General features: G+C 73.4%; 92 protein-coding genes, 4 tRNA genes and 1 pseudogene. 61 read left to right on the top strand and 36 right to left on the bottom strand.

Annotation, left to right across the window (positions count from 1 at the left end; translation table 11 throughout):
* Both RZ50_RS05920 and RZ50_RS05915 read right to left on the bottom strand, forming a co-directional pair.
* Window positions 1-616 (bottom strand): LCP family protein (locus tag RZ50_RS05920; RefSeq protein ID WP_254801998.1); only part of this gene is annotated, 616 nt, incomplete at its 3' end.
* Complete coding sequence (locus RZ50_RS05915) at window positions 609-1,070, bottom strand: DUF6542 domain-containing protein (protein ID WP_196951933.1); 462 nt, start codon at window positions 1,068-1,070, stop codon at window positions 609-611. The genes RZ50_RS05915 and RZ50_RS05920, both read right to left, overlap by 8 nt.
* 311 nt (window positions 1,071-1,381) lie before the next feature.
* On the opposite strand from RZ50_RS05915, the gene RZ50_RS05910 reads away from it, so the two are divergent.
* On the top strand, window positions 1,382-2,023 hold the full coding sequence (locus tag RZ50_RS05910; RefSeq protein ID WP_308271482.1) for a TetR/AcrR family transcriptional regulator: 642 nt from the start codon (window positions 1,382-1,384) through the stop codon (window positions 2,021-2,023).
* Window positions 2,024-2,489: 466 nt separating this feature from the next.
* On the opposite strand, the gene RZ50_RS05905 is transcribed toward RZ50_RS05910, so the two are convergent.
* Window positions 2,490-5,402, bottom strand: a complete 2,913-nt coding sequence (locus tag RZ50_RS05905; RefSeq protein ID WP_196951932.1) for an AfsR/SARP family transcriptional regulator — start codon at window positions 5,400-5,402, stop codon at window positions 2,490-2,492.
* A gap of 100 nt (window positions 5,403-5,502) precedes the next feature.
* Between RZ50_RS05905 and RZ50_RS05900 the strand changes: the two genes are divergently transcribed.
* Complete coding sequence (locus RZ50_RS05900; protein WP_196951931.1) at window positions 5,503-6,957, top strand: BTAD domain-containing putative transcriptional regulator; 1,455 nt, start codon at window positions 5,503-5,505, stop codon at window positions 6,955-6,957.
* A 59-nt stretch (window positions 6,958-7,016) separates the two neighbouring features.
* Here the strand turns inward: RZ50_RS05900 and RZ50_RS05895 are convergent, their stop codons facing one another.
* The 3 genes from RZ50_RS05895 to RZ50_RS05885 all read right to left on the bottom strand — a co-directional run bounded on the left by RZ50_RS05895 (window position 7,017) and on the right by RZ50_RS05885 (window position 9,140).
* A complete protein-coding gene (locus tag RZ50_RS05895) occupies window positions 7,017-7,502 on the bottom strand; it encodes a hypothetical protein (protein ID WP_196951930.1) in 486 nt (161 codons plus the stop codon).
* Window positions 7,503-7,797: 295 nt separating this feature from the next.
* The gene (locus tag RZ50_RS05890; protein ID WP_196951929.1) at window positions 7,798-8,517 is read right to left on the bottom strand and encodes a DsbA family protein; all 720 of its coding nucleotides are present in this window, start codon (window positions 8,515-8,517) and stop codon (window positions 7,798-7,800) included.
* A gap of 101 nt (window positions 8,518-8,618) precedes the next feature.
* Window positions 8,619-9,140: a CGNR zinc finger domain-containing protein gene (locus RZ50_RS05885; protein WP_196951928.1), complete on the bottom strand. Its 522-nt coding sequence runs from the start codon at window positions 9,138-9,140 to the stop codon at window positions 8,619-8,621.
* 59 nt (window positions 9,141-9,199) lie between these two features.
* Between RZ50_RS05885 and RZ50_RS05880 the strand changes: the two genes are divergently transcribed.
* Both RZ50_RS05880 and RZ50_RS05875 read left to right on the top strand, forming a co-directional pair.
* On the top strand, window positions 9,200-10,381 hold the full coding sequence (locus RZ50_RS05880) for an MFS transporter (RefSeq protein ID WP_196951927.1): 1,182 nt from the start codon (window positions 9,200-9,202) through the stop codon (window positions 10,379-10,381).
* A 203-nt stretch (window positions 10,382-10,584) separates the two neighbouring features.
* The gene (locus RZ50_RS05875; protein WP_196951926.1) at window positions 10,585-10,869 is read left to right on the top strand and encodes a hypothetical protein; all 285 of its coding nucleotides are present in this window, start codon (window positions 10,585-10,587) and stop codon (window positions 10,867-10,869) included.
* A gap of 40 nt (window positions 10,870-10,909) precedes the next feature.
* Here the strand turns inward: RZ50_RS05875 and RZ50_RS05870 are convergent, their stop codons facing one another.
* Entirely contained in the window at window positions 10,910-11,353 is a 444-nt protein-coding gene (locus RZ50_RS05870; RefSeq protein WP_196951925.1) for a MerR family transcriptional regulator, read from the bottom strand.
* Window positions 11,354-11,408: 55 nt separating this feature from the next.
* Here RZ50_RS05870 and RZ50_RS05865 point away from each other — a divergent pair, with 55 nt between their 5' ends.
* Window positions 11,409-12,410 (top strand): oxidoreductase, encoded by a 1,002-nt coding sequence (locus RZ50_RS05865; RefSeq protein ID WP_196951924.1) that lies wholly within the window; start codon window positions 11,409-11,411, stop codon window positions 12,408-12,410.
* 12 nt (window positions 12,411-12,422) lie between these two features.
* Here the strand turns inward: RZ50_RS05865 and RZ50_RS05860 are convergent, their stop codons facing one another.
* Both RZ50_RS05860 and RZ50_RS05855 read right to left on the bottom strand, forming a co-directional pair.
* Window positions 12,423-12,971: a hypothetical protein gene (locus RZ50_RS05860; protein WP_196951923.1), complete on the bottom strand. Its 549-nt coding sequence runs from the start codon at window positions 12,969-12,971 to the stop codon at window positions 12,423-12,425.
* 152 nt (window positions 12,972-13,123) lie between these two features.
* Window positions 13,124-13,843: a chitinase gene (locus tag RZ50_RS05855; protein ID WP_196951922.1), complete on the bottom strand. Its 720-nt coding sequence runs from the start codon at window positions 13,841-13,843 to the stop codon at window positions 13,124-13,126.
* Between the two features lie 271 nt (window positions 13,844-14,114).
* Between RZ50_RS05855 and RZ50_RS05850 the strand changes: the two genes are divergently transcribed.
* Window positions 14,115-16,109, top strand: a complete 1,995-nt coding sequence (locus RZ50_RS05850) for a hypothetical protein (RefSeq protein ID WP_196951921.1) — start codon at window positions 14,115-14,117, stop codon at window positions 16,107-16,109.
* Between the two features lie 24 nt (window positions 16,110-16,133).
* On the opposite strand, the gene RZ50_RS05845 is transcribed toward RZ50_RS05850, so the two are convergent.
* Window positions 16,134-16,328, bottom strand: a complete 195-nt coding sequence (locus RZ50_RS05845) for a DUF6011 domain-containing protein (protein WP_196951920.1) — start codon at window positions 16,326-16,328, stop codon at window positions 16,134-16,136.
* 51 nt (window positions 16,329-16,379) lie between these two features.
* On the opposite strand from RZ50_RS05845, the gene RZ50_RS05840 reads away from it, so the two are divergent.
* Window positions 16,380-17,147, top strand: coding sequence for a TetR/AcrR family transcriptional regulator (locus RZ50_RS05840; protein WP_196951919.1), 768 nt, complete (start codon window positions 16,380-16,382; stop codon window positions 17,145-17,147).
* Here RZ50_RS05840 and RZ50_RS05835 read toward each other — a convergent pair.
* Complete coding sequence (locus RZ50_RS05835) at window positions 17,134-17,538, bottom strand: helix-turn-helix domain-containing protein (protein WP_196951918.1); 405 nt, start codon at window positions 17,536-17,538, stop codon at window positions 17,134-17,136. The genes RZ50_RS05840 and RZ50_RS05835 overlap by 14 nt on opposite strands.
* Before the next feature lie 143 nt (window positions 17,539-17,681).
* Here RZ50_RS05835 and RZ50_RS05830 point away from each other — a divergent pair, with 143 nt between their 5' ends.
* Window positions 17,682-18,551 (top strand): SDR family oxidoreductase, encoded by an 870-nt coding sequence (locus RZ50_RS05830; protein WP_196951917.1) that lies wholly within the window; start codon window positions 17,682-17,684, stop codon window positions 18,549-18,551.
* A 167-nt stretch (window positions 18,552-18,718) separates the two neighbouring features.
* Entirely contained in the window at window positions 18,719-19,687 is a 969-nt protein-coding gene (rarD, locus tag RZ50_RS05825) for an EamA family transporter RarD (protein WP_196951916.1), read from the top strand.
* A gap of 23 nt (window positions 19,688-19,710) precedes the next feature.
* On the opposite strand, the gene RZ50_RS05820 is transcribed toward rarD, so the two are convergent.
* The 3 genes from RZ50_RS05820 to RZ50_RS05810 are packed head-to-tail and all read right to left on the bottom strand — an operon-like array spanning window position 19,711 to window position 22,978.
* Complete coding sequence (locus RZ50_RS05820; RefSeq protein ID WP_196951915.1) at window positions 19,711-20,601, bottom strand: ABC transporter permease; 891 nt, start codon at window positions 20,599-20,601, stop codon at window positions 19,711-19,713.
* Window positions 20,588-21,661, bottom strand: a complete 1,074-nt coding sequence (locus RZ50_RS05815; protein ID WP_196951914.1) for an ABC transporter ATP-binding protein — start codon at window positions 21,659-21,661, stop codon at window positions 20,588-20,590. Before RZ50_RS05815 ends, RZ50_RS05820 begins: the two co-directional genes overlap by 14 nt.
* Window positions 21,662-21,664: 3 nt before the next feature.
* Window positions 21,665-22,978: a DUF2092 domain-containing protein gene (locus tag RZ50_RS05810; protein ID WP_196951913.1), complete on the bottom strand. Its 1,314-nt coding sequence runs from the start codon at window positions 22,976-22,978 to the stop codon at window positions 21,665-21,667.
* 182 nt (window positions 22,979-23,160) lie between these two features.
* On the opposite strand from RZ50_RS05810, the gene RZ50_RS05805 reads away from it, so the two are divergent.
* Together RZ50_RS05805 and RZ50_RS05800 are read left to right on the top strand one after the other, a co-directional pair.
* Window positions 23,161-25,749: a bifunctional FO biosynthesis protein CofGH gene (locus RZ50_RS05805; protein ID WP_254801996.1), complete on the top strand. Its 2,589-nt coding sequence runs from the start codon at window positions 23,161-23,163 to the stop codon at window positions 25,747-25,749.
* Window positions 25,750-25,926: 177 nt separating this feature from the next.
* Complete coding sequence (locus RZ50_RS05800; protein WP_196951912.1) at window positions 25,927-27,042, top strand: ADP-ribosylglycohydrolase family protein; 1,116 nt, start codon at window positions 25,927-25,929, stop codon at window positions 27,040-27,042.
* Between the two features lie 116 nt (window positions 27,043-27,158).
* Here the strand turns inward: RZ50_RS05800 and RZ50_RS05795 are convergent, their stop codons facing one another.
* The 3 genes from RZ50_RS05795 to RZ50_RS05785 all read right to left on the bottom strand — a co-directional run bounded on the left by RZ50_RS05795 (window position 27,159) and on the right by RZ50_RS05785 (window position 29,576).
* Window positions 27,159-27,368 (bottom strand): DUF397 domain-containing protein, encoded by a 210-nt coding sequence (locus RZ50_RS05795; RefSeq protein WP_196951911.1) that lies wholly within the window; start codon window positions 27,366-27,368, stop codon window positions 27,159-27,161.
* Window positions 27,365-28,228, bottom strand: coding sequence for a helix-turn-helix transcriptional regulator (locus tag RZ50_RS05790; RefSeq protein WP_196951910.1), 864 nt, complete (start codon window positions 28,226-28,228; stop codon window positions 27,365-27,367). The genes RZ50_RS05795 and RZ50_RS05790 overlap by 4 nt, the downstream gene beginning before the upstream one ends.
* A gap of 601 nt (window positions 28,229-28,829) precedes the next feature.
* The gene (locus tag RZ50_RS05785) at window positions 28,830-29,576 is read right to left on the bottom strand and encodes a GPP34 family phosphoprotein (RefSeq protein WP_196952267.1); all 747 of its coding nucleotides are present in this window, start codon (window positions 29,574-29,576) and stop codon (window positions 28,830-28,832) included.
* A gap of 712 nt (window positions 29,577-30,288) precedes the next feature.
* Between RZ50_RS05785 and RZ50_RS30065 the strand changes: the two genes are divergently transcribed.
* Window positions 30,289-32,382, top strand: a complete 2,094-nt coding sequence (locus RZ50_RS30065; protein ID WP_196952268.1) for a D-alanyl-D-alanine carboxypeptidase — start codon at window positions 30,289-30,291, stop codon at window positions 32,380-32,382.
* A gap of 122 nt (window positions 32,383-32,504) precedes the next feature.
* Here RZ50_RS30065 and RZ50_RS05775 read toward each other — a convergent pair whose 3' ends face one another.
* Window positions 32,505-34,055 (bottom strand): glycosyltransferase family 39 protein, encoded by a 1,551-nt coding sequence (locus RZ50_RS05775; protein WP_196952269.1) that lies wholly within the window; start codon window positions 34,053-34,055, stop codon window positions 32,505-32,507.
* 167 nt (window positions 34,056-34,222) lie between these two features.
* Here RZ50_RS05775 and RZ50_RS05770 point away from each other — a divergent pair.
* Both RZ50_RS05770 and RZ50_RS05765 read left to right on the top strand, forming a co-directional pair.
* Window positions 34,223-34,295: transfer RNA gene (locus RZ50_RS05770), tRNA-Arg, on the top strand.
* A 253-nt stretch (window positions 34,296-34,548) separates the two neighbouring features.
* Window positions 34,549-37,017, top strand: a complete 2,469-nt coding sequence (locus tag RZ50_RS05765) for an FtsX-like permease family protein (RefSeq protein ID WP_196952270.1) — start codon at window positions 34,549-34,551, stop codon at window positions 37,015-37,017.
* Window positions 37,018-37,376: 359 nt separating this feature from the next.
* Here the strand turns inward: RZ50_RS05765 and RZ50_RS05760 are convergent, their stop codons facing one another.
* Window positions 37,377-38,186, bottom strand: a complete 810-nt coding sequence (locus RZ50_RS05760; protein WP_196952271.1) for a phosphatase PAP2 family protein — start codon at window positions 38,184-38,186, stop codon at window positions 37,377-37,379.
* A 422-nt stretch (window positions 38,187-38,608) separates the two neighbouring features.
* Here RZ50_RS05760 and RZ50_RS05755 point away from each other — a divergent pair, with 422 nt between their 5' ends.
* Together RZ50_RS05755 and RZ50_RS05750 are read left to right on the top strand one after the other, a co-directional pair.
* Window positions 38,609-39,580: a sigma-70 family RNA polymerase sigma factor gene (locus RZ50_RS05755; RefSeq protein WP_196952272.1), complete on the top strand. Its 972-nt coding sequence runs from the start codon at window positions 38,609-38,611 to the stop codon at window positions 39,578-39,580.
* A 175-nt stretch (window positions 39,581-39,755) separates the two neighbouring features.
* Window positions 39,756-39,977 (top strand): hypothetical protein, encoded by a 222-nt coding sequence (locus RZ50_RS05750; protein WP_196952330.1) that lies wholly within the window; start codon window positions 39,756-39,758, stop codon window positions 39,975-39,977.
* Here the strand turns inward: RZ50_RS05750 and mscL are convergent.
* From mscL to RZ50_RS05730, 4 genes are all read right to left on the bottom strand, one after another.
* Window positions 39,974-40,390 carry a large conductance mechanosensitive channel protein MscL gene (mscL, locus tag RZ50_RS05745; protein WP_196952273.1) on the bottom strand — a complete coding sequence of 139 codons (417 nt, stop codon included), beginning with the start codon at window positions 40,388-40,390 and terminating at the stop codon, window positions 39,974-39,976. The genes RZ50_RS05750 and mscL overlap by 4 nt on opposite strands.
* A gap of 594 nt (window positions 40,391-40,984) precedes the next feature.
* On the bottom strand, window positions 40,985-41,302 hold the full coding sequence (locus tag RZ50_RS05740; RefSeq protein ID WP_196952274.1) for an FmdB family zinc ribbon protein: 318 nt from the start codon (window positions 41,300-41,302) through the stop codon (window positions 40,985-40,987).
* Between the two features lie 114 nt (window positions 41,303-41,416).
* Window positions 41,417-42,733 carry an MFS transporter gene (locus tag RZ50_RS05735; RefSeq protein ID WP_196952326.1) on the bottom strand — a complete coding sequence of 439 codons (1,317 nt, stop codon included), beginning with the start codon at window positions 42,731-42,733 and terminating at the stop codon, window positions 41,417-41,419.
* 450 nt (window positions 42,734-43,183) lie between these two features.
* The gene (locus RZ50_RS05730; RefSeq protein ID WP_196952275.1) at window positions 43,184-44,668 is read right to left on the bottom strand and encodes a potassium/proton antiporter; all 1,485 of its coding nucleotides are present in this window, start codon (window positions 44,666-44,668) and stop codon (window positions 43,184-43,186) included.
* Between the two features lie 411 nt (window positions 44,669-45,079).
* Here RZ50_RS05730 and RZ50_RS05725 point away from each other — a divergent pair, with 411 nt between their 5' ends.
* Entirely contained in the window at window positions 45,080-47,800 is a 2,721-nt protein-coding gene (locus RZ50_RS05725; RefSeq protein WP_196952276.1) for a penicillin acylase family protein, read from the top strand.
* A gap of 70 nt (window positions 47,801-47,870) precedes the next feature.
* Here RZ50_RS05725 and RZ50_RS05720 read toward each other — a convergent pair whose 3' ends face one another.
* On the bottom strand, window positions 47,871-48,470 hold the full coding sequence (locus tag RZ50_RS05720; RefSeq protein WP_196952277.1) for a 5-formyltetrahydrofolate cyclo-ligase: 600 nt from the start codon (window positions 48,468-48,470) through the stop codon (window positions 47,871-47,873).
* A gap of 89 nt (window positions 48,471-48,559) precedes the next feature.
* Between RZ50_RS05720 and RZ50_RS05715 the strand changes: the two genes are divergently transcribed.
* The 10 genes from RZ50_RS05715 to RZ50_RS05670 all read left to right on the top strand — a co-directional run bounded on the left by RZ50_RS05715 (window position 48,560) and on the right by RZ50_RS05670 (window position 58,315).
* A complete protein-coding gene (locus RZ50_RS05715; RefSeq protein ID WP_196952278.1) occupies window positions 48,560-49,495 on the top strand; it encodes a GGDEF domain-containing protein in 936 nt (311 codons plus the stop codon).
* Between the two features lie 61 nt (window positions 49,496-49,556).
* Window positions 49,557-50,477, top strand: coding sequence for a UTP--glucose-1-phosphate uridylyltransferase GalU (gene galU / locus RZ50_RS05710; RefSeq protein WP_196952279.1), 921 nt, complete (start codon window positions 49,557-49,559; stop codon window positions 50,475-50,477).
* 35 nt (window positions 50,478-50,512) lie between these two features.
* Window positions 50,513-51,850 (top strand): gephyrin-like molybdotransferase Glp, encoded by a 1,338-nt coding sequence (gene glp, locus RZ50_RS05705; RefSeq protein ID WP_196952280.1) that lies wholly within the window; start codon window positions 50,513-50,515, stop codon window positions 51,848-51,850.
* 99 nt (window positions 51,851-51,949) lie between these two features.
* Window positions 51,950-52,450: a cyclic pyranopterin monophosphate synthase MoaC gene (gene moaC, locus RZ50_RS05700; RefSeq protein WP_308271471.1), complete on the top strand. Its 501-nt coding sequence runs from the start codon at window positions 51,950-51,952 to the stop codon at window positions 52,448-52,450.
* A gap of 141 nt (window positions 52,451-52,591) precedes the next feature.
* A complete protein-coding gene (locus RZ50_RS05695; protein ID WP_196952282.1) occupies window positions 52,592-53,095 on the top strand; it encodes a molybdenum cofactor biosynthesis protein B in 504 nt (167 codons plus the stop codon).
* Between the two features lie 14 nt (window positions 53,096-53,109).
* Window positions 53,110-53,718 (top strand): GNAT family protein, encoded by a 609-nt coding sequence (locus tag RZ50_RS05690; RefSeq protein WP_308271468.1) that lies wholly within the window; start codon window positions 53,110-53,112, stop codon window positions 53,716-53,718.
* Window positions 53,719-53,868: 150 nt separating this feature from the next.
* The gene (glpR, locus tag RZ50_RS05685) at window positions 53,869-54,981 is read left to right on the top strand and encodes a gephyrin-like molybdotransferase receptor GlpR (protein ID WP_196952283.1); all 1,113 of its coding nucleotides are present in this window, start codon (window positions 53,869-53,871) and stop codon (window positions 54,979-54,981) included.
* Between the two features lie 70 nt (window positions 54,982-55,051).
* A tRNA-Ala gene (locus RZ50_RS05680) sits at window positions 55,052-55,125 on the top strand.
* Window positions 55,126-55,462: 337 nt separating this feature from the next.
* Complete coding sequence (locus RZ50_RS05675) at window positions 55,463-56,680, top strand: glycosyltransferase 87 family protein (RefSeq protein ID WP_196952284.1); 1,218 nt, start codon at window positions 55,463-55,465, stop codon at window positions 56,678-56,680.
* A 15-nt stretch (window positions 56,681-56,695) separates the two neighbouring features.
* Window positions 56,696-58,315 (top strand): DUF2079 domain-containing protein, encoded by a 1,620-nt coding sequence (locus RZ50_RS05670; protein ID WP_308271466.1) that lies wholly within the window; start codon window positions 56,696-56,698, stop codon window positions 58,313-58,315.
* A 69-nt stretch (window positions 58,316-58,384) separates the two neighbouring features.
* On the opposite strand, the gene RZ50_RS05665 is transcribed toward RZ50_RS05670, so the two are convergent.
* Both RZ50_RS05665 and RZ50_RS05660 read right to left on the bottom strand, forming a co-directional pair.
* Window positions 58,385-59,269 (bottom strand): peptidase, encoded by an 885-nt coding sequence (locus tag RZ50_RS05665; RefSeq protein WP_196952285.1) that lies wholly within the window; start codon window positions 59,267-59,269, stop codon window positions 58,385-58,387.
* A gap of 2 nt (window positions 59,270-59,271) precedes the next feature.
* Entirely contained in the window at window positions 59,272-60,594 is a 1,323-nt protein-coding gene (locus RZ50_RS05660; RefSeq protein ID WP_308271464.1) for a VWA domain-containing protein, read from the bottom strand.
* A gap of 177 nt (window positions 60,595-60,771) precedes the next feature.
* Here RZ50_RS05660 and RZ50_RS05655 point away from each other — a divergent pair, with 177 nt between their 5' ends.
* The 6 genes from RZ50_RS05655 (at window position 60,772) to RZ50_RS05630 (ending at window position 68,618) form a co-directional block, all read left to right on the top strand.
* Complete coding sequence (locus tag RZ50_RS05655; RefSeq protein ID WP_196952287.1) at window positions 60,772-61,614, top strand: ATP-binding cassette domain-containing protein; 843 nt, start codon at window positions 60,772-60,774, stop codon at window positions 61,612-61,614.
* A complete protein-coding gene (locus RZ50_RS05650) occupies window positions 61,611-62,294 on the top strand; it encodes an ABC transporter (protein WP_196952288.1) in 684 nt (227 codons plus the stop codon). Before RZ50_RS05655 ends, RZ50_RS05650 begins: the two co-directional genes overlap by 4 nt.
* Before the next feature lie 186 nt (window positions 62,295-62,480).
* Window positions 62,481-63,812, top strand: coding sequence for an FtsW/RodA/SpoVE family cell cycle protein (locus RZ50_RS05645; protein ID WP_308271461.1), 1,332 nt, complete (start codon window positions 62,481-62,483; stop codon window positions 63,810-63,812).
* Entirely contained in the window at window positions 63,812-65,320 is a 1,509-nt protein-coding gene (locus RZ50_RS05640; protein ID WP_196952290.1) for a penicillin-binding transpeptidase domain-containing protein, read from the top strand. The genes RZ50_RS05645 and RZ50_RS05640 overlap by 1 nt, the downstream gene beginning before the upstream one ends.
* A 178-nt stretch (window positions 65,321-65,498) precedes the next feature.
* The gene (locus tag RZ50_RS05635; protein WP_196952291.1) at window positions 65,499-67,058 is read left to right on the top strand and encodes an amino acid permease; all 1,560 of its coding nucleotides are present in this window, start codon (window positions 65,499-65,501) and stop codon (window positions 67,056-67,058) included.
* 135 nt (window positions 67,059-67,193) lie between these two features.
* Complete coding sequence (locus RZ50_RS05630) at window positions 67,194-68,618, top strand: glycosyltransferase 87 family protein (RefSeq protein WP_196952292.1); 1,425 nt, start codon at window positions 67,194-67,196, stop codon at window positions 68,616-68,618.
* A 157-nt stretch (window positions 68,619-68,775) separates the two neighbouring features.
* On the opposite strand, the gene RZ50_RS05625 is transcribed toward RZ50_RS05630, so the two are convergent.
* Window positions 68,776-70,542: a penicillin-binding transpeptidase domain-containing protein gene (locus RZ50_RS05625; protein ID WP_196952293.1), complete on the bottom strand. Its 1,767-nt coding sequence runs from the start codon at window positions 70,540-70,542 to the stop codon at window positions 68,776-68,778.
* Window positions 70,543-70,732: 190 nt separating this feature from the next.
* On the bottom strand, window positions 70,733-72,568 hold the full coding sequence (locus tag RZ50_RS05620; protein ID WP_196952294.1) for a dolichyl-phosphate-mannose--protein mannosyltransferase: 1,836 nt from the start codon (window positions 72,566-72,568) through the stop codon (window positions 70,733-70,735).
* A 105-nt stretch (window positions 72,569-72,673) separates the two neighbouring features.
* On the opposite strand from RZ50_RS05620, the gene rsmI reads away from it, so the two are divergent.
* The 7 genes from rsmI (at window position 72,674) to RZ50_RS05585 (ending at window position 80,761) form a co-directional block, all read left to right on the top strand.
* Window positions 72,674-73,543, top strand: coding sequence for a 16S rRNA (cytidine(1402)-2'-O)-methyltransferase (gene rsmI / locus RZ50_RS05615; RefSeq protein WP_196952295.1), 870 nt, complete (start codon window positions 72,674-72,676; stop codon window positions 73,541-73,543).
* Between the two features lie 235 nt (window positions 73,544-73,778).
* Window positions 73,779-74,204 (top strand): hypothetical protein, encoded by a 426-nt coding sequence (locus tag RZ50_RS05610; protein WP_196952296.1) that lies wholly within the window; start codon window positions 73,779-73,781, stop codon window positions 74,202-74,204.
* Window positions 74,205-74,361: 157 nt separating this feature from the next.
* Complete coding sequence (gene metG, locus RZ50_RS05605; protein WP_196952297.1) at window positions 74,362-75,981, top strand: methionine--tRNA ligase; 1,620 nt, start codon at window positions 74,362-74,364, stop codon at window positions 75,979-75,981.
* The gene (locus RZ50_RS05600; RefSeq protein WP_196952298.1) at window positions 75,981-76,856 is read left to right on the top strand and encodes a TatD family hydrolase; all 876 of its coding nucleotides are present in this window, start codon (window positions 75,981-75,983) and stop codon (window positions 76,854-76,856) included. The genes metG and RZ50_RS05600 overlap by 1 nt, the downstream gene beginning before the upstream one ends.
* Window positions 76,857-76,947: 91 nt before the next feature.
* A complete protein-coding gene (gene rsmA / locus RZ50_RS05595) occupies window positions 76,948-77,826 on the top strand; it encodes a 16S rRNA (adenine(1518)-N(6)/adenine(1519)-N(6))-dimethyltransferase RsmA (RefSeq protein WP_196952299.1) in 879 nt (292 codons plus the stop codon).
* Entirely contained in the window at window positions 77,823-78,743 is a 921-nt protein-coding gene (locus RZ50_RS05590; RefSeq protein WP_196952300.1) for a 4-(cytidine 5'-diphospho)-2-C-methyl-D-erythritol kinase, read from the top strand. Before rsmA ends, RZ50_RS05590 begins: the two co-directional genes overlap by 4 nt.
* Window positions 78,744-78,946: 203 nt before the next feature.
* Window positions 78,947-80,761, top strand: a complete 1,815-nt coding sequence (locus tag RZ50_RS05585) for an ABC-F family ATP-binding cassette domain-containing protein (RefSeq protein WP_196952301.1) — start codon at window positions 78,947-78,949, stop codon at window positions 80,759-80,761.
* Between the two features lies 1 nt (window position 80,762).
* Here the strand turns inward: RZ50_RS05585 and RZ50_RS05580 are convergent, their stop codons facing one another.
* Window positions 80,763-82,709 (bottom strand): FUSC family protein, encoded by a 1,947-nt coding sequence (locus RZ50_RS05580; protein WP_196952302.1) that lies wholly within the window; start codon window positions 82,707-82,709, stop codon window positions 80,763-80,765.
* Between the two features lie 317 nt (window positions 82,710-83,026).
* On the opposite strand from RZ50_RS05580, the gene RZ50_RS05575 reads away from it, so the two are divergent.
* The 4 genes from RZ50_RS05575 (at window position 83,027) to RZ50_RS05560 (ending at window position 88,276) form a co-directional block, all read left to right on the top strand.
* A complete protein-coding gene (locus RZ50_RS05575) occupies window positions 83,027-83,584 on the top strand; it encodes a hypothetical protein (RefSeq protein WP_196952303.1) in 558 nt (185 codons plus the stop codon).
* Window positions 83,585-83,627: 43 nt separating this feature from the next.
* Window positions 83,628-85,274 (top strand): WXG100 family type VII secretion target, encoded by a 1,647-nt coding sequence (locus RZ50_RS05570; RefSeq protein ID WP_196952331.1) that lies wholly within the window; start codon window positions 83,628-83,630, stop codon window positions 85,272-85,274.
* 99 nt (window positions 85,275-85,373) lie between these two features.
* Window positions 85,374-86,750 carry a S8 family serine peptidase gene (locus RZ50_RS05565; RefSeq protein WP_196952304.1) on the top strand — a complete coding sequence of 459 codons (1,377 nt, stop codon included), beginning with the start codon at window positions 85,374-85,376 and terminating at the stop codon, window positions 86,748-86,750.
* A 176-nt stretch (window positions 86,751-86,926) separates the two neighbouring features.
* Window positions 86,927-88,276: an MFS transporter gene (locus RZ50_RS05560; protein WP_196952305.1), complete on the top strand. Its 1,350-nt coding sequence runs from the start codon at window positions 86,927-86,929 to the stop codon at window positions 88,274-88,276.
* 16 nt (window positions 88,277-88,292) lie between these two features.
* Here the strand turns inward: RZ50_RS05560 and RZ50_RS05555 are convergent, their stop codons facing one another.
* Window positions 88,293-88,886 carry a flavodoxin family protein gene (locus tag RZ50_RS05555; protein WP_196952306.1) on the bottom strand — a complete coding sequence of 198 codons (594 nt, stop codon included), beginning with the start codon at window positions 88,884-88,886 and terminating at the stop codon, window positions 88,293-88,295.
* A 170-nt stretch (window positions 88,887-89,056) separates the two neighbouring features.
* On the opposite strand from RZ50_RS05555, the gene RZ50_RS05550 reads away from it, so the two are divergent.
* From RZ50_RS05550 to RZ50_RS05530, 5 genes are all read left to right on the top strand, one after another.
* Complete coding sequence (locus RZ50_RS05550) at window positions 89,057-89,503, top strand: helix-turn-helix domain-containing protein (protein ID WP_196952307.1); 447 nt, start codon at window positions 89,057-89,059, stop codon at window positions 89,501-89,503.
* A gap of 96 nt (window positions 89,504-89,599) precedes the next feature.
* Window positions 89,600-89,675: transfer RNA gene (locus tag RZ50_RS05545), tRNA-Thr, on the top strand.
* A gap of 171 nt (window positions 89,676-89,846) precedes the next feature.
* Window positions 89,847-90,515, top strand: coding sequence for a LuxR C-terminal-related transcriptional regulator (locus tag RZ50_RS05540; RefSeq protein ID WP_196952308.1), 669 nt, complete (start codon window positions 89,847-89,849; stop codon window positions 90,513-90,515).
* Between the two features lie 189 nt (window positions 90,516-90,704).
* Window positions 90,705-91,667: a UDP-glucose 4-epimerase GalE gene (gene galE, locus RZ50_RS05535; RefSeq protein ID WP_196952309.1), complete on the top strand. Its 963-nt coding sequence runs from the start codon at window positions 90,705-90,707 to the stop codon at window positions 91,665-91,667.
* Window positions 91,668-91,942: 275 nt separating this feature from the next.
* Window positions 91,943-92,875: a response regulator transcription factor gene (locus RZ50_RS05530; protein WP_196952310.1), complete on the top strand. Its 933-nt coding sequence runs from the start codon at window positions 91,943-91,945 to the stop codon at window positions 92,873-92,875.
* Between the two features lie 33 nt (window positions 92,876-92,908).
* Here the strand turns inward: RZ50_RS05530 and RZ50_RS05525 are convergent, their stop codons facing one another.
* The gene (locus tag RZ50_RS05525; RefSeq protein WP_196952311.1) at window positions 92,909-93,406 is read right to left on the bottom strand and encodes a MarR family winged helix-turn-helix transcriptional regulator; all 498 of its coding nucleotides are present in this window, start codon (window positions 93,404-93,406) and stop codon (window positions 92,909-92,911) included.
* Window positions 93,407-93,517: 111 nt separating this feature from the next.
* Here RZ50_RS05525 and RZ50_RS05520 point away from each other — a divergent pair, with 111 nt between their 5' ends.
* The gene (locus RZ50_RS05520) at window positions 93,518-94,309 is read left to right on the top strand and encodes a methyltransferase domain-containing protein (protein ID WP_196952312.1); all 792 of its coding nucleotides are present in this window, start codon (window positions 93,518-93,520) and stop codon (window positions 94,307-94,309) included.
* A 36-nt stretch (window positions 94,310-94,345) separates the two neighbouring features.
* Here the strand turns inward: RZ50_RS05520 and RZ50_RS05515 are convergent, their stop codons facing one another.
* Together RZ50_RS05515 and RZ50_RS05510 are read right to left on the bottom strand one after the other, a co-directional pair.
* Window positions 94,346-94,948: a TetR/AcrR family transcriptional regulator gene (locus tag RZ50_RS05515; RefSeq protein ID WP_196952313.1), complete on the bottom strand. Its 603-nt coding sequence runs from the start codon at window positions 94,946-94,948 to the stop codon at window positions 94,346-94,348.
* Window positions 94,949-95,163: 215 nt separating this feature from the next.
* Window positions 95,164-96,201, bottom strand: a complete 1,038-nt coding sequence (locus RZ50_RS05510) for a fatty acid desaturase (RefSeq protein WP_196952314.1) — start codon at window positions 96,199-96,201, stop codon at window positions 95,164-95,166.
* A 247-nt stretch (window positions 96,202-96,448) separates the two neighbouring features.
* On the opposite strand from RZ50_RS05510, the gene RZ50_RS05505 reads away from it, so the two are divergent.
* The 8 genes from RZ50_RS05505 to RZ50_RS05470 all read left to right on the top strand — a co-directional run bounded on the left by RZ50_RS05505 (window position 96,449) and on the right by RZ50_RS05470 (window position 102,836).
* A tRNA-Gln gene (locus tag RZ50_RS05505) sits at window positions 96,449-96,519 on the top strand.
* Window positions 96,520-96,662: 143 nt separating this feature from the next.
* Window positions 96,663-98,117 carry a bifunctional UDP-N-acetylglucosamine diphosphorylase/glucosamine-1-phosphate N-acetyltransferase GlmU gene (gene glmU / locus RZ50_RS05500; protein WP_196952315.1) on the top strand — a complete coding sequence of 485 codons (1,455 nt, stop codon included), beginning with the start codon at window positions 96,663-96,665 and terminating at the stop codon, window positions 98,115-98,117.
* Window positions 98,118-98,320: 203 nt separating this feature from the next.
* On the top strand, window positions 98,321-99,298 hold the full coding sequence (locus RZ50_RS05495) for a ribose-phosphate diphosphokinase (RefSeq protein WP_196952316.1): 978 nt from the start codon (window positions 98,321-98,323) through the stop codon (window positions 99,296-99,298).
* Window positions 99,299-99,580: 282 nt separating this feature from the next.
* Complete coding sequence (locus tag RZ50_RS05490) at window positions 99,581-100,165, top strand: 50S ribosomal protein L25/general stress protein Ctc (RefSeq protein WP_196952317.1); 585 nt, start codon at window positions 99,581-99,583, stop codon at window positions 100,163-100,165.
* Between the two features lie 115 nt (window positions 100,166-100,280).
* Entirely contained in the window at window positions 100,281-100,859 is a 579-nt protein-coding gene (gene pth, locus RZ50_RS05485) for an aminoacyl-tRNA hydrolase (RefSeq protein ID WP_196952318.1), read from the top strand.
* 148 nt (window positions 100,860-101,007) lie between these two features.
* On the top strand, window positions 101,008-101,331 hold the full coding sequence (locus tag RZ50_RS05480) for a hypothetical protein (RefSeq protein WP_196952319.1): 324 nt from the start codon (window positions 101,008-101,010) through the stop codon (window positions 101,329-101,331).
* A 112-nt stretch (window positions 101,332-101,443) separates the two neighbouring features.
* On the top strand, window positions 101,444-101,965 hold the full coding sequence (locus RZ50_RS05475) for a SigE family RNA polymerase sigma factor (protein WP_196952320.1): 522 nt from the start codon (window positions 101,444-101,446) through the stop codon (window positions 101,963-101,965).
* Window positions 101,955-102,836, top strand: coding sequence for a hypothetical protein (locus RZ50_RS05470; protein WP_196952321.1), 882 nt, complete (start codon window positions 101,955-101,957; stop codon window positions 102,834-102,836). Before RZ50_RS05475 ends, RZ50_RS05470 begins: the two co-directional genes overlap by 11 nt.
* A 70-nt stretch (window positions 102,837-102,906) precedes the next feature.
* Here RZ50_RS05470 and ppc read toward each other — a convergent pair whose 3' ends face one another.
* Window positions 102,907-105,702, bottom strand: coding sequence for a phosphoenolpyruvate carboxylase (gene ppc, locus RZ50_RS05465; RefSeq protein WP_196952322.1), 2,796 nt, complete (start codon window positions 105,700-105,702; stop codon window positions 102,907-102,909).
* Window positions 105,703-105,962: 260 nt separating this feature from the next.
* On the opposite strand from ppc, the gene RZ50_RS05460 reads away from it, so the two are divergent.
* Entirely contained in the window at window positions 105,963-107,231 is a 1,269-nt protein-coding gene (locus RZ50_RS05460) for a sensor histidine kinase (RefSeq protein ID WP_196952323.1), read from the top strand.
* An 81-nt stretch (window positions 107,232-107,312) separates the two neighbouring features.
* On the opposite strand, the gene RZ50_RS05455 is transcribed toward RZ50_RS05460, so the two are convergent.
* Together RZ50_RS05455 and RZ50_RS05450 are read right to left on the bottom strand one after the other, a co-directional pair.
* Window positions 107,313-107,867, bottom strand: coding sequence for an SUKH-3 domain-containing protein (locus RZ50_RS05455; protein ID WP_196952329.1), 555 nt, complete (start codon window positions 107,865-107,867; stop codon window positions 107,313-107,315).
* 82 nt (window positions 107,868-107,949) lie between these two features.
* Window positions 107,950-108,411, bottom strand: coding sequence for a YwqJ-related putative deaminase (locus RZ50_RS05450; RefSeq protein ID WP_254801993.1), 462 nt, complete (start codon window positions 108,409-108,411; stop codon window positions 107,950-107,952).
* Between the two features lie 383 nt (window positions 108,412-108,794).
* On the opposite strand from RZ50_RS05450, the gene RZ50_RS05445 reads away from it, so the two are divergent.
* Together RZ50_RS05445 and RZ50_RS28905 are read left to right on the top strand one after the other, a co-directional pair.
* Window positions 108,795-109,796, top strand: coding sequence for an SMI1/KNR4 family protein (locus tag RZ50_RS05445; RefSeq protein WP_196952325.1), 1,002 nt, complete (start codon window positions 108,795-108,797; stop codon window positions 109,794-109,796).
* A 67-nt stretch (window positions 109,797-109,863) separates the two neighbouring features.
* Window positions 109,864-110,899 (top strand): annotated as a pseudogene (locus RZ50_RS28905) (hypothetical protein); the annotation flags it as partial.

The following is a 110,899-nucleotide window of genomic DNA, read 5'->3' as shown; positions in this document are numbered from 1 at the left end:
CGGCCCGGCCCGCGTCGCGGCCGGCCTTCTCCAGGTCCGCGCCCTTGAGGCCCTTGGCCGTCAGGCCCGGGGTCACCTTCTCCTTGGCGATCCCGTAGGCCTCCTTGATCTTGTGCATGCCCTGCTGGGAGCCGTCCCCGTTGTACGTCATGACGTAGTCGTCGCGGGGTATGGAGACCGCCTGCGCCTTGCCGCCGTTGGCCGGTATGTGCAGCAGGATCAGCGAGTTGGTGTTGTAGCCGCCGATGTCGGAGCTGTGGCCGGCGTGCAGCTCGTCCTGGACGAACTCCGGGGGCAGGTCCGAACCGTCCATCGCCTTGCGGCTGTCGAGACCGATCAGCAGCAGGTTGACCGAGTTGTCCAGGTGCTTGGGGGCGTCCTTCTTGGTCTCCGAGATGGCGTTGGACGTGGTCATCCCGTCGGTCAGCGAGGTGTACTCGTACCAGACGACGCCGCTGGCGGCGAACACCGCGAAGCCCATCGTGCAGGCCACCACCCGGCCCGCGATCAGCACCGGGGAGGGGCGGCGGGCCGGAGCCTTCGCCTGTGCGGCCCTGCGCCCGGAGGCCCGGCCGCCGTCGCGGCCGCCGTCCCGCTGCTCGCCGTTGTCAGCCATGGTGCCTCCTCCGGTCCCGGACCACCCGGACCACGATCACCAGTAGGGCCGCGGCCGCGGCCTGTGCCATCACGGGGAAGCCGTGCACCACCCACTTCGCCGAGCCGGTGGCCAGGCGGTTGCCCTGGTACAGGTCGCTGTTGGCCACCAGTTCGGCGACGGCCGTTATGCCCAGCACGACCAGCGGCGAGGCCGCCACCACCCACCACCAGCCGCTGCGGGTGCTGAGCGCGGCCGCCAGGCCCGTCCCGAGCACCGCGCACACCGCGAACGCCAGGCCCATGCCGGAGCCGGAGAGCTCGTCGATCCCCGCACCCACCAGCGGAAGCCCGACGGCCACCGCCGCGGGCAGGGCCGGACCGCCGGAGAAGGGGCGGGTGGGGCCGTCGGGCCTGCCCGGTGCCGCCCGCCGCCGTGAACCCTGGTCGGACGACCGTCCTCGCTGCCCCGCCACGCTCTCACCCCCGGTGTTCCCGTGCTCCGCGCGCCGTGGTCGGCGCCTGCGCCGTCTCGCCGTGGGAGAGAGGTTGTGGCGCTGCCAGTACGGGACGCTGGTGTTCGGCCGGCCGGTTCCCGTTCTCGGTTTCCCGCTGCTGTCCGGGGGCAGGCACGTTTTCGGATTTGCTCTACAGAGGTGTAGAGATCGGTACGCAGCATAGAGCACAGCTGTTCGGTGGCAAGCCCGGGCCGGGAGTCGCCCGAGAAAACTACACCGGACGGTTTTGAGAAGGTCGGCCAGGAGCGCCGACGGATGAGGAGTGGGCCGTGGCGACCACGGGCGGAGCGGGACGGCCGGAGAAGCGGAAGGCGATCACCCGGGCCGCGACGGCGGTCTTCGGGCGCGAGGGGTACGTCCGGGCCAGCATGGACGCGATAGCGGCCGAGGCCGGGGTGTCCAAGCGGACGGTCTACAACCACTTCGCCGACAAGGAGACCCTCTTCCTGTCGGTGGCCCTGCGGAACTCGGCGGAACTGGCCGACGGCATCCGGGAGCTGATGGCGAAGCACCTGGACAAGGTGGTGGACCTGCGCCGGGGCCTGGTCGACTTCGCCGTCGAGCGGGCGCACACCGTCCTCGCCGCGGGGGACCACGGCGCGCTCGGCCGGGCCATCCGCGCCGAGGTGGCCAACATCCCGGCGGACGTGCTGGAGGCCTGGCTGGAGGCCGGCCCGGTGGCCACCCGGCGCGACCTCGCGGCGCACTTCGAGGCGCTGGCCGGCCGGGGACTGCTGACGGAGGCCGACCCGGAGCTGGCCGCCGAGCAGTTCACCCTGCTGACCTTCCAGGGCATCGCCGAGCGCTCCTTCTGGGGCGCCGTCCCGATGGCCGGGGCGGAGGTCGAGCGGACCGCGGAGCGGGGCGTCGACGCCTTCCTGCGGCTCCACGGCGCCCCGGCGGCAGGCTGATCGGGCCGGGCAGGCCGGGCAGGCCGGTCGGGCCGAGCTCCGGGCGGGGGTGGCGCAGGTCGCTTCCAAGGGCGTGGCGCCCGCTGCGGATGTGCTTCATGACACGTCCCCCGTCTTTCGGGGCCACCGTGGCGGCGGCCCGTCCGAGGGGCGTTCGTCGTCCAGCGGGACGGTGGCACGCCACGGTCTTGGCGCTCCTTTGACCCGCCCGTGACGAGTCCCGGGCGGGTCCGTGCCAAGGGACGTCGGGCCGTGACCAGTCGTTGACGAACGGTCGTACACCCCTCAAGTCGCCTGGAGCGCCATGGGGACGGGCCCGGTCCGCGCGGCGGCGCCGAGCCCGGCGAGGAGCCTGCGGGTGCGGGTGACGGTGCTCATCGGGTGCTCCGACGTTCTCGGTGGAGAAGCGGCGGGAAGAACGGTCCCGGACCGCGGTGGACAGGCGGCCAACGCGCGTAGCAGACGATCAGTCGAGACCCGCCAGCAGCTTCCTGGCCTGCGCCGCCTCCTCCTCCAGGCCCAGCCGTTCGTACAGCTCCAGGGAGTCCGCCAGACAGGCCCGGGCCTGGCGCGGGCGGCCGAGGCCGGTGAGGGCGGTGCCGAGGGTGCGCAGCAGGCCGGCCTCCAGGGCGGCGCTGGTGCGGCGGGCGAGGGGGAGGACGGCTTCGGCGGCGTCGACGGCGGGCAGCCAGCGGTCGGCCTCGGCGTGGATGCGGGCGGCGAGGTCTCCGGCGGCGGCCGCGAAGACGGTGACCTGGAGGGTGGCGAACTCCTCGCGGGCCGCGACGGCGTGGGCGAGCGCCGCCTCCGGGTCGCCGCACAGGCGCAGGACGCGGGCGAGGTAGTAGCGGCCGGTCGCGGCGGAGACCGGTCCCGAGGCGCTCATCAGGCGGGCGCTGCGTTCGGCGGCGTCCCGGGCCTCGCCGAGGCGCCCGGTGTGGGCGGCGCTGAACGCGAACTCGCCGAGCGCGCTGCCCTCGGCACGCCGGGCGCCGAGGCGGTGGAACAGCTCGGCGGCGCGGCCTGCGTGTTCGGCGGCCTCGGCGTAGCGGCCGTGGACGCGGGCGTTGCCTCCCATGTTCAGCAGGGCCTTGGCGAGCACCCGCTCGGGGCCCCCTGCGGTGCAGAGGTCGACGGCCCGGCGGAGGTCCTCCTCCGACTCGGTGTAGCGGTTGATGTGCCAGAGCATGCTGCCGCGCAGGTAGCGGGCGAGGGCGAGTGGCCCGGGTTCGCCGCGGGTTTCGGCCTCCCGGGCGAGCCGCCCGGCGAGATCGACGATGACGCCGGTCTGGGTGCGTTCGGCGAGCACCGCGCCCATCCGGTCGGCGAGTTCGGCGGCGCGGTCCAGTGGCAGGGCCGGGTCGGCGCAGCTGAGGGCGATGGCGGCGGCGTGCACCTCGGCCTGCTCGCGCATCCAGCGCACCGCTTCGGCGCCGTCGGCGATGGGCAGGCCGGGAGCGGCTACGGGGGCGCCGAGCAGGCTGAGTTCGGCCGGTTCGGCCTTGCGGGCGGCGAGGTCGGCGTTGCGGGCGGTGGCGAGGCAGAAGTCGAGCAGCCGCTCGGTGGCGGCGGTGCGTTCGGCGGTGTCCTCCTCGGCGGCGAGCCGGTCGCGGGCGTAGGCGCGGACGAGGTCGTGGAAGCCGTAGCGGTCGAACCGGGGGGACTGCAGCAGGTTGAGGTCGACGAGTTCTTCGAGGAGCCGGTCGGTCTCGTCCTCGCTGCGGCCGAGCAGGGCGGCGGCGCAGGGCAGCGGGAGGTCGGGGGCGTCCGGCAGGGAGAGCAGGCGGAAGGCGCGGGCGAGTTCCGGGTCGAGGCGGTGGTAGGAGAGGGCGAAGGTGGCCTCCACGGTCCGTTCGCCGTCGCTGAGTTCGGCCAGCCGGTGTTCGTGGCGCAGCCCTTCGGCGAGGGCGGCGAGGGTGAGCGCGGGGTCGGCGGCGAGCCGGGAGGCGGCGATGCGGACGGCCAGCGGCAGCAGTCCGCAGGCCCGGACGACCTCTTCGGCGGCCTCCGGTTCGGCGGCCGTGCGGTCGGCGCCGACGATCCGGGTGAGAAGTTCCAGGGCCTCGGTGGGCGGCAGGGTGTCCAGGCGCAGGTGGTGCGCCCCGGAGAGGCCGGTGAGCCGCTGCCGGCTGGTGATCAGCACGGCGCAGCCGGCCGCGCCGGGCAGCAGGTGTTCGACGTGGTCGAAGGTGGCGGCGTTGTCGAGGACGACCAGGACGCGCCGTCCGGCGAGTGCGGAGCGGTAGAGGGCGCTGCGTTCGCCGGTGTCGGGCGGGATCTCGCCGGGGGCGACGCCGAGGGCGCGCAGGAAGCCGGCCAGGACGGTGCCGGGGGTGGGCGGGGTGCGGTCGGCGCCGCGCAGGTCGGCGAAGAGCTGACCGTCGGGGAAGCGCTCACGGGCCTGCCGGGCGACGTGGACGGCGAGGGTGGTCTTGCCGACGCCGCCCATGCCGTCGAGGGCGGAGACCACGACGGCGCGGCCGCCGGCCGCGGCGAGGCGTTCGGCGAGGGTTTCGACCTCTTCGACGCGTCCGGTGAAGTCGGGTAGGCCGGAGGGGAGTTGGTCGGGTGCCTGCCAGGAGTCGGCGGTGGGTTCGGGGGCGGTGCGGGCGGGGAGAAGGGTCGGGTCCTCGCGCAGGATGCGCAGTTGGAGGGCGGCCGGGCCGGGTGCGTCCGGCGGCAGCGACGGGCGGGCGTCCTCGTACACGGCGAGCGCCTCGGCCTTGCGGCCGGCCTGGTGGAGGGCGTGCATCAGGACGGTGGTGAGCCGGGGCCGGCCGGGGTGTTCCAGGACGAGCGCGGCGGCTTCGGCGGTGAGGTCGGTGCGGTCGCCGAGTTCGGTGTCCAGTTCCAGCTGGGACTCCCTGGCCGAGATCCGCTGTTCGGTGAGGCGGGCCCGGACGGTTTCGGCGTGCGGTCCGGGCAGTCCGGCGAGCGGCTCGCCGGCCCACAGCCGCTGGGCGCGGTGCAGCACCTCCCGTACGTCCTGCGGCGGGGCGCCGGCCCGGCGCAGCCGTTCGGCCTCGGCGAGCAGCGCCTGCCACTCCTGGGCGTCGGTGGGCGCGGGCTTGAGCGCGTAGCCGTCGCCGACGCGCACCAGCGGCAGGTGCTGCGGGTCGTCGCCGGTGTGCGGCCTGAACGCGGCGCGCAGCCGGGAGACGGCGAGCTGGACGGCCTTGCGCGGGTCGCCCGGCGGGGCGCCGCCCCACACGCCCTCGACCAGCACCGAGGTCGCCACCGTCCGCCCGGCGGCGCCGATCAGGACGGCGAGCACGGCGCGTTGCTGCGGGCGGCCGAGTTCCACCTCCTCGGCTCCGTACCAGGCCCGCAGTGGGCCCAGCAGTGCGAACCGCAGCCGCGATCCCCCCATGTCCACCATGTGTTCCGTCCCCTGCCGGTCGTCCTGTGCCGGGATCTCGCCACTTCCGTCCGGAATGCGGCGCCCCCATACCCCGGCGACTTATGCTCTGTCACTGATCGTGCACCGCACTCTGGGCTTCGAGGGGTGGGCCGTGGGGCTCGAATTCCGTGTGCTGGGGCCGCTGCGCGCCCGGTGCGACGGTCGTGAGGTCGACCTCGGCCGACCGCAGCAGCGGGCCGTGCTCGCCGCCCTGCTGCTTCCTCCGGGCCGGCTGGTCCCCACGGACCGGCTGGTCGAGGGCCTGTGGGGGGAGGACGACGCCCGCTGGCCGAAGGACCCGACCGGGCAGATCGGCACGCATGTCCACCGTTTGCGGCGGGCCCTGGGCGAGCCGGGGCTGCTGGTCGCGGCGGCGGGCGGCTACCGGCTCGGGGTGCCGCGGGAGGCGGTGGACGTCTTCCGGTACGAGGGCGCGGTGGCGGAGGCCGTCGCTCTGCGTCACCAGGACCCGGCGCGGGCCCGGGAGTTGCTGGTGCGGGCGTTCGGGGCGTGGGCGGGTCCGCGCGCGCTGGACGGCGTGCCCGGGCCGCTCGCGGAGAGGGGCCGGGAGCGGCTGGCGGCGGGGCGCCTGGCGGCGCTGAAGGTGCGGTACGACGTGGACCTGGCGCTCGGGCGGCACACGGAGGCGCTGGGGCCACTGGGCGTGCTGGCGGCGGACCATCCGCAGGACGAGGAGGTGCACCGGCTGCACCTGTTGGCGCTGCACCGCTGCGGCCGGACGGCGCAGGCGCTGGCGGAGTACGAGGCGCTGCGGGAGCGGTTGGACCGGGAGCTGGGGCTCGAACCGACGGCCGCGGTGGCGGAGTTGGCGGAGCGGATCCGGCGCGGGGAGGCGGTGGCGGCCGTCCGGGCGCTGCCCCGGCCGTGCCAGTTGCCGCCGGACATCCCGGATCTGGTCGGGCGGGCCGGGCTGGTGCGGGAGGCGGAGCAGGCGCTGCGGGCGGCCGGTGCCTCGCCGGTGGTGGGCCTGTCCGGGCCGTCCGGAAGCGGGGCCTCGGCGCTGGCGGTGCACGTCGCGCACGCGGTGCAGGACTCCTTTCCGGACGGGCAGTTGTACGCGGGCGGTGGCGAGACCGGCGCGGTACTGGCCGGGTTCCTCCGGGCGCTGGGGGAGCGGCCCGCGCGCTCGGCTCCCGTCGAGGAACTGTCGGCGCGCTACCGGGCGGCGCTGGCGGGGCGGCGGGTGCTGGTGGTGGTCGACGGGATCGCCGATCCGCTGGGGCTGCTGCCCGGGGTGGCCGGGTGCGCGGCGGTGGTGGCCGGCGCGGAGCCGGGGGGACTGCCGGGCGACGCCGTACGGCTGGCGGTCGGGCCGCTGGAGCCGCACGACGCCTTCGAGCTGCTGGCCCGGGTGGCCGGCGCCGAGCGGGTGCGGCGGGAGCCGGAGGCGGTGGCCGAGCTGGCCGAGGTGTGCGGCTACCTGCCGGTGCTGCTGCGGACGGCGGCGGGCAGGCTGGCAGCCCGGCCACAGTGGACGGTGGCCGAGCTGGTCCGGTGGCTCGCCCGCGCGTGAGTCACGGCGTGCGGGCGACGGCCACGGCGGAGAGCCGGCGGGCCTCGGCCGGACAGGGCCTAGTCGATGCGGGTGCTGTACAGGTCGGACGACAGCTGGACGAAGTTGCCCGAGCCGGAGTGCGGGATCCGGTCGCCGCCCCAGGTGACGAAGACCGCGCCGTTGTCGCTGACGGTCAGCCTGGCGTGCGGGTGGCCGTTGGTGCCGAGGGCCCAGCAGAAGCCGCCGTTGGCGGAGTAGACGACGAGGTTTCCGTCGGACTGCATGACGGCCTTGTAGCCGCAGTTGTTGGTGCCGGTGGCCCAGACGGGCGTATTGCCGTGGTAGATGACCAGGTTGCCGTCGGACTGCATGATCATCCGGGCGCCGGCGGAGTCGAGGTGCCAGCCCGGGTAGAGCGGCTCGTCGTCCCAGATCGAGACGTAGTTGGTGCCCCGTTCGAGCGCCGCCTCCGCGGTGCCGGTGGCGGCCAGGGTCCCGGCCAGGGCGAGTGCGGTGGTGGCGGCGGCCAGCGCCAGGTTCCGGAGGGTCTTCTTCGTCTTCATGGCCCCGTGTGTCTCTTCTCGTTCCTCGCGCCCGTGATTCGGTGGGGGCGCCGTGCACGGACGACGATGCCGGGGGTCGGTATACGTTCGATGAACGCTCCTGGTGGCGGGTGCGCCGCGGACACCGGCGAACCCGTCAGTACGACTGGCCGGCGGCCCCGAGCCGGAGCCCGGGGCCGCACGACCCGCCCCGCCACTCGCCCCGCCCCGTGTGCCCATCCCTGTCCGCCCGGAGAGACGGCATCGGAGCAGGACGTCGGGTGGGCCGACCTCCTGCTCCGATGCCGTTCGGGTCTCAGCGCTGCGGCAGCTCGCAGCCGTCCGGGCCGCAGGCGTCCCCGGCCGCCGTCTCGCCGCCGACCGGGATCAGCGTCACCGGCACCCGGCTCTCCCAGGCCTGCTCCAGTGCCCGGGTGAACGTTTCCGCGGGTTGGGCGCCGGAGACGCCGAGCCGGCGGTCGAGGACGAAGAACGGCACGCCCGTCGCACCCATCGCGCTCGCGGTCTCCTCGTCCTCGCGCACCGCGTCGGCGTACGCGTCCGGGTCGGCCAGGACGGCGGCCGCCGCCTCGCGGTCCAGCCCGGCCTCGACGGCCAGCTCGATCAGCCGCTCCTCCTCGAACGCCGACCGCTCCTCGGCGAAGTTCGCCCGGTACAGCGCGTCCAGCAGCTGCGGCTGTCGCCCCTGCTCCTTGGCGAAGTGCAGCAGGCGGTGCATGTCGAAGGAGTTCGCCGCGTCGCGGCCCTCGCTCAGGTAGGGCAGGCCCTCCCCGCGCGCGTTCTCGGCGATCCGCGCCTCCGCGGCCTCGGCCTGCTCCAGGCTCATCCCGTACTTCGTCGCGAGCAGCGGGACCACCGGACGGGCCGCGCGCGGCGCGTGCGGGTCCAGCTCGAAGGAACGGTGGACGACCTCCACCTCCTCGCGGTGCGGGAAGCGCTCCAGGGCCTGCTCGAACCGGGCCTTGCCGATGTAGCACCACGGGCAGTTGATGTCGCTCCAGATTTCGACGCGCACGGCGCTCCACTCCTCCAGGCCTGCCTCGCGCGGACCTCCCGCGCCAACACCGGCGACAACGGCTCCGGGCGCCTGAATATTTCTTGTCCTGAAATATTCGGCTACGTACGGGCGCGGCCCCGGTGCCGCCGCACCGCGTCCCGGTTGGCGCAGCGCTGCGAACAGTAGCGCTGCCGGCCCGTCCGACTGGTGTCCGCGAAGATCAGCCCGCACTCCGCCACCGCGCACCGCCCGAGCCGGTGCATTCCGCGCCCGACCAGGTGCAGTGCCGTGCCGACCGCGATCAGCGCGTGCAGCGTCTCCCCGAACGGCCGGTGCTCCTCCCGGTAGTGCAGGTGCCAGCCCTCGTCCCCGTGGTCGGTCAGGCGGGGGTGCGAGGCGGAGGCCGCGAGCATGCCGTTGAGCAGGGCGGCCCGCGCGCGTCCGTCCCGCTCGTCCACCACGAGCTCCCAGGCGTCCAGGGCGGTGAGCACCGTCCTCAAGTCCGCCGCGGTGACCGCACCTTCGATGACCAGGCCGGCGGAGCGGCAGCGCTCGGCCAGCTCCTCCGCGCTCGCCGGCCGCCGATTGGCCAGCGCGGCGGCCAGGTTGACGGCATCGGCGCCGTAAGGGTTGAGCTGCACAAGGGCATTACACCAGCCTGGGGATCGGCCAACCACCCCTCCCCGCCGTGGAGTTCGCCATGCCCGTCCTCGCCCCCGTCGCCGCCCGCCCGCGCTACCGCTGGGCCGTCCTCGGCATCGCCACCTTCACCCAGGCCGCCACCTGCTACTTCGTCCAGGGCATCGGCTCGCTCGGACCGGCCCTGCAGGACGGCCTCTCGCTCTCCATCGGGCAGCTCGGACTGCTCCTCTCCGCCGCCCAACTCATGCCGCTGATCGGACTGCTGGTCGTCGGGCGGCTGCTCGACCGCTACGACGAACGCTGGATCGTCGGCGCGGGCGCCCTCGTGGTCGCCGCCGGACTCGCGCTCGGCTCCGCCGCCCCCGGGTACGGCATGCTGCTGCTCGCGCTGCTGATCGTCGGCGCGGGGTACAGCAGCGCCCAACCGGGCGGCAGCAAATCGGTGGCCTCCTGGTTCGACAGCTCGCAGCGCGGCCTCGCGATGGGCGTCCGGCAGGCCGGCCTGCCCCTGGGCGGCGCACTCGCGGCAGCGGTGCAGCCGGTGCTCGCGGCACGGTTCGGCTGGCGGGCGACGCTCGTCTCCGGCGCCCTGGTCGCGCTCGCGGGGGCCGCCGTCTTCACCGCCTGCTACCGGCGGCCGCCGTCCCCGCCCGCCGCCTCCACCCCTCCGCCCGTGCCGCAGCTCCGGATGCTCCGCGAACCGGCCATGGTGCGGATCATGCTCTCCGGCATCGCCCTGGTCGCGGCCCAGAGCGGCCTCGGCATCCTCACCGTCCTCCACCTCCACGACGCCGGCCTGAGCGCCGCCTCCGCCGCCCTCGTCCTGGTGGCCGCCCAGGGCGCGGGCATCGCCGGCCGGATCTGCCTCGCCGCCTGGAGCGACCGAGTGCGCAGCGGCCGCTACACCACCGTGCGGGCCTGCCTCGCCGCCGTCACCGCCGGCACCCTCGCCCTCGCCACCCCGCTCGGCCAGCACCCGGCGACCGCCTGCGCCCTGTTCGTCCTGCTCGGCTTCTTCGGCATCGGCTGGTACGGGCCCTGGGTCGCCCACGTCGCCGAATCCGCCCCACCCGGCCGCACCGGCTCCGCCCTCGGCCTCGCCATGACCGCCAACCAGATCGCCATCGTCCTCGCCCCACCCCTCCTCGGCCTCCTCCGCGACGCCACCCACACCTTCACCCCGCCGTGGCTCCTCCTCGCCGCCCTCACCGCCGCCGCCCTGACCACCACCCGCCCCTGACCGGCGCTGCGCAGGAAGTCGGCGGGTCCGGCTTCCTGTTTCTGTTGCCGCCACTGCCGTGTTCGTCCCGCCTTGAGGCCCGGCCGGGTACGGCGAGGGATGCCGCCCCGGTGGACTCCCGGCGGATCGGGTGAGCGGGTAACTGCCCATGCGTTGTGCGGGGCCGCGAATTAGGCTTGATCTTTCGAGAGTTGGGGGGAGTCATGTCGCTGGGGTTCGAGCTCGTCCGCCGGCTGGACGGCCTGGTCTACCGGTTCCGCCAGGACGGCGAGTTCAACGGTCGCCCGTCGTTCAAGCGGGTGGACCTGGACGTGTGGTGCCAGTGGGTGCCGGAGCGGGGGTGGTGCACGTTCGGTGCGGACGGGGTCCACAACGGCTGGTCGTTGACGGGGCGGGCGGCGCAGGGGGCGTTCCCGCCCGAAGGGCCCTGGCGCAGTTGGAAGGCGGGCAAGTCGTACCTCTACGACCTGCGTCGCGCCGACGAGTAATGACGAAGTGGGGCTGCTGCTCGGTGGGTTGCCGGACGGGTCACGCCCGGGGCGGCCGGGTTCGCGCGGTCGGGTCCCAGAGCCCGGTGGCCTCGCCGCGCGCGAGGTGCTCGGCGTAGACGCCGACCTTCCAGGCGATGACCGAGCGGCACTCCTCCAGTGCCCGGATCTGCTCGTCGACGCGCTGCTGGTGGGCGTTGAGCAGGCTGAGCCTCTCGGCCTCGTTGCCCGGACCCTGCCGCACCAGTTCGGCGAAGCGCCGCAGGTCGGCGAGCGGCATCCCGGATTCGCGGAGCCTGATGCAGACGTGCAGCCACTCCACGTCGAGCGTGGTGTACCGCCGCCGGCCGCCCGCGGTGCGCCCGACCGGCCCGACGAGCAGGCCCTCGCGCTCGTAGAAGCGCAGCGCGTGCACGCTGAGTCCGGTGCGCGCCGCGACCTCGCCGATGCCCAGTGCCTCCGTACGGCCTCCCTCACCCGCCATGCCGCCCAGCCTAGGACTTGATCTAGACCGCGCTCCAGCTCCTACCGTCCTCGTCATGACCACCAGCGACCAGCGGCCGTTCGGCTCGCCCTTCTCCTTCACCAGCACCGCCGAGGACGTCATGGCCGGTCTCGACCTCTCCGGTCGGACCGCCGTGGTGACCGGCGGCTACTCCGGCCTCGGGCTGGAGACCGCCCGGGCCCTGCGGGGGGCCGGGGCCCGGGTGATCGTCCCGGCCCGCCGGCCGGGCGCCGCCCGCGCCGCGCTCGGGTCCGCCGACGGCCGGGACGGCCGCGACGGCTACCAGGCCGACGGCTACGAGATCGTCCCGATGGACCTCGCCGACCTCGGCAGCGTGCGCGCCGCCGCCGCCCGGATCGCCGGGTCGGCCACGGCCGTCGACCTGCTGTTCGCCTGCGCGGGTGTGATGGCCACCCCGGAGCGGCGCGTCGGCCCGGGCTGGGAGGGGCAGTTCGCCGCCAACCACCTCGGGCACTTCGCCCTGGTCTGCGAGCTCCACCCGCTGCTGGCCGCCGCCGGGGCGCGTGTCGTGGTCCACAGTTCCGCCGGGCACGCCCTCACCGACGTCCGCTGGCGCGACCCGCACTTCCGTACGGGGTACGACAAGTGGCTCGCGTACGGCCAGTCCAAGACCGCCAACGCGCTGTTCGCCGTGCACCTGGACGCGCTCGGGCGGAGGGACGGCGTGCGGGCCTTCGCCCTCCACCCGGGCAAGATCATCACCGGGCTGCAGCGGGAGATGACGCTCCGGGAGCAGATCGACCGCGGCTGGGTGGACGAGCACGGCACCGTGGTCGGCGCCGACTTCAAGACCCCCTCCCAGGGCGCGGCCACCGGCCTCTGGGCGGCCACCTCCCCCCTGCTCGACGGCCGCGGCGGGCTCTACCTGGAGGACTGCGAGGTCGCCCGCGTCGCCGGCCCGGACACCCCGATGGACGACGGCGGCGTGCGCCCGTACGCCGTCGACCCCGCCGCGGCCGCCCGCCTCTGGGAGCTGTCCCTCGCCGCGACCGGCGCCGCCCCGGTCATCGGCTGAGCCGCCCGGGCCCTACAGGCAGATCCAGCAGTACAGCCGTTCGCCGGCCGCCCGTGCCCGGCGGGCGAGGGCGATCAACTCCTCGGCCACCGGCAGCAGGTCGGACGGATCCGCCGCGCCGCACTCCTCGGCCTGCGCCCACCGCGCGACGGCCTCCGGCACCCGCTCGTCGGGCACCTGGGCGAGGGTGTCCCGGGTGGCGTCGTCGAGTTCGGTCACCCAGGGGCCGGTGGTCCACGGGTCGTCCTCGTCCGCGGGGCCGTCCGTCCGGCCCGGGCCGGGTTCCGGGGTGGTCGGCCAGACCGGCGTCTCCACCACCAGGTCGACCTGCCACGGCTCGTCCCGGATGGCCGCGACGAGCTCCGCCAGGACGACACCCGGGTCGAGGCGCTTGGCCTCGACCCCGTCGAAGGCCCCGCCGGAGCCTCCGCCGGAGTTCCCACCGGAGTTCCCGCCCGGGCCCTCCCCGAAGAACTCGGGCCGCCCGCCCCCGGTCAGCTCCAAGGCCCGTACAACCGTCGCCGCGTCGGGCGCACGGAAGTAGTCGGTCAGCACACCCATCCCGATGGCCACCTCCTCGTCTCGTTCCAGGGCAGCAGTTGACCAGATGTCACCGACAACCGGGCGGCATTGACGACAAACGTCCGATCGGCATACGCGTGGAGCAGGAGTCGGCCTGTCCGACTCCTGCTCCACGATGCGCGGACCGGCGGTCAGCAGGAGATGTTCCCGCCGCCGACGTCCGTGCCCAGCACCCCCACGAACTGCTTGTAGAGGTTGATCCGGTCGTTGCGCTCGTCCGGGTTCTTGCCGTTGCATTCGAGGTCGCCGTTGATGCTGCGGATGGTCTCGCCGAAGCCCCTGCCGTTGACGATCGCGTCGTGCGGCGTCGTCGTCCCGGCGCCCTTCTGGGTGTTCCAGAACCAGAGTCCGGTCTTCCAGGAGACGGCCGGGTCCTTCTCGACCTTGGACGGGTCGTTCAGCAGGTCGATGTGCAGGGCGTCGCCCGCGGCCTTGTAGTTGAAGTTCCAGCTGATCTGCAGCGGCCCGCGCCCGTAGTAGGCGCTGCGCCCGGCGGGGCAGCCGTAGGGCTGGCTGCTGTCGCAGTAGTGGCTGTAGTTGGCCGTGTTCTGCTCGACGACGTACTTGAGGCCGCCGGTTTCGTGACTGACGTTGGCGAGGAAGGCCGCCGCCTCGCGCTTGCGGGTGGCGGTGTCGCCGGTGGTGGTGAAGGCGGGGTACGCGCCCAGGGCGTCGGTCAGGCCCTTGTACGTGTAGAAGGCGTTCCGGTTCGGGAACATCTTGTTGAACTGGGCCTCGCTGACCACGAAGGAGCCGGCGGCGGCCGCCTGCGTGGTCGTCGGCCCGGTCAGGGCGATGGTGCTGAGGACGGCGGCCGAGGCGACCGCGGACAGGGCTCGGGAGAACTTCATCGTTCCTCGCCAGGTGAGGGGGAGTTCGGGGCATCGGTGCTTCGCTCTCGAAGCAGCGGAGCCAATCGTGGTCGTCGACGCCCGAAACCTGAACTGTTCCGGCCTTCAAACCACTCGCAAGGGTCGTATCCGATTCAGGAGTTGGACGAAATTTTCTGCGGGGCGATCAGCGGGGTGATCATCCGGCCGTCATACGCACCGGATAGCCTTCCGCGCAGCAGGTATGACGACACTGCGGACGAGCGACACGGCGCGACCGGGGGACACAGGCATGGCGCACACCGAGGACGAGGGCGACGCGCGGCTGGCGGCCGAGGGCGAGGTGGCCGTCGCCCGGCTGGCGATCGACTCCGGAGACCTCGGGCACGCCGCCGACCACCTCTCCGACGCGATCCTCGCCGACCCTCAACTGCCCGAACTGCACGAGGCCCTGGCCGAGTTGTGCGCGGCCGCGGGCGGCCCGGCGGCGGCCCGCGAACTGTTCCCGCTGGACGGCGAGGTCTACCTGGGCACGGTCGTCTGCCGCGCCCACGTCGAGGCCGCCGCGGGGGACTGGAACACCGCCGTCGCCCTGCTCGCCTCGGCGATCCAGTACGAGCCCGCCCACCCCTGGGCGCACACCGCCTGGCTCGCCCGCGAGGACCTGCCCGCCCTGGTCGACCCGGACGCCGTCGCCCAGGCGACGGCCCGCGCGGCCGGCTCGCTGCCCGACCCGCTGCCCGCCGAACTCGCCGACGCCGTACGGCCCTTCGACGACTTCGTGCAGGCCGTACTGGCCCACCACGGCGAGCACCCGCTGCTGCTGGCGATGGCCTCCGGACTGACCCGCCGACTCGGCTCCACCGCCCGCGCCGTCCAACTCGCCGAGCACGCCCACCACCTGGCCCCCGGCTACCTGCCCGCCGTGATGCTCGGCAACGCGCTGCGCTCCGACGGCCGCCCCGAGGCGGCGCTCGTCGTCTGGGAGGCCGAACTGGCCAGGGTCGCCCCGGACCGGGACAACTCCAGCAGCTACCTCGCCGTCGACGTGGCCGAGCTGTACGGCGCCCTCGGCCGACCCGCCGACGGCCTGCCCTGGCTGGACCGGGTGCTCACCACCGAACCCGACCACCCCAAGGCGGCCCCGGCCCGGTACGGGCTGCGCCACGCCGCCGACGGCGACCCGGCCCACCTGCTCGGCCTGGCCGACCACCACCGTGCCCACCCCGACCACGAGTACGCCCAGGAACTGCTGGAGCGGCTCAGCCACCGCGAGTCCTGGCTCGGCATGGTCTCCGGCGCCACCGAGGCGACCGTCAACGTGCTGCACCAGGTGCTCGCCGACCCCGACACCAGCCGCGACACCCGGATCGACTGCACCGTCTCCGCCGTGGAGCCGCCCAGCTCGCTGCTGGCCGTCCGGCTCGCCCTGCCGCAGGCCACCATCGCCTACCGGTCCGTCGGCGAACCCGACCCCCGGCTGCCGCTGACCGAGCCGACCACCCGGATCTGGACCTGGGACGGCACCGATCCGCGCCCGGCCGTCGCCCCGCCGGCCCCGGACAGCGCCGAACTCGTGCGCGCCACCGCCGAGATCGTCTGGCCGACCGTCCCGGCCGCCTACGACCACGCCGTCCGGCTGGCCGGGCTGCCGCTGGACGACCTGCTCGCCGTCCTGGTCCACCCGCCGCTGCCCCGCGAGGACGAGCTCGGCCAGGCCCTGCTCGCCCACCAGCCCGAACTGTGGGTGCGCGCGGTCCAGGCCTTCGCCTGCCTCGGCATCGCGCACCACCGCGCCGACCAGCCCTGGGAGTCCTCCGAACGCCGCCGGGTGCTGCGCGACCTGCTGCTCGGGCCCGAGGACTGGGTGGTCGAGGCGGCCGGCTTCGCCCTGGTCGCGATCGGCTGGACGCAGCCCGCCACCCGCGCCGACATCGCCGCACTGCTGGGGCGGCGGCTGCACCACGCCGCCCGGGCGAGCCGCGGCCGGGTGGTGACGATCCTGCGCTCCTACGCCTCCCTGGCGCTCGCCGCGCCGTGGCTGGACCCGGCCGACCGCGACCTCGCCCGGCGCCTGATCGCGGAGGCGGACGCCAAGGACGACCGGGACGGCGCCGCCGAGGCCGACCGGGACGGCGCCGCCGAGGACACCGCCGAGGACCTCCGGGACGGCACCGCGGGGGAGCCCGCGGCTCCCGTACGGCCGGAACCGGTACGCCGGCCGGAGCCGGAGCAGCGCCCGGAGCCCCGCCCCGGGCGCCTGCGCCGCCTCTTCGGCCGGGGCTGAGCGGGGCCTAGCCGGCTTCAGCCGTCACCCCACCCCCGGCAGCGGCTCCTGGTCCACCTCGTACCGGTCCACCCGCTCCGACGGGTCCCGGCACTCCGGCCCCAGCCGCAGCATCCGCGACTCCGGGTCGTGCAGCGGCCGGTGGCAGCGGCGGCAGGTCACCCGGGGGCGGAGGGGCTGCGTGGTGTCGGTGCCGGGGAGCGGCTCTGGGCTGGTCATGGGGGAGACGGTAGCCGTCCCGGCCGGCGGGCGCCGTGAAAGGATCCGGGCATGGCCACGGACCGCAGCAGCGCAGGAGACCCGGCGCGCACCCTCGCCCTGCTCTGGGGGCTGACCGCCGAGGAGAAGCCCGGCCGGCGCGGCCCCAGGCAGGCCCGCTCGACCGGTGAGATCGCCGCCGTCGCGATCGCCCTGGCCGACGCCGAGGGCGTGGACGCCGTCACCATGCGCCGGGTCGCCCAGGAGCTCGGGCTGTCCCCGATGGCGCTCTACACCTACGTGCCCGGCAAGGCCGAACTGCTCGACCTGATGCTGGACACCGTCTACGCGACCACGCCCCGCAGCACCCCGGCCGACGAGGGCTGGCGCGCCCGGGTGACCGCCGTCGCCGACGACAACCGGGCGCTGTTCCACGCCCACCCGTGGGTCGCCGCCGTCTCCACCAGCCGCCCGCCGCTCGGGCCCGGCCTGATGGCCAAGTACGAGTACGAGCTGCGCGCCTTCGAGGGCACCGGCCTGCCCGACGTCGAGCTGGACGCCGCGCTGACCCACCTGCTCGGCTTCGTCCAGACCTGCGCCCGGATGGTCGCCGACGCGCGGGCCGCCCAGCAGGAGAGCGCGATGACCGACGCCCGGTGGTGGGAGGCCAACGCCCCGCTGCTGGCCCGGGTCTTCGACGCCGAGCGCTACCCGGTGGCCGCCCGCGTCGGGGCCGCCGCCGGCCAGGCGCACGGCGGCGCGTACAGCCCGGAGCACGCCTACGCCTTCGGCCTGGCCCGTGTCCTCGACGGCCTCGAAGCGCTGATCAGGGAGCGGTGACCCGCTCGTCGTACTCCCCGCGCGCGGCCACGACCTCCGGCACCCGCCGCTCGGACCAGTGCGCCAGCGCGGCGACCAGTTCGGCCGCCTCGCGGCCCAGCGGCGTGAGGCTGTAGTCGACCCGCGGCGGGATCACCGGGTGCGCCTCGCGCCGTACGAAGCCGTCCCGCTCCAGCGTCTGGAGGGTCTGGGCGAGCATCTTCTCGCTGACCCCGGACACCCGCCGCCGCAGCTCGCTGAACCGGTAGCCGCGTTCGAACAGCGCGCCGAGCACCAGCACGCCCCAGCGGCTGGTCACGTGCTCCAGCACACCCCGGGACGGGCACATCCGGTCGAACACGTTCGGCGGCGGGAGTTCCTTCGCGACCTCCGTGACCTCCGCGACCTCCATGTCCTCACCTCCACCTCATTGCCTCGGTGCCATTACCTCGATGTCAGTACCGTACTTTGAAGTGCGTACTTTCGAAAGGTTAGTGCCCTCCTTAAGGTGAGTGACGAGGTCAGAGAGCCATCGAGAACCAGAGGAGCACCACCATGTACGTCGTCACCGGAGCCACCGGCCAGCTCGGCCGTCTCGTCGTCGAGGGCCTGCTGGCCAGGGTGCCCGCCGCCGAGGTCGCGGTCGTCGTCCGCTCCGCCGAGAAGGCGGCCGACCTGGCCGCGCGCGGGGTGGCCGTCCGCGTGGCCGACTACGACCGGCCCGAGACCCTGGCCGGCGCCTTCGCCGCCGGGGACCGGGTGCTGCTGATCTCGGGCAGCGAGGTCGGCAGCCGCATCCCGCAGCACCGCAACGTGGTCGAGGCCGCGAAGGCCGCCGGGGTGGCGCTGCTCGCGTACACCAGCATCCCGGGCGCGGCGACCTTCCGGCTGGCCGACGAGCACAAGGCGACCGAGGAGCTGATCCTCGCCTCCGGCCTGCCGTACGCGTTCCTGCGCAACGGCTGGTACACCGAGAACTACCTGGGCGACGCGGCCGGCACGGTGGCCCGCGGCGTGGTGCTCGGCAGCAACGGGGACGGCCGGGTGGCCACCGCCCCGCGCCGGGACTACGCCGACGCGGCCGTCGCCGTCCTCCTCGGCGGCGAGGGCGGCGAGGGCGGCGAGACCCGCGAGAACGCGGTGTACGAGCTGAGCGGCGACGCCGCCTGGAGCCTGTCGGAGCTGGCCGCCGAGCTGGCGGAGGCCTCCGGCCGGCCGGTCGAGCACCGCGACGTCACCCCGGCCGAGCACCTCGCCGCCCTGGTCGGCGCGGGCCTGCCGGAGGGCTTCGCCCAGGCGCTGGTCGACGTGGACGCGGGCATCGCGCGCGGCGAGCTGGCCGGCACCCCGGGCGACCTGGCCCGGCTGATCGGTCGCCCGACCGTCCCGCTGGCCGAGTCCGTTCGCGCCGCCCTGGGCGCCTGACGAAGCGGCCCCGGGAACCTGGCGCGATGGTCTGACCACCGCGAACGCCGGACACGTCCAGCATTCAGGCAATGTCATGACCAAAATCCGGAAACGGAGATGACAGTCCGCCCTCCCGCCCGCTACCGTCGCCTCGATCACACGCGCGCGCGGGAGGGCACTCGGCCATGCCACAGACGACCCAGCAGGACAGCGGCCGAGGCCTCTGGTACGGCTTCGCGGCCTACGGGATGTGGGGGCTCTTCCCGCTCTTCTGGCCGCTCCTGGAGCCCGGCGCCGCCGACGACATCCTGGCCAACCGGATGGTCTGGTCCCTGGTCGCGGTGGTGCTGATGCTGGTCGCCCAGCGGCACTGGAGCTGGATACGCCCGCTGCTGCGCCAGCCCCGCCGGCTCGCCATGCTGGCCGGTGCGGCCGCGGTGATCTCGATCAACTGGGGCGTCTACATCTGGGGCGTCAACGCCGGGCACGTGGTCGAGACCAGCCTCGGCTACTTCATCAACCCCCTGGTCACCATCGCCTTCGGCGTCCTGGTGCTCAAGGAGCGGCTGCGCCGGGCGCAGTGGGCGGCGGTCGGCATCGGCGCGCTCGCCGTCGCGGTGCTGAGCGTCGCGTACGGGCGGCTGCCCTGGATCGCGCTCACCCTGGCGCTCTCCTTCGCCACCTACGGCCTGCTGAAGAAGAAGGTCGGGCTGAGCGGGCTGGAGAGCCTCGCGGCGGAGAGCGCCTTCATGTTCCCCTTCGCCCTGGGCTACCTGATCTACCTGGAGGTCAGCGGGCGCGGCACCTTCGGGCACACGGTGGCCGGCTCGTACGGCTGGGGGCACTCGGGGCTGCTGATGCTCAGCGGGGTGATCACCGCGATCCCGCTGCTGTTCTTCGGCGCGGCGGCGGTGCGGGTGCCGCTGACCGTGCTCGGGCTGCTCCAGTACCTGGCGCCGGTGTTCCAGTTCCTGATCGGCGTCGCGGTGTTCCACGAGTCGATGCCGCCCGCGCGCTGGGCCGGCTTCGGCCTGGTCTGGGTCGCGCTGGCGGTGCTCACCTGGGACGCGCTGCGCCAGGTGCGGCTCGACCGCGCCGGGCGGGCCGCGGCCGAGCCGCGGTCCGCCCCGGCACGGGAGAGCGTCACGCGCTGATACTGCTCATGCGCTGATACTGCTCACGCGCTGATGTCGCGGCTGGTGAACCGCGACCAGGCCGCCGAGCCGAACACCGCGACGTAGGCGGCCTGAAGGCCGAGGTCCTTCCACACGCCGTCCCAGTACATCGGAGCGCGCAGGAGGTCCGCGAAGCTCAGCCAGTAGTGGGTGAACAGGAACGGCCTGATCGCGTCCAGCTGCGGGAAGGCGTCCAGGATCTGCACCGTGATCACCAGACCGACGGTCGCGGCCATCGCCGCGATGCCGCTGCCGGTGAGGGTGGAGACGAACAGCCCGATCGCCACCAGCCCGGCCAGCGAGACCGCGACCACCCCGGCCACCAGCACCGCCCGCAGCAGCGCGTCGGCGAAGCCGATGGTGTCCCCGGAGATCAGCGTGACCTCGCCGAGCGGGAACAGCGCGGCGCCGGTGGCCAGCGCCGCCACCGCGACCGCCGCCGTGGCGGCCAGGCAGAACACCAGCCCGGCGGTGAACTTGGCGGCCAGTAGCCTCGTCCGCCCGGCCGGGGCGACCAGCAGGTAGCGCAGCGTCCCGGTGGCCGCCTCGCCCGCCACCGAGTCCCCGGCCACCACGCCGACGGTCATCGGCAGGAAGACCGGCAGCGCGACGGCCAGCGCGGTGAAGACCAGGAACAGTCCGTTCTGGGTGGTCTGCGCGATGAAGCTCGGTCCGCCGCCGCCCTCGTGAGGGCTGTCGGTGTTGAGCTTGACCACCACCCCGATCAGCACCGGCAGCACCGCGAGGATGCCCAGCAGCACCTTGGTGCGCATCCGGCGGAAGGTCAGGTGCAACTCGTTGCGGAACAGCGACAGGAAGCCGGACGCGCTCTGCGGCCGCCGGCCCGTGACGACCGGCGGCGCCCCGGCCTGCGAAGCCTCAGCCTGCGACATCGAAGCCCTCCCCGGTCAGCGCCACGAAGGCGTCCTCCAACGTGCCCCGCTCCAGCCCGAAGCCGTACACCCGAACCCCGGCCTCGACCAGTGCCGCGCACAGCTTGGGCAACGCGTCGTCGCCCCGGTCGCCCGGCTCGCCGTCCAGCCGCCCCTCGCCGTGCACCAGCGCGCCCACCCCGTGGGCGGCCAGCACCTCGGCGGCGCGCGCGGTGTCCGGGGTGCGGACCACCAGCCGGCCCTGCGCCCGGGCGGCCAGCTCGGCGACGGTGCCCTGCACCACCAGCCGGCCCCGGGACATCACCGCCGCGTGGGTGCAGACCTGTTCGATCTCGTCGAGCAGGTGCGAGGAGAGGAACACCGTGGTGCCCTCCGCCGCGACCTCCCGCACCAGGGTGCGGATCTCCCGCATGCCCTGCGGGTCCAGGCCGTTGGTCGGCTCGTCCAGCACCAGCAGCTCGCGCGGCTGCAGCAGTGCGGAGGCCAGGCCCAGGCGCTGCTTCATGCCCAGCGAGTAGGCGCGGGCCTTCTTGCCCGCCGCGGCGCTCAGGCCGACCCGCTCCAGCGCGGCCTCGACCCGGCTGTTGCGGGTGCGCGGGTCGGCCGTCGGGTCGGCTGAGTCGAAGCGGACCAGGTTGTCCCGGCCGGAGAGGAAGCCGTACAGCGCCGGGCCCTCGATCAGCGCGCCCACCCGGGGCAGCACGCTGGCGACGGACTGCGGCATCGGCTCGCCGAGGACGGCGGCCGCGCCGGAGGTGGGGGCGATCAGGCCCATCAGCATCCGGATGGTGGTGGTCTTGCCGGAGCCGTTGGGGCCGAGGAAGCCGAAGACGGAGCCGCGCGGCACGGTCAGGTCCAGGCCGTCCACGGCGAGCTGGCCGCCCCGGAAGCGCTTGGTCAGGCCGCGGGTCCTGATCACGTCGTCGCCGGGGGAGGCGGTGGAGGTGGGGGAGGTAGGGGAAGTGGTACGGGAAGCGGGAGCAACGGGGGTCGGGCGCGGTGCGGCGCCCGGACCCCCGGCCGACTCCGTAACGTCCCCCGTTACGGGAGCCTCGGTCATCCGTCAGTTCACCCCGGCGGCGTGCTGGAGGACCGGCAGGGTCACCGCGCCGGCGAAGACCCGGCCGTCGTCGGTGAGCAGGACGTTGACGACCTTGGTGCTGATCAGGGTGCCGCCGCCGACCTGCTTGCCGAGCGACTTCACCAGTGCCTGCGGGTTCAGCGGCTGGCCGTGGCGCTTGCCCTGCTTGCCGTCGCCCTTGCCCTGGGCGTCCCCGGCGGGGGCCTCGACGGCGCTGGGCAGCTGGGTGGAGACCACGGCCGTCCAGCCCTCGCCGATCACGTTCACGCCGCCGTGGTCCTTGGCGTCGCCCTGGTGGCTCCCGGCCTCGGCGCCCTTCGCGGCCTCGGCGCCCTTCGCGGCCTCGGCGCCCTTCGCGGCCTCGGCGCCCTTCCCGGCCTCGTCCGCCTTCTGCTCCGTCACCTTGGCGCCCTTGGGCACCGCGAAGTCGAAGGTCTTGGCGGCCGGCTTGGCGAAGGACACGTCGGTGAAGTGGACGTCCAGCACGGTGGAGCCGTCCGTGGACTTCACCACCACCGAGAGCGGCACTCCGTTGTCGGCGGCCACCGCTATCCGGACCTCGGCGACGGTCGAGCCGGACTGGGTCGGCTTGACGCTCAGCTGGTAGGCCTTCTGCCCGGCCACGTTGGCCGTCCCGGACACGGCGACCGAGGTGGTGCCGGCGCTCGCGGTCAGGAACTGCCGGGCCGCCTCCTGCGGGGTGGTCGGCACCCCGGTCAGCGGGGTCTTCGGGGCCTTGGAGGCCTCGGGGTGCCCGGCGGCCGGCCGCCCGGTCAGGTGCACCGCGCTGTTGGTCGAGCTGTCCCAGGCCCAGCTCTGGTCGCCGTTGTGGACCAGGGTGTAGCCGGCCATGTTCTCCAGCAGGTCCACCCGCTGGCGGTCCGGGCCGTCGACCGCGACCCGCAGGGTCTGGTCGCCGCCGAGCAGACCGAGCAGCTTGGACTGCGGGTCGGCCGAGGAGCCCTTGCCCTGGTCGCCGCCGCGCCCGGCCGCCGCGCCGAGCCCGCCGGCCGCCGCGCCCAGCAGCTGGCTGGGCAGCCCGAGGTCGGTGGAGACCGAGACCGTCCCGGACAGGCTCTGCGCGTCCGAGCCGAGCGCCTTGGCCACCACCTGCTCCGCCGACAGGGCGGGCAGGTCCGGCGGGGAGTCGGCCGCCAGCGCGGGCACCAGACCGACCCCGGCGGCGATCACCGCGGCCACGGCCACCGGCACCCCGGCCCGTACCAGGGTGCGCCGCCGCGATCGGTACGGCACCCCTTCCTCCAACTGCTCCCCCGTCACCGTCTCATCGGTCATGGCGTACTCAACTCCTCTGCGGACACGTGCGATTGGCGTTGCTCTTCCATTAGAGGCCGCCGCCGCCCCCGCGTCATCGCCCTGCAGGGCCAGTTCGAGGGGACCCTGGTGGGTACGACGACCCTGAGACGGCGTCAGGGTCGTCTCCTCCGAACGTACGACACCTGGCGTATGGTCGCGCCATGGACGCAACCGCCATGGACGAAAGCAACCCCCCGACCGCGAACGCGATGCGGCGCGCCCTGCGCCGCGCCCGGGACGGCGTCGCCCTCGATGTGACCGAGGCCGCCGTGCTGCTGCAAGCCAGAGGCGAGGACCTGCGCGACCTGTGTGCCGGTGCCGCCCGGGTGCGCGACGCGGGGCTGGAGGCGGCCGGGCGGCCCGGCGTCATCACGTACTCCCGGAGCGTCTTCATCCCGCTCACCCGGCTGTGCCGGGACAAGTGCCACTACTGCACCTTCGCCACCGTCCCCGGCAAGCTGCGCCGGGCCGGGCACGGCATGTTCATGTCCCCGGACGAGGTGCTGGAGGTGGCCCGGCGCGGCGCCGAACTCGGCTGCAAGGAAGCCCTGATCACGCTCGGGGACAAGCCCGAGGACCGCTGGCCCGAGGCCCGCGAGTGGCTGGACGCGCACGGCTACGACGACACCATCGCCTACGTGCGGGCGATGTCCATCCGCATCCTGGAGGAGACCGGCCTGCTCCCGCACCTCAACCCCGGGGTGCTGAGCTGGACGGACTTCCAGCGGCTCAAGCCCGTCTCCGCCTCGATGGGCATGATGCTGGAGACCACCGCCACCCGGCTGTGGAGCGAGCCCGGCGGCCCGCACCACGGCTCCCCGGACAAGGAACCCGCCGTCCGGCTGCGGGTGCTGGAGGACGCCGGCCGCAGCTCCGTCCCCTTCACCAGCGGCCTGCTGATCGGCATCGGCGAGACCTACCGGGAGCGCGCCGAGTCGCTGTTCGCGCTGCGCAAGGTCTCCCGCGCCTACCACGGCGTCCAGGAGCTGATCCTGCAGAACTTCCGCGCCAAGCCGGACACGGCGATGCGCGGCATGCCGGACGCCGAACTGGACGCGCTGGTGGCCACGGTGGCGGTGGCCCGGCACCTCATGGGCCCGACGGCCTGCCTCCAGGCGCCGCCGAACCTGGTGGACGGGGAGTACGCGCGGCTGATCGAGGCCGGGATCGACGACTGGGGCGGGGTCTCCCCGCTGACCCCGGACCACGTCAACCCCGAGCGCCCCTGGCCGCAGATCGAGCGCCTGGCCGAGCAGTCGGCCGCGGCCGGCTTCGAACTGCGCGAGCGCCTGGCCGTCTACCCCGAGTACGTGCTGCGCGGCGAGCCCTGGCTGGACCCGCGGGTGCTGCCGCACGTGCGCGCCCTGGCCGACCCGGAGACCGGCCTGGCGAACCCGGCCGCGGTGCCCCGCGGCCTGCCCTGGCAGGAGCCCGAGGACCTGCCGCAGTCGTACGGGCGGACCGACCTGCACACCGCCATCGACACCGAGGGCCGCACCGCCGACCGCCGGGCCGACTTCGAGGACGTGTACGGCGACTGGGAGGTGCTGCGCGAGCAGGTGCTCGCCGCGGGCGCGCCGGAGCGCCTCGCCGGCGACCTGCGTGCGGCCCTCGCGGTGGCCGCCGACGACCCGGCCCGGCTGACCGACGACCAGGCGCTGGCGCTGTTCCACGCCGACGGCCCGGCCCTGGACGCGCTCTGCCGGATCGCCGACGACGTGCGCCGCGACGCCGTCGGCGAGGACGTCACCTACTGCGTCACCCGGAACATCAACTTCACCAACGTCTGCTACACCGGCTGCCGCTTCTGCGCCTTCGCCCAGCGCCGCACCGACGCCGACGCCTACACCCTCTCCCTGGAGCAGGTCGCCGAACGGGCCGCGCAGGCCTGGGAGGTGGGCGCCACCGAGGTGTGCATGCAGGGCGGCATCCACCCGGACCTGCCCGGCACCGCGTACTTCGACATCGCCCGCGCGGTGAAGGAGCGGGTGCCCGGCATCCACGTCCACGCCTTCTCCCCGATGGAGGTGGTCAACGGCGCCACCCGGACCGGCCTGTCGATCCGCGAGTGGCTCCAGCGGGCCAAGGAGTCCGGCCTGGACACCATCCCCGGCACCGCCGCCGAGATCCTCGACGACGAGGTCCGCTGGGTGCTCACCAAGGGCAAGCTCCCGGCCGCGACCTGGGTCGAGGTGGTCACCACCGCGCACGAGCTGGGCATCCGCTCCTCGTCCACGATGATGTACGGGCACGTGGACACCCCGGAGCACTGGCTCGGGCACCTGCGGCTGCTCGCGGAGATCCAGCAGCGCACCGGTGGCTTCACCGAGTTCGTCACCCTGCCGTTCGTCCACACCAACGCGCCGGTCTACCTGGCCGGCATCGCCCGGCCCGGCCCGACCGCCCGGGACAACCGCGCGGTGGTCGCGATGGCCCGGCTGCTGCTGCACCCGCACATCCCCAACATCCAGACCAGCTGGGTCAAGCTGGGCGCGGAGGGCGCGGCCGAGATGCTCCGCTCCGGCGCCAACGACCTCGGCGGCACGCTGATGGAGGAGACCATCTCGCGGATGGCCGGCTCGGCGTACGGCAGCTACAAGTCGGTGCGCGACCTCCAGGCGATCGCCGAGGCCGCGGGCCGTCCGCACCGCCAGCGCACCACCACCTACGGCGAGGTGCCGGCCGAGCGCCAGGCGGCCGCGCTGGCCTCGGACGGGCACCTGCCGGAGCTGCTTCCCGTCCTCGACTGAGACCGCGCCGGGCCCCCGGCCCCCGGCCGCCGCCCGCCCGGCGGCCGGGGGCCCGGTGCGGTGTGTGAGGGACGCCATTGAATCGTTCGGGTCTTCGAATACAGTGCCAGGGCGCGCGCCGCGGCCGTGCGTCGCGCGGCCCCCGCCCCCGACCCCGACGAAAGGCGCTCCGTCGTGATGCCACTGTGGTCACGCGCCCAGCAGCAGGACTTCCGCAGCCGGGTGCGGGGCTGTCTGCTCGGCGGTGCCCTCGGCGACGCGCTCGGCGCCGGCGTCGAGTTCGAACCCCTGGAGAAGATCCGGGCCCAGCACGGCCCGGAGGGCGTCACCGGCTTCGTCCCCGCGTACGGGCGCACCGGCGCCGTCACCGACGACACCCAGCTCAGCCTCTGGACGGTGGACGGCCTGATCCGCGCCCACATCCGGCGCGACACCGGCAGCTGGCACCCGCCCACCGACCTGCACCTGGCCTACCTGCGCTGGGCCGCCACCCAGCGCGACTGGGGCCCGGACGAGCGCCGCCCCGACCTCGGCTGGCTCGGCCGCGAGGAGTGGCTGTACGCCGAGCGGGCCCCCGGCCAGGGCTGCCTGTCCGGCCTCACCGGGCCGGACGCCGAGCGGCTCGGCACCCTGGAGCAGCCCAAGAACCCGCACTCCAAGGGCTGCGGCACGGTCGTGCGGGCGGCGCCGTTCGGGCTGCTCACCACCTGGGAGCCGGGCCTGGTGTTCCAGCTCGCGGTGGAGTGCTCGGTGCTCACCCATGGCCACCCGACCGGCTACCTGGCGGCGGGCGCGTTCGCGGTGATCGTCCAGTCCGTCGCGCGCGGCGGCACCCTGGAGGAGGGCGTCCACCTCGCACTGGCCCTGCTCTCCGAGCGGCAGGCGCACGAGGAGACCACGGCCGCGCTGCGGGCCGCGCTGGACGCGGTGCGGGCCGGGGAGCCGTCCGCCGAGCGGGTCGAGGCGCTGGGGGAGGGCTGGGTCGCCGAGGAGGCGCTGGCGATCGGGGTCTACTGCGCGCTGGTCGCGCACGACGTCCGCTCGGGCCTGCTGCTCGCCGTCAACCACTCCGGGGACAGCGACTCCACCGGCGCGATCTGCGGCAACCTGCTCGGGGTGCTGCACGGGGACACCGCGCTGCCGCCGGGACTGGTGGCGGGGCTGGAGGGGCGCGGCGCGATCCTCGAACTCGCCGACGACTTCGTGCTGGAGCTGGTGCACGGCACCGAACTGCACGACCGGCGGACCCCGGAGGGGGCCAACTGGTCCACCCGGTACCCGGTGGTGCACTGAGCGGGCTCCGTCCGGCTTCAACCGGTGTTCCGGAAAAGGCGGTTGCCCGTAGCACCGGCCGCCGCTCCAGGGCGACGGTCACCGCTACGGGCAACTGGGCCGAGCACGGGGCCGGTTCAGACCTCGCCGAAGACTCCCGTCGCCGCGGCCGACGCGAACGCGTTCCAGGCCTCGGTGGAGAAGCGCAGCTGCGGGCCGAGCGGGTCCTTCGAGTCCCGGACCGCCACCGCCCCGGTGGCCGGTCCGGAGATCTCCACACAGGCGCCTTGGCCACCACTGTGACTGCTCTTGCGCCAGCGGGTTCCGTGCTCGGACGGGGTGATCATTCGTGGTATCCCTTTTCGATGTCGGCTATCAGCGACCGGCTCTCCGTGACACCGAGTGCGGCCGCTCTCAGGTAGTCGTAGAGACCGGTATAGCGGCGCACGTCGGCATCCTTCTCCAGGTAGAGGTCGCTCGTCACACCTTCGAAGTAGACAACTGTGGAATCGGCTGACTCGGGGAACTCCAGCAGGGAGAATGTCCCGGTCATACCGGGGTGGGCGCCGTGCGCGAACGGGATCACCTGGATGGTGATGTTCGGGCGCAGGCTGAGCTCCAGCATCTGCCGCAGCTGGCGGGACATGACCTCGCGGCTGCCCACCTCCCGGCGCAGCACCGCCTCGTCTATGACGGTCCACAGGCTGCCCAGCTGGTTCTCGCCGTGGATGCGCTCCTGCCGCTTCATCCGGACCTGCACCCGCCGCTGCACGGCGATCGCGTCGGTGTCCGGCTGGGTGCCCTCGACCACGGCCTGCGCGTACTGCTCGGTCTGCAGCAGGCCGGGGACGAAGGAGGACTCGTAGGCGCGGATCGAGGAGGCCTCGGCCTCCAGGCCGATGTAGACGCTGTACGGGGTCGGCATGTCGTTGAAGTCGTGCCACCAGCCGCGCTGGCGCGACTCCTTGGCCATCTCCATGAGGCTGCCGCGCATCTGCTCGTCGGCCACGTTGTACACGTCGCAGAGGTCGCGCACGTCGCGCTGGCTGATGCTGCGGCGGCCGTTCTCCAGCCGGCTGATCTTCGACTGGGAGACCATCAGCCGTCCGGCCACCTCCTCCGCCGTCATCCCGAGGCCCTCGCGGAGTTTGCGGAGCTCCGAGCCGAGGCGTCGGCGGCGCACGGTGGGATTGATGTTCGCGGACACGTCGACCTCCGGCCGGACCTCTGGTGAACCCTGGAACGGCAGCCCTCGGAACACTTCGGACATTGGGACCAACCCCCCTGACTCGGAGCAGCATGTCATCTTGGGCCAGGTCGGCGCCGGGGAATCACGGCAGCGCAGTAGAACGGATCATCGGAAAAGCGCTTCCGTAAGACGGCGAAAGCCCCCAGGTGGTAATGCGGCTCGGTGACTCGGACCGATGGTGTGGTGGACCGTCCCGGCGGTGGCGCACGTGCCCCTGGCACGTACGGCGCCGACCCTCCCGGTGCCCCTGTCGGGGCCTCCGGGTGGCCTGTGGCGGACTTCCGGGGACGGCAGAGGGGCGGTCGCCGGGCGACTCGCGTCGCGGGGCGACCGCCCCTCGGTGGTACCGGTGGTGCGGGTACTGTCGGTGGTGCGATGGTGCCGGTCGTACGCCGGGTCGCTCAGCGCCTTCGGGTGGCGCGGGTGGGGCGGCGTGCGCCCCTGGGCGGGCCACTGCGATCGGCGGCCCGGCCGTGCCGGGTTCGTCCGGCTCGGCACGTCGCCCGGCGCGGCGCGCCGCCCGGCTCACGGGCCTGCCCGGCTCGGGGGCCCGCCCGGTTCAGCGGACCCCGACCCGGGGGGCGGAGACCCGCCCGCCCGCGGCCCGGCCCGTCGCGCGGGTGCCGGAGCGGCCGGTGCCGGTCCCGGAGCCCTGGCCCTGGGAAGAACGGTTCTGCTGCGCCGGAAGGCCGTTCTGCACGTCCATCACGGCGTGCGCGACCATCCCGCCCAGCGGGTCGTACCGGATCAGGTCGCGCAGCCGCGACCGCGCCGACCGGCCCTCGTTGCCCGGGTACAGGTGCTTGCCCAGCCCCACCGAGTGGGCGAGGGCCGCGAGCGCGGCCGTCCGCGGGTCCGGCGGCACACCGGTGCGGATCGCGGTGTCCAGCCGTTGTTTGATCGCGGCGTTGGTGCAGTCGTCGGACGCCTGGTACCGGGTCGTCGGCAGCACCCCGCACATCTGGCCCGGCACGGCGGTGACCATCCCGCAGCGCTCCAGGTGCGCCAGGTACGTCTGCCGCAGGCCCAGCCTGGGCCCGCCGATCCAGTGCGCCGCGCGAACCGGACTGCCGCGTCGGCGCAGCAGTTCCAGTGCATGGTCGAGTGTCGGGTCGCCGGTCGGTCGTGCGAGCACGACGGCGATCCGGTCACCCTCCGGTACGATCCGTCCGGCCAGGGACAGCTCGACGAGCTGCGCCCCGGCGAGTCCGAGGTCGAGGGTCTGCGGCTGCGCCGTGGTACCCGTGGTCGGGTCCAAAGCGAGCAGCAAGAGTTCCTCGGGAACAGTTCTGCGGCTCTTGCCCATCCAAGCCTCCCCGCGTGGATGAGAGACAGGGTGACGCCTCTCACACGGGCTTGTCGAGTACGCCTCCGAATCGTGACCTTGCGACGGAAGCGCGGAACCGCCCCGTGCGGGCCCGGCGTCTGACCCTTGAACAGACCGCAGTGCGGCCGGGTGGCGGCAATAAGCCCCGGTCGGACGGGGTGTGCGCGGCCGGATCGGCCGTCGGTGGCGGAGACTGTACAGGTACACGGGGCGGGGTGTCGGCTTCCCGAAATCGGGTTCGCCGGTGCCCCGCAGGGCGTTGAGGAGGCTGGGATACGTGGGCGAGTCCCCCGACAGGGTGCTGAGGGACGGCGAGCGGGAGCAGGGCCGCGAGCGCGAACGGACCGGTGCGGCGGCCGACGCCGTGAAGGCCGCCGACGGCGGGCCGTCCGCCCCGGCGGCTGCCGGGGCGTCAGCCGGGGCCGCCGCCAAGGCATCCGCGGAGGCGCCCACGGAGGCCTCCTCGGAGCCGGCCCCGGAGGGCGCTGCCGGGACCGCTGAAGGGGCCGCTGCCGGGACCGCTGAGGAGGCCGCTGAAGGGGCCGCTGCCGGGACCGCTGAGGAGGCCGCTGAAGGGGCCGCTGCCGGGACCGCCAAGGGGGCTGCCGAGGGGGCCGCCGCGGAGGAGTCCGCCGACACGCCGTCGGCGGGGGCCAAGGGCGGCTCGACCGTACAGCTCCGTGTCCGGGATGTGGACAGCAGGACGACGATGCTGCGGCTGCCGGTGGACAACCGGACCACCTCGCTGCGGCTGCCCGAGGAGCTGGTGAAGCCTGCGGGCGACGGCGGTTCCGATGGTGGGGGAGCGGAGAAGGAGGACGCCTCGGCGTCCGGCGCTCCGGAGGGGGCCGTCGAACGACCGGCCGGAGCCGATCCGCGTCTCGCCATGCGGACGGGTGCGGCCGTGGCGGCGGTGGCCGGGAAGGCGGCGGAGAAGGCGGCCGGGAAGGCCGACGCCGGGACCGACGCGCCCGGGGCGGCCGAGTCCGCTGACAGTGGGTCCGCCGACGCCGCGTCGGAGGAGGAGCCCGCGAAGGCGGAGCGGGCCGACACGCCCGAGCCCGCGGAGACTGAGGCTACGGAGACCGAGGCCACGGAGGCCGAGCCCGAGGCGGCGGAGCCCGCCGAGTCGACCAGGACCACGCAGCTCGCCAAGCCGGTCGCGACCGGTGCGGCCGAGAAGCTGGAGAAGCCCAAGCCGCTGCGCGCCCCCGCCACCTCCCCGGCGGCCGGTACCGTGCCCGAGCCTCCGGCGCCCGCCCCGCTGCCCGAGCCCGCGCCCGTACCCGAGCCGGTGCCAGAGCCGCACCCGGCGCCCAAGCCCGTCCCCGAACCCGAGCCGACCCCGGGCCCCGAGCCGCTGCCCAGGCCGGCGCCGAAGCCGGCGCCCGGCCCCGCCCCGGCGCCCGCCCCGCTGCCCGAGCCCGACCCCAGGCCGGTGCCGCCCGTCCCGCCGCTGCCCCGGCCCGAGCCGCTGCCCGCCCCGGAGCCGCTGCCCTCGCCCGAGACCACGGCCGAGGCGATGGAGGTCCTGGCGGCCCTCAACGCCCGGCCGGTCTCGCCACTGCGCCGCGCGCTCAAGCGGATCACCATCTGGACGGTCTTCCTGGCCGTGGTGCTCGGCGCGGTGGCGGTGGCCCAGCTGCTGCGCCCGCTGCCGGACCCGAAGATGAGGATGTCGGCCGCAGGTAGCTACAGCTTCTCCGGCGACCCGCTCGACCTCGCCTGGCCGGCCAAGGGCCAGTCCGCCGCAGAGGTGGTCGGCGTCGGCAGCCTCGGCAGCTCCGGCCAGGAGACCCCGGCCCCGATCGCCAGCGTCACCAAGGTGATGAACGCCTACCTGTTCCTCCAGAAGTACCCGCTGAAGAAGGGGGAGAGCGGCCCGAAGATCACCGTCGACAAGCAGGCCGCGCAGGAGTCCGGCAACGCCGACGAGTCCCGGGTGACGCTCACCGAGGGTCAGGTGCTCACCGAGTACCAGGCGCTGGAACTGCTGATGCTGCCGTCCGCCAACAACGTGGCCCGGCTGCTCGCCCGCTACCACTCCGGCTCGGAGGAGGCGTTCGTCAAGCTCATGAACGACACCGCGGCCGGGCTCGGCATGACCAACACCGTCTACGCCGACCCGGCGGGCTTCAGCGCGGACACCAAGTCCACCGCCAAGGACCAGCTGAAGCTGGCCGAGCAGGTCATGCAGGACGAGATCTTCCGGCAGATCGTCTCCACCCCGGAGACCAACTTCAACGGCGGGAAGATCCCCAACACCAACAACCTGATCAACCCGAAGACCGGCGTCATCGGCGTCAAGACCGGCTCCAGCACTCCCGCTGGCGGCTGCCTGATGTGGGCCGCGTACAAGGAGATCGGCGGGGTGAAGCGGATGATCCTCGGCGTGACCCTGGGACAGCAGGCCACCTCGCCCAACCCGGGCGACGGGATCCTGCCGACCGTGCTGAAGGTGAGCGGCAAGCAGATCCAGGCCGCGCAGAACGGGCTGGCCGGACAGACCGTGGTGAAGAAGGGCGACGTCGTCGGCACCGTGGACGACGGGCTCGGCGGCAAGGTCGCGGTCGTCGCGACCGAGGACCTCGTGGTGGCCGGCTTCCCCGGCATCACCGGCACCGTCACCCTGGACCCGGCCAAGCTCGGCCACGACGAGAAGGCGGGCAAGGAGGTCGGCGTGCTGCGGGTCGGCGCGGGGGACGGCAGGACGGAGGTCCCGGTGGCGCTCCAGTCGGACCTGCACCCGGCGTCCATCCAGTCCCGACTGCTGCGGATGTTCTGATCCGCTGAGCGCCTGAACGCCTGAACGCCTGAACGCCTGAACGCCTGAACGCCGAAGGGGAGCCGGATCGATCCGGCTCCCCTTCGGCGTTCCCCGTGTCGCTGACGGCCTCAGCCCTCCGCTCAGGTGTCGCGGTCGAGCAGCGCGAGGGTGAGCCCGCCGAGCGGCGTCACCTGGTCCGGCGTGCCGTAGTGGTCCAGCAGCACCTGCGCCTGGTCCTGCGGGACGGCCGCCAGCGGGTCCTCGGTGTCCCCCAGGACGATCAGCCAGATCCGCGATCCGTCCCCCAGGCAGGAGGCCGGCTGTGGGCAGGGCTCCGGCGTCAGCTCGTCCGCTTCCTCGGCGCTCCGGGCGACGAACACCGGGAACGGGTGGACCGCCGGCGGCAGGTGGTAGCTGACTCCCGGCCAGACCATCGCCCAGCTCTGGTCGCCCATCGGGGCCGCCAGCCCGTCCCCGGGGCGGTACCCGGCGGCGATCGCCTCCGCCACCTCCCGGAACGGCTCCTCCGACGCGGTGTGCGAGCCCACGTACCGTACGGCCGGCTGCTTCGGCAGCGCCGCCACGGCCGGGAGGGCGAGCAGTCCCACCGCCACCACCCCGGCCGCGGCCAGGGCCGCGCGAGGAGAAACGATTCTTCGCGGTGCCCACGACCGTCCGGCCAGGGCAGCCACGGCGCGGTACCCGGCCCCGACCCCGCCCCCGGCCAGCACGGCCCAGGCGGGCACCGTGAAGAGCAGGTACCGGTCTATGAAGTACGAGGTCTCGCCCCGCGATACCAGCCAGACCGCCACCACCGGCAGCTCCGCGAGCAGCAGTGCCTGCCAGGCCTGGGCCCTCCGGCCCGACAGCACCAGCGCGGCCAGCGCCAGCAGCAGGAACGCCTGGGACACCTGCGCCGAACCGAACAGGTGGTCGCCGAACTTGAGCAGACCCTTGACGGAGGGCGTCGCTATCCAGCCGAGCTGCCGGCCCGACTGCCGGGTGCCGAGCAGCACCACCGGCAGCACCGGCAGCGCCGCCACCGCGACCGCCACCGGGTAGTGCCACAGCAGCCGCCGGTCCACCGCCGCCCGGGTCCGCCACAGGTGCAGCAGCACCAGCGCGAGCTGCCCTGCCACCGTGGTGAACGAGACCAGGTGCCAGACGCCCGCCAGCGCCATCGAGACGCAGTACGGCGCCCACCGCCGCAGGCCCGGCCGCTCCAGCGCCCGCAGCAGGAAGTACGTCGCGGCCGCGACCGCGCAGGTCGCCAACGCGTAGGCGCGCGCCTCCTGCGCGTAGTGGGAGATCTGCGGCGCCACCGTGAAGAGCAGCCCCGCGCCGACGGCCGCCACCCGACCGCCGAACAGCCGCTCGGCCGTCAGCGCCACGAACGCGGCCGCCCCCGCCATCGCCAGCACGGAGGGTATTCGCAGTGAGACCACCGAGTCGCCGAACAGCGAGGTCCAGCCGTGCATCAGCAGGTAGTACGCGCCGTTGCTGGCGTCTATGTGCCCCAGCAGCCGCACCAGCTCGTCCAGCGAGCGGGTGGACACCGCCCACGTCGCGATCTCGTCCCGCCACGGCTCCGGCGTCCCCAGCCGGTAACCGCCCACCCCCAGCATCACCAGCGCGGGCCAGAACCACACCTGCCCCAGCAATCGGACGGCCGGGCGCACAGCTGGTCTCATCGAGTCCTTCGTCTCCTTGGCCCAGCCCTGGAGGGGCGGGTTCGAACATTCCTCGGCAGGCTACTCGACCTCTTCTGACGCTTCGTCGGCACCTGCACTCCCGTCCACCACCCCCAGCCGACCCCCGATCCGGTACGCTGTGAACGGCCTGGTCACGGACCGGCCCCGCCTCAGTAGCTCAGGGGATAGAGCACGGCTCTCCTAAAGCCGGTGTCGCAGGTTCGATTCCTGTCTGGGGCACAGCGAAAGCGCAGGTCGCAGGCCCTCCACCCACCCGGGTGGGGGGCCTGCGGCGTTCCCGGCCCCGGCCCCGGGCGGGCCGGGTCAGGGGCCGGGTACCCCTGGAGGAGGAGACGGCCGGGGCGGTCGTAGGCCCGCGGAGTGATCATGGACGGGACCTCGTGCCGACGGTCCGGCGGGCGGCCCGGCCCTACGCTCGACGAAACCCCTGCCGGAGCATCGTGCCCGGCCAGGGCGGACGAGCCGGGGACCGATGACGACCTACCGATACACCGTGGCCGAGCTGCGCGGGCAGCTGCGGCAGCTGATCCTCAGCGGGGCCGCGATCGCGCTCGGGGTGGCCTTCCTGATCGCCTCGGTCGGCGGCAGCGGCGCCCTGGTGGACTCCTACGGCCAGACCGCCGCCGCCGAGGTCGGGCCCGCCGACGTCCAGGTGACCAGGCCCGCGGCCGAGGGCGGACTCGACCAGGACGCGGTGGAGCGGGCGCGCCGCACGGCCGGGGTGGCGGAGGTGTCCCCGCGGCTGACCGGCCGGGGCTCGGTGCTGGCCGCCGACGGACGGCCGCTGGACCGCGGCGCGGTCGTCAGCGCGATCGCCGAGGACGGGGCGCTGCGCTGGCAGCTGCTGAAGGACGGCCACTGGCCGGCCGGCCCCGACGAGGTGCTGCTCGACGACGACACCGCGCAACGGATCGGCGCCGCCCCCGGTGCCCAGGTGCGGCTCACCCGCGCCGACGGCTCCGCCGCTGCCGTCCGCCTGGCGGGCACCCTGGACGGCCGGGGCGCGCCCGGCTTCGCCGGCCACCCGGTGATCGGCGTCCCGGCCGGTGCGGTGGCGCGGTACGCGACGGCCGTCACCACCGAGCGGCTCGACGTCCGGCTGCGGCCCGGGGCCTCGTCGGCCGGAACCGTCGGAGCCCTGCGCGCCGCCCTCGGTGACGGCGCCACGGTGCACACCCGGGAGGCCTCCGTCACCGAGGCGAAGCGGCAGAGCGGGACCCTCTACGGCGTGGTGCTGATCGCCGCGCTCTCCTTCGTACTGATCGCGCTCGCCGTCGCGCGGATGGTGGTGGGCAACACCTTCACCGTGGTGCTGGCCCAGCGGACCCGCCAACTCGCCCTGCTGCGCTGCGTGGGCGCCGACCGGCGGCAGGTGCGCCGGCTGATCCGCCGTCAGGGGCTGCTGCTCGGTGTGGGCGCCTCGGCGGTCGGCGTCCTGCTGGGGATCGGCCTCTGCGCGGCGGGGACGGCCGTGGTCGGCGGCCTCGACCTCGGGCCGGTCCACCTGTCGCTGGCGCCGTCGGCGTGGACCTGCGCCCTGGCCGGGCTGTTCGGGGTGCTGCTCACCCTGTGGGCCGTCCGCGGACCGGCCAGGGCCGCCTCGGCGGTGCCGCCGGTGGCCGCGCTCGGCGGGGAGACCGGCGCGGTCGGCACGGGGGCCCGGGTCCGGGCGGTCGTCTGGACGTCGGCGCTGCTGACGGCGGGCGCGGCGCTGCTGGTGACCGGGGCGGTCGCCCCGCCGCCGCTGTCGCTGCTCGCGGTGACGGTCGGGGCGATCAGCAGCTTCTTCGGGGTGCTGCGGCTCTCCGACCGGCTGCTGCCCGCCGTCGTCGCCCTGCTGGGCCGACCCGCCCGGCGGCTGGCCGGGACGGCCGGGCGGCTCGCGACCCAGCAGCTGCGGCTCAACCCGACCCGCACCGGGGCCACCGGCGCGGCGCTGCTGCTCGGCGTCACGGTGATGGTCGGGGCGGTCACCGCGCTGGAGATCACCTCCGCCTCCCTGGTGCCGGCGGTCTCCGCGCGCCAGCCCGGGGCCTTCTCGGCCACCGCGACCGGTGGCGGCCCGCTGCCCGCGGCGGCGCTCACCGCGCTCGGGGCGGAGCGCGAGCTGACGGTGGCGCCGGTCCGCTCGGCCACCGTCGAACTGGACGGCAGGCCCACCCTGGTCGCCGCCGTCGACCCCGCCCTGCTCAACTCCTCGGCGGACGACGCCGACCGGGCCCGGGCACTCGGCGACGGCACCGCGCTCAGCGGACTCGGCGGCAGCGCGGTGCGCCTGGGCGACGGCACCGAGCTCCGGATCCAACCGGGCCGCAGCAGCCTGCCGTTCACCCTGCAGACCGGGGCGTCGCTGCTGGTGACCCCCGCCACCCTGGACCGGCTTGCCCCCGGCGCGGCCGTCACCACGGCCTGGATCAGCCCGACGGCGGGCCGGGACCGGACGGACGCCCGCCGCGCGCTCGACCGGGCACTCGCGGACCACCCGCAGATCGCCGTCACCGACACGGCCGCACAGGGCGAGACGCTGCGCACGCTGCTGGACCGGATGACGGTCGTCAGCATGGCCCTGCTCTCCTTCTCGGTGGCCATCGCCGGCCTCGGCGTCGCCGCCACCCTGATGCTCAGCGTCACCGAACGCGCCCGCGAGATCGGCATGCTGCGCGCCATCGGGATGTCCCGGCAGCAACTGCGCCGGATGCTCACCCTGGAGGCCCTGCTGCTCTCACTCGCCGCCGCCCTCGTCGGCACCGGACTGGGCATCACCTACGGCTGGGCCGCCGCCCGTTCGATCACCTCCACCATCGGCACCACCGGCACCCCGCCCCTGCCCCTGATCCTCGCCGCCCTCACCCTCACCGTCCTCACCGGCCTCGCCGCCGCCATCCTCCCCGCCCGCCGAGTCAGCCGCCTGACCGTCATCACCGCCATGCGCACCGCCTAGCCCCGCCGGGGCGGTGGGGTCGGCCGTGGGAACCGCCTGGCCGGGGGCCCGGGTCGGGGTGGGGCGAGCCGGGTGGGGGTCGGCCCGACCGGTGGCCGTGGTCGTCCTGTGCGTCGCCGGGTGGGGGCTCTCGGTGAGGTCGGTGGTTGTGGTCATCCGGCTCGTCGGGGTGGTGGGGCGGCAGGGGTGGCGGTCGTGGGAGCCGTCTGGCCGGGGGCCCGGGTCGGGGTGGGGCGAGTCGGGTGCGGGGAGTCGGGTGCGGGTCGGCCCGACCGGTGGACGTGGCCGCCTTGTGCGCCGCCGGGTGGGGGCTCTCGGTGAGGTCGGTGATTGTGGTCATCCGGCTCGTCGGGGGCGGCTCAGCGGACGGGCTCGTCGGGGCGGTGGGCGGGGTCCGCGGGGTCGTCGTCGAGGTGGGAGGGCCGGAGGGAGAGCGCTGTGACCCGTTGGACCCGGGGTCTGGTGCGCCAGTTGACCCGGCGTACGTCGCGGGCCAGTGCACCGGGGCGCCAGAGCTCTATCGCGGTGGTCACGACGCCCAGCACGATGCCGGCGGCCAGCCAGCCGGCCAGGACGTCGCTGGGCCAGTGGACGCCGAGGGCGACCCTGGTCCAGCCGATGGTGAGGACCGTAGCGGCGGCGACCGCGCAGGCGGCGATCCGGCCGCGGCGGCGGACCCGGTACCAGAGCAGGCCGACCAGGACGGCGCAGGTGATCGCCGAGGCCATGGCGTGTCCCGAGGGGAAGGAGGGGTCGCCGGCGTACGAGACCGGGTCGGTGAAGGTCGGCCGCGGCCGGTCGAAGGCCGGCTTGAGCACCGACTGGGCGCTCCAGCCGATCAGGGTGCAGGCCGCCACCCAGCAGGCCAGCACCCGGGCGCCGATCAGGCAGAGCCAGGCGGCCGCGATGACCAGCAGGGCACGCATGGTGACCGGACCGCCGATGTCGGAGAGGGTCTGCACCGCGGCGGTCCAGATCCGGTGTTCCCGTGCGTAGCCGTGGAGTTCGTTGACCCAGTCCTGGTCGAACTCGTGCAGGGGGTGCCAGTGGCCCGTCACCAGCACCGCCAGGAGACAGAACAGCGCGGCACAGCCCAGTGCGAGTGCCGCGTCCCGGAGGAGGCGGCGGTGACGCACAGTGACGGAGGTCGAGCTGTTGGTCAGGTGCATGCCTGACACCTTCCCAGCGCCCCGCGCCGATCCGGAGCTGGAGTGATAGCGATTCGGCATCTTTTGTGCGGAGGACCTGCGTGCGCCGGGGTGTGGGCGCGGGCGGAAAACGGGGGCGCACGGGAACGTACGCAATCGTTCGCCGGTTCAACGGATGGGCGGTGGTTCGGTGTGTGCGCGGTGAAGGAAACGCCGGAGGCGGCCGCGAACGAGCGCGCGGAGTGTCCGAACGGTCACCGATTGTCCAAAGTCGGGGTGAAATTCGGCAGGATACTGCATCGCCGGGAAGAACCTGAGTGACTTGGGAATGTTGTCCGGATTCTGTTCGTTGGATCGTTACGTGTGAGCCCTTCGGGGCCCGCATTCTTGCCCTTTCCGGGCAGGCAGGCAGACCTCGGCAACACCAGTCAAAGGGAGCAAGCATGGCCACCCGTGCCGTCGTTCGCGACAGGGCCGACCGGACTCGCGCGGCCCGCCCGACCAACCTTGAGGCCGACCGCGACCTGGTCGGTATGTACCTCGACGAGATCGCCAGGACACCCCTGCTCGATGCCGCTGAGGAGGTCGAGCTCTCGCTGCGGATCGAGGCCGGCGTGTACGCCCAGCACCTGCTGGACGAGGGCGGACTCCCCGACGGCGTCACCCGCGAGGAGCTTGAGGCGATAGCCGCGGACGCCGAGCGCGCCAAGGACGTCTTCATCCGCTCCAACCTCCGCCTGGTGGTCGCGGTCGCCCGCCGCTACCCGCGCAGCGGCCTCCCGCTGCTGGACCTCATCCAGGAGGGCAACGCGGGCCTGGTGCGCGCCGTCGAGAAGTTCGATTACGCCAAGGGTTTCAAGTTCTCCACCTATGCCACCTGGTGGATCCGCCAGGCGATCACCCGGTCGATAGCGGACCAGTCCCGCACCATCCGGCTGCCCGTGCACCTGGTCGAGGAGCTGGGCCGGATCCGGCGGGTGCAGCGGGAGAAGTCCAAGGAGCTGGGCCGCGAGGCCGAGCCGGCCGAGATCGCGGCCGAGCTGGACACCACCGAGGCCCGGATCAAGGACGTGCTGGACTGGGCGCGTGACCCGGTCAGCCTCAACATGTCGGTCGACGACGAGGGCGAGACCCAGTTCGGTGACCTGGTGGAGGACACCGGCGCGACGTCCCCCGAGGACGCCGTGATGGTGATGCTCCGCCGCGAGGAGCTGGACGGCCTGATCGGGCGGCTGGACGACCGCACGGCCTCGATCATCCGCTCCCGCTACGGGATGGAGGACGGCCGCGAGCGCACCCTCACCGAGGTGGGCAAGCAGCACGGCCTCACCCGTGAGCGGATCCGCCAGATCGAGAAGCACGCCCTGGCCGAGCTGAAGAAGATCGCCGACCACGCGGGCTTCGAAGCCGCCTGACGCACCGGCCGGTCCACCGGGCCGCCGGTCAACCGAGGTCGCCACCTGGGCCCTGATGCGGAGCGCTCCGCACCAGGGCCCGCGGCGTGCCGGGGGGGCTCTTAGGCTGGAAGGACAGGACGGCCCGCGAGCAGCGGATGAGTACGGGCAGCGGATGAGTAGGGGAGTGGACAGGGTGAGCGAGCAGGAACAGGGGCAGGGCCAGGAGCAGGAGAAGCCGCAGGACCGGCGGCAGGCGGCCGCGGCCAAGGCCCGGCTGGTCTTCCGTGACCCGCTGGACCAGCAGTCCCGCGACGACACCGATGCCGGCTGGGGTGAGCGCCCCGGGGCGGGGGAGAGCGGTGGGCGGGGACTGGACTGGTACCTGAGCCAGCGCCCGCCGCACCACGGGGACTAACGCGCCGCGACCAGCGCGTCGCGGATCTCGGTCAGCAGTTGGACCTCCTGGGCTTCGGCCTCCGTCGCCTCCTCGGCGGCACTCTTGCGCCTGGCCGCCAGCTTGTTCATCGGCACGATCAGGATGAAGTAGACGACGGCCGCGGTGATCAGGAACTGGAGGGCGGCGCTGAGCACCGTCCCCCACAGGATGAGGATCCCGGACGTGACCTCACCGGTGGCGCTCACCTCGCAGGGCCCCTTGAGGCAGGAACTGTAGGACGCCAGGTCCTTCGTCCCGAACACGCCGACGATCGGATTGATCACGCCTTTGACGAAGGCGTTGACGATGTTGGTGAAGGCCGCGCCGATGACCACGGCGACGGCGAGTTCGACGACATTTCCACGCAGCAGGAATTCCTTGAAGCCTTTCATGCCGCCTCGAACGACGAAGTCGTTTCCGGGTTACGGGTGATCTTCCGGAATCCCGGATTGACAACCCGTACGGCCCACGGAGCCCCCCGAGGGCGGCGGCAGCCCGGCTCGCGCGGGCCCGAGCGCGAGCGCCGACGCCACCGCGAGCAGCACCAGCGCGGGCACCCCGGCCCGCCGCCGGGCGGCCCGGCGCCAGCGGTGCCACCCGCCGCATCCGCGCCGGATCGGCGGGAAACTCGGCAGCTCCCGCCGGGGCGGGACGCTGGGCGCGGGCAGCGGAAGGGGCAGGCTCATGGTCGTCATCGGGGCACCTCCGGTCCTGGTGGGTCCCGGCCGGTCCCAGCTGGTCCCGGTCGGTCTCTGGTGACCCACACGATCCGCCGTGTCGGTGCCGCCGGAAAGCCCGTATCCCCAGCCTGTGGAAAACCCCGCCCTGTGGATAACTTCGTACACCCATGAGGCTGAACCAGCTGTGGCGCGTTGACGAATGGCGCCCCCGGCACGACGAAAGGCCCGCCGCCCCCGCGTGAAGCGGGGCCGACGGGCCTTTCGCGAAGCTTCGGAAAGCTCCCGGACGCCGTGGCGGCGCCGAGGTCAGCTCGCGGCCGGAGCCGGGCTGGACGAGGTCGACGAGCTGGTCGAGCCGGTCGAACCGGACGAGCCCGAGGACGACGTCGAAGTCGAGGACGTCGACGAGGCGGAGGACGAACCCGCGCCCACCGAGCTGCTGGAGGACGAACGGCTGTCGGTCCGGTAGAAGCCCGAGCCCTTGAACACGACGCCCACGGCCGAGAAGACCTTGCGGAGCCGTCCCTGGCAGTCGGGGCACGTGGTCAGCGCCTCGTCGGTGAACTTCTGCACCGCCTCCAGGCCGTTGCCGCACTCGGTGCACTGGTACTGGTACGTGGGCACTTGTCTTCCTCCTGGCACTCTCGCCTGATGAGTGCTAACGATGGTCAATGATGCGGTATTCCGCTGGATCAGTCCAGCGACTCCGGTGTGAGATGAGCCGGTACCGGCCCCCGCTCAGCCCTCGGCCGCACCGACCAGCCGCCCCGCGCCGCCGTGGAAGGCGGCCGGGCCCTCGCCCGGCGGCACCAGCAGGTGCCGCATCGACGCCAGCGCGAGCAGCCCCAGCCCGGCGCCGGCCACCGGCACCAGGAACCCGACCGAGGGCCCGTGCCCGTCGATCAGCTTCCCGGCCGCCATCGAGCCGACCGCCAGCCCCAGCCCGATGGCGCCGGTCAGCCAGGTGAAGGCCTCCGTCTTGGCGCCGTCCGCGACCAGCGTCTCGACCAGGGTGTAGCCGCTGATCAGGGTCGGTGCGATGGCGAGGCCGCAGATCAGCCCGGCGACGGTGAGGGCGACCAGGTTGGGCATCGCCCACAGCGTCGAGCAGCCCACGACCAGCAGCGAGTAGCTCATCAGCATCCGGTTCCGGACCGGCTGCCGCCAGGCGATCACGCCGTACAGCACGCCGGCCAGCATCGAGCCGCCCGCGAAGATCCCGTACACGGTGCCACCCGCGTCGTGCTGCCCGACCGAGTCGGCGAAGGCGTTCACCGAGACCTGCATGCCGCCGAACACCGCGCCGACCCCGAGGAAGGTCCCGGCCAGCAGCCGGACGCCGGGCGAGGCGAGCGCCGAGGCGCGCCGGGTGCCGGGCTGCGGGACGATCCGGGCGGGGGCGGTGCGCCGCTGGGAGGCGAAGGCGAGGCCGCCGACCAGGGTCAGCGAGGCCTCGGCGATCAGCGCGGTCGCCGGATTGGCGAAGGCGGCGATGTTGGCGGCCAGGATCGGGCCGATCACGAAGGTGAACTCGTCCGTCACGGACTCGAAGGCGAACGCGGTGCTCACCCGGGCCGCGGTCGAGGGGGAGGCACCGTCCGCGGTGAACCTGGCCACCCAGCGGGCCCGCACCATCGCGCCGACCTGCGGCACGCTCGCCCCGGCCGGGACGGCGGCCAGGTACAGGCTCCAGGCCGGAGCGTGGCCGAGCGCCAGCGCGGTCAGCAGGCCGACCGAGACCGCGTGCACCAGTACGGTCGGCACCAGCACCGCGGCCTGGCCGACCCGGTCGGCGAGCCGCCCGGTCTGCGGGCCGATCAGCGCCTGCGCGACGGCGGCGACCGCGGTGACCGTGCCGGCGGTGCCGTACGAACCGTGGGTCTGGGTGACCAGCAGCAGGATGCCCATGCTGAGCATCGCGTACGGCAGTCGCGCGACGAGGGCGGGGGCCAGGAACCTCCAGGCGCCGGGCGTGCGCAGCAGTTCGCCGTACCCGACCCGGGCGGGCGCGTCGGCGGGCGCGGCGGCGGTGGCGTCGTCCGAGGGGACGGCCAGGGTGGTGTCCGCGGTGTCCGCGGCGTTGTCGACCGTTCGGCGGGCCGTCACGGTCGGTCCTTCCTGCTGCCTGGTAGCGCGGCAGGGCATGGGGTGGCCCCGACGGCGCCGAGAGTCGTCCTCTCGCGCGTCGACCGGGGTAGATACCGGGTCGGGGCCGGCCTGCTGGGCCGGTGCCGGACCGCGGCCGCCGAGCGGTCGCGCCAACTCTGCGTCAGGCAGATGCTGGGGTGATCTAGCGGTGGTTATACGGCGTGGTCGGATCAGCATACAGTTACGCGCGTAGATGGCGCCAGGTCACCCCAGCCCCACAACACCCCGGGCGCAACACCCGAGGCGTCGGACCCCGCGCGCAACGCCCCGCGCGCAACGCCCGGGGTGCAACGCCCCGCGCGCAACGCCCGGGGTGCAGCGCCCCGGGCGCCGCACCCCGCACGCAAGGCCCCGGGCTCACCGCCCGTTCAGCCACCCCGCCAGCTTGCCGCCCTTGTCCACGGCCCGCAGCCGCCGCTCCGCAGCCTCGCCGACCTCGTCCGTGGTGACCACCAGCAGCTCGTCCCCGCCGCGCAGCATCGTCGCCTTGTCCGGCACGAAGGAGTTGCCCTCGCGCACGACCAGGGTGACCGCCGCGCCCTTGGGCAGCCGCAGCTCGCTGATCTCCACGCCGGACATCCGCGAGGTCGGCGAGAGCGCGACCGACAGCAGGTGCCCGTGCAGCTTCTCCAGCGGCGCGGACTCGATGTCGAGGTCCTGCCCCATCGCGCCGTCGCCGATCCGCAGCTGCTTGGCCACCCAGGGCAGGGTCGGGCCCTGGATCAGGGTGAAGACGACGACCAGGATGAAGACGATGTTGAACACGTCCTCGGCCTTGTGCGCACCGGTCACCACCGGGATGGTGGCCAGCACGATGGGCACCGCCCCGCGCAGTCCGGCCCAGCTCAGCAGCGCCTGCTCGCGGGCCGGCACCTTGAACGGGGTCAGCGAGAACACCACCGACAGCGGCCGGGCCAGGAAGACGAGCACCGTGCCGATCACCAGCGCGGGCACCACCGCGTCGCCCATGGAGGCGGGGTTGCAGAGCAGGCCGAGCAGCACGAACATGCCGATCTGCCCGATCCAGGCCAGCCCGTCGGCGAAGCCGCGTACGGCCGGTCCGTGCGGCAGCTTGGAGTTCCCGAGGATCACGGCGCTGATGTAGACGGCGAGGAAGCCGGAGCCGTGCAGCAGCGCGCCACCGGCGTACGCGAGCACGGTGAGCGCCATCACGGCGATCGGGTACAGGCCCGAGGAGGGCAGTGCGACGTGCTTGATCCCGTACGCGCCGAGCTTGCCGACGGCGAGGCCGACCGCGGCGCCGATCGCCAGCTCGGCCAGGATGGTGCCGATCAGCACGTACCAGCTCTCCTGCTCCCCGGTGCTCGCGAAGGCGACGACCAGGATGACCACGGGCGCGTCGTTGAAGCCGGACTCGGCCTCCAGCAGGCCGGTGAGCCGGTGCGGCAGCGGGACCATGCGCAGCACCGAGAAGACGGCCGCGGCGTCGGTGGAGGAGACGATCGCGCCGAGCAGCAGCGAGGTCCGCCAGTCCAGGCCGGTGAGCCAGTGCGCGCCGGCCGCGGTGACGAACACGCTGACCGCGACGCCGACGGTGGCCAGCACGGTGGCGGCCGGCATCACCGGCTTGACCTCGCGCCAGCTGGTCTTGAGGCCGCCCTCGGCCAGGATCACCACGAGTGCGGCGTAGCCGAGCACCTGGGTCATCTCGGCGTTGTTGAACGTGATGCCGATCCCGTCCTGGCCCAGCGCGACGCCGATCCCGAGGTAGATCAGCAGGCTGGGCAGCCCTGATCGGGTCGAGATCCGGACGGCGATCACCGCGAACAGCAGGATCACGGAGGCTTCGAGGAGGAGCTGGTTCAGGTGGGAGACGTTCACGCAGTGGCACCTCGGGCAGGCATGGGGCGGGCGGGGTGTCAGGTGGTGCTGGTGAGTCCGATCGGCCGAGTGGTTCCGAGCACGGCGGTTCCGAGCGCGGTGGTTCCGAGCCGGGTGATGCCGGGTCAGGTGGCTCGGAGCGCGTTAAGAAGTCGTCAATGCTCCCCTTGCGGATCGTTACTCAGTCTAACATTTTGCCATATCTTTAGTTTCGTTGTCTCCTGCATCCGTTCCCGGCCGTCCGCAGCCGCCCACCGCCCTTTCCCGGGCCCCGTGTTGACCTCCCGCGATCCCGCCCGGAGCGTCCCCCGTGCACGCCGGAGGGTCGACTCGGCCTAATGTGGTGCCCTGTCCCGGCCTCAGGCCCCGGACACGCCCGCCCGCCCCGAAGTCAGGACCGCAAGGACCCAGATGCCCCGCTCGAAGAAGTTCCGGCGCGCCCGTCTGATCGTGATCATGCTGGTCGTGCTGCTGGTGGCCGGCGTCGGCTACGGCGGCTACCGCGGGGTCACCGCGGTCCGTGCCTCCTTCCCGGAGGTCGACGGCAGCGTCAAGGTGGCGGGCCTGAGCGCGCCGGTCGACGTCAAGCGCGACGCCAACGGCATCCCGCAGCTGTACGCGGACACCGCCGAGGACCTGTTCCGGGCCCAGGGCTACGTCCAGGCCCAGGACCGCTTCTGGGAGATGGACGTCCGACGCCACATCACGGCCGGCCGGCTGTCCGAGATGTTCGGCGACAGCCAGGTCGACACCGACGCCTTCATCCGCACCATGGGCTGGCGGCAGGTGGCGCAGAAGGAGTTCGACACCAAGCTGTCGCCCGAGACCAAGAAGTACCTCCAGGCCTACTCGGACGGCGTGAACGCCTGGCTGGCCGAGCACCCCGGCGGCGAGAAGGCCTCGCTGGAGTACTCCCTGCTCGGCGCCGTCAACAGCGGCTACAAGCCCGAGCAGTGGTCCCCGGTCGACTCGGTGGCCTGGCTCAAGGCGATGGCCTGGAACCTCTCCGGGAACCTCCAGGAGGAGATCGACCGCGCGCTGCTGTCCCAGGACTTCACCCCGGACAAGATCGCCGAGCTGTACCCGGACTACCCGTACTCCCGCAACGGCACCATCGTGAAGACCGGCACGGTGAACGGCGACTCCTACCGCCCCGCCGACGGCTCCGCGCAGTCGGGCGCCGCCCCCGCCGGCGGCACCGCCCAGGGCGCGACCACCACCAAGGCGCTGCTCCAGGGCCTCACCGACCGGATCGACTCGATGCCGCAGCTGCTCGGCCGCCCCGGCCAGGGCATCGGTTCCAACTCCTGGGTGGTCGCCGGCTCGCACACCACCACCGGCAAGCCGCTGCTGGCCAACGACCCGCACCTCGGCCCCGGCCTGCCCTCGGTCTGGTACCAGATGGGCCTGCACTGCCGGACCGTCTCGTCGGCCTGCCAGTTCGACGTCTCCGGCTTCAGCTTCGCCGGCATGCCCGGCGTGGTGATCGGCCACAACAAGGACATCGCCTGGGGCTTCACCAACCTCGGCGCCGACGTCACCGACCTCTACCTGGAGAAGGTCACCGGCCCGGACACCTACCAGGTGGACGGCAAGGACGAGAAGTTCGACCTCCGCAAGGAGACCATCAAGGTCGCCGGCGGCGAGGACCGCACCATCACCGTCCGCACCACCAAGACCGGCGCCCCGCTCATCTCCGACCAGAGCACCGAGCAGCAGAACGTCGGCAAGTACGCCCCCAACGGCACCTCCGCCCCGGACCGCGGCACCAGCGGCTACGGCGTCGCCCTGCAGTGGACGGCGCTCAGCCCCGGCAAGACCATGGACGCGGTCTTCGAGCTGGACAAGGCCCGCAACTGGGACGAGTTCCGCGCCGCCGCCAAGGACTTCGCCGTCCCCGCGCAGAACCTGATCTACGCCGACTCCAAGAACATCGGCTACCAGGCCCCGGGCGTCATCCCGATCCGCGGCAAGGGCGACGGCAGCATGCCGGCCCCCGGCTGGGACTCCTCGTACCAGTGGAAGTCGGACCCGGTCCCCTTCAGCGCCCTGCCGTACAGCTTCAACCCGTCCGCGGGCTACATCGTCACCGCCAACCAGGCCGTGGTGGACCCGAGCTACAAGTACAACCTGACCAAGGACTGGGAGTACGGCACCCGGGCCAAGGAGATCACCGACCAGATCGAGGGCCTGCTCAAGAACAACGGCAAGATCTCGCCGGACGACATGCAGACCCTCCAGCTGGACAACACCAGCATCATGGCCAAGACGCTGGTCCCGCTGCTGCTCAAGCAGCAGATCGACGACCCGTACGTGCGCGAGGCCCAGGACCTGCTGAAGGACTGGAACTTCCACCAGGACGCCGACTCGGCCGCCGCCGCCTACTACAACGGCGTCTGGCGCAACCTGCTGAGCCTCGCCTTCGGCCAGAAGTTCCCGGCCGACATCCGGGCCAAGGACAGCTGCCTGCTGGTGCGCCAGCAGAGTGACCCGACCAAGCCGGACAGCTCCAGCAAGATCGTCACCGAGTGCGGCACCCGCGACCCGGGCAAGGCCCAGCCGGACGGCGGCGACCGCTGGACCGAGGTCGTGCGCACCCAGCTGGACAAGCCCGACAGCTCGTGGTGGACGTACATCGACTCCCAGCACAAGGAGCAGAAGGGCCTGGACAACCTGCTCAAGGAGGCGATGAAGAACGCCCGGCAGGACCTGACCTCGCTGCTCGGCAAGGACATCTCCACCTGGAGCTGGGGCCGCCTGCACAAGCTGGAGCTGCGCGAGCAGACCATGGGCACCGACAACTCCTCGATCGCCTCCGGCGTCGTCCACAAGCTGCTCAACCGCGGCCCGTACCGCCTCTCCGGCGGCTCGGCGGCGGTCGACGCGGCCGGCTGGAACGCGGCGGCCGGCTACCAGGTGGACTGGATCCCGTCGATGCGGATGGTGGTCGACCTGAACGACCTCGACTCCTCGCGCTGGATCAACGTCGGCGGCGCCTCCGGCCACGCCTTCCACGACAACTACAACGACCAGACCGACCTCTGGCTCAAGGGCAAGCTGCTGACCTGGGCCTACACACCGGACGCGGTCGAGAAGGCCACCAAGCACAAGCTGGTGCTCACCACCGGCTGACGCCCGTACGGCACGTCGGCGGCCCCGTTCCCACCAGGGAGCGGGGCCGCCGCCGTTTCCGGGACGCGCCTCACCCCGGTCGGTGTCCCGGCCGGTGCACCCCCGACGGCGTGACCGCCAGGTCCACCGGCCGGTCGTGCGGCTCGGCCGGCACCCGTTCCAGCAGCTCGTGGTCGTACAGCAGCACCGCCAGCACCGGCCGCACCCCCGCCCGCCCCAGCCGGGCCAGCACCCGGTCGTAGCTGCCGCCGCCCCGGCCCAGCCGCAGCCCGCCGCGGTCCACCGCGAGCCCCGGCAGCAGCACCAGCGAGGCCGCCGTCACCGCCTCCGGTCCGAGCCGCGGCCCGACCGGCTCCAGCAGCCCGCGCCCGGCCGGGGCGAGCTCTCCGGGGCCCGCGTACTCGGCCCAGTCCAGGTCGTTGTCCGGCAGCAGGACGGGCAGCAGCACCCGCACCCCGCGCGCCCGCAGCGAGTCCAGCAGAGGCCCGGTCCCCGGCTCCGCGCCCACCGAGACGTACGCGGCCACCGTGGCCCCCGGCCCGGCCAGCTCCCCGGCGTGCCCGGCCAGCGCGTCCGCGGCCGCCGCACGCCCCTCGGCGGAGAGCTCGCGGCGCCGCGACAACAGCCGTGTCCTCAGGTCGCCCTTCTCGTTGTGCACTGGATCCTCCATGTCCTCCACGTCCTCCACGTCGGGAACCCCCCGAAATCCGGTCGAACACCGTCGACGCGCAGAGCCTGACACGCGAAAGGGCGCCCCGATTGTCCACCCCGCTCCTGGTCCAGGCCCTGGCCGCGCTGAGCGCCCCCGCGCTGGCCGGCGCCACCGCGCTCGGGCTGCGGGTGCGCCGGGAGCGGGCCGGGGCGGCCACCGACCGGGAGCGGTCGCACGCGCGGATCGCCGAGCTGGAGGAGCGCTGCGCCGAACTGGAGCGCACCGCCTCCTGCGACCCGCTCACCGGCGTGTGGAACTACCGCCACCTCCAGCTCACCCTGGACCGGGAGATCGAACGGGCCCGCCGCGCCGAGCACACCGAGCAGGCTGACGGACCGCGCCCGCTGGCCGTGCTGATGCTGGAGATCGCCGGCTTCGACGCGGTCATCGCCGAGCACGGCCGCGCCCGCGCCAACGCGATACTGCGCGACCTCGCCCAGCGGCTCGCGATGGAGATCCGCCGCGCCGACACCCTGGGCCGCTACAGCGGCGAGGAGTTCCTGGTGCTGCTGCCGGACACCGGCGCCGAGGGCGCCGTACAGGTCGCCGAGCGGCTGGTCTGGTCGGTCCGCCGGCACCTGCTGCTCGACTGGTCCTCCGGCGTCCGCGAGCCCCGGCCGGCCCGCGGCAACGGCCTCACCGCCGCGGTCGGCATCGCCGTCCTGCCCGAGGACGGCACCCACGCCGCCGTCCTGCTGCGCGCCGCCGACACCGCACTGGCCGAGGCCCGGACGGCCGGCGGCGACTGCTGGCGGATCGCCCCGCGGCCCGGGCGGCCCGCCGCCGGAGGGCCCGGGCAGGGCGGCGGCACGGGCGGCTCGGAGCCGCCCGCTCCGGCTCCGGAGGGGCCGTCGGCTGCCGAAGGTGACCGTTCGGAAAAGCCGGGTAGTCTGTCGGGCTGTACCGGCGGGGACCAGCTTGCCCAGCCGGCTGCTGCCCATACGCCCGCCGCCGTGGCCGTGTCCCGCGACGTGCTGTCCTAGCCGTTCGATGGCTCTCGACCGCGCTCGGCCGGGCGAAAACATGCCTGAGTAAGGTAAACGCATGACGACGACCACCTCCCGAATTCCGGTAACCAAGGCCGTGGTACCCGCGGCAGGACTGGGCACCCGCTTCCTCCCGGCGACCAAGGCCACCCCGAAGGAGATGTTGCCCGTCGTCGACAAGCCGGCGATCCAGTACGTCGTCGAGGAGGCCTCCGCCGCGGGCCTGTCCGACATACTGATGGTCACCGGCCGCAACAAGCGCGCGCTGGAGGACCACTTCGACCGGGCCTACGAGCTGGAGGAGCTGCTGGTCCGCAAGGGCGACGAGGACCGCCTGCGCCGGGTCCGCGAGTCCGTCGAGCTGGCCAACATGCACTACGTCCGGCAGGGAGACCCGAAGGGCCTCGGCCACGCCGTCTCGGTCGCCGAGCAGCACGTCGCCGGCCAGCCCTTCGCCGTCCTGCTCGGCGACGACCTGATCGACCCGCGCGACCCGCTGCTCGCCCGCATGATCGAGGTGCAGCAGGAGCTCGGCGGCTCGGTCGTCGCCCTCATGGAGGTCGACCCCTCCCAGATCCACCTCTACGGCTGCGCCGCCGTCAAGCCGAACGGCTTCGGCGACGACGTCTTCCAGGTGACCGACCTGGTCGAGAAGCCCGAGCCGGGCGAGGCCCCCTCCAACTACGCCGTCATCGGCCGCTACGTCCTCGACCCGCTGGTCTTCGACGTGCTGCGCGAGACCCCGCCCGGCCGCGGCGGCGAGATCCAGCTCACCGACGCCCTGCGCGAGCTGACCAACCGCGAGCCGGAGGCCGGCGGCCAGGTGCACGGCGTGCTGTTCAAGGGCCGCCGCTACGACACCGGCGACCGCGCCGACTACCTGCGCGCTATCGTCCGTCTGGCCGCCGAGCGCGAGGACCTGGGCCCGGAGTTCCGCTCCTGGCTGCGCGAGTTCGTCGCCTCCGAGCTGCAGGACTGACCTCACGACAGAGCACGACAGAGAGCGAGCCGCCGATGACCGGGTCCACCGAGTACAGCACCGCCCCCGCAGCCTGCTGCGAAGGGTCCGCGGACCGGGCACCGGCGGCTCCTCGACTGTGGACGGTGGACGAGCACCTCGCCGACGTGCTGGCCGCGGTCTCCCCGCTGCCCACGATCGAGCTCGGACTGCTCGACGCCCAGGGCTGCCGGCTCGACGAGGACGTGGTCGCCGACGGCGACCTGCCGCCCTTCGACAACAGCTCGATGGACGGCTACGCCCTCCGCACCGCCGACTCCGACGGCGCCACCGACGCCTACCCCTCGGTGCTGTCGGTGGTCGGCGACATCGCCGCCGGCGCCGGTGAACTCCCCGAGGTCGGCCCCGGGCAGGCCGCCCGGATCATGACCGGCGCCCCGCTGCCGCCCGGCGCGCAGGCCGTCGCCCCGGTCGAGTGGACCGACGGCGGCACCGGCACCGGGGTGGCCGCCGACGCGATGAGCGCCCCGGTCGCCGACGAGGAGGTCCGGGTGCTGCGCCCGGTCGCCGAGGGTGCGCACATCCGCCGCCGCGGCAGCGACGTCGCGGCCGGCACCACCGTCCTGGAGGCCGGCACCCGGCTCGGCCCCACCCAGCTCGGGCTGCTCGCGGCGATCGGGCGGGCCACCGTGAAGGTCCGCCCGCGCCCCCGGGTGGTGGTGCTCTCCACCGGCAGCGAGCTGGTCCAGCCCGGCGAGCCGGTCGGGCCCGGGCAGATCGCCGACTCCAACAGCTTCACCCTCACCGCGGCCGCCCAGGAGGCCGGCGCCATCGCCTACCGGGTCGGCGCCGTCCCGGACGACGCCGACCGGCTGCGCGCCGTCCTGGAGGACCAGCTCGGCCGGGCCGACCTGATCGTCACCAGCGGCGGGGTCAGCGTCGGCGCGTACGACGTGGTCAAGGAGGTCTTCGAGTCCTACGGGAGTGTCGACTTCCGCAGGCTCCGGATGCAGCCCGGCAAGCCGCAGGGCTTCGGCCGGATCGGCAGCGGGGCCGGGGTGCCGCTGCTCGCCCTGCCCGGCAACCCGGTGAGCGCCTACATCTCCTTCGAACTCTTCGTCCGCCCGGTCATCCGCACCATGCTCGGCGCCGCCGACGTCCACCGCCCGGTGGTGCGCGCGCTCTGCCCGTCCGCGCTGCGCTCGCCGGCCGGCCGCCGGCAGTTCCTGCGCGGCCGCCACTCGGCGGCGGACGGCACGGTCGAGCCGGTGGGCGGCGCCGACTCGCACCTGGTCGGCGCGCTGGCCCGGTCCAACTGCCTGATCGCCCTCCCCGAGGACGTCACCGAGCTGCCCGCCGGCAGCGAGGTCGACGTGGTGCTGCTGGACTCCTGAGGCCGCCCCGCGCACCAGGGGGGTGAACGGGCGCGTCACCGGGGTCGGGGGAGGGGTACGGTAGCGCGGTATTCCACCTGCGCGCCCATGGAGTTACCCGTGACGACACCGAGCCCCGGCGACCGCCTCACCCACGTCGACGAGCAGGGCGCGGCCCGGATGGTCGACGTCTCCGAGAAGGCCACCACCGCGCGAACCGCCGTCGCGGCCGGGCGGGTCAGGGTCTCCCCGAAGGTGGTCGAGCTGCTGCGCGGCGAGGGCATGCCCAAGGGCGACGCCCTCGCGGTGGCCCGGATCGCCGGGATCATGGGCGCCAAGCGGACCCCGGACCTGATCCCGCTCTGCCACCCGATCGCGGTCGCCGGTGTCAAGGTCGACCTCGCCGTCGCCGACGACGCGGTCGAGATCACCGCCACCGTGAAGACCACCGACCGCACCGGCGTCGAGATGGAGGCGCTGACCTCGGTGACGGTCGCCGCGCTGACCGTGGTCGACATGGTCAAGGCGGTGGACAAGGGCGCCACGATCGAGGCCGTCCGGGTGCTCAGCAAGACCGGTGGCAAGAGCGGCGACTGGTTCGCGCCGGAGGCCGCGGAGTGAGCGGGCGAGCCATCGAGAGGTGCGGGTTGCCCGAAGGGCCTGCCGAGCGTGGCGAGGTGGGGGCGTGAACGAGCGAAGCGAGCGAGCCATCGAGAGGTGCGGGTTGCCTGAAGGGCCTGCCGAGCGTAGCGAGGTGGGGGCATGAAGGCGCTCGCCGTCACCGTCTCCAACCGCGCCTCGACCGGGGTCTACGAGGACAAGGGCGGGCCGCTGCTGGTGGCCGGCCTGACCGCGATGGGCTTCACCGCCGACGGCCCCCGGGTCGTCCCGGACGGCGAACCGGTGGAGGCCGTCCTGCGCGAGGCCGTCGCGGCCGGGTACGACGTCGTGCTGACCACCGGCGGCACCGGCATCTCGCCGACGGACCTCACCCCTGAGATGACCGCCCGGGTGATCGACCGCCGGATCCCCGGCATCGCCGAGGCCATCCGCGCGTACGGCCGCGACAAGGTGCCGACCGCGGCGCTCTCCCGCGGGCTCGCGGGGACCGCCGGACGCACCCTGATCGTCAACCTGCCGGGCTCGACCGGCGGCGTCAAGGACGGCCTGGCCGTCCTGGAGCCGCTGCTCGCCCACGCCGTCGACCAGCTCGGCGGCGGGGACCACCCCCGGCCCGACGCACCGGCCTCCGGGAGCGCGCACTGAACGCCGGCTGGCCGGTGGAACTCCACGAGGGGGAGGTCACGCTGCGCCCGATCAGGGCGCGTGACCAGCGCGAGTGGCAGGAGGTGAGCCGCCGCAACCGGGACTGGCTGCGCCGCTGGGAGGCCACCGTGCCGCCCGGCCCGGCGGGCCGCGTCGCCGGCCCCCGCCCGACGTACCGGCAGATGGTCCGCTTCCTGCGCGGCGAGGCCTCGGCCGGCCGGATGCTGCCCTTCGTCGTGCTCTACAAGGGCCAGCTGGTCGGCCAGCTGACCGTCGGCGGGATCACCTGGGGTTCGATGTGCTCGGCCAACGTCGGCTACTGGATCGACGAGTCGGTGGCCGGCCGGGGCATCATGCCGACGGCCGTGGCGCTTTCGGTGAACTACTGCTTCCGCACGCTCGGACTGCACCGGATCGAGGTCTGCATCCGCCCGGAGAACCGGCCGAGCCGCCGGGTGGTGGAAAAGCTCGGCTTCCGCTCGGAGGGAATCCGCCCGCGCTATCTCCACATCGACGGCGACTGGCGGGACCACCTGGTCTACGCCCTGACCGACGAGGAGGTCCCGGAGGGGATGCTGGAGCGTTGGCGGGCGCTCAGTTCCGGGCGTGAGCCAGGTAATTGAATATATGTTCGAAAGAAATATCGATATGGCATCGACCCGGTGGCGGACCGTCACAAATAGCGGCAAAATAGTCGGAGAATCAGCTTGATCACACGACACGCCGCGCCAAATTGCTGCCAGGCCTTCCCCAGCGACCGTACGGTGTGAATCGTGAGCAGTAGCGGCCTTATCTACGCCGTCATCGTAGGGGCCTGGGCCGCCTATCTGGTGCCGATGTGGCTCCGCAGGCAGGACGAACTCAACGAGGCGCGCCCGACGGAACGCTTCAGCACCGCCATCCGCCTGCTGGCGGGGCGTTCGGCGCTGGAGCGACGGGCAGCCCGGGCCCTGGGCGACGAACCGCGTGACGACGAGCACAGCAACGACGGTCCTCCCGGACGGGACGGGGCCGCCTCCGGCGATCCCGTCGAACGGGAGTCCGAACCTCCGGCGGAGCGCTCCGAGCCCCCCGGCTCCGAGCCGTCCCGCCCCGAGCCCGCCCGTCCGGAGGCCGGCCACCCCGAGGCCGGTCACCCCGAGCCCGGCCACCCCGAGCCCGTCGCGGAGCGCCCGGCCGAACGCCCGGCCTCCGAGTACCGGGCCGGCGTCGAGCGGCGGGCGCGGCTGCTGGCCCGCCGGCGCCGGATGGTCACGGTCCTCTTCCTCGCCTTCGCGCTCGGCGCCGTGGTCGCCGCGGTGGCCGGACTGGCCTTCCTCTGGGTCCCGGCGGTCCCGGCGGTCCTCCTCACCCTCTACATCGGCCACCTGCGCAAGCTGGAGCGCCAGCGGTACGAGGTGAAGCTGGACCGCGTCAGGGCCGCCCAGGCGGCCGAGCGGCTGCGCCAGCGCGAGCGGCAGCGCTCCGAGGCCACGGTGATCGTCCCGGCCCCGGTCGCGGCCCCCGCCGACCAGGAGCGGGCCCAGGAGGCCCCCGCCAGGCCGCGCTCCGGGCGCCGTCCGCACCTGCGGCTGGCCGCCGACCCCGAGGAGGCCACCGTCTCGGTGTCCGCCTCCGCGGTGGCCGAGGCGACCGAGCACGAGGAGTGGGTCGACGGCATGCGCGAGCGCGGTGCGGCCGGCCCGGACTCCTGGGAGCCGGTGCCCGTCCCGCTGCCGACGTACGTCACCGCGCCGGTCGCACCCCGGGTCTCCCGAGGCCTCGACCTGTCGGCCCCCGGCACCTGGACCGCCGGGCGCCCGGCCGAGTCCCGCAACACCCCGCTCTTCGACCAGTACGCCGAAGCCCCGGCTCCGGAGACCCGCCCCCGCGCGGCCAACGAATGACCGTGACCACCCCCCGACCAGGGGGGTGGTCACAGACCCCCTCCGAAAGGTGCTAGAGTTTCTTCTCGTTGGGGCTGTGGCGCAGTCCGGTAGCGCACCTCGTTCGCATCGAGGGGGTCAGGGGTTCGAATCCCCTCAGCTCCACCCAACGGATCGGCCAGGCCGGTTCGACGAAATCCCGCCGGGAGTCAACTCCCGGCGGGATTTCGCGTTTTGGGGATCCGGTGAGGTCGGCGGGTCCGAGGGGAGGGGCTGTGTCGGAGGTCACAGGCAGCTCTTCCGGGGCGGTTTCTGACGCCGTTTGGGTCTCAGGGGGGTCGGTTATGGTGGGTGGGCCCAGACGCTGACGAGGGAACGATCTGGTCTATCTCAACGGGGTGCCATCGCGGTGCGCGAGTTCGGTCTGAAACGGTGGGCGCGGCAGGCGGACCCTGAGGAGCCCGACGGGACCCCGGCAACCGGAAGACCGAATTCCTGGACCGTGGCGGCGTCCTGCGCGGCGGCGGTGTCACTGGCGGCGTTCGTCGTGGTGCGGCACCTGCACGGGGCCAACATGGTCGACATGCTGGTCTACCAGGCCGAGGGCCAGGCCGTGGTCGACGGCCAGGACCTGTACGCGATGCGGCTGCCCGGCTGGGACCTGCCGGCCACCTACCCGCCGTTCGCCGCGATGCTGTTCGTGCCGAGCACCTGGTTCGGCGAGGCCGGCCTGCGCGTCATGGTGATGCTCCTCAACTACGCGCTGCTCGCCCTGGCCGTGCACCTGTCCCTCAAGCTGGCCGGCTGGCCCGCCGAGCGCCACCGCCGGGCCGCCGTGATCCTGGCGACCGGTCTCGCCGTCTGGCTGGAGCCGGTCTACACCACCTTCCAGTACGGCCAGGTCAACCTCGGCATCCTGTGCCTGGTGCTGTGGGACCTGACCCGCTCGGACCGGAACCGGTTCAAGGGCGTGGGCATCGGCCTGGCCACCGCCATCAAGATCACTCCGGGCCTGTTCGCCGTCTACCTGTTCCTGACCGGCCGCGTCCGGGCCGCCCTGGTCTCCGCCGGCACCTTCCTGGCGGCCGGCCTGATCGGCTGGATCGTGCTGCCGGACGCCTCGTACGGGTTCTGGACCAACTACCTCTGGGATCCGAGCCGGGTCGGCGTCACCGTCCTGGTGGACAACCAGTCGCTGCGCGGGGCCGTCTGCCGGCTGCTCGACGTCAACGACCCCGGCACGGTCGGGCTGATCGCCACCGCGCTGGTCGGCACGTTCGGGCTCGGGGTGGCGGTGCTGGCCGGGCGCTCCTCCCGGGTGCTGCGCCGGGCGGACGCCTGGGGCGCCGTCGCCACCGCCTTCACCGCGCTGCTGGTCTCGCCGATCAGCTGGACCCACCACTGGGTCTGGTGCCTCCCGCTCATCGCCCTGCTGGTCGCCGAGGCCAGGACCCTGGCACGGCAGGCCCTGCTGGCCGTGACCCTCGCGGTGTTCCTCTCCCACGTGATGTGGACGGTGCCGCACCGCTGGGGCCGGGGCGTCGCCTGGTACTGGCAGCTGCCCGGCTCGATCTACCCACCGCTGGGCGTCGCCGTCCTGGTCGTGCTCGGCCTGCGGCTGTACCGCGCCCGGCGCCAGGCCGTCGACGCCTCCGCCGGGGCCTGGGCGCTGCTGGGCGCCAGGCTCGACCGTGACCCCGCCCTGACCAACCGGACCTGACGGATCAGAGTCGACGTGACCACCCAGACCGCAACCCCGTCGCCGCCCCGGGCCGCCGCGCCCGCCGCCCGCCGGGCGGTGGACGTCCTGCGCTCGCCGGCCCGGCGCACCGTACTGCTCGGCGTGCTGTGCTTCACGGTGATGTGCGCCATCGGCATGCAGGGCTGGATGTCCGTCTCGCTCGGCGGCTTCGACCTCGGCATCTTCGACCAGGGCGTACGCGGCTACGCCCACTTCGGGCTGCCCGTCTCCACGCTGAAGAGCTACCACCACGAGTTCCCGCCCGGGTTCTCGCTGCTGGGCGACCACTTCTCCCCGGTGCTGGCGCTGCTCGCCCCGCTGTACTGGATCTGGGACGACCCGCGCTCGCTGATCATCGGGCAGGCGCTGCTGTTCGCGCTCGGGGTGCCGCTGATCCGGCGCATCGCCGCGCACGGCTTCGCCGCCGCCGAGCCGCGCACCGCCCGTCGGGCCGCCGACGTGGCCGGGCTGGTCTACGCGCTCGGCTGGCCGCTGCTGGTCGCCTCCCGGGTCGGATTCCACGAGGTGGCCTTCGCCGTCCCGCTGACCCTGCTCATGCTGGAGCGCGGCCTGGCCCGCCGGTACGGCACGGTGGTGTTCGCCGCCGTGCTGCTGTGCTGCACCAAGGAGGACCTGGGCCTCATGGTCGGCGCGTACGGCCTGGTGCTGCTGCTGCGCACCCGCCGTACCGGGGACCGCGCCGGGCGCTTCACCGGGCTCGGCCTGCTGCTCGGCGGGCCGGTCGCCGCGGCGGTGGCGATCACGTGGCTGATCCCGGCGATGGGCGGTGAGCCGGGCTACTACTGGAACTACGACGCGCTCGGTGCGGACGGCGGTGACGCGGTCAGGCACCTGCTGCACAACCCGTTCCTGCTGGTGCAGACCGCCTTCGACCAGCCGCTCAAGCCGCTGCTGCTGCTCTGGCTGTTCGGCACCCTGTTCCTGCTGCCGCTGCGCTCGGCGACGGTGCTGTGCGCGGTGCCGCTGCTGGCCGAGCGGATCCTGTCCAGCAACCCCAACCACTGGTCGATCGCCCGGCACTACGACTCGATGCTCTGGCCGATCCTGCTGACCGCCGCCATCGAGGTGCTGGGCCGGATGAGCAGCGCCGAGCGGCCGGCGCGGACCGTGCGGCGGGCCCGGCTGCTGGGCCTGGGCGCGGCCGGGGTCGCGCTGGTGGCGGCCGTACCGATCGGGCTGGCGCAGCTCGTGGTGCCGTCCTCCTGGGAGCCCAGGGCGAGCGAGGCGGCGCTGGTCCGCGCGGCCGCGCTGATCCCGGACGGCGCCTCGGTGGAGGCGGACAACCAGATCGCGCCGCGGCTGACCGCCCGGACGGACGTGGTGCTGGTGGACGGGACGCCGCGCGGGCGCGAGTACGTGCTGACCCGCTCCGACAAGCGGTCCTTCCCCTTCAAGACGGACAAGGAGCAGGCCGACCGGATCCAGTTGCTGCTGACGCACGGCTACCGGCAGCTCTGGGCCGAGGACGGGGTGGTGCTGCTGCACCGGGAGGGCGACGAGCCGATTCCCGGCGAGCACGTGCCGGGGCCGGGCAGCAGGCCGGTCCAGGACGAGGTCCCGTCCGACGTGGGGCACAACCTGTTCCGCGGCTGAGCGCCGCCGCTTCGAACACGCCCGAGGGCCCGGCCGGAACGTTCCGGCCGGGCCCTCGGGGTTGAGTGGTCAGGGGCGCTCGTAGTCGGCGTAGGAGCCGCTCTGGTGCGGGCCCTGGTGCGTGCCCTGGGGCGGGACGGCGCCGTAGCGGCCGGGGCGGCGGCCGTGCGGGTGCCGGGTCAGGTTGTAGCCGAGGACGCCGGCCAGCGCGGCCAGGAAGCCGCCGCCGATCGTCCAGTACCAGCGGCTGTTCCAGCCGGAGAACCAGCCGGTGTACCAGTGGTCCTCGGCCGCCACCGGGGCGGCCGCCTTGGCGGTGCTCGCGCCGCCGCCGGCCGGCGGGACCAGCGGGGCCTTGAGCTCGCCGCCCTCGGGCTGGGCGTTGTCGGCGTTGCCCTTGGCGCTGACGTGCAGCTGGACCGAGGAGGCCAGGCCCAGGTCGGGCTGCGGGACGTCGCTGACCGACAGCCGGACGTAGTACGTGCCGGGCAGCGGGTCGCCGGACCACGGTTCGGCCCAGGTGCGGACCTCGCGCAGGGTGCAGCTGAGCGCGAGGGTGGTGGCGCTCTGGTCGCCGGTGGCGTTCTGGGTGCCGGCGGTGCAGGCCTGGCGGCGGCGCAGGCCGTCGAAGACCTCGACGCTCCAGGTCTGCGGGCCGTGCCGGTCGGTTGCCGGGGCCAGGTTGACGGTCAGGCCGATCGTCGGGGTCTGGCCCTCGGAGGCGCCGAACGCCCAGTACAGGTAGTCGCCGGTGGAGACGCCGACGTTGGCGTCCTGGCCGGGGGAGAGGTTGACGGCGGTCAGGAAGGAGGTGCCGGCCTTGGTGGCCGGGGCCGGGGTGCCGCTCGCGCTGGCCGAGGGGGACGGCGAGGCGGCGGAGGCGGCCGGGGCGCCCAGTGCGAGGGCGGGGAGCAGGGCGAGGGCGGCGAGGGCGCCGCGGATCGTCGTACGCATGGTCAGTTCTCCCGCCAGACGGAGATCCGCCAACGCGCGATCCAGCCGAAGAGCAGGCCGAAGAGCAGGCCGGCCAGGGTGAGGGTGAGCAGCAGGATCCAGCCGCGGCCGAGGCCCATCGCGGCGCCCTCGGGGGCGGGCGAGGCGGAGGCCAGGTCCACGGTCAGTTCCACCGGCATGCCGGGGTCGGCCTGGACACCGGACTGGGGGGCCAGCGAGTTGCTGACGACCAGGCAGACGGTGGTCTCCGGCTTGGCGCTCGGCGAGGAGGTCGGGCTCGCGGTGACGTAGCCCTTGGAGTCGTCGGTGGACCAGCGCAGGCCGGTGGAGATCACGTCGGTGCGGCTGCTGCCGGCGTCGGTGCCGCGGACGAGCTCCTGGCCGGTGGCGCTGGTGGCCTGGAGCAGGACGCCGTAGTCGCGGGCCACCGGGCGGTCGAGCGCGACGCTGACCGAGGCGCGCAGCTCCTGGCCGGCCTTGACCGGGACCCGGTAGACGCGGTGCTCGGAGAACTTCTCGCGGTCGCTGTAGACGCCGGGGGCGAGCACCGGGGCGGTCTCGCACTTGTCGGTGCCGGTGGTCTTGACCGGGGTCACCGTGTAGGTGTCGTTGGAGCGGTCGACCAGCTGCTTCACCTTGTCGGTGAGCTGCTCCTGGGTGCGGACGTCGGTGTAGGTGCCGCCGGTCGCGTTGGCGATGCAGAGCAGCTGCTGGCGGGTCTTGTCGTCGTGGGCCAGGCCCAGGGTGTCGACCACCAGGTGGATGCCCTGCGAGGCGAGCTCGCGGGCGACGTCGCACGGGTCGGGCGGGGTGCAGGTGTCCTCGCCGTCGGTGATCAGCACCACGCGGCGGGTGGTCTCGCCCTTGCCGAGGTCCTGGGCGGCGCCGCGCAGGGCCAGGCCGATCGGGGTCCAGCCGGTGGGCCGCAGGGTGGCGACGGCGGTCTTGGCCTCGACCTTGTTGGTCTTGCCGACCGGGTAGAGCTGCTTGGTGTCCTGGCAGCCGAGGTTCTTGTCGTTGCCGGGGTAGGTCGCGCCGAGGGTGCGGATGCCGAACTCGGTCTCCGCGGGGAGCGCGTCGATGACGTCGTTCAGCGACTGCTGGGCCACCGAGATGCGGCTCTTGCCCTGGATGTCCCGCTCGTTCATGGAGCCGCTGACGTCCAGGATCAGGTCTACCCTGGGGGCCTCCTTGGGTGCGGGGGCGGCGCCCGCTGATGGTTCGTCGGCGTGGGCGGGCAGGCCGAGGAGCAGCGAGGCGCCGGTTATCGCCAGGGCGGCCAGCAGGCTGCCGAGCCTGGTCTGTGGTCGTCGTCCGGTATTCACCCGGCCGATCCTAGGGATCATCAGTTCGCGGTGGCCAAACGAGACCGGTCGGTGCAACGGGCCGCCCCGGTGTGAACTCCGGCGTGCGCAACGGCTTTCCGGTGATCCTGGGGCTCACACCGGTCCTACCCGGCCGCCGGTAGCCTTCGTGCGCATCGGACGGGAGGCGTGGGCGCGATGGAGCTGACGGCGGTCGGCAAGCGGTACGGGCGGGGCGGGAGGTGGATCCTGCGGGACGTCCATCTCAACGTCGGGCCGGGGGAGTTGGTGCGGGTCGCCGGGGCGAACGGGAGCGGCAAGTCGACGCTGCTGCGGCTGGTCGCCGGGATCGAGCGGCCGAGCACCGGCCGGGTGGTGCGGCCCGGGGCCGCGGCGTACGTACCCGAACGGTTTCCGCCGGCGCTGCCGTTCGACGCCGTCTCGTACCTGGTGCGGGTGGGCCGGGTGCACGGGCTGTCGGCGGTGGTGGCGCGGCGGCGGGCCGGGGAGTGGCTGGACCGGTTCGGCATCGCGGACCGGGCGGGCACGCCGCTGAGCCGGCTGTCGAAGGGCACCTGCCAGAAGGTCGCGGTGGCGCAGGCGCTGATGGCCGAGGCCCGGGTGCTGCTGTTGGACGAGGCCTGGACGGGGCTGGACCCGCAGGCCCGGGCGGTGCTGGACGAGGCGGCGGCCGAGCGGGCGGCGGCGGGCGGCGCGGTGCTGTTCGTCGACCACGATCCGGCCCGGCTGGCCGGGCTGACCGGTGCCGCCTACCGGGTCGGGGCGGACGGCGCGCTGCGCCCGGAGGAGGAGGCGGCGCCGGTGGCGGGCGGGCCGGTGATGGAGGTCGAGGTGGACGTCCCGGACGGCGCCCCGCTGCCGGAGCGGCTGCCGGGGGCGCCGGAGGTGACGGCGCTGGACGGGACGGCGGTGCGGCTGGCGGTGCCGGCCGGGTACTCGGACGCGCTGCTGCGCGCCCTGCTGCTCGGCCGCCCGGGCGTCCGGGTGCTGGCGGTGCGGCGGCGGGCGGGGGAGCGGTGAGGCAGGTCGGGGCGCTGACCCGGTACCACCTGGAGCTGCTGGTGCGCTCGCACGCCTGGCTGCCGCCGTTCCTGGCGTTCGCGCTGCTGCTGGTGATCGGGGTGACGCAGGGCGATCCGCTGCTGGGCGGGCTCGGGTTCGGCGCCGGGGTGCTGCTGCCGGTGAGCGCCTGGTACGTCAGGGCCGCGCTGAACGCCGAGCCGCCGGCCTCGCGGGCCTGCCTGGTGGCGGTGGCGGGGGCGGCGCGGGTGCACCTGGGCGCGCTGCTGGCGGCGCTGACGGCGGCTCTGCTGCTGGTGGTGGGCGAGGTGGCGGTGCTGTGGTGGGTCAGCGGGCCGGTGGCGAACGCGGGGGCGCGGCGGGATCCGGGCGTCGGTCCGGCGCTGCTGGCGGGGCTGCTGGGCTCGGTGGTCTGCGCGCTGGTGGGGGTGGTGGCCGGGGCGCTGGGCAACCGGCCGGTGCTGGTCCGCTCGCCGTACGGGATCCTGGCGACGCTGGGGCTGGCCGCGGCCGCGCTGGTGGTGCCGGGTTCGCCGGCCAACGGGGCGGTGCGCGGCCTGGTGACCGCGGCCCGGACCGGGCAGGTCGCCGTGCCCTGGGCGGAACTGCTGTTCGCCGTGGCCCTGCTGGCCGCGGTCGGGGCGGGGGCGGCGGCGCTGGCCGGGCGCCGGTCGGGGTGACGGGGGCGGGGAAAGCCGACAAAGGCGGACACACCGCAATGAATAGTCAATAAATATGGATAATCCTCGTTAGGGTGCGGAATCGGGCACGGGAACCGGCGCGCCGGCGCCCGGACCCGGCCGCCGGTCCGCCCCGGACCGGCACCCCCGCCTCCCCCAGGACGGTCCGTGGCGACACCCTCCGCCGTGACGAGATCCGCCGACCGGCCCGCCCGGCCGGTGCCGACCCGGCGCACCACCGAGCTGGTGCTGGTGCTGGCGGCCGTCTTGGCCGCGGTGTTCGGCTACGTCGAGGTCGGCGTGAACCTGGACGGCAGGGTGCCGGCCGATGCGGCACAGTACGGCGCCGCGCTCGGCGTGCTGGCCCTGGCGGCGCACGCGGTGGTCCGGTGGCGGGCCCGGTACGCGGACCCGCTGCTGCTGCCGATCGCCGTGCTGCTCAACGGGCTCGGCCTGGTGGTGATCTACCGCCTGGACCGGGCCACCAGGGGCCCGGGCGCGGCCTCCACCCAGCTGCTCTGGTCGAGCCTCGGGGTGGCGCTGTTCATCGCCGTGGTGCTGCTGGTGCGCGACCACCGGCGGCTCCAGCGCTACGCGTACCTCGGGGCGCTGGTGGCGCTCGTCCTGCTGGTGCTGCCGATCTTCTTCCCGCCGGTGTACGGCTCCCGGATCTGGATCGTCATCGGGCCGCTCTCCTTCCAGCCGGGGGAGTTCGCCAAGATCCTGCTGGCCGTCTTCTTCGCCGCCTACCTGGCGGTGCACCGGGACGCGCTGGCGCTCACCGGGCGCCGGGTCTGGCGCTGGCAGCTGCCGCGTGGGCGGGTGCTCGGACCGGTGCTGCTGATCTGGGCGGCCTTCGTCGGCGTCCTGGTGCTGGAGACCGACCTCGGCACCTCGCTGCTGTTCTTCGGCCTGTTCGTGGTGATGCTCTACGTGGCCACCGCGCGCACCGGCTGGATCGCGATCGGGCTGGCCCTGGCGGCGGTCGGCGCGGTGGCGGTGGGCTGGCTCTCGCCGCACGTGCACAGCCGGGTGACGGACTGGCTGGACCCGCTGGGCTCGATCACGGCGGGCAAGGGCGCCAACCAGATCGCCCAGTCGCTGTTCGCCTTCGCCTGGGGCGGAGAGCTGGGCACCGGGCTGGGCAACGGGCACTCGGTGCTGATCGGCTTCGCCGCCAAGTCGGACTTCATCCTCGCCACCATCGGCGAGGAGCTCGGCCTGACCGGGCTGGTCGCGGTGTTCCTGCTGTACGCGGTGCTGATCTCGCGGGGCTTCCGGACCGGCATCGCGCTGCGCGACCCGTTCGGGCGGCTGTTGGCGATCGGGCTGGCGGCGATCGTCGGTCTCCAGGTGTTCGTGGTGGCGGGCGGGGTGCTCGCGCTGATCCCGCTGACCGGGATGACCATGCCGTTCATCGCCCAGGGCGGCTCCTCGGTGGTCACCAACTGGATCATCGTGGCGTTGCTGGTGCGCATGAGTGACGACGCCCGTAGGCCCGCGCCAGGAGTGGGCTGATGGCGCGGATCCGGCCCAGGGGGAACGGCCCGCAGGGACTGCCCGGGATCTCGGTCACCGGGCGCCGGGCGGCCACCTTCTGCCTGCTGCTGGTCGCGGCGCTGTGCGCCCAGGCCACCCGGGTGCAGGTCTTCGAGGCCCAGGACCTCAACCGCAACAGCGCCAACCAGCGGCTCACCGTCGAGCGGTACGGCCAGCCGCGCGGCGACATCCTGGTCGGCGCCGACCCGGTGACCGGCTCCCAGGAGACCGGCGGCCGGTACGCGTACAAGCGCACCTACACCGACGGCCCGCTGTACGCCGCCGTCACCGGCTACGCCTCCCAGGCGTACGGCACCACCCAGCTGGAGGGCACCGAGGACGAACTGCTGACCGGCACCGACGGCCGGCTGAGCGGCTGGGCGCTCTGGGACGCGATCACCCGCCGCCAGAACCCCGGCGGGGACGTGTACACCACGCTGGACCGGGCCGCCCAGGAGGCCGCGATGCGAGGGCTCGGCACGCAGAAGGGCGCGGTGGCCGCGATCGAACCGGCCACCGGGCGGATCCTGGCGCTGGCCAGCACGCCCTCGTACGACCCGGGGAGCTTCGCCGGCTCGTCCGCCGCCGACCAGACGGCCTGGAACCGGCTGCAGGCCGACGCCGACGAGCCGATGCTCAACCGGGCGCTGCGCCAGACCTACCCGCCGGGCTCGACCTTCAAGGTGGTCACCGCCGCGGCCGCGCTGGCGAACGGGGTGGTCACCGACCCGGACGCGCCGACCGGGGCGCCCTTCCCGTACGTGATGCCCGGGACGACCACGCCGCTGGTCAACGACACCGCGGCCTGCGACCGTCCCGGCCTGTCGCTGGACGCCGCGATGACCGCGAGCTGCAACAGCGTGCTGGGCTACCTCGGGGTGCGGACCGGGCTGGACCGGATGGTGGCGATGGCCGAGGGCTTCGGCTTCAACGACCCGAAGCTGGACATGCCGGTGCGCCCCGTCCGGTCGAACTTCGACACCGGGATGAACCAGTCCCAGCTGGCGCTCTCCTCGATCGGGCAGTTCGACACCGCGGCCACCCCGCTGGTCATGGCGATGGTCGCGGCCGGGGTCGCCAACAACGGCACGGTGATGCGTCCCCAGCTTGTGGACAGGCTGACCAGGAGCGACGGCACCACGGTGGAGCTGATGAGGCCGCAGGTGTACCGGAAGGCGATGACCCCGGCGGTGGCCGGGCAGGTGCGGAAGCTGATGACCGACGTGGTGGAGAACGGCACCGGCGGCAACGCCCGGATCGCCGGGGCGGTGGTCGGCGGCAAGACCGGCACCGCCCAGCACGGGGTGGGCAACAGCGGGACGCCGTACGCCTGGTTCGTCTCCTGGGCGAAGCCGGCCGGCTCGGACGTGGTTCCGCCGGTCGCGGTGGCCGTGGTGGTCGCGGACAGCGACGCCACGGACGTGACCGGTGGCGCCCTGGCCGCGCCGATCGCCCGTTCGGTGATGCGGGCCGTGCTCGGCCTCTGACCCCCGGTGCGGCGCCGAGCTGTGGGTTGGTCAAAGGCAGGGAAGTCTGCCGTGTGCGAAGTGTCTGGTTTGTGGTATCCGTTGCGACAATTCGTACAATGCGCGGATCGGTATTGTTTGTTTGCGACACTGGTGCTTTCGCGGGGTGCTGTCCGATGTTTGTTCCGGCCGGTCCCCGATGGCACCCCCCAGCGTCTCGGGTGACCGGCCGCTAGGACACCCTCCCCCGCCCCGAAGGACCGCAGTTTTGGCCAGCAACACCCTTGGTGCGCGTCTGCTGCGACGCAAGCCCGTGACGACCCTGATCGCGGAGAGCGAAGGCCGTGACGGCCTCCCGTCCGGCGCGCCCGAGGAGGGCGGGCGCTCCGGCATCCACCTGCGACGCTCCATCGGGCTCTGGCAGCTGTCCTCGATCGGCATCGGTGCCACCATCGGCACCGGCATCTTCTTCGTGCTCAGCACCGCGGTGCCCTCGGCCGGCCCGGCCGTCATCCTGTCCTTCGTGATCGCCGCGGTCACCGCGGGACTCACCGCGCTCTGCTACGCCGAGATGGCCTCCGCGATCCCGGTCTCCGGCTCCTCGTACTCCTACGCCTACGCCACCCTCGGCGAGGGCATCGCCTTCGGCGTCGGCATCTGCCTGCTGATGGAGTACGGCGTCTCGGCCTCCGCGATCGCGGTGACCTGGGCCGAGTACCTGAACAAGTTCTTCGACCTGACCTTCGGGTTCAAGATCCCCGAACAGCTCTCCGGGGCGCCGGACAGCACCCACTGGTTCAACCTTCCGGCGCTGCTGCTGGTCGGGATGGTCTGCTTCCTGCTGATCCGCGGCGTCAGCGAGTCGGTGAAGGTCAACGCGGTCATGGTCGCGATCAAGATCGTCATCCTGCTGCTGTTCATCGGCATCGCGCTCACCGGCTTCCACTCCGGCAACCTGACCCCGTTCATGCCGCTCGGCATCGGCGGCGTGCAGGTCGCCGCGTCCAGCATCTTCTTCTCCTTCATCGGCCTGGACGCCGTGTCCACCGCCGGTGAGGAGGTCAAGAACCCGCGCCGCACCCTGCCGCTGGCGATCATCATCTCGCTGGTCGTGGTGACCCTGCTCTACATCCTGGTCGCGCTGGCGGGCATCGGCGCCCAGCCGTGGACCAAGTTCAACGGCCAGGAGGCCGGCCTCGCCCAGATCCTCCAGGACATCACCGGCCAGAGCTGGCCCGCGATCGTCTTCGCGGGCGGCGCGATCATCTCGATCTTCAGCATCACCCTCGTGGTGATCTACGGCCAGACCCGCATCCTGTACTCGATGGGCCGCGACGGCCTGCTGCCCAGGCGCTTCGCCGAGCTCTCCCCGCGCACCGGCACCCCGATCTGGAACACCGTCGTGGTCGGCCTCGGCGTCGGCGTGCTGGCCGCCTTCGTCCCGCTGCGCGTCCTGGCCGACATCACCAGCCTCGGCACGCTCGTCGCCTTCTCGGTGGTCTCCATCGGCGTGATCGTCCTGCGCCGCACCCAGCCCGACCTGCCGCGCGGCTTCAAGGTGCCCGGCTACCCCGTCGTCCCGCTGCTCAGCATCGGCTTCTGCGCCTACCTGATCAAGGGCCTGCACGCCGACACCTTCCGGGCCGGCGCGATCGCCCTCGCCGTCGCCGTGGTCGTCTACTTCGGCTACAGCGTCAAGCACTCCAAGCTGAACAGGCCCGAGCAGCAGGCCGTACCGGCCGACAACTCCGCGGGCTGACCCGCCCCCTCCCGACCGTTCCCACGCGGAGGGCCGCCGGGCGGTACGACACCCGGCGGCCCTTCCCGTGTCATCCCGATTCCAGTGCCGGACGCCATGGCGACAGGGCCCGGCCCGCACCCATAACCTTCCACCATGGTGAGCACCCGCACGCCCGGCTTCTCCCGCCCGCGCGGCCGCTTCACCGGCCGCGCCAGAACGCCGGCCCAGACCGTCAGCGCCGAGGTGCCGTCCAGACCCGGACGGCCGCCGAGGGGCTTCAGCAGCAGGCCGTTCCCCCGGCAGCGCGGCGAGAACACGTTTCCGCCCACGTCCGACCGCTGGAATCCGGCCCGGCTCGCCTCGCTGCGCGGGGTCCAGCTGCTCGGCTGCCTGATCGCGGCCGGCTGGGCCGCCGCCTTCCCGCTCGTCTCCGACCTGCCCAACCAGCGGCTGTGGGGCCTCGTCGCGGCCCCCGCCTACGTCCTGGCCGGGCTCCTCTGCCTCACCCTGCCGCGCCGCTTCGCGGCCCGCACCGGCGCCGTGGTCGCCCTGCTCGGGGCCGTGCTCGCGCCGCTCGGAATGCTCGCCCTCACCGGCCGCCACCAGTCCGAGGTCATGGTGGTCGAACGCTCCGCGCACCTGCTGCTCACCACCGGCGACGTGTACCTGCCGCACCCGGTGGTGGTCACCGACTACAACCCGTACCTGCCGGCGATGGCCCTGTTCGGGCTGCCGCGCCAACTGCTCGGCGACTCCACCGCCTTCGCCCGGGTCGCCGGGGACGCCCGGATATGGTTCGCCCTCACCTTCGTCGCCTGCCTGCTGGCCGCCTGGCGGTTGCTGCGGCCCTCCCGCCCGGCCGGAGGCGAGCTGCGCGCCCCGCTGCTGCCGCTGGCCGTCCTGACCGCCTCGCCGCTGATAGCGCTCGCCCTGGCGGTCGGCGGGGTGGACCTGCCGCTGATCGGGGTCTGCTGCCTGGCCATGGCGCTCGCCGAACGGGACCGCACCGTCGGCGCCGGGCTGGTGCTCGCCCTCGCGTGCAGCCTCAAGTGGACCGCCTGGCCCGCCCTGCCCGTCGCCGTCCTGCTGCTCTGGCGGCTGTACGGCCGCCGGCCTGCCGCCCGGACCGCGCTGATCGGGGCCGGGGTGAGCGCGGCGGTGATCCTGCCGTCCGCGCTGACCCAGGCGGACGCGCTGCGCGAACAGGTGGTGCGCTTCCCCCTCGGGATGACCGCGATCCGCACCCCGGCCGGCAGCCCGCTGCCCGGCAAGGTGCTGGCGGGCTTCGGGCCGACGGGGCACTCCGTCTCGCTGGCGCTGATGACCCTGGCCCTGGTCGGGGTGGCGATCTGGCTGCTGGCCCGGCCGCCGGTCTCCGCGATCGCCGCCGCCGACCTGCTGGCGGCGGGGCTCGCCATCGCCTTCACGCTCGCCCCGGCCGGGCGGTTCGGGTACCTGGCGCTGCCGGCGGTCCTGGTGATCTGGCCCCGGCTGGCGGCCCGGCGGTGGAGCAGCCGCCGCCCGAAGCCGCCCCTCCCGCTGCCGGACGCGCCGGAGCCCGCCCTGCCGCGAGGCTGAGCGGGCTCCGTGACTCGCCCGCTTGCCTCCGGGCGCTCCTGACCCGGCGCCGACGGTCGGCGCTCCCCCGTTCCTCCGTCGCTCCCTCGCGCTTTCCCTTCCGGCACCGGCGCGCCCTTCGGCTCGGGGCGGGCCGGTGCCGTACGGGGGAAGGGGCTCAGCGGCCGCCGGCCGCCTTGAGGAGCGAGGCGACCGCCGGGCCGGCCGCGTCCACGCCGTGGCCGCCGCCCTGGACCTCGGCCGCGACCGCGATGTTGCCGCGGAAGGCGGTGAACCAGCTGTTGGTGGTGGACGCCCCGGCGACCTCGGCGGAGCCGGTCTTGGCGCCCGCGTTGTCGGTGATCCCGGCCATCACCTGGCTGGCCGTGCCGCCGACGGCGGTGGCGTTCATCATCGCGCGCAGCTTGGCGGCGACGTCCGGCGAGATCTGGCGGGCCGCCGCCTGCTGCGGCAGGCCCGGGACCAGGATGGGCTGCTTGAACGCGCCGCTCTGGACGGTCGCGGTGATCGAGGCGATGGCCAGCGGGTTCATCTGGACCTTGCCCTGGCCGATGTAGTTCATGGCCTGCTCGTCCTTGCTGCCCGGCGTCGGCGGCACCTTGCCGTCGGCGTTCGGCAGGCCGGTCTTCCACTCCAGGCCGATGCCGAAGACGTCCTTGGCGGTGCTGGAGAGCGTCTCGGGCTTGAGGCTGGTCAGGCCCTGGTTGATGAAGGCCGTGTTGCAGGACACCATGAAGTCCTGCTGGAGGGTGTTGTTCGGGAAGGCGCCCGGGAAGTCGTTCGGGATCGCCACCGGGTTGCTGCTCTTCTCCGGGCAGGCCACCACGGTGTCCGGGTTGACCCCGGCCTCCAGCAGCGCCGCCGAGGTGACGATCTTCATCGTCGAGCCCGGGGCGAGCATCCCGGTGAAGGCCCGGTTCTGGCCGTTGGAGGGCGCGTTGGCGAAGGCCAGCACCTGCCCGGTGCTGGGCTCGATCGCGACGATGGAGCCGGACTTGCCGCCCAGGTCGGTCATCGCCTTCTCGGCGGCGGCCTGGATGGTGTTGTCGAGGGTCACCTTGAACGGCTTGCCGGGCTTCGGCTCGACGATGGTGAACAGCTTGTCCGGGGCGGTCTTGCCGGCCGGGTCGTTGATCACCACCGCGCTGCCCGCGTCCTGGTCCTTGTTCGGGTCCGGCGGCAGCAGCTTGTGGGCGTTGTCCTGCAGGGTGCTGATCAGCGCCGGGGTGAGCGAGGCGCCCTGCAGCGGCTTGCCGTTGCGGTCCACCACGGTGGACGGCGGGGCGAAGACCTGCTGGGTGGCGATGGTCTCGTTGCCGGACAGGTGGGGGTGGATCACCGACGGCGCCCAGTGCACGGCCGGGGTGTTGTCGCTCATCTTCACGACGCCCAGGAAGCCGTTGTAGTCCCAGACCCGGCTGGTGCCCTCGAACTCGGCGCGCGCCTTGAAGCCCATCAGCACGCCGGTGGGCCCGGGCGTGGCGGAGGCGGACGGCGATTCGCCGGCCCCCGGGGTGCCGGTCGCGGACGGGGTCGCGGAGGCCGCGGCGGTGGGCTTGGCCGGGGTGGGGGTGCCGGTGGCGGAGGCGAAGGCCTGCTGGGTGGTCGGTCCGGCCGGGGTGAGGGTCAGCGCGCTCGGCTTGACCTGGTCCCTGAAGGAGGTCAGCGCGGTGGTGGCCGCGGTCGGGTCGTCGGTCAGCGAGGCCGCCTTGGCGATGTCGCCGGACGCCCAGGCGGCCAGGAAGTCCTTCGCACCGCTCGCCGCCTGCTCGGCAGAGGGCGGGTCGGCGACCACCGTCCGGGGCTTCTTCTCGGAGGACCCGGAGCCCGAACCGCCCATCAGGCTGTACGCCCCGTAGCCGCCGCCCGCGAGGACGGCGATGGACACGCCGGTGATGATGCCGATCTTCGCGCCACTGCGCATGGTGCACGTCCCCCAGGGGTCTCGCGGCCGGGCGCAACCGGCCGGGGCCGGAAACGCGGTACGACCCCACCCTAGGCAGCGCGGATCGGTGCCCCGGCGAAAGGCCCGGCACTTGTGACGGATCTGGTACGTCTCATGGACCGCGTACGGACGATTCGGGGGAAGCCGGTGTGCGCGTGGGAGCGGCGGATCAGATCCAGGTGTTGAACCACATCCGGCGGCGCCAGTCCTCCAGCGGGATCGTCTGCCCGGTGAACAGCGGATAGAAGTACAGGAAGTTCCAGACGATCAGCAGCACCAGCAGGCCGGCCGCCGCCGAGCCGATGATCCGGCGCTCCCGGGAGGCGCCGGCCGGCCCGATCATCGCGCCGATCAGCATCGTCACGGCGAGCACCAGGAACGGGACGAAGACCACCGCGTAGAAGAGGAAGATCGTCCGCTGCTGGTAGGCGAACCACGGCAGGTAGCCGGCGGCCAGGCCGCACAGCAGGGCGCCGGCCCGCCAGTCCCGGCGCAGCACCCAGCGCCACAGGCAGTAGACCAGCGCCAGCACGGCCGTCCACCACAGCAGCGGGGTGCCGATGCCCAGCACCTCGCGGGCGCAGTCGGCGGCGGTGCAGCCGGCCTGGCCCAGCTTGGGGGACTCGTAGTAGAAGGAGACCGGGCGGCCCAGCACCAGCCAGGACCACGGGTTGGACTGGTAGGTGTGCGGGTCGCTCAGGTGGGTGTGGAACTCGTAGACCGTCGAGTGGTAGTGCCACAGGGCGCGCAGGCCCTCGGGTATCCACGGGTAGTCGGTGGCGCGGCCGACCGCCCAGTCCCGGCCCCAGCCGCCCTGGCCGGGCGCGGTGCTGCTGGCGAACCAGCCCCACCACGAGGCGAGGTACACGGCCACCGTGACCACGACGATCGACACGAAGGCCGGCACCACGTCCCGGGCGAGCACCGCCAGGTACGGGCGCGGGGCGCCGGCCAGCCGGCGGGCGCCGACGTCCCACAGCACGGTCAGGACGCCGAAGGCCGCCGCCACGTACAGGCCGCTCCACTTGGTGGCGCAGGTCAGGCCGACGCAGACGCCGGCCGCGATCCGGTACGGGCGCCAGCCCAGGTTGATCCGCTGGGCGAGCAGCGGATCCGCGACCCCGCCCAGGCGTGCCGCCAGCCGGGCCCGGGTGCGGTCGCGGTCCAGCAGCAGGAAGCCGAAGGCGGCGAGGATCCAGAACATCACCACCAGGTCGAGCAGCGCGGCCCGGCTGAGCACCAGGTGCAGGCCGTCCACCGAGAGCAGCAGGCCCGCCACGCAGCCCAGCAGGGTCGAGCGGAACATCCGGCGGGCGATCCGGGCCAGCATCAGCACCGACAGGGTGCCGAGCAGGGCCACCGCGAAGCGCCAGCCGAAGGGGTTCATGCCGAACAGCTGCTCGCCCGCGCCGATGATCCACTTGCCCACCGGCGGGTGCACCACGTACGAGGGCGTCGGGCGGTACGGCACGGCCGCGCCCGGCGTCATGATCGTCGTGTTGGCGTCCTCCGGCCAGTTGATCTCGTAGCCGCCGTGCCAGAGCGCGTAGGCGTCCTTGGCGTAGTACGTCTCGTCGAAGATGATCGCGTGCGGCTGCCCGAGGTTGGTGAACCGCAGCAGCCCGGCGAACACCGCCACCGCGATCGGGCCCAGCCAGCCGGACCAGCGGCACAGGAAGTACCAGAGGCCCTGCGGCAGGGACACGCCCAGGCGCAGCAGCAGCGGCGACTGCGGCACGTCGGGCGCCGTCACCCCGGGGCCGTCCGGCATCGGCGGCACCAGGCGCTCGGTGAGCGTCGCCTCCGGGCGGGGGCGGTAGCCGAACCGGGCCAGATGGTCCCGCCAGCCCGCGGGCGCGTCCTGCCGGGCCGCGTGCGGGGCCGCGTCCTGCGGGGCTTCCTGCGGGGTCGCTTCCTGCGTTGAGCGGGGGGACGGCAGGCCGACGCCGCCGTCTGCGGAGTGGTCTGTACCAGTGGGCGTCTGCGCCGCCGTGTCGCCGTTCATCCGCCACATCGTAGGGGCGGGCTTCGCACATGTGACCGCTCCCTCGGAAGCTGCCCGAATCGTCACCAAAAGCCCCCGCGGCCGACAACTGGAAGGATGGGGGGCGTGACAGGAGTACTCGTTCTCGCAGGCACCCCCATCGGCGACGTCTCGGACGCCCCGCCCCGGCTGCTCACCGAACTGGCCACGGCCGACGTCATCGCGGCCGAGGACACCCGGCGGCTGCGCCGGCTCACCCAGGCACTCGGTGTGACCCCGGCCGGGCGGGTGGTGTCCTACTTCGAGGGCAACGAGGTCGCCCGCACCCCCGAGCTGGTCGAGGCGCTCCTCGGCGGTGCCCGGGTGCTGCTGGTCACCGACGCCGGGATGCCCTCCGTCTCCGACCCCGGCTACCGGCTGGTGGCGGCGGCCGTCGAGGCGGACGTCAAGGTCACCGCGGTGCCCGGGCCGTCCGCGGTGCTGACCGCGCTCGCGCTGTCCGGCCTGCCGGTCGACCGCTTCACCTTCGAGGGCTTCCTGCCGCGCAAGACCGGCGACCGGGCCCGGCAGCTCGCCTCGATCGCGGCCGAGCCGCGCACCATGGTCTTCTTCGAGGCGCCGCACCGGATCGCCGAGGCGCTGGCCGCGATGGCCGAGGCGTTCGGGCCGGAGCGGCCCGCGGCCGTGTGCCGCGAGCTCACCAAGACCTACGAGGAGGTCAAGCGCGGGCCGATCGGCGAACTGGCGGCCTGGGCGGCGGAGGGCGTCAAGGGCGAGATCACCGTGGTGGTCGCGGGCGCCCCGCCGGCCGCGCCCGAGGCGCTGACCCCGGCCGAACTGGCCCGGCTGGTGGCCGTCCGGGAGGAGGCCGGGGAGCGCCGCAAGGAGGCCATCGCCGCCGTCGCGGCGGAGCTCTCCGTGCCCAAGCGGGAGGTCTTCGACGCGGTCGTGGCGGCCAAGAAGGACGGCTCCGTCGAGACGTTGAAGAAGGGGTGAATCCCGGGGGTTGCAGGGCCCCCGGGGAGTCGTACCGTGGAGAGAAGGCCCCGGTAAACACCCGCTGAGCTGAAGGTTCGGTCGCGGTTCCCGCTTCCCGGGAGGCCCTTCGTATAGGACTTCCCAACCCGCATCCAAGTCTTCACAAGCAGGGCATCGGCCGGGGCGGTCAGGGCATTTCCTGGGATGGAAAGACCCAGCCGGGCGAGCGCCCGACGGGCACTGGGAGACGGCTATGAGCGACACGATCGGTAGCCCCCGCAGTGGCAACGCGCTGAGCGTCCCCGGCCTGGCCGCGCGGCCGCACACTCCCGTCGAGGTCGTACGGGAGGCCTACTCCTTCGCCTGCCTGCGCTGCGGGTACGGCTGGGAGCAGGCGTACGACATCGAGCACCACACGGCCAAGGACGGCCACGTCGTGTTCGAGTACCACGCCAACGGTGTCCGGGTGCCGTCCCCGCTGCTCAAGCCGACCTGCCCGGGGTGTGGCGGTCACACCGTCCGGATCATGCGGGAGGGCCGGGTGGCCTCCGCCGACCAGCCCTGGCAGCACGCTCCCGGCTACCCGGCGCACGCCGAGCCGGCCGTGGCGCCCCCGGTGCCCGGGCCCGCCAGGCCGCGCGGACGCTGGGCCCGGTTCTGGTCGCGGCTGCTGGGTTAGGGCACCGGGCCGCATGGGGGAGGGGGGACCGGGCCGCCCGCCGCGAGCAGTGCGGCGGGCGGCCCGCACCGCGGACGCCCGGTCGACGCGGCCCGCACCGCGGACGCCGGTCAATGCGGTCGAGGGGTGCGTTCGAGCCCGACTAAGCTTTCCGACCATGGCGGCCACTGCAGACCACAGCACCACCGGGGCGAACGCCCCGGCGTACTACGTTTCCACTCCGATCTACTACGTCAACGATCGCCCGCACCTGGGCCACGCGTACACCACCGTGGCGGGCGACGTCCTCACCCGCTGGCACCGCCAGCGCGGCGAGAAGGTGTGGTACCTGACCGGCACCGACGAGCACGGTCAGAAGATCATGCGGACCGCCGAGGCCAACGGCGTCAGCCCGCAGGAGTGGTGCGACAAGCTGGTCGAGGAGGCCTGGAAGCCGCTCTGGGAGCACCTGGAGATCGCCAACGACGACTTCATCCGCACCACCCAGCAGCGCCACACCGACCGGGTGCAGGAGTTCGTCCAGGACCTGTACGACAAGGGTGAGATCTACAAGGGCGGCTACTCCGGCCCGTACTGCGTCGGCTGCGAGGAGTTCAAGCTCCCCGCCGAGCTGCTCGACGGCGCCACCGAGGACGAGAAGCTCTGCTCCGTGCACAAGCGGCCGGTCGAATGGCTGGAGGAGGAGAACTACTTCTTCCGCCTCTCCGCCTACGGCCCGAAGCTGCTGGAGTTCTACGCGGAGAACCCCGACTTCATCCAGCCGGCCTCGGCCCGGAACGAGGTGCTGCGCTTCGTCGAGCAGGACCTGAAGGACCTCTCGATCTCCCGCTCCACCTTCAACTGGGGCGTGCCGCTGCCCTGGGACGAGAAGCACGTCCTCTACGTCTGGGTGGACGCGCTGCAGAACTACATCACCGCCGCCGGCTACGGCAGCGACCCGGAGCGCTTCGCCGAGCTGTGGCCGGCCTCCGTCCACCTGGTCGGCAAGGACATCCTGCGCTTCCACGCGGTCATCTGGCCGGCCATGCTGATGGCCGCGGGCCTGCCGCTGCCCAAGCGGGTCGTCGCCAACGGCTGGCTGATGGTCGGCGGCGAGAAGATGTCCAAGTCCAACCTGACCGGCATCGCGCCCACCGACCTGACCTCGCACTTCGGCGTGGACGCGTACCGCTACTACTTCCTGCGGGCGATCCCGTTCGGCACGGACGGCTCCTTCTCCTGGGAGGACTTCACCGCCCGCTACACCTCCGAGCTCGCCAACGACTTCGGCAACCTGGCCTCCCGGGTCGCCGCGATGGTCGGCAAGTACTTCGAGGGTGTGCTGCCGGCCGCGACCGCCGCGGGCGAGGCTGAGCAGGCCGTCGCCGACGGGCTCCGCACGGCCGCCGAGGTGGCTGACCTGAAGATCGGCGAGGAGCTGGACTTCGCCGGCGGCATCGCGGCGATCTTCGAGTTCGTCAAGCAGGTCAACGGCTACCTCACCGAGCAGGAGCCGTGGAAGGTCGCCAAGGACGACTCCGAGGAGGGCCGGGCCCGCCTGGCCACCATCCTCTACACCGCCGCCGAGGCGCTGCGCGGCACCGCCGTCCTGCTCAACCCGCTGATGCCGTCCACCAGCGAGAAGCTGTGGGCCTCGCTCGGCGCCGCCGAGGGCCTCGGCGCGCTCTCCGCGCAGACCGTCGCCACCGTCGCCGACTGGGGCCGGCTGCCCGCCGGTGCCACCGTCACCAAGGGCGACATCCTGTTCCCGCGCCTCGAAGAGAAGTCGGCCTCCTGATGCCCAAGGACGACGACCGGTCGACCCCGCCGCCGCTGCCGGAACCCCTGGCCGTGGCGGTGGCCGACTCGCACACCCACCTCGACATGCAGGCCGGCACCCCGGCCGAGGGACTGGCCCGGGCCGCCTCGGTCGGGGTCGCCACGGTGGTCCAGGTGGGCTGCGACGTGCCCGGCTCGCGCTGGGCCGCCGAACTGGCGGCCCAGTACGAGCAGGTGCACGCGGCCGTCGCCCTGCACCCCAACGAGGCACCGCGGATCTTCCTCGGCGACGCGGACGGCTGGTCCGGCCAGCAGCGGAAGGCCGGCGGCGCGGACGCGCTGGAGGAGGCGCTCGCCGAGATCGACCGGCTCGCCGCCCTTCCGCAGGTCCTCGCCGTCGGCGAGACCGGCCTGGACTACTTCCGCACCGGCCCGGAGGGCGTGGAGATCCAGAAGGAGTCGTTCCGCCGCCACATCGAGATGGCCAAGCGGCACGGCAAGGCGCTGGTCATCCACGACCGCGACGCCCACGAGGACGTCATCTCCGTCCTGCTGGCGGAGGGCGCCCCCGAGCGGACGGTCTTCCACTGCTACTCCGGCGACGCCGAGATGGCCAAGACCTGCGCCGAGCACGGCTGGTACCTGTCCTTCGCCGGACCGGTCACCTTCAAGGCCAACCAGCCGCTGCGCGACGCCCTCCTCGCCACCCCGCTGGACCGGATCCTGGTCGAGACCGACGCGCCCTTCCTCACCCCGCACCCCTACCGGGGCCGCCCGAACGCCCCGTACCTCGTCCCGGTCACGGTCCGCTCGATGGCCGCCACCCTGGGGCTGCACGAGGACGAGCTGTCGGCCGCCATCGCCGAGAACACGGCGCGGGCCTTCGGGTACTGAGCTTCGGATACCGATCCGCCGTACGCCGTGGAGATCGACCTCGCCGAGGTCGTCGAACTCTGAGCCCCTTCCGCGCCCGTATCCTTGGCGCGTGAGCACCACCGACCCCACCCCTGACAGCCACCTGCTGGGCGCCGCCGACATCCGGGCGCTGGCGGCCGCGTTCGGCGTGAAGCCGACCAAGCAGCGCGGGCAGAACTTCGTCATCGACGGCAACACCGTGCGGCGGATCGTCCGGGCCGCCGAGGTGACCGAGCAGGACGCGGTGGTCGAGGTCGGGCCGGGCCTCGGCTCGCTCACGCTGGCGCTGCTGGAGGCGGCGCGGCACGTCACCGCGGTCGAGATCGACCCGGTGCTCGCCCAGCACCTGCCGGACACCGTCGCCGCCCGGATGCCCGGCAAGGCGGACTCCTTCGACCTGGTGTTCAGCGACGCCATGGAGGTCACCGAACTGCCCGGGCCGGCGCCGACCGCGCTGGTCGCCAACCTGCCGTACAACGTGGCCGTGCCCGTCCTGCTGCACATGCTGGCGACCTTCCCCACCATCGAGCGGACCCTGGTGATGGTGCAGAGCGAGGTCGCCGACCGGCTCGCCGCCAAGCCCGGCAACAAGGTGTACGGCGTCCCCTCGGTCAAGGCCAACTGGTACGCCGACGTGAAGCGCGCCGGGGCGATCGGACGGAACGTGTTCTGGCCCGCCCCCAACGTGGACTCCGGACTGGTCTCGCTGATCCGCCGCGAGCCGCCGAAGACCACGGCCAGCCGCGAGGAGGTGTTCGCGGTGGTCGACGCCGCGTTCGCCCAGCGGCGCAAGACCCTGCGCGCCGCGCTGGCCGGCTGGGCCGGCTCGGCCGCCGCCGCCGAGCAGGCGCTCGCGGGCGCCGGGATCGACCACAAGCTGCGCGGCGAGATGCTGACGGTGGAACAGTTCGCCGCCATCGCCGAGCACAAGCCCAAGGATGCCGTGTGATCACCGTACGTGTTCCGGCCAAGGTCAACGTCCAGCTCGGGGTGGGCGGGCTGCGCTCCGACGGCTTCCACGACCTGGCCAACGTCTTCTTCGCGGTCGCCCTCGGCGACGAGGTCACCGCCACCGAGGGCCAGGGCGTCACGCTGACCTGCACCGGGCCGGACGCCGAGGCCGTCCCCCTGGACGACGGCAACCTCGCCGCCCGCGCCGCCCGGCTGCTCGCCGCCCACCACGGCATCGCCGACCCCGGCGTGCACCTGCACATCGCCAAGGCCATCCCGGTGGCCGGAGGCATGGCCGGCGGGAGCGCGGACGGCGCCGCGGCGCTGGTCGCCTGCGACGCGCTGTGGAAGCTCGGCACCCCGTTCGAGACCCTGCTGGAACTGGCCGCCGAACTGGGCTCGGACGTGCCGTTCGCCCTGCTCGGCGGCGTCGCCCTGGGCCGCGGCCGCGGCGAGATCCTGGAGCCGCTCGCCGTCTCCGGCACCTTCCACTGGGTCTTCGCGGTCGCCGAGGGCGGCCTGTCCACCCCCGCCGTCTACCGCGAGTGCGACCGGCTGCGCGAGGAGAACGGCACCGGCTCCGGCGACGCCGTCGTCCCCGCCCCCGACGCCGACCCGGCCCTGCTCGCCGCGCTCGCCGAGGGCGACGCCGTCGCCCTGGCCGCCGCGCTCGCCAACGACCTCCAGCCCGCCGCGCTCTCGCTGCGGCCCTCGCTGGCCGCCACCCTGCGGGCCGGCACCGAGGCGGGCGCGCTCGGCGCCCTCGTCTCCGGCTCCGGACCGACCTGCGCCTTCCTGGCCAAGGACGCCGACGCGGCCGCCGCCGTCGCCGAGGCGCTGCGGGCCTCCGGCACCTGCCGGGCCGCGCACGTCACGTACGGACCGGTGCCGGGGGCGGCGGCGGTCGCGGCCTGACCGGGTAGGGGCACTGACCGGGTAGGGGCACTGACCGGGTAAGGGCGCTGACCAGGTAGGGCGCGGCCTGACCGGGCAGGGGTGCGGCCTGACCGGGTAAGGGTGCTCCGGCGGGGCCATTAGGCTGGGGAGATCGGGGTGTCCCCGAGAGAGGGGCGGGCTGGGCCCGCCCCGCGACCGCCGAACCCAGGAGCGCAGCACACGTGGCCGTCAACCTCGCCACCATCGAGTCCGTCACGAAGGTCTACGGCACCCGCGCCCTGCTGGACGCGGTGAGCCTGGGCGTGAGCGAGGGCGACCGGATCGGCGTCGTCGGCCGCAACGGCGACGGCAAGACCACCCTGATCCGGATCCTCGCCAAGCTGGAGGAGCCCGACGGCGGCCGGATCACCTGGAACGGCGGCCTCCAGCTCGACGTCCTCACCCAGCACGACTCGCTCGACCCGAAGGCCACCATCCGGCACGAGGTCATCGCCGACCGCGCCGACCACGAGTGGCTCGGCGACGCCCGCATCCGCGACATCATCGAGGGCCTCTTCGGCGGCCTCGACCTGCCCGGCTTCGCCGACGGCCTGGACACCGTCATCGGCCCGCTCTCCGGCGGCGAGCGCCGCCGGATCGCCCTCGCCAAGCTGCTGCTCGGCTCGCCCGACCTGATCGTCCTGGACGAGCCCACCAACCACCTCGACGTCGAGGGCATCAACTGGCTCGCCCAGCACCTGCAGAAGCGCCGCTCCGCCCTCGTCTGCGTCACCCACGACCGCTGGTTCCTCGACCAGGTCTGCACCCGGATGTGGGACGTCCAGCACGGCGACGTGCACGAGTACGAGGGCGGCTACTCCGACTACGTCTTCGCCCGCGCCGAGCGCTCCCGGATCGAGGCCGTCGAGGAGCAGAAGCGCCAGAACATGGCCCGCAAGGAGCTCGCCTGGCTGCGCCGCGGCGCCCCCGCCCGCACCTCCAAGCCGCGCTACCGGATCGAGGCGGCCAACGCCCTGATCGCCGACGTGCCGGAGCCGCGGGACAAGAGCGAGCTGATGAAGTTCGCCAACGCGCGGCTCGGGAAGACGGTCTTCGACCTGGAGAACGTCACCGTGAAGGCCGGCCCCAAGCTGCTGCTGGAGAACCTCACCTGGCAGCTCGGCCCCGGCGACCGGATCGGCCTGCTCGGCGTCAACGGCGCCGGCAAGACCTCGCTGCTGCGCGCCCTGCGCGACGCGTACGCCTCCGAGGGCGACGTGCAGCCCGCCTCCGGCGTGGTCAAGGTCGGCAAGACCGTGCGGCTGGCCTACCTGTCGCAGGAGGTCGCCGAGCTGAACCCGGAGACCCGGGTGCTGCAGGCCGTCGAGCAGGTCCGCTCGCGGGTCGACCTCGGCAAGGGCCGGGAGATGAGCGCGGGCCAGCTGTGCGAGCAGTTCGGCTTCGGCAAGGACAAGCAGTGGACGCCGGTCGGCGACCTCTCCGGCGGCGAGCGGCGGCGGCTCCAGCTGCTGCGGCTGCTGATGGACGAGCCCAACGTGCTGTTCCTGGACGAGCCCACCAACGACCTGGACATCGAGACGCTCAACCAGCTGGAGGACCTGCTCGACGGCTGGCCCGGCTCGATGATCGTCATCAGCCACGACCGCTTCTTCATCGAGCGCACCACCGACGTCGTCCACGCGCTGCTCGGCGACAAGCGGATGCGGATGCTGCCCGGCGGGATCGACGAGTACCTGGAGCGCCGGGCGCGGATGGCGGCCGCCGCGGCTCCGTCCGCTCCCGTCGCCGCCCCGGCCGTCGAGACCGCCGCCGCCGGACTGTCCGGCGGGGACCTGCGGGCGGCGAAGAAGGAGATGCAGAAGCTGGAGCGGCAGATTGCCAAGCTGGACGAGAAGGAGTCCAAGCTGCACGCCCAACTCGCCGAGCACGCCGCCGACTTCTCCAAGGTCGCGGAGCTGGACGCGCAGCTGCGCGCGGTCCGGGAGGAGAAGGAGGAGCTGGAGATGAGCTGGCTGGAGCTGGCCGAGCAGGTCTGACCTACCGCTGCTGCTCCGGCCGAGGTGCGCTCTCGGGCCTGAGCAGGCTTTCGAGCTCGTCCGCCGCACGGCCCAGCGCGCTGCGCGCCGGGTCGTGCGGCGCGGTCGGCCGGGCCGCCGGCCGCGTCGGCGGGCGGTGCTCCCGGGCGGCGGCGGTCAGTTCGTCCAGCGCCCGCCGGACCCGCCCGGTCTCGGCCGGGTCCGGCACCCGGCCGCCGTAGCGGATCTGCGCGGCGAAGGCCGCCACCGCGCCGCCCAGCCGCTCCAGCGCGGCCGTGGCCGGCAGCCACTGCTCGGCCAGCCGGCCGGTGGGCGGCGGCTCGGTCAGCCCCTGCTGCACCTCCCGGCGGGCGTCCGCCAGGGAGCGGTAGGCGGTGCGGCGCAGCCACACCTGGGCGTTGCCGCCCCGGGCGGCGGTTCCCTCGGTCAGCGTGACGGCGTCGAGGTAGGCGCGCAGCGCCGTCGCCGCGTCCACCAGCCGGGGCTCGATCCGGTGGCGAGGGCGTTCGGGCCACAGCAGGTAGCCGAAGAGCAGCACGATCGCGCTCGCGAGCACGGTGTCCAGCACCCGGGGCCAGAACTCGGCCGCACTGCTCTGGCCGCCCATCTGCAGCAGGATCAGCGCCATCGGGGTCATCACGACGGTGTTCAGCCCGTAGTGCGCCGCGGTGGCGTACGGGAGCAGGGCGACGCACACGGCCGCCATCGCCGTCAGCGCCCACTCCTCCGTGGTGAGCGACAGCAGCGCCGCCGTGACGACCACGCCCAGCACCGTACCGACCGCCCGGCTCACCGCGCGCAGGAACACCGAGCCGAGGTCCGGCTTCAGCACGAAGGCGATCGTCATCGGCACCCAGTAGCTCTTGCTGAGCGGGTAGTTGGCGGTCACCGCCGAGCCGGCCGCGATGCACAGCGCGACCCTCAGCCCGTACCGCACCGAGCCCCGGGACAGCAGCCGCACCCGCAGCCGCCACGGGTCGGGCGGCGGCGCCGGGGCGGTACCCGGCGGGGTCGGGCGGCCGGCGACGGTGCCCGCGGCGGCGCGCAGCGCCACGTCCAGCGCCTGCCGGGCCGGGGTGTCGGGCCGCCAGTCGGGCACCACGACCTCGCCGCCGCCCCGCCGCACGGCCGCCGCCAGCAGGTTCGACACCTCCGCCACCTCCGGAGGGACGGGCCGCCAGGCCCACAGCAGACCGGTCGCCGCCTCGGTGGCGGCCAAGGCGGCCTCGTACATCCGGCGGATCCGGGCGGTGCGGGCGGTCCTGCTCCCGCCGTGGCCCGGGAGCAGGTCCTGGAGCAGGTTCAGGCGGGCGGTCAGCACCTGGCGGGAGGCGGCGCCCCGCGGCGTGCCCAGATCGGCGAGGGTCCGGCCCAGCGCCTCGTACACGGCGGCCAGCGCCCGGTTGCGAGGATCCGAGGCGGGCCGGTTGTGCGCCCCGCCGGGCAGGCCCAGCAGCACCACGAACGCGGCACCCGCCAGCATCATCGGCGCTGCAGCCCACCACGGGTGCGGCAACGGCATCCCGCTGCCCAGCGCGGCCGACACCAACAGCAGCATCCCCGCCGCCGACCCGCGCGGACCCGTCGCGCTCAGCGCGCCGGACGCGAAGGCCGTCAGCGTCAGCGAGACGCCCAGCACGGCCGCACCCGCGTGCGCCTGCTGCAACGCCGTACCGATCAGCATGCCGAGCGCGGAGGCGAACACGGCGGTCGCGATCCGGGCGGAGCGCAGACGGGCCGGCTCGACGCGGTCGTTCATCGTCGCGTGCATCGCCCCGAGCCCCGCGAACACCCCCAGATCCAGCCGGTGCGCCAGCAACCCCGCCGTCAGCGGCACCGCCATCCCCACCGCCGCCCGCACCATCAACGCCACCGGCAGCGGCGGCCGCGCCGGCCGCACGGCCCGGGCCCACCAGGGAGTCACTGCGGCGGGCGTCTGCGAAGGCATGCGGTCACGTCCGTTCTGCGGCCTTGGGTCGCTGCTGTGCGACATTGCGCGGCAGATGGGGCGTACCCGGGCAGTCTACCCAGGGCCGCGGTGGACCTTGTACGTGTCAAGTTCGTACCGATCGTGAACGGGCGCGCCAAGGACCCTGCCGGTCCGACAGAGGCGGTGGCTACGATGACGGAGGCGGAGACCGCCCACGGGGCGGTCGGATGCGCCGACCAGGGCGGTACGGCCCAGAAATTGACGGTGTGTAGCGGAGCGGCGCACCCGGGGAACCGCCCGGAGTGCCCGCCCGTACGGGGGAGAGGTGAACTGCTGTGGCAGAGGCAGGCGCGAACGACTCGGGGGCGAACCCGGCAGGGACGCCCGATGCGTCGCCGTTCATGCTGTCGGCGGGGCCGTTCGGGATCGGCAAGTTCGTCAGCACGGCGCAGACGAACTTCAGCGCCAGTGGCCTGGTGGCGGCCTTCGGCAAGCAGGACGTGCAGGTCGAGCTGGACACGCTCACGAACTTCGCGAAGAAAGTCGAGGCATTGCTCTCCGCCATGGAGGGTTCGGCGGCTGCGCCATACAAACTCGAAGCGCAGAAGTTGGAGCAGGCGAGTTTCGTCAGCGCGAACTCCGGCTCGTTCTCGGAGGCGACGGCTCTGAGCGCCAGGTACGAGAAGGTTCACTCCGAACTCGTCCGGCTTCACAAGGAGTTCGTGTCGCAGATTCAGGCGATGCAGGACGCGGTTTCAAAGACGGCGGGCACGTACCAGACCAACGAGGACCACACGGCGGCCGCGCAGAACGCGGTCGCGAAGACAGCGGACGTCACTTCACCGGCGGCGGGATCGAACGGGCCGAGGGTGAAGTCCAGCGCAGGCCTCTGACGGCGGTACGAGGAGAGACTCACGGGGAGACGGGGAGCAGGTCATGGCAGGTGAATCGAAGTACCACGGCATTGATCACGCCGTTCTTATCTCAATGGTCGATAAGACGCAGCCTGACATGGTGCTGAAGCGGGCCAATCAGTTGGAGAACGCCGGTCGAGTCCTGACGGACCTCAGCTCGGCACTCCAGGCACACCTCGGGCAAGTCACCTGGGAGGGACCGGCGGCTGAGAACTTCAAGACCTGGGTCGGAAACCTGTACAAGTCCGCAGCGATCATCGGTCAGCACTCCACGACCGCCGGCGGCGCGATGACCCAGGCCGGTGAAGCACTCAGCACTGCCAAGGCCGCGATGCCGCCGCTTCCGGCGACGGCGATACAGAAACTGGACCAACACGCGCAGCAGAAGCCCTACCCGGGTGCGGAGGCCAAGCTCGCGGTCGGTCAGTCGGTTGACGACTACATGAAGGCCCAGCTGCAGGACAAGTGGGTGACCGACGCGGAGGCCACCAAGTTCAAGGCGGCGGTCGACAAGGAGCACCAGGAAGCCGTCAAACAGGTGGAGAACCTGGCCCAGGCGTACAGCGCGGCGACGACGACCCTGAACGGGATTCCTGATGACGTGAGGCTGCCGGGGACGCCCGACACAGCGGCTCCGGACAAGAGTGGAAACACGGACTACACCGGCGGAGGTTCCGGTGGAGGCTATGGCGCTCCCCTCCGTAGCCCGCGTTCAAGTGGCGGCAGCGTTGGTGGTAGCTACAGCTCGCCAGTTGGCAGCTACCGCAGTGGCTCCGTGACCCCCCGCGACCCGGGGACGACCTGGCAGGATCCGTCGAACCCGGGCCACACCGGACCGACTCCTCCGCATGGTGGCGGCCCGGTTCCGTCCACACCGCAGGATCCGGGTTCCTCGACTCCGCCGTCCCACCCGTCGGACCCGATCGACCGCCCCGGTACCGGCCTCGACAGCCTGCCGCCCGCGCCCACCCTGCCGGGCCAGGCCGGTCCGGGCCCCTTGTCGCCGAGCGGCCCTGGCGCCACGCCCGTTTTCCCGGGCGGGCCCGACGGCCCCGGCGGTACGCCCGGTATGCCGGGCGGCGGGCCGATCACCGGCTTCCCGGGTGGGATCGGTGGCGGCTCGATCCCGGTCAAGGGCAGCAGCGGTGGCTATGTCCCCGGCAAGGGCGGCGGCTCGATCCCGCCCCGCCCGGCGCCGTTCGGCGGCGGTCAGATCCCCGGCAAGTCCGGTAGCCCGGGCCTGCCCAGCGGCACCGTCTTCGGTTCCCGCGAAGCCGGACCGGCCGGTGGTCGGGCCGGGTCGTCCACCGGTATGGGCGGCATGCACCCGGGTATGGGTGGCGGCCACGGCATCGGCGGTTCCGGCGGTGGCGCACGCGGTGGCCGGGGCCTGACCTCGACCGGCGGCGGCACGGTCGGCGGCCGCAAGGGGCCTGCCGTCGGTGGCGAGTTCACGCCGGGCGGTACGGGCCTGCGCAACCGGGCGGCCGCAGCGGGAGCCGCCGAGGGCGGCGCCCGGTCCGGGCAGAACGGCATGATGGGCCCGGGCATGGCCGGCCACGGTGGCCGCAACGAGCGTGACCGCCGCAAGCGTGCCGACTACCTGCACGAGGACGAGGAGACCTGGACCAGCGGCACCCCGCACAGCAACCCGGACGTGGTTGAGTAGGGCGACAACGGCTGCCCGGCCACTGGGCTTTACCAGTGGCCGGGCAGCTCTGTTCGGGGCGCGCTCGGTGGTTGGCGGAGAAGACGACGAGGAGTTGTGATGGGGCGGACGAACGCACGAACGAGCTGGCGGGCTGTCACAGCGGCGCTGTTGGCTGCGGGATTCGTTGTTGGCCCAGTCGCGGCACCCGCGGTTGCCGATGGCTCGATTCGTGATGACCAGTGGCACCTGGATGCCATGCACGCCTCGGAGATGTGGAAGGTGTCTCAAGGACAGGGCATCACGGTTGCGGTGATCGACGGTGGGTTCAAGCTGGACCACCCGGACCTGGTCGGCCAATTTCTGCCGGGCAAGGACTTCAGTGGCAGCCCGGGCGGTGTGGGCACGTATGGCAATGAGCACGGCACGAAGATGGCTGGCTTGATCGCAGGAACCGGCAAGGCCAATGGCGGCAAGGGGGCCTATGGATTGGCCCCGGGGGTCAGGATCCTGCCGTTGAAGATCAATACCGGCTCTGTCGGATCTTTGGTCTCCACTGATTTTCTTGACCAGGTTGGACAGGCTGTCGACTATGCAGTCGACCAGGGTGCCAAGGTTGTCAACATTTCTCAGGGAATCAACGCGGTGACCGCGTTCCCGGACGATGTGGCCAAGCTGAATCGAATCCTTGCCGCTGCGAGAGCGAAGGGTGTGCTGGTACTTGCGGCTGTGGGGAACGAGGCGCAGTCGGGGAATCCGGTTGACTATCCTGGAGCCCTTCCCAATGTCGTCGGTGTCGGGGCGATCGATCAAAACGGGACCGTGACGGATGAGTCCGAGCACGGGCCGCAAGTTGCCCTTGTAGCTCCTGGTATGAACACGATCGCGGCCTGTACAACCGCGTCCGGGTACTGCAAAGGTCATGGCACGTCCGAGGCGACCGCTCTAGCCTCCGCATCTGCGGCACTGATCTGGTCGGTTCACAAGGACTGGACGGCGAATCAGATTCTGCGCGTGCTCATCAACACCGCAGGAAGGCCGAACGGGGGGACGGTCCGCACGGATGATGCCGGGTGGGGTGCGGTTCGGCCGAGGATCGCGCTGACGGATCCCGGGGATCCGGGCCCGGCGGATGTGTCGCCGCTTCCGGCTGACGTGGCCTCTCCTTCGGCCGTTCCGTCGGCGTCAGCGGGTTCGTCCGCTCCCGCACCAGCGGCTCCAGCGAGTCCGGCGGAGAGCCCGAGCGAGGTGGCTGTGGAGGCGCCGACATCTCAGCCGAAGACTGAGTCGTCGTCAGGATCGGGTAGTGCGCTGCCGATCGCGGCTGCGGTGGTGGCCGGATTGGTGCTGGTTGCCGGGGCGGTGTTCGCCGTGCTGCGGCGCCGGAAGCCGGTCGTGCCGCCGCAGCCCCCGCAGCAGCCGGCGGGTTCGGTGCCGCCTCCGCCGCCGTCGTATCAGCCTCCGGTGCCGCCGGAGGACAACCCGTACGCGAGGTAGTTTCGGGCGGCGAATCGGGCTCTGCGGTGGTCGGGGCCTTGCCGGTGCGGAAGTTGGTCGTGATTCCGCGGGACGCGCGCAAGGCGTAGGACCCCGGCGTGGGCGTGGTGAGTGTGCGCCGGGGTCACTCGGGTGGGGGCTGGTGGGGTGGCCGGGCTGGTGGCGAGGGTGGTGGTATGGATGCGGACGGTGCTTGGCGGGTAGGGCAGTTGCGGCGGGCGGCGGCTGCGGCGCTGATCGGGACGGCGATCGAGTTCTACGACTTCTTCCTGTACGGAACGGCTGCCGCGTTGGTGTTCGGGCCGGTGTTCTTTCCCGAACTGGGCACGGTGGGGGCGCTGTTGGCGTCGTTCTCGGTGTACGCGGTGGCGTTCCTGGCTCGGCCGCTGGGGGCGGTGGTGTTCGGGCACTTCGGTGACCGGGTGGGGCGGAAGGCGACGTTGGTGGTGTCGCTGCTGCTGATGGGGCTGGCGACGGCGGCGGTCGGGGTGTTGCCGGGGTTCGCGGTGTGGGGGTGGTGGTCGCCGGTGCTGCTGGTGGTGCTGCGGGTTTGCCAGGGCGTCGGGTTGGGCGGTGAGTGGGGCGGGGCGGCGCTGCTGATCGCGGAGAACGCGCCGGCCGGGCGGCGCGGGCGGTACGGGGGGTTCCTGCAGCTGGGGCCGACGACGGGGTTCGTGCTGGCGAACGGGGGGTTCCTGGCGCTCCAACTCGGGCTGGACGAGCGGGCGTTCCGGGATTGGGGCTGGCGGGTGCCGTTCCTGGCCTCGCTCGCCCTGGTGGCGGTGGGCCTGTTCGTGCGGCTGCGGCTGGCGGAGACGCCGCTGTTCCGGGCGGACGAGCGGCGGGAGCGGCCGCCGGTGGTGGAGGTGTTGCGCGAGCACTGGCGGCCGGTGCTGGCGGGCGGCGGGGCGATCACCGTCGGGTACGCGCTGTTCTACCTGACCACGACCTATGCGCTGGCGTACGCGACCTCCGGTCTGGGGGTGGCGAGCACGCTGGTGCTGTCGATGCTGCTGGTCGGTGCGGTGGGTGGGGGCGTGACGGTGTGGCTGGGTGCCTCGCGCAGTGACCGGTGGGGGCGGCTGCGGACGTTGCGGTGGGCGACGGCCCTGGCGGCGGCGTGGTCGCTCGCGCTGTTCCCGCTGTTGGAGACGGTGCGCCGGCCGTTGATGTTCCTGGCGCTGGCCGGGGCGATGGTGGTGCTGGGGTTCCTGCTGGGGCCGTTGGCGGCGTTCCTGCCGGAGCTGTTCCCGACCCGGGTGCGCTACACCGGCGCCGCGTTGACGTACAACCTGGGCGGGGTGGTCGGCGGCGCCACGACGCCGCTGGTGGCGACCAGGCTGACCGAGGTGTACGGGACGGCGCAGCCGGCCGGCTGGTACCTGGCGGGGCTGGGCGTGCTGGCGCTGGGGTGCCTGCGGCTGCTGCCGGAGACGGTCGGCGTCGATCTGGGGTCGGTGGAGGAAGGCGGACGCCGCCGGGCGCCCCTCCTGGGGGCGGACCCGACGGCGGACCCGGCGGCGTAGCCGTACGGGGAGGGGCTCAGCCGGCCAGGGCGGCGCGGCCGGCCAGCAGGATCGCGGTGTGCCGGGCGACGCGCTCGCCGAGGTGCTCGGCGGTCGCGATGTCGGCCTTGTGGACGCCCTCCGGGCCGGCGTCGGTCGGGGAGGAGGCGGCGGCACCGTTGAAGAAGCCGAGGCGGTTGAGGTCGTTCTCGCTGGCGGTGGTGGCGTTCCAGCCGGGCTTGAGACCGAGGTTGACCCAGTTCATGCCGTGCTGGGCGGCGAGGGTCTGGAAGAAGCCGAGGGTGGCGGCCTTGTCGCCGCTCTTGGAGCCGGAGTTGGTGAAGCCGGCCGCGGCCTTGTCCTTCCAGGCGTCGGTGAACCAGCGCTTGCTGGTGGCCTCGGCGAAGACGTGGAAGGCGCCGGAGGCGGTGCCCATGTAGGTGGGCGAGCCGAAGACGATCGCGTCGGCGGCGTCCAGCTGGGCCCACTGCTCGTCGGTGATGGTGTCGACGGCGATCGAGACGACCTCGGCGCCCGCGGCGGCGGCACCGCGGGCGACGGCCTCGGCGATCACGGCGGTGTGGCCGTAGCCGGAGTGGTAGGCGAGGGCGACGGTCGGGCGGATGGTCATGGCGGAGGCACTCCTGTACGGGGCGGGCGGGGGCCCGTGGAAGGGCGGAGGGGCGGGCGGGGGGCGGGGCGTGCCGCTTCGGTCCGTCCCGTCGAGCGGTCTCGAATATAGACCAGGTCTCTATTGGTTACCAAGTGCGGTTTGGAGACTGTCGGACTACCCTGGTCGGTATGACGACGGACGAAGCGGTCGCACCGCGCGAGGAACGGGATCGGGATCAGGATCGGGGACGGGAGCAGGTGCGGGAGGAGGAGTTCGACGTCTTCGCCCAGCTCTGCCCCAGCCGCGAGATGTTCGCCGACCTGGCCGACAAGTGGTCGATGCTGATCCTGATGAGCCTCGCCGCCTGCGGCCCGCAGCGCTTCTCCGAGCTCCAGCGCGGGGTCGGCGGGGTCAGCCGCAAGATGCTCACCCAGTCGCTGCGCAACCTGGAGCGCAGCGGCCTGGTGCTCCGCACCGTCTTCCCGGAGACGCCGCCGCGGGTGGTCTACGACCTGCTGCCGCTCGGTCGGGAGCTGGCCGAGCTGCTCTCCCCGCTCGGTCGCTGGACGGAGGGCCACGCGCTGCAGATGCTCGCGGCCCGCGAGGAGTTCGACGCGGCGCACGCCCGGGACTGAGGGCGGGAAGTGGCCGGATCAGGGCCGATTTCCCTTCCGGGCCCACGGCCGTGTAATGTCTTCCTTGTTCGACCGGCCCGGCGAAAAGCCCGGCAAGCCCCTATAGCTCAGTCGGTAGAGCGTCTCCATGGTAAGGAGAAGGTCTGCGGTTCGATTCCGCATGGGGGCTCCACTGAAAGACCCTCGCCTCACGGCGGGGGTCTTTCGCGTTTCCGCTGGCAGTGCCGGTCGGCGGCGCCCGGCGGCCTAGCGGGTCGGGTACGGAATGCGTTGTGATGGTGCGTCATCGGCCGCCCGCCCGTGGGGTGCGGGCGCGAGCCGGACCCCGACCGGGAGGGTGTCCATGGGCGTTCGACTCGTGGTGGTCGACGACCACCGGCTGCTGGCCGAGGCGCTGGCCACCGCGCTCCAGTTGCGCGGTCACCGGGTGCTCGCGGTCGGCTCCCCGGCCGGGGTCGCCGCCGACCTGGTGGCCGGGCGCCGGCCCGAGGTGTGCCTGCTGGGCGTGGCGGCGCCGGCGGAGCCGGGCGCCTTCGACGTGCTGCGCCGGATCCGCCGGGAGCGCCCCGAGGTGGCCGTGATCGTGCTCGGCCCGGTGGGTGAACTGCGGGGCGTGGCAGGCGCGTTCGCGGCGGGGGCGGCGGGGTACGTGCCGAGCGACGAGCGGATCGAGGTGGTCGAGCGGGCCATCGGGCGTGCCCGGGCCGGCGAGGCCGCGGTGGCGGTGGACATCCTGCGCGGCGCCTTCGACCAGCTGCTGCGCCCGGTGGCCGAGCCGGACGACGAGGCCGTGCGGCTGCTGCGACTGCTGACCCGCCGTGAGGTGCAGGTGCTGGCCCGGATCGCGGACGGTGAGGACACCGCGGCGATCGCCGCCGGGATGCGGATCGCCGCGAGCACCGCCCGTACCCACGTCCAGCGGGTGCTGATGAAGCTGGGCGCGCGCACCCGGCTGGAGGCCGCCGCGGTGGCGGCGCGCACCGGCCTGCTGGAGCGGATGTCCAGCGGTTGAGGAAGCGGGGGCGGCGGCCCGGCGGTCGGGCAACCGGATGTCCGGCGGCTGAGAAGCGGATGAAGAGCCGGGATCGGGCACCCGTCTGGTCCTGAGCACTTGGCGGGGAGGAGAGAATGATCGCAGTCGTACGCATTCGTCGATGGCCCCCGGCGTCCGGGCGGTCCATCGCCCGCTGGAGGTCTCATCATGAGTAAGTACCTGGTCACGGGTGGCGCCGGCTACGTCGGCAGCGTGGTGGCCGCCCACCTGCTGGAGGCGGGACACCAGGTGACCGTCCTGGACGACCTCTCCACCGGCTTCCGCGAGGGCGTTCCGGCCGGTGCCGAGTTCGTCGAGGGCCGGATCCAGGAGGCCGGGAAGGTGCTGGACGGCTCCTTCGACGGCGTGCTGCACTTCGCCGCCTCCTCGCAGGTCGGCGAGTCGGTCGCGGACCCGGAGAAGTACTGGCGCAACAACGTGGCCGGTTCGCTGGAGCTGATCAGCGCGATGCGCGCGGCCGGTGTGCGCAAGCTGGTCTTCTCCTCCACCGCCGCCACCTACGGCGAGCCCGAGGCGGTGCCGATCGCCGAGACCGCCCGTACCGCGCCGACCAACACCTACGGCGCCACCAAGCTCGCCGTGGACCACCTGATCACCAGCGAGGCCGTCGCGCACGGCCTGGCCGCCGTCTCGCTGCGCTACTTCAACGTGGCCGGCGCCTACGGCACGTACGGGGAGCGCCACGACCCCGAGTCGCACCTGATCCCGCTGGTCTTCCAGGCCGCGCTCGGCCAGCGCCCGCACATCGCGGTGTACGGCGACGACTACCCGACCCCGGACGGCACCTGCATCCGCGACTACATCCACGTCGCGGACCTCGCCGAGGCGCACCTGCTGGCGCTGGACGCCGCCAAGCCGGGCGAGCACCTGATCTGCAACCTGGGCAACGGCAGCGGCTTCTCGGTGCACGAGGTGATCGAGTCGGTCAAGCGGGTCACCGGCCGCGAGATCCCGGTGCAGGTCTCCGGCCGGCGGGCCGGCGACCCGGCGGTGCTGGTCGCCTCCGCCGCGCGCGCCCACGAGGCGCTGGGCTGGACGCCGCGCCGTCCGAACCTGGACGACATCGTCGCCGACGCCTGGAAGTTCACCCTGGCGAAGAACGGCCTGTAGGCACGGGGCGGTTGGCCCGGCTCCGGGGCGTCGAGCACGCTTCCGGGGCCGGGCCGCCGCACAAGTCAGGCTGCTCACGCACCTTCTGACGAAACTTCACCGAATCGCCACGGGCGCGTTTCCCGGCCCGTACGCTGAATGAGGTACCGGTGGGGGCCGGCGCCCTTTCGGCCTCATCGGCCACCGGTGGGCGGGCGGAACGGAGGGTCCGGAACGCGGACGCCGGGCCGGTTCCCGCTCCCGGGCTCGGGCGGTCTGAGCAGGGGGTGGGGACGATGGGGCGGATCCGGGTCCTGGTGGTCGACGACCACCGGATCTTCGCCGAGGCACTGGCTGCGGCGCTCGCCGCCGAGCCCGACGTGGAGGTCGGCGCGGCCGGCAGCGCGGCCGCCGCGGAGCGGGCGCTGGAGCGCGCGGCCTCCGAGGGGCGGGCCTACGACGTGGCACTGATCGACGCGGACCTGGGGGCCGAGGCCGCCGGTGCGGCCGCCCGGCAGCGGTCGGGCACCGAGACGGCCGAGGAGGCCCGGCGCCGCCCGGGTCCGGCGGTGCCGTCGCCCCGGCGTCCGGGGGTTCCGGGCGGGGCGCCGCCGTCCGTCGCCCGCCCGGCGGACCAGTTGCGGGCCGACCAGCTGAGGGCGGAGCAGCTGCGGGCCGATCAGCTCAGACCCGCCAGCCCGCCGCCCGACGGGATCACCCTGCTCGGCCGGCTCCGCCGTGCCCACCCGGGGCTGCGCGCCGTCGTCCTGGCCGCCGCCGACGACCCGCACCGCGCGGCCCGGGCCCTGCACGCGGGTGCCACCGGCTGGGTGGCGAAGGAGAGTTCGCTGGCCCGGCTGCTCGCCGTGGTGCGGGGCGTGCTGCGGGACGAGACGCACCTGCCGCCCGCGCTGCTCACCGGGGTGATCCGCGAGCTCACCACCGCCCGGCGGGACCGCACCGAGAGCGAGCGGCTGGTGGACACCCTCACCCCTCGGGAGAAGCAGATCCTGCGCTGCATGGTCGCGGGCCTGGGCCGGCAGGCGGTCGCGGAACGGCTCTACCTGTCGCCGCACACCGTCCGCACCCACATGCAGAACGTGCTCGGCAAGCTCGGGGTGCACTCCACGCTGGCCGCCGTCGCGGTCGCCCGCCGGGCCGGGGTCAGCCCCGCCGAGCCGGCCCTGCCGCCACCGTCGTCGGTGGCGGGGGTGTCCGAACGGGGGTGAGAGGCGGAACCCGCGGGGCCCGCACGGCTGGCACTAGCCCGGGATGTTGTCGAACGGCGCGACCAACAGCCGCAGCAGGCCGGCGAGTTCGCCCCGCTGGTCGGAGCTGAGCTGGGCGAGCAGTTCGCGTTCGTGGGCGAGCAGGCCGGCGAGCGCCTGGTCGGCGCGGTCGCGGCCGTCGTCGGTGAGGCGGACCAGGACGCCGCGCCGGTCGTCGGGGTCGGGCAGGCGCTTGACCAGGCCCTTGCCGGTGAGGCGGTCGATCCGGTTGGTCATGGTGCCGGAGGTGACCAGGGTCTGGGTGAGCAGCTGGCCGGGGGAGAGCTGGTACGGGGAGCCGGCCCGCCGCAGGGCGGTCAGGACGTCGAACTCCCAGGGCTCCAGGCCGTGCTCGGCGAAGGCGGTGCGGCGGGCGCGGTCCAGGTGCCGGGCGAGCCGGCTGACCCGACTCAGCACCTCAAGCGGCTCCACGTCGAGGTCGGGGCGCTCCCGGCGCCACGCTGCGACCAGCCTGTCGACCTCGTCCTCCATGACGATCAGTGTATCGGTGGATGTGTCGATGTGAAGTCTCTTGACATCGAGAAATGTGCCAGCGAGGCTACATCGAGATATCTTGATGTCGAGATACTTTCGAGGTGAACCATGACCACCCCAGTCTGGGACCCGGCGCAGTACCTGCGCTTCGCCGACGAACGCACCCGCCCGCTGCACGACCTGCTCGCCCGCGTCCCCGCCCTCCCGGATCCGGACCGCGCCGTGATCCTGGACATCGGCTGCGGCCCCGGCAACTCCACCGCCGTACTGCGCGAACGCTGGCCGCACGCCCGGATCACCGGCGTCGACAACTCCGCCCCGATGCTCGCCACCGCCCGCACCGAGGGCGAGCCCACCGCCGACTACCTGCTCGCCGACGCCCGTGACTACGACCCGGCCCCGGCCCGGCCCGACCTGATCGTCTCCAACGCCACCCTCCAGTGGATCGACGGCCACCTCGACCTCGTCCCGCGCTGGGCCGCCGCACTGCGTCCGGGCGGAACGGTCGCCTTCCAGGTGCCCGGCAACTTCGACGCCCCCAGTCACACCCTGCTGGCCGACCTGCGCCGCAGCACCCGCTGGCGCGACACCCTGGGATCCGACGCCGACCGCGCGGGCGTCCACCCGCCCGAGCGCTACCTCGACGCCCTCGCCGCCGCCGACTGCCTCCCGGACGTCTGGGAGACCACCTACCTCACCCTGCTCCCGGGGCCGGACCCGGTGCTGGAGTGGGTCAAGGGCACCGCACTGCGCCCCGTCCTCACCCGGCTCGCTGACCCGGCCGAACGGGCCGCCTTCCTCGCCGAGTACGGGCGGCTGCTGCGCGAGGCCTACCCGGCCGGGCCGCACGGGACGGTCTTCCCGTTCCGGCGGATCTTCGCGGTGGGGGCCAGACGGTGAGGATCAGGGCCGGGCGGTGAGAACCCGTGGCCGGGTTCAGGCCCTGCGCTCGCCGACCAGCCTGGGGTGCCGCTCCAGCCCCTCCAGCCCGTGCCAGGCCAGGTTCACCAGGTGCGCCGCCACCGTCGCCTTGTCCGGCTTGCGGACCTCCAGCCACCACTGGCCGGTCAGCGCGACCATCCCGACCAGCATCTGCGAGTACATCGGCGCCAGCCGGGCGTCGAAGCCCCGGGACTTGAACTCCAGGCCCAGGATGTCCTCGACCTGGGTGGCGATGTCGCTGATCAGCGAGGCGAAGGTGCCGGTCGACTGGGCCACCGGGGAGTCCCGGACGAGGATCCGGAAGCCGTCCGTCGAGGTGTCGATGTAGTCCATCAGGGCGAACGCGGCCTGCTCCAGCAGCTCGCGCGAGTGCCCGCCGGTGAGGGCCCCCGTCACCATGTCCAGCAGCAGCTGCATCTCGCGGTCCACCACCACCGCGTACAGCCCCTCCTTGCCCCCGAAGTGCTCGTACACCACGGGCTTCGACACCCCGGCGCGCTCGGCGATCTCCTCCACCGAGGTGCCGTCGTAGCCGCGCTCCGCGAAGACCGTCCGGCCGATCTCCAGCAGCTGCTCCCGGCGCTGCTTGCCGGTCATCCGGACCCGGCCGCCCCTGCGGCGCGGGGCGGCCGCGCCCGCGGCCCCCTCCGTGCTCCGTTCGGCACCCCCGTGGGCGGCCCCGCTCGCCGGTGCAGCGGCCTGCGGACGGGCCGGCGCCGTTCCGGGCGCCGCGTCCGTCCGCGTGCTGTGGTGACCGCCTGTGCTGTCTGCGCTGCTCCCGTTCACCCCTACATCATGCTGGAAGCGCCGCCTCATGCGGCGCGGCGGGCGGCGATCCGCTGCGCGTCCGGCCAGCGGACGTCCCGGACCCAGCCGGCCAGCTCGAACCAGCGGATCAGCCGGGCCGAGGAGTCGATCTGCCCGCGCAGCACCCCGTGCCGGGCGGCGGTCGGGTCGGCGTGGTGCAGGTTGTGCCAGGACTCGCCGCAGGACAGCACCGCGAGCCACCAGACGTTGCCGGAGCGGTCCCGGGAGCGGAACGGACGCCGGCCGACGGCGTGGCAGATCGAGTTGATCGACCAGGTGACGTGGTGCAGCAGCGCGACCCGGACCAGCGAGCCCCAGAAGAAGGCGGACAGCGCACCCTCCCAGGACAGGCTCACCAGGCCGCCGATCAGTGCGGGCAGCAGCAGCGAGATGGTCGTCCAGAGCCAGAACAGCCGGGAGATCCGCCTCATGGCCGGATCGCGGACCAGGTCCGGGGCGTACTTGACCTGAGGGGTCTGCTCCTCGTCGAACATCCAGCCCATGTGCGCCCACCACAGGCCCTTGACCAGCGCGGGAACGCTCTCCCCGTAGCGCCAGGGCGAGTGCGGGTCGCCGTCCTTGTCGCTGAAACGGTGGTGCTTGCGGTGGTCGGCCACCCAGCGCACCAGCGGGCCCTCGACCGCCAGGCTGCCGGCGATCGCCAGCGCCAGGCGCATCGGGCGGTTCGCCTTGAAGGCGCCGTGGGTGAAGTAGCGGTGGTACCCGACGGTGACGCCGTGACAGGTGAGGAAGTACATGGCGACGGTGACCGCCACGTCCGTCCACCCCAGGCCCCGGCCCCAGGCCACCGGTACGGCGGCCACCAGCGCGGAGAACGGCACGAGGATGAACAGTGCGAGGGCGATCCGCTCGGCGAAGCCCTGCTTCTCTCCGCCGCGGGTGGCGGACAGCCGGGTGGCGGCGGTGGCGCCGACCGGTTCGGCGCCGGCGGTCCCGGCGGTGGTGTCGGCGTCGGGATCGGGGGAGTGGGCGGGATGCTGCGCGGCGGTCCCCGCGCGCCCCTCGCCTGCCTGGATGGTCATGGGCGTCCCTTTGCGGCGTCCCGGAACGGGAGAGAGCGGAGCCTACGTTGGCGTAACCTACGGCATCGTAGGTTGCGCTCCGTGTCCAGGGGAACACACCGCCGCGCGGCGCTTGAGTGAATTCACCCGACTGGATGGATGAACCCCCGGCCCCGGACGTTCGAGCGGCCGCGGCGGATTCGAGCCTGCGGATCGGGGCAGTTGATACCCACGGACGGGTCGACTCGGGTAGGGTCTGACAGGACTGTCCGCCGTGGTGTAATGGCAGCACAGGGCCCTTTGGAGGCCTTTGTCTGGGTTCGAATCCTAGCGGCGGAGCCTCTACACGCCTCGGGTTCGGGCGTTTCCCCCAGCGCCGGTATTGTCGGTGCTGCTCGGCGGACTGTGCGAATGGCGACCGGCCTGGGTCCGGGCCGGGCCTGCTCTGCCCTCTCTGTGAACCTACCGAGGAGCCTCCCCGCATGGGTGCCAATTCGCTTGCCGCCGTTGTCGTGCTCGCCGCCGGTGGCGGGACCCGGATGAAGTCGAACAAGCTGCCCAAGGTGCTGCACGAGGTGTGCGGGCGCTCGCTGGTGGGCCACGCGGTGTCGGCGGCCGGTGAACTGACGCCGGGCCAGCTGGTCGTGGTGGTCGGCCACCAGCGCGAGCTGGTCGTGGCGCACCTGACGGAGCACTACCCGGCGGCGCGCACCGCGGTGCAGGAGGAGCAGAACGGCACCGGACACGCGGTGCGCACCGCGCTGGACGTGCTGGCCGCGGACGGCGTGGTGCTGGACGGCACGGTGATCGTCACCGCCGGTGACTCGCCGCTGCTGACCGGCGAGACCCTGCGCCGGCTGGCGGACGCGCACGAGGCGCAGCAGAACGGCGTCACCGTGCTGACCGCCGTCGTCCCCGAGCCCTTCGGCTACGGCCGGATCCTGCGGGACGAGGACGGCACCGTCGCCGCGATCGTCGAGGAGCGGGACGCCAGCGCCACCCAGCGCGCGATCACCGAGATCAACTCCGGCGTCTTCGCCTTCGACGCCAAGCTGCTGGTCGAGGCGCTGGGCGAGCTCACCACGGACAACTCGCAGGGCGAGGAGTACCTGACCGACACCCTGGAGATCCTGCGCAAGGCGGGTCACCGGGTGGGTGCCGTGGTCGCCGAGGACCACCGGGACATCCTGGGCATCAACGACCGGGTCCAGCTGGCGCAGGCCCGTCGGCTGCTCAACGACCGCCTGCTGGAGCGGGCGATGCGCGAGGGCGTCACCGTGGTGGACCCGGCGACCACCTGGTTCGACGTGCAGGTGACGTACGAGCCGGACGCCGTCGTGCTGCCGAACACCCAGCTGCAGGGTGCCACCCACCTGGGCGAGGGCGCCGAGGTGGGGCCGAACTCGACGCTGAAGGACACCCTGGTCGGCGCCGGCGCCCGTGTGAGCAACACCACGGCCGACCGCGCCGAGATCGGCGAGCTGGCCATGGCCGGTCCGTACGCCTACCTGCGGCCGGGCGCCAAGCTGGCCCGCAAGGCGAAGGTCGGCACCTACGTCGAGGTGAAGAACTCCGAGCTGGGCGAGGGCGCCAAGGTGCCGCACCTGTCCTACATCGGCGACGCCACGATCGGCGAGGGCACCAACATCGGCGCGGCCTCGGTCACCGTGAACTACGACGGCGTGAACAAGCACCGGACGGTCATCGGCGCGCACTGCCGGACCGGTTCGGACAACATGTTCATCGCTCCGGTCACCGTCGGTGACGGCGCTTACACCGGCGCGGGCTCGGTGATCACCAGCGACGTGCCGGCTGGCGCACTCGGCGTGAACCGCGCGCAGCAGCGCAACATCGAGGGCTGGGTCGAGCGCAAGCGCCCCGGAACGGTATCCGCGCAGGCCGCGAAGGCTGCGACGGACGGGGCCGCCGAGGCCTGACGGGCCGGGCGGGAGCCCGCCGAACGGTCCCGAGGCGGACGGTTTCTGCGCGGGCGCGTAACCTTGGGGACATACGTGCGCCACTGGGCCTTACCGCCCGTGTCCGGGCGTACCGACAATTCCCTGATCCCCCGTGGGTGCGGGCTGCCCTGCCCACCCACCGGGGGAGGGGTTCAGCGTCAGCAACGCGAGGAGACGGTGCAGTGAGCGGGATCACGACGTCGGGTGAGAAGAAACTGAAGCTCTTCTCCGGCCGTGCCCACCCGGAACTGGCGAGGGAGGTGGCCGCGGCACTGGGGACGGAGCTGGTCCCGACCAAGGCCCTGGACTTCGCCAACGGCGAGATCTACGTCCGCTTCCTGGAGTCGGCGCGCGGCGCGGACTGCTTCGTGATGCAGAGCCACACGGCTCCCATCAACCAGTGGATCATGGAACAGCTGATCATGATCGATGCGCTGAAGCGGGCCTCCGCCAAGAGCATCACCGCGATCCTGCCGTTCTACGGGTACGCCCGCCAGGACAAGAAGCACCTCGGCCGCGAGCCCATCTCCGCCCGCCTGGTCGCCGACCTGCTGCGTCAGGCCGGCGCCGACCGCCTGATGGCCGTGGACCTGCACACCGCGCAGATCCAGGGCTTCTTCGACGGCCCGGTGGACCACCTGTTCGCGCTGCCGCTGCTGGCGGACTACATCGGCGGGAAGGTGGACCGCGACAAGCTGACCGTCGTCTCCCCGGACGCCGGCCGCGTGAAGGTCGCCGACCAGTGGTGCGACCGGCTGGACGCCCCGCTGGCGATCATCCACAAGCGCCGCGACATCACCCAGGCCAACACCATCCTGTCGGCCGACGTCGTCGGTGACGTCCAGGACCGGGTCTGCGTCCTGGTCGACGACATGATCGACACCGCCGGCACCATCTGCGCCGCGGCCGACGCGCTGTTCGACAACGGCGCCGCGGACGTCGTGGTGGCCGCCACCCACGGCGTGCTCTCCGGCCCGGCCGCGGACCGGCTGAAGAACTCGCGGGTGAGCGAGTTCGTGTTCACCAACACGCTGCCCACCCCGGCGGAGCTCCAGCTGGACAAGATCACCACGCTGTCGATCGCCCCGTCGATCGCGGCCGCGATCCGCGAGGTCTTCGAGGAGGGCTCGGTCACCAGCCTCTTCGAGGGCGTGCACTGACGAAGCCCCGCGCAGGCGGCCCCGGTACCTCCACGGTCCGGGGCCGCCGCCGATTTCACGGGAGGGCACCGGTGCGGTTAGACTCGTGAAACTGCTCGGCGAGGGATGCCGTGTGCCCGCTGGACGGGCGCCGACTCCGTGATCGACGCGCTGCCGGTGGTGGAATCCCGTCCACCGGCAGAAGCCGTTGCCGCCGAGCGACCCCCAACGTACTGAGGGTGTGGTCCCGGCGGTTTTTCGCGTCCCTGCACCCCCGCGCCAGTCTTCACGAGGAGTGCAGTCGTGTCCGAGATCCGCCTTGCCGCTGAGACCCGTACCGAGTTCGGCAAGGGTGCCGCCCGCCGCGCCCGCCGCGCCGGCTTCGTCCCCGGTGTCGTCTACGGCCACGGCCACGCCCCGGTTCACCTGAACCTGCCCGGCCACGACCTGATGATGGCCCTGAAGACCCCGAACGCCCTGCTGGTCGTGCCGATCGAGGGCAAGGACGAGTACGTGCTGCCGAAGGCCGTCCAGCGCGAGGCCATCAAGCGCACCATCGAGCACGTCGACCTGCTGCTGGTGAAGCGCGGCGAGAAGGTCACCGTCGAGGTTCCGGTCCACACCGAGGGCGAGCTGGCCGCCGGTGGCAACCTGCTGGAGCACGTCCTGCAGGCCCTGCCGATCGAGGCCGAGGCCACCCACCTGCCCGAGGCCGTCACCGTCTCCGTCGAGGGCCTGGAGGCCGGTGCCTCCGTCCAGGCCAAGGACATCGTCCTGCCGGCCGGCGTCTCGCTGGCCGTCGAGGCCGACGCCGTCGTGCTGCAGGTCATCGCCGCCCAGGCCGCCCCGGCCGAGGAGGCCGCCGAGGCCGAGGCCACCGAGGCCTGAGCCTTCCAGGGCCTGAACAGCTGAGACCGCTGCCCCGGTCGCTCCAGCAGGAGCGGCCGGGGCAGCGGTGCGTCCGGGATGATGACGTCGAGCGCGATCGCGAGGAGTTGAGGACATGGCGGAGGACTACGAGGGCCCCTGGCTGGTGGTGGGGCTGGGCAACCCGGGCGAGCAGTACGCCCGGAACCGGCACAACATCGGCTTCATGGTGGTGGACCTGCTGGCGCAGCGGATGGGCGCGAAGTTCAAGGCGCACAAGAGCCGGGCACAGGTGGCCGAGGGGCGGCTGGCGGGCCGGCGGGTGGTGCTGGCCAAGCCGATGTCCTTCATGAACCTCTCCGGCGGGCCGGTGACGGCGCTGCGGGACTTCTACAAGGTGCCGGCCTCGGCGCTGATCGCCGTCCACGACGAGCTGGACATCGACTACGCGGCGCTGCGGCTGAAGCTGGGCGGCGGGGACAACGGCCACAACGGGCTGAAGTCGATCACCAAGTCGCTGGGCCCGGAGTACCACCGGGTGCGCTGCGGGATCGGCCGTCCGCCGGGCCGGATGGAGGTCGCGGACTTCGTGCTGAAGGACTTCTCCTCGACCGAGCGCAAGGAGCTGGAGTGGTTCGTGGACCGCTCGGCGGACGCGGTGGAGGCGCTGCTGTCCGAGGGGCTGGAGCGGGCGCAGGGCACGTACAACTCCTGACGCAATGTCACGAGCCTCCTCCGGTTCGGCCTCCGGGTACGCAACAGTCGTACAACGCTTGCCGTTCCAAACCTGAATCCATGTGAGAAGCCTGTGCGGGATCGGATAGCGTCGGCGTGGTACGCGAACGGGTCCTGGGGAGTTCTCGATGCGGAGATTGCGTCCGGTTCGCCGACTTCGGCGGCTCCGGGTGGTCCGGCTGAAGCAGTTCGGACGGCGGGTCGGCACGGCCGGTGCGCTGGGGGCGGCCGGGATGTTGCTGTCGAGCGGTGCGGTGGCGCACGCCGATCCGGTCGCGGAGCCGGATCCGGCGATCTCGCCGGAGCCCGCGGCGGCGCAGTTCGCCCCGGTGCTCGGCGATTCGGTCGGCCCGGACGCCGGGCTGCTGGCGGTCGGCGGTGGCCTGGTGGTCGTGGCCGGCGGTGCGGCGCTGTGGCTCAAGCGCAGGCACGCGGGCGAGCCCGCGGAGTAGGAACGCACGACGGAGGGGCCGGTGCTCGGTGAGCACTGGCCCCTTTGTGCTGCGCGGAAAGTCCGTCGATCGGCTTGTCATCTGTTTCCGGTGGGCGGTGCGTCCTGTGGACATGAAGCGTGATTCGAGGGGCTCGGGAGACGTCGACGGGGATCCGTTCGACGTGTTCGTCGCGGCCCGGTACCAGGCGCTCCTGCGCAGCGCCTTCCTGATCACCGGGAACGTCCACGACGCCAGGGACCTGCTGCACGACGCCCTGGCGAGGGTGTACCCGAAGCGCTCGACCATCCGCGACCCGGACGCCGCCGAGGGGTACGTGCGGACGGCGATGGTCCGTACCCACGTCTCCCGCTGGCGGCGGACGCGGCGGGAGGTGCTGACGTCCGTGCTGCCGGAGACCGCACAGGAGCCGGCGGACGCGGGGGACGGCCGGTTGGCCGAGGCGCTGCGGGCCCTGCCGAAGCGGCAGCGGGCGGCGGTGGTGCTGCGCTACTACGTGGACCTCCCGGTCGCGCGGGTGGCGGAGGAGCTGGGGTGCGGGGTTCCGACCGTGAAGACCCACCTGGCCCGGGCCGTTCGGGCGCTTCGTCAGGAACTGTCGACCGAAAAGGAGTTGGCACAGAATGTCCGATGAGAACGACATCCACGGCGCGGACAGCGCGTTCGAACGGGACCTGGTGGTCCGGCTCGGCGCCCGGGCGGACGCGGTGACCGGCGCCGTGGTGCCGCTGGCCGGGCTGCGGGCGGCCGGTGCACGGCGGGCACGGAGGAGGGTCGCGGTGCGGGGGGCGGCGACGCTGGCCGTGTTCGCACTCGCGGCCGGGGCGGTGACCCAGCTCGGCCACGGCGGCGACGGGCAGGCGACGGCCGCCGCCGGGACAGCGCTGACGGCGGCGGGGAGCCCTGCGGACAGCTCCGGTGCCGGCCCGACGCAGTCCGGTGACTACTCCCGGGTGATCGATACCGACTGCGCTCGTCCGGTCCCGATTTCCTGGACTGGTGACGACTTCACGAGGGTCCCGTCCTACCGGCTGCTCCGGTTGACGGATTCCAGGGGCGCCTTCGACCTGTCGGTGAGGCCCAAGCAGGAGGAGCATGACCTGGTCAACGCCATCGATGACCTGGGTGTCAAGCAGTTCCCGAGCCGGCTCCTCGGCTACTGCTGGGACGTGAACGCGAAGAAGGTCTACGTCAAGCGCGTCCCGGGGGCCGGCGGCTTCGACGATGCGGTCCGGGCCAAGGTGAAGGCGTCGGAGGGTGTGGAGGTGGCGTTCCAGGACGTCCTGCACTCCTACGCCGAGCTGCGGGCCGTGAGCGAGAAGGCCAGGGCGGACCTCGACTACTGGAAGTCGAAGGGGCTGCGCTTCCTGGACTGGGAGGTCGCGGCCGACGGCTCGGGTCTGAAGATCAGGACCTTCGACGAGACACAGCTCGACGAGAAGGAGCTGGTGACGGATTTCCAGCGGAAGTACGGACCGCTGGTCATCGGCGTGTGGAAGGTCTAGAGCGGACCGAAGGGGCCGTCCTCCAGCCCGCGGGATGGAGGACGGCCCCTTCGTCGTGCCCTGCCTGCCGTCAGCCGGTGTTGCGCAGGCCGGCGGCGATGCCGTTGACGGTCAGCAGCAGCGCGCGGGCGCGCAGCGGGTCCTCGTGGCGGCCGGCCGTGACCTCCTCGCGCTGGCGGCGCAGCAGCGCCACCTGGAGGTAGGAGATCGGGTCGAGGTAGGCGTCGCGGACGGTGAAGGTCTGCTTCAGCACCGGGTTGTGCTCCAGCAGTTCGCTCTCGCCGGTCAGCCGGAGCACCTCGCGCAGGGTGAGGTCGTGCTCGGCGACGATCTGGTCGAAGATGTGGTGCAGCTCGGCGGGCACCAGCTGCTCGACGTAGTGGCGGGCGATCCGCAGGTCGGTCTTGGCCAGCGTCATGGCGACGTTGGACAGGAAGTTGCGGAAGAAGTGCCACTGGCCGTACATCTCGTCCAGCACGTCGCCGAGGCCGGCCTCGCGGGCGGCGGCGAGGCCGGAGCCGACGCCGTACCAGCCGGGGACGATCTGGCGGGACTGGGTCCAGCCGAACACCCACGGGATGGCCCGCAGGCCGTCCAGGCCGGCGCCGGAGTCGGGGCGGCGGGACGGGCGGGAGCCCAGGTGCAGCGAGGCGAGCTGGTCGACCGGGGTGGCGGCGAAGAAGTACTTCGGCAGGTCGTCCTGGTCGACCAGGGCGCGGTAGGAGGTGTGGGCGGCCGCGGAGACCCGGTCCATCGCGGCGTCCCAGCGGGCCAGCTCCTCGGGGGCCTGGCGCGGGGCGGTGTGCAGCGCGGAGGCGGCCAGGGTGGCGGAGAGGGTCAGCTCCAGGTTCTCCCGGGCGAGGGAGGGCAGCAGGTACTTGTCGGAGATGACCTCGCCCTGCTCGGTCACCTTGATCTCGCCCTCCAGGGTGCCCCAGGGCTGGGCCAGGATGGCCTCGTGGGAGGGGCCGCCGCCGCGGCCGACGGTGCCGCCGCGGCCGTGGAAGAGCCGCAGCCGGATGCCGTAGCGGTGGGCGACGTCGCGCAGTCGGCGCTGGGCGCGGTGGATCTCCCACTGGGAGGTGGTGATGCCGCCGAACTTGGAGGAGTCGGAGTAGCCGAGCATGACCTCCTGGACGTCGCCGCGCAGCGCGACGAGCAGTCGGTAGGAGGGGTCGGAGAGCATCTCGTCCAGGATGCGGTCGGCCTGCTGGAGCTCGTCCGTGGTCTCCAGCAGCGGCACGATGCCGATCTTGGCGATGCCGGCGTGCAGGTCGATCAGGCCGGCCTCGCGGGCCAGCACGGTGGCGGCGAACACGTCGTCGGCGCCCTGGCACATGGAGATGATGTAGCTCTCGACGATCTCGTCGCCGAAGCGCTCGAAGCCCTCGCGGATGGTGTTGAAGACGCCGAGGGTCTTGGTGCCCGCCTCGTCCAGCGGGGCCGGGGTGGGGGCGAGCGGGCGGCGCGAGCGCAGCTCCTTGGCGAGCAGCCTCTGCCGGTACTCGCGGGGCATGTCGGCGTAGCGCCAGGCCTCCTCGCCGAGCCGGTCGAAGAGCTGGCCGAGGGCGTGGTGGTGGGCCTCGGCGTGCTCGCGCACGTCCATGGTGGCGAGCTGGAGGCCGAAGGCCTCGATGGTGTTGATGGCGCGGGCCAGGCGGCCGTCGGCGATCAGCTCGCCGCGGTGGGAGCGCAGCGAGTCCTGGATGAGCCGCAGGTCGGCGATCAGCTCGCGGGTGCCGAGGTAGTCGCGGCCCTCGACGTGCGTGGTGCCGCCGGCCAGGCGCTCGCGGGTGTTCTCCAGCTTGAGCCGGATGCAGGTGGCCTTGAGGCGGTAGGGCTCCTCGGCGTTCATCCGCTTGTAGCGGGGGCTGAGTTCGGGGAGCCGGTGCAGGTCGGTGTTGAGCGAGGCGAGCAGTTCGACCGAGGCGCCGGCCAGCCGCTCGGAGGTGGAGAGGGTGTTGCGCAGGTCGTCGATGGCGGCGAGGGCGTCCTTGATGCCGTACTCGTGCTGGAGGTTGAGGACGTCCCAGGTGACCTGCGGGGTGACGTTGGGGTTGCCGTCGCGGTCGCCGCCGATCCAGGTGCCGAAGGTGAGCGGGCGCACGCCGTCGGGCAGGTTCAGGCCGACCCGGGCGAGCTCCTCGTGCAGCTCCTCCAGGACCTCGGGGACGGCCTCGCGGTAGAGCTCGTCCAGGTAGTAGACGGCGTTGCGGGCCTCGTCGGTGGGCTCGGGGCGGGCGATGCGCAGCTCGTCGGTCTGCCAGAGCAGGTCGATGACCTCGGCGAGGCGGCGGTCGGCCGAGCGCTTGGCGCTGCTGGTGCGGGCCGGATCGGCGGCGGCCAGGCCGGAGGTGAGCTCCTCGCGGTGGATGCGGTCGAGGAGTTCGCCGATCCGGCGCAGCTTGTTGAGCACGCTGCGGCGGGCGGCCTCGGTGGGGTGGGCGGTGAAGACCGGGCGGACCGCGAGGTGGGCCAGGGTGTCCTCAAGGTGCTTGCGGTCGGCCTCGGCGAGCTGGTCGGCGGTCTGGGCGAGCAGCGAGCCCTCGCGGGCGCGGCGGGTGGCGAACTCGCGGCCGCGGTGCACCTGCTCGGTGACGTTGGCGAGGTGGAAGTAGGTGGAGAAGGCGCGGACCAGCTTGGCGGCGGTGTCCAGGTCGATGTCGGAGAGGAGTTCGGCGGTGGCCTCGCCATCGGTGCGGCTGAGCAGTCGGACCTGTTCGACCAGGCCCAGCAGCTGGGGGCCCTCCTGGCGGACCAGCGTCTCGCCGAGCAGGTCACCGAGGCGTCGGATGTCCGCACGCAGGGCGGCGTTGTCGGCGACGGCGGTGGGGCTGTCCGCCGGGTTGGGGACCGGAGCGGTCACGGCTGGCTCCCTGTGGTGGTGGGGTTCGGCAACGGCTCATCGTCACAGGTCCACGCGCAGTGTGGCGGGTGTGACGCGTGCGGACCGCGCTGTCCGACGCGACCAGCATAGGTGTCGGGGCGGTCGCTGTCCGCGAGGTGGCCGGATGGCGGACAGGCCTGCCGAAAACCACCTGTGGTCTGGACCACTTGACCGTCCATCGAGGTGTACGGGGTTATCCCGGTGGGGAGGGGACGGGGTTGCCGCTTAGGCTGTCACGCATGAGCAAGTCGCCTGGGGAGCGCGTGCCGGTCCGGTCGTTCTGGTGGTGGGAGCGGCCGCGCAGCGCCCTCCTGGACATCGGGCTGGCCCTGCTCGCCGCGGTCGAGTGCTCGGTCAGCACGATCGCCTTCCTCTCCGCCCGGCTGCACGTGAGCACCGCGGGCGCGATCGGGATAGCCGTGCTCGGCACGCTGGCCGGCGGCTCGCTGGTGGTGCGTCGGCGCTGGCCGGCCGTACCGGTGCTGGTCACCTTGCTGTTCATGCCCGGGATGCTGGGCGTGGTGCTGCTGGTGGTGGCGCTGTACACGCTGGCGGAGACCTGGGAGTGGCCCTCGCGGCGCCGCCGGGTGGTGGCGCTGTCCGGGCTCGCCTTCGCCGAGGCGGCCGCGGTGATAGCGGTGTCGCTGATGACGCCGGACGACTCGCTGGCGGAGCGGCCGCCGCTGTGGGGGCAGATCCTGCTGTCGCTGCTGGTGGCGGTCGGGCTGACCGTCGCGCCGGTGGTGACCGGCCTGTACGTGGGGGCGCGGCGGCGGCTGATCGAGTCGCTCCAGGACCGCGCGCACGGCCTGGAGGCCGAACTGGACCTGCTGGCCGAGCAGGCGCAGGAGCGCGCCCGTCGGGCCCGGCTGGAGGAGCGCACCCGGATAGCCCGGGAGATGCACGACGTGGTGGCGCACCGGGTCTCGCTGATGGTGGTGCACGCCGGGGCGCTGGAGCGAATAGCCGGCAAGGACCCGGACAAGGCCGCGCAGAGCGCCAAGTTGATGGGTGAGGTGGGCCGGCAGGCGCTGAACGAGCTGCGGGAGATCCTCGGCGTGCTGAGGATGGACGACGAGCGCCAGCCCGAGCCGGACTCGCTGGCCGGGCTGCCCCGGCTGGTCGACCAGTCCCGGGCGGCCGGGATGGCGGTGACGCTGACGGTCAGCGGCAGCCGGCGGGAGTTCACCGGCGAGGCCGAGCGGACCGCGTACCGGGTGGTCCAGGAGGGGCTGACGAACGCGCACAAGCACGCGGGCGGCGCGCAGGTGTCCGTGCTGCTCGCGTACGCGCCGAACGGGGTGCGGGTGAGCGTGGTGAACGCCTGCCCGGACGGGGAGCGGGGCGCGGCGCGGCTGCCCAGCGGCGGCAACGGGCTGGTCGGGATGCGGGAGCGGGTGATCGCGCTGGGCGGCACCTTCTCCTCCGGGCCGGAGGCGGACGGGGGCTTCCGGGTCGAGGCGGTGCTGCCGTCCCGGCTGGCGGTGCGGGCCGAGCGGCTGCGTTAGCCGCGGTCCTGCGTCAGTTGTGGTCCTCTGTCCGCTGTGGTCCTTCGTCAGCCGCGGTCCTGCGTCAGCCGCGGTCCTGCGTCAGCCGCAGTCCTCGGAGGTGCGCAGCCGTTCCGGGGCGGTGCCCAGGATCAGGGTGCTGATCGCCTGGTCGATGCCGTGGCCCAGGAACCATTCGCCGGTGTGGTCCAGGCTGTAGACCCGGCCCTCCTCGTCGACGGCCAGCAGGGCCTGCCCGTACGCCTCCTCGCCGAGCGGGGCGAGCCGGCTGCCCAGGGCCCGGCCGAGGTCGAGCAGGGTGCGCGGCTGGTGCAGACCGCACAGCGGGTCGAGCAGGAACGGGGTGCGGGCCAGCTGGCGGCCCGGGCCGGTCAGGTCGAAGGCGAGGCCGCCGAACTCGGCCCAGGCCTCCACCGCCGCCGGGAACACCGCGTGCCGGACGCCGTCCGGCCCGCCGTACCCGACCAGGGTGTCCGCCCACTCCTCGGCCTGCCGGATCAGCCAGCGGCCGGGGTGCCAGCCGGCCGCCTTGAGTTCGGCGGCGACGTCGGCGGGGAAGCGCGGGCGGGTCCGCCCGAGGGCGCCGGTCGGGGCGAGGGTGGCCGGCGGGGGCGGGGGCGGGCTGGGCGGATTCAGGGCGGACTCCGGGACTCGGGGACAGGGGGCGTACGGGGTGCGGCCGGTGCGTGGTCGGCCCGCCGCACGGGCGGCCGGACGGTCAGCGCGCGGGCGGCCCGACGGCGACGCTCAGCACGGTGAAGTGCTCCAGCATCGGAGCGCAGGAGCGGCACGGCGGCGCGTGGGTGCCGTGCGCCGGGTCGCCCTCCTCGCGGATCCGGACGGTCGTCATCCGGGAGCCCTTGAGCGCCTTGCGGGCCTCGTGCAGGCTCAACGGCTTGCGGGCCGCGCGCTTGGAGCGCTTGCCGTCGACCGTGGTCAGGTACTGGGAGAGCAGGACGGCCTCCGGGCAGCGGCCGGTGAACCGCTCGCGGGCCTCGACCGGCAGGGTGTCCAGGAAGCCGCCGACCAGCGCGTGCAGGACCGGACGCCGGTCGTCCTTGTCGCCCGCCAGGGTGTGCACCTCGCCGCCCTTGAGCGACAGCGCGGCGGCGACGGCCGGCAGCAGGCTGTCGCGGTGGTGGCGCAGCACGGGCGGGTCCGCCGGCTCACCGGTGGTCATCCGTCGTCCTCCTGCTCGTTCCTGGCGGTCCGGTTCCTGTTGATTCCTGTCGGTCCGGGGCAAGCCTGTCATCCGGCTCCGACAACCGCACAACCGGGGTGCGGGATGGGCGAACACCCGTGCGATGGCGGCCGGATCGCCGGGGGCGGTGCTCACCGGCGGAGACGAACTCGCCGACGCCGTACGGCCGATCGGCGGCCCCGGCGCCCGTGGGCGAGGTGCGCGTACGAGCGGTTCGGCCCCAACTCCCGGATGAACGCTCAACACCGCCCCCAGCGCCGTCCGCTCGTCCTCCGGGCGGACGGCGGGAGTTCGAAGGCAGGCCCTAGGCTGGTGCCCAGCAAGCGCACTGAGAATTTGCAGCAGCCAGTGGGGGCTCCCAGATGACGACAGGTCGGCCCGGCGTCGCCGCCGCACCGAACGCGGCGTACGCAGGTCAGGTGGTGCAGTTCCCGGACCCGGTCCGCGCGGAGCGGCACCCCGCCGGGGTCCGGGTGGACGAGTCCGGCTACCCGGACTTCGGCCCGTACGCCGCCGCGGCGGCCGAGGTCGCCGACCCGCCGGAGGGCTTCGGCGTGGACGAACTGCGGCTGACCGACTACGTCTCGGCCAACGTCGCGCTGTTCACCCAGGGCCACCCGCTCTGGGCCGACCTGGACACCGCCGTGGCCACCCCGCCCGGCTGGACCTGGCACCACGCGGTCGGCCGGGCCGCCCCCGGCTGGCGCCGGATGGAGCTCGTGCCGGTCGAGGTCAAGGCCCTGCTGCGGCACCACGGCGGCCTGGCCACCTCGCCCGCCGACCACAACCGCCGCGGCACCCGCCCGCTGCAGGAGCACCGGCCCGTCCACTTCTCGCTGGCCAAGGACGGCGGCGACCCGATCGGCGTCCCCGAGGACCTGGTGCAGCGCGCCGAGGAGCGCCTCGGCTACCGGCTGCCCGGCGCCTACCGCACCTTCCTCAAGCTGGGCGGCGGCCGCGCCCCGGTCGGCGTGGCGCTGGACACCGAGCTGGGCCTGCTGCTCGACCAGCCGTTCCTGACCCTCACCGAGGAGTACGGCACCGAGGACGTCGTGTACGCCAACAAGTGCCTGCGCGACCACCTCACCAAGGACTACCTGGGCATCGCCTACGTGCAGGGCGGCATCGTCGCGCTCAAGGTGCGCGGCGACCGGACCGGTTCGGTCTGGTTCCACCTGTACGACGACGCCCGCGACACCGGCGCGGCGGAGGCCCCGGAGGACCGCTGCGCCCGGCTGCTGCTGCCCTGCGGGGACGACTTCGACGCCTTCCTGCTGCGGCTGGCCGGCAGCCCGCCGGAGCTGGAGACGGTCGCCGAGCTGATGGTGGACGGCGGGTTCGCCCGGGCCGTCCCGGTGGGCTGACCGGGGTGGGCGCCGTGGCGCAGGTGGAGCGGGGGACGAAGAGGATGCGGACAGGGGTGAACCGGGCGTGGTGACGTACGCGCAGGCGCATGAGCTCGCCGAGGAGTGGATCAACGGCGGCGTGCCGCAGGGGCAGCAGCGCGAGGTGCGGGTCCGGGAGTTCGACCTGGGCTTCGTCTGCTGGGCGGTGCCGTCCGGGGACGCGGCCGCCGGTGCGGCCGACGGTTCGGGCGGCTCGGGTGAGGCGCGGCTGGTGATCGCCCGGGACTCGGGCGCCAGCACGCTGTGGCCCGCGCTGCCCGTCAACGAGGTGGTCCGGCAGTACGAGGAGGTGTACGGGCGGCCGGTCGCGGCCAACCCGGCCGGGGCGGCGAAGCCCGCTCCGGGGCCGGTGGAGGCGACCTCCTTCCTGCTCAGCCCGCCGCAGTGGCTGCAGGATGCGGGGGCCGCGGCGATCGCGGCGGAGGCGGAGCGGCTGGGGGGTGCGGCTGCGGATGCGCCCGTCGCGCCCGTTGCGCACGTTGTGGCGGATCAGACGCCTGCGTCCGTCCCGCCTGTGGCTCCTGTGCCCGCCGGGGTGCCCGAGCCCGCCGTACTGACCGAGCCGCCGGTCTCCGACCGGCCCGCCGGGGACGCCCCGACGATGCTCGCCCCGCCGCCCGGCGAGGAGCCCGTCGCGGCGGTGCCGTCCGCGTCCGTGCCCCCGGTCGCCCCGGTCGCCCCGGTCGGCGTCGAGGCGGCGGCCGTCCTGATGTCCGAGGGCCTGCGCACCTCCGGCTCGGACCTGCCCGACACGCCCGCCCCGGCCGGTGCCGAGGCCGCGACGATGCTGATGCCTCCGGGTGGCGGTCCCACCCGGCCCCCGGCCGTGCCGCCCTTCGCCCCGCCCGTCGGCCCGCCCGTCGCCCTGCCGGCTCCGGCGCCCGCCCCGGGTGCCGAGCCGGCCCCGACGCTGCTCGCGTCGCCGGACGCCGGGCCGGGCCCGATGGGCCTGCCCGGTGCTCCGGTCACCCCGCCCGTGGGCGCGGCGCCGGTCGAGCAGGCGCCGACCGTGCTGGCCTCGCCCGGCGGCCTGGCCGGCCTGCCCGGTGCTCCGGCCCCCG

Origin of the sequence: Kitasatospora sp. SUK 42, from assembly GCF_015776785.2 — a bacterium.
Lineage (GTDB): Bacteria > Actinomycetota > Actinomycetes > Streptomycetales > Streptomycetaceae > Kitasatospora.
The sequence above is the reverse complement of the archived record's forward strand: the minus strand, read 5'-3'. Positions and strand labels throughout refer to the sequence as shown.

Coding starts and splice junctions, on each gene's coding strand:
- RZ50_RS05905 (WP_196951932.1), bottom strand. CDS start 5,402: ATGGTGGACATGGGGGGATCGCGGCTGCGGTTCGCACTGCTGGGCCCA.
- RZ50_RS05895 (WP_196951930.1), bottom strand. CDS start 7,502: ATGAAGACGAAGAAGACCCTCCGGAACCTGGCGCTGGCCGCCGCCACC.
- RZ50_RS05880 (WP_196951927.1), top strand. CDS start 9,200: ATGCCCGTCCTCGCCCCCGTCGCCGCCCGCCCGCGCTACCGCTGGGCC.
- RZ50_RS05875 (WP_196951926.1), top strand. CDS start 10,585: ATGTCGCTGGGGTTCGAGCTCGTCCGCCGGCTGGACGGCCTGGTCTAC.
- RZ50_RS05870 (WP_196951925.1), bottom strand. CDS start 11,353: ATGGCGGGTGAGGGAGGCCGTACGGAGGCACTGGGCATCGGCGAGGTC.
- RZ50_RS05865 (WP_196951924.1), top strand. CDS start 11,409: ATGACCACCAGCGACCAGCGGCCGTTCGGCTCGCCCTTCTCCTTCACC.
- RZ50_RS05860 (WP_196951923.1), bottom strand. CDS start 12,971: ATGGGTGTGCTGACCGACTACTTCCGTGCGCCCGACGCGGCGACGGTT.
- RZ50_RS05855 (WP_196951922.1), bottom strand. CDS start 13,843: ATGAAGTTCTCCCGAGCCCTGTCCGCGGTCGCCTCGGCCGCCGTCCTC.
- RZ50_RS05850 (WP_196951921.1), top strand. CDS start 14,115: ATGGCGCACACCGAGGACGAGGGCGACGCGCGGCTGGCGGCCGAGGGC.
- RZ50_RS05845 (WP_196951920.1), bottom strand. CDS start 16,328: ATGACCAGCCCAGAGCCGCTCCCCGGCACCGACACCACGCAGCCCCTC.
- RZ50_RS05840 (WP_196951919.1), top strand. CDS start 16,380: ATGGCCACGGACCGCAGCAGCGCAGGAGACCCGGCGCGCACCCTCGCC.
- RZ50_RS05835 (WP_196951918.1), bottom strand. CDS start 17,538: ATGGAGGTCGCGGAGGTCACGGAGGTCGCGAAGGAACTCCCGCCGCCG.
- RZ50_RS05830 (WP_196951917.1), top strand. CDS start 17,682: ATGTACGTCGTCACCGGAGCCACCGGCCAGCTCGGCCGTCTCGTCGTC.
- rarD (WP_196951916.1), top strand. CDS start 18,719: ATGCCACAGACGACCCAGCAGGACAGCGGCCGAGGCCTCTGGTACGGC.
- RZ50_RS05820 (WP_196951915.1), bottom strand. CDS start 20,601: ATGTCGCAGGCTGAGGCTTCGCAGGCCGGGGCGCCGCCGGTCGTCACG.
- RZ50_RS05815 (WP_196951914.1), bottom strand. CDS start 21,661: ATGACCGAGGCTCCCGTAACGGGGGACGTTACGGAGTCGGCCGGGGGT.
- RZ50_RS05810 (WP_196951913.1), bottom strand. CDS start 22,978: ATGACCGATGAGACGGTGACGGGGGAGCAGTTGGAGGAAGGGGTGCCG.
- RZ50_RS05805 (WP_254801996.1), top strand. CDS start 23,161: ATGGACGCAACCGCCATGGACGAAAGCAACCCCCCGACCGCGAACGCG.
- RZ50_RS05800 (WP_196951912.1), top strand. CDS start 25,927: ATGCCACTGTGGTCACGCGCCCAGCAGCAGGACTTCCGCAGCCGGGTG.
- RZ50_RS05795 (WP_196951911.1), bottom strand. CDS start 27,368: ATGATCACCCCGTCCGAGCACGGAACCCGCTGGCGCAAGAGCAGTCAC.
- RZ50_RS05785 (WP_196952267.1), bottom strand. CDS start 29,576: ATGGGCAAGAGCCGCAGAACTGTTCCCGAGGAACTCTTGCTGCTCGCT.
- RZ50_RS05775 (WP_196952269.1), bottom strand. CDS start 34,055: ATGAGACCAGCTGTGCGCCCGGCCGTCCGATTGCTGGGGCAGGTGTGG.
- RZ50_RS05765 (WP_196952270.1), top strand. CDS start 34,549: ATGACGACCTACCGATACACCGTGGCCGAGCTGCGCGGGCAGCTGCGG.
- RZ50_RS05760 (WP_196952271.1), bottom strand. CDS start 38,186: ATGCACCTGACCAACAGCTCGACCTCCGTCACTGTGCGTCACCGCCGC.
- RZ50_RS05755 (WP_196952272.1), top strand. CDS start 38,609: ATGGCCACCCGTGCCGTCGTTCGCGACAGGGCCGACCGGACTCGCGCG.
- mscL (WP_196952273.1), bottom strand. CDS start 40,390: ATGAAAGGCTTCAAGGAATTCCTGCTGCGTGGAAATGTCGTCGAACTC.
- RZ50_RS05725 (WP_196952276.1), top strand. CDS start 45,080: ATGCCCCGCTCGAAGAAGTTCCGGCGCGCCCGTCTGATCGTGATCATG.
- RZ50_RS05720 (WP_196952277.1), bottom strand. CDS start 48,470: ATGGAGGATCCAGTGCACAACGAGAAGGGCGACCTGAGGACACGGCTG.
- galU (WP_196952279.1), top strand. CDS start 49,557: ATGACGACGACCACCTCCCGAATTCCGGTAACCAAGGCCGTGGTACCC.
- glp (WP_196952280.1), top strand. CDS start 50,513: ATGACCGGGTCCACCGAGTACAGCACCGCCCCCGCAGCCTGCTGCGAA.
- RZ50_RS05695 (WP_196952282.1), top strand. CDS start 52,592: ATGAAGGCGCTCGCCGTCACCGTCTCCAACCGCGCCTCGACCGGGGTC.
- RZ50_RS05665 (WP_196952285.1), bottom strand. CDS start 59,269: ATGCGTACGACGATCCGCGGCGCCCTCGCCGCCCTCGCCCTGCTCCCC.
- RZ50_RS05655 (WP_196952287.1), top strand. CDS start 60,772: ATGGAGCTGACGGCGGTCGGCAAGCGGTACGGGCGGGGCGGGAGGTGG.
- RZ50_RS05640 (WP_196952290.1), top strand. CDS start 63,812: ATGGCGCGGATCCGGCCCAGGGGGAACGGCCCGCAGGGACTGCCCGGG.
- RZ50_RS05635 (WP_196952291.1), top strand. CDS start 65,499: ATGGCACCCCCCAGCGTCTCGGGTGACCGGCCGCTAGGACACCCTCCC.
- RZ50_RS05630 (WP_196952292.1), top strand. CDS start 67,194: ATGGTGAGCACCCGCACGCCCGGCTTCTCCCGCCCGCGCGGCCGCTTC.
- RZ50_RS05625 (WP_196952293.1), bottom strand. CDS start 70,542: ATGCGCAGTGGCGCGAAGATCGGCATCATCACCGGCGTGTCCATCGCC.
- RZ50_RS05620 (WP_196952294.1), bottom strand. CDS start 72,568: ATGAACGGCGACACGGCGGCGCAGACGCCCACTGGTACAGACCACTCC.
- RZ50_RS05610 (WP_196952296.1), top strand. CDS start 73,779: ATGAGCGACACGATCGGTAGCCCCCGCAGTGGCAACGCGCTGAGCGTC.
- metG (WP_196952297.1), top strand. CDS start 74,362: ATGGCGGCCACTGCAGACCACAGCACCACCGGGGCGAACGCCCCGGCG.
- RZ50_RS05600 (WP_196952298.1), top strand. CDS start 75,981: ATGCCCAAGGACGACGACCGGTCGACCCCGCCGCCGCTGCCGGAACCC.
- RZ50_RS05580 (WP_196952302.1), bottom strand. CDS start 82,709: ATGCCTTCGCAGACGCCCGCCGCAGTGACTCCCTGGTGGGCCCGGGCC.
- RZ50_RS05570 (WP_196952331.1), top strand. CDS start 83,628: ATGGCAGGTGAATCGAAGTACCACGGCATTGATCACGCCGTTCTTATC.
- RZ50_RS05565 (WP_196952304.1), top strand. CDS start 85,374: ATGGGGCGGACGAACGCACGAACGAGCTGGCGGGCTGTCACAGCGGCG.
- RZ50_RS05560 (WP_196952305.1), top strand. CDS start 86,927: ATGGATGCGGACGGTGCTTGGCGGGTAGGGCAGTTGCGGCGGGCGGCG.
- RZ50_RS05555 (WP_196952306.1), bottom strand. CDS start 88,886: ATGACCATCCGCCCGACCGTCGCCCTCGCCTACCACTCCGGCTACGGC.
- RZ50_RS05550 (WP_196952307.1), top strand. CDS start 89,057: ATGACGACGGACGAAGCGGTCGCACCGCGCGAGGAACGGGATCGGGAT.
- RZ50_RS05540 (WP_196952308.1), top strand. CDS start 89,847: ATGGGCGTTCGACTCGTGGTGGTCGACGACCACCGGCTGCTGGCCGAG.
- galE (WP_196952309.1), top strand. CDS start 90,705: ATGAGTAAGTACCTGGTCACGGGTGGCGCCGGCTACGTCGGCAGCGTG.
- RZ50_RS05530 (WP_196952310.1), top strand. CDS start 91,943: ATGGGGCGGATCCGGGTCCTGGTGGTCGACGACCACCGGATCTTCGCC.
- RZ50_RS05525 (WP_196952311.1), bottom strand. CDS start 93,406: ATGGAGGACGAGGTCGACAGGCTGGTCGCAGCGTGGCGCCGGGAGCGC.
- RZ50_RS05520 (WP_196952312.1), top strand. CDS start 93,518: ATGACCACCCCAGTCTGGGACCCGGCGCAGTACCTGCGCTTCGCCGAC.
- RZ50_RS05515 (WP_196952313.1), bottom strand. CDS start 94,948: ATGACCGGCAAGCAGCGCCGGGAGCAGCTGCTGGAGATCGGCCGGACG.
- RZ50_RS05510 (WP_196952314.1), bottom strand. CDS start 96,201: ATGACCATCCAGGCAGGCGAGGGGCGCGCGGGGACCGCCGCGCAGCAT.
- glmU (WP_196952315.1), top strand. CDS start 96,663: ATGGGTGCCAATTCGCTTGCCGCCGTTGTCGTGCTCGCCGCCGGTGGC.
- pth (WP_196952318.1), top strand. CDS start 100,281: ATGGCGGAGGACTACGAGGGCCCCTGGCTGGTGGTGGGGCTGGGCAAC.
- RZ50_RS05480 (WP_196952319.1), top strand. CDS start 101,008: ATGCGGAGATTGCGTCCGGTTCGCCGACTTCGGCGGCTCCGGGTGGTC.
- RZ50_RS05475 (WP_196952320.1), top strand. CDS start 101,444: ATGAAGCGTGATTCGAGGGGCTCGGGAGACGTCGACGGGGATCCGTTC.
- RZ50_RS05470 (WP_196952321.1), top strand. CDS start 101,955: ATGTCCGATGAGAACGACATCCACGGCGCGGACAGCGCGTTCGAACGG.
- RZ50_RS05460 (WP_196952323.1), top strand. CDS start 105,963: ATGAGCAAGTCGCCTGGGGAGCGCGTGCCGGTCCGGTCGTTCTGGTGG.
- RZ50_RS05450 (WP_254801993.1), bottom strand. CDS start 108,411: ATGACCACCGGTGAGCCGGCGGACCCGCCCGTGCTGCGCCACCACCGC.
- RZ50_RS05445 (WP_196952325.1), top strand. CDS start 108,795: ATGACGACAGGTCGGCCCGGCGTCGCCGCCGCACCGAACGCGGCGTAC.